Origin of the sequence: Limosilactobacillus panis (genome assembly GCF_019797825.1) — a bacterium.
Classification (GTDB): Bacteria; Bacillota; Bacilli; order Lactobacillales; family Lactobacillaceae; genus Limosilactobacillus; species Limosilactobacillus panis_A.
Genome location: NZ_CP081855.1, coordinates 1,842,861 through 1,958,203, shown reverse-complemented (window position 1 = coordinate 1,958,203; position 115,343 = coordinate 1,842,861). Strand labels below are relative to the sequence as shown.

At 47.7% G+C, this 115,343-nt stretch carries 100 protein-coding genes, 9 pseudogenes and 2 riboswitches (2 of these 111 cut by a window edge); of the genes and pseudogenes, 55 read left to right on the top strand and 54 right to left on the bottom strand.

All coding sequences use genetic code 11. From position 1 onward, the window contains the following. The 4 genes and pseudogenes from KZE55_RS09315 to KZE55_RS10505 all read left to right on the top strand — a co-directional run. A protein-coding gene (locus KZE55_RS09315) for an NAD-dependent succinate-semialdehyde dehydrogenase (RefSeq protein ID WP_222258247.1) crosses the window boundary here: on the top strand, positions 1–1,070 show its 3' portion. The gene continues 307 nt to the left of window position 1, outside the view; only the last 1,070 of its 1,377 coding nucleotides appear in the window; its start codon lies beyond the left edge, outside the window; it ends in the stop codon at positions 1,068–1,070. A 105-nt stretch (positions 1,071–1,175) separates the two neighbouring features. Further along, entirely contained in the window at positions 1,176–1,889 is a 714-nt protein-coding gene (locus KZE55_RS09310) for a helix-turn-helix domain-containing protein (protein ID WP_222258246.1), read from the top strand. A gap of 29 nt (positions 1,890–1,918) precedes the next feature. Continuing rightward, positions 1,919–2,116: pseudogene (locus KZE55_RS10510) on the top strand (IS3 family transposase); the annotation flags it as partial. Between the two features lie 18 nt (positions 2,117–2,134). Further along, positions 2,135–2,500, top strand: coding sequence for a DDE-type integrase/transposase/recombinase (locus tag KZE55_RS10505; protein ID WP_396442475.1), 366 nt, complete (start codon positions 2,135–2,137; stop codon positions 2,498–2,500). Here KZE55_RS10505 and KZE55_RS09300 read toward each other — a convergent pair. The 4 genes and pseudogenes from KZE55_RS09300 to KZE55_RS09285 all read right to left on the bottom strand — a co-directional run bounded on the left by KZE55_RS09300 (position 2,487) and on the right by KZE55_RS09285 (position 6,901). Continuing rightward, a pseudogene (locus KZE55_RS09300) lies at positions 2,487–4,409 on the bottom strand (ABC transporter permease). The gene KZE55_RS10505 and the pseudogene KZE55_RS09300 sit on opposite strands and share 14 nt — an antisense overlap. A 2-nt stretch (positions 4,410–4,411) precedes the next feature. Next, positions 4,412–5,156 (bottom strand): annotated as a pseudogene (locus KZE55_RS09295) (ABC transporter ATP-binding protein). A 114-nt stretch (positions 5,157–5,270) separates the two neighbouring features. After that, complete coding sequence (locus KZE55_RS09290; protein ID WP_222258245.1) at positions 5,271–6,233, bottom strand: sensor histidine kinase; 963 nt, start codon at positions 6,231–6,233, stop codon at positions 5,271–5,273. Further along, a pseudogene (locus KZE55_RS09285) lies at positions 6,226–6,901 on the bottom strand (response regulator transcription factor). The gene KZE55_RS09290 and the pseudogene KZE55_RS09285 overlap by 8 nt, the downstream one beginning before the upstream one ends. Positions 6,902–7,074: 173 nt before the next feature. Here KZE55_RS09285 and KZE55_RS09280 point away from each other — a divergent pair. Next, entirely contained in the window at positions 7,075–8,226 is a 1,152-nt protein-coding gene (locus KZE55_RS09280) for an aminotransferase class I/II-fold pyridoxal phosphate-dependent enzyme (protein ID WP_222258243.1), read from the top strand. An 11-nt stretch (positions 8,227–8,237) separates the two neighbouring features. After that, positions 8,238–9,227 (top strand): D-2-hydroxyacid dehydrogenase, encoded by a 990-nt coding sequence (locus KZE55_RS09275; protein WP_047767764.1) that lies wholly within the window; start codon positions 8,238–8,240, stop codon positions 9,225–9,227. Here the strand turns inward: KZE55_RS09275 and KZE55_RS09270 are convergent. From KZE55_RS09270 to greA, 3 genes and pseudogenes are all read right to left on the bottom strand, one after another. Next, complete coding sequence (locus KZE55_RS09270; protein WP_463674773.1) at positions 9,215–10,876, bottom strand: IS1182 family transposase; 1,662 nt, start codon at positions 10,874–10,876, stop codon at positions 9,215–9,217. The two genes, KZE55_RS09275 and KZE55_RS09270, sit on opposite strands and share 13 nt — an antisense overlap. Before the next feature lie 154 nt (positions 10,877–11,030). Further along, positions 11,031–11,780, bottom strand: coding sequence for a nicotinamide riboside transporter PnuC (pnuC, locus tag KZE55_RS09265; RefSeq protein ID WP_047770186.1), 750 nt, complete (start codon positions 11,778–11,780; stop codon positions 11,031–11,033). A 184-nt stretch (positions 11,781–11,964) separates the two neighbouring features. After that, a pseudogene (greA, locus tag KZE55_RS09260) lies at positions 11,965–12,457 on the bottom strand (transcription elongation factor GreA). An 84-nt stretch (positions 12,458–12,541) separates the two neighbouring features. Between greA and KZE55_RS09255 the strand changes: the two are divergent. From KZE55_RS09255 to ltrA (KZE55_RS09245), 3 genes are all read left to right on the top strand, one after another. Further along, positions 12,542–13,663, top strand: a complete 1,122-nt coding sequence (locus KZE55_RS09255; RefSeq protein ID WP_222258242.1) for a hypothetical protein — start codon at positions 12,542–12,544, stop codon at positions 13,661–13,663. 17 nt (positions 13,664–13,680) lie between these two features. Then, positions 13,681–14,007, top strand: coding sequence for a hypothetical protein (locus tag KZE55_RS09250; RefSeq protein WP_222258241.1), 327 nt, complete (start codon positions 13,681–13,683; stop codon positions 14,005–14,007). 484 nt (positions 14,008–14,491) lie between these two features. Then, positions 14,492–15,871: a group II intron reverse transcriptase/maturase gene (gene ltrA, locus KZE55_RS09245; protein ID WP_181578162.1), complete on the top strand. Its 1,380-nt coding sequence runs from the start codon at positions 14,492–14,494 to the stop codon at positions 15,869–15,871. A gap of 148 nt (positions 15,872–16,019) precedes the next feature. Here ltrA (KZE55_RS09245) and KZE55_RS09240 read toward each other — a convergent pair whose 3' ends face one another. Beyond that, positions 16,020–18,056: a KUP/HAK/KT family potassium transporter gene (locus tag KZE55_RS09240; RefSeq protein WP_222258240.1), complete on the bottom strand. Its 2,037-nt coding sequence runs from the start codon at positions 18,054–18,056 to the stop codon at positions 16,020–16,022. A gap of 156 nt (positions 18,057–18,212) precedes the next feature. Here KZE55_RS09240 and KZE55_RS09235 point away from each other — a divergent pair, with 156 nt between their 5' ends. Beyond that, the gene (locus KZE55_RS09235; RefSeq protein ID WP_222258239.1) at positions 18,213–19,136 is read left to right on the top strand and encodes an IS30 family transposase; all 924 of its coding nucleotides are present in this window, start codon (positions 18,213–18,215) and stop codon (positions 19,134–19,136) included. 224 nt (positions 19,137–19,360) lie between these two features. Then, positions 19,361–20,221, top strand: coding sequence for an IS982 family transposase (locus tag KZE55_RS09230; RefSeq protein ID WP_222259876.1), 861 nt, complete (start codon positions 19,361–19,363; stop codon positions 20,219–20,221). A gap of 58 nt (positions 20,222–20,279) precedes the next feature. Here KZE55_RS09230 and KZE55_RS09225 read toward each other — a convergent pair whose 3' ends face one another. Both KZE55_RS09225 and KZE55_RS09220 read right to left on the bottom strand, forming a co-directional pair. Further along, entirely contained in the window at positions 20,280–20,846 is a 567-nt protein-coding gene (locus KZE55_RS09225) for a thymidine kinase (RefSeq protein WP_396442474.1), read from the bottom strand. A gap of 32 nt (positions 20,847–20,878) precedes the next feature. Next, the gene (locus KZE55_RS09220; RefSeq protein ID WP_222258237.1) at positions 20,879–21,250 is read right to left on the bottom strand and encodes a hypothetical protein; all 372 of its coding nucleotides are present in this window, start codon (positions 21,248–21,250) and stop codon (positions 20,879–20,881) included. A gap of 480 nt (positions 21,251–21,730) precedes the next feature. Between KZE55_RS09220 and KZE55_RS09215 the strand changes: the two genes are divergently transcribed. The 5 genes from KZE55_RS09215 to KZE55_RS09195 all read left to right on the top strand — a co-directional run bounded on the left by KZE55_RS09215 (position 21,731) and on the right by KZE55_RS09195 (position 26,919). Then, a complete protein-coding gene (locus KZE55_RS09215) occupies positions 21,731–22,999 on the top strand; it encodes an MFS transporter (protein ID WP_261313244.1) in 1,269 nt (422 codons plus the stop codon). Between the two features lie 179 nt (positions 23,000–23,178). Further along, the gene (locus tag KZE55_RS09210) at positions 23,179–24,537 is read left to right on the top strand and encodes a glucose-6-phosphate isomerase (protein WP_222258236.1); all 1,359 of its coding nucleotides are present in this window, start codon (positions 23,179–23,181) and stop codon (positions 24,535–24,537) included. A gap of 12 nt (positions 24,538–24,549) precedes the next feature. Continuing rightward, positions 24,550–25,428 carry a fructokinase ScrK gene (scrK, locus tag KZE55_RS09205; protein WP_222258235.1) on the top strand — a complete coding sequence of 293 codons (879 nt, stop codon included), beginning with the start codon at positions 24,550–24,552 and terminating at the stop codon, positions 25,426–25,428. A 34-nt stretch (positions 25,429–25,462) separates the two neighbouring features. Continuing rightward, a complete protein-coding gene (locus KZE55_RS09200; RefSeq protein WP_222258234.1) occupies positions 25,463–25,873 on the top strand; it encodes a VOC family protein in 411 nt (136 codons plus the stop codon). A gap of 26 nt (positions 25,874–25,899) precedes the next feature. Continuing rightward, on the top strand, positions 25,900–26,919 hold the full coding sequence (locus KZE55_RS09195; protein ID WP_222258233.1) for a zinc-dependent alcohol dehydrogenase family protein: 1,020 nt from the start codon (positions 25,900–25,902) through the stop codon (positions 26,917–26,919). A gap of 338 nt (positions 26,920–27,257) precedes the next feature. Here the strand turns inward: KZE55_RS09195 and KZE55_RS09190 are convergent. The 7 genes and pseudogenes from KZE55_RS09190 to KZE55_RS09160 form a co-directional block, all read right to left on the bottom strand. Next, a pseudogene (locus KZE55_RS09190) lies at positions 27,258–27,407 on the bottom strand (ISL3 family transposase); the annotation flags it as partial. A gap of 79 nt (positions 27,408–27,486) precedes the next feature. Beyond that, positions 27,487–27,939, bottom strand: coding sequence for an IS66 family transposase (locus tag KZE55_RS09185; protein WP_261313243.1), 453 nt, complete (start codon positions 27,937–27,939; stop codon positions 27,487–27,489). Further along, entirely contained in the window at positions 27,911–29,011 is a 1,101-nt protein-coding gene (locus tag KZE55_RS09180) for an IS110 family RNA-guided transposase (RefSeq protein ID WP_222258232.1), read from the bottom strand. The genes KZE55_RS09185 and KZE55_RS09180 overlap by 29 nt, the downstream gene beginning before the upstream one ends. Before the next feature lie 259 nt (positions 29,012–29,270). Then, positions 29,271–29,495 carry a hypothetical protein gene (locus KZE55_RS09175; protein WP_047767696.1) on the bottom strand — a complete coding sequence of 75 codons (225 nt, stop codon included), beginning with the start codon at positions 29,493–29,495 and terminating at the stop codon, positions 29,271–29,273. Positions 29,496–29,507: 12 nt separating this feature from the next. After that, positions 29,508–30,014, bottom strand: a complete 507-nt coding sequence (locus KZE55_RS09170; RefSeq protein WP_222258231.1) for a YbhB/YbcL family Raf kinase inhibitor-like protein — start codon at positions 30,012–30,014, stop codon at positions 29,508–29,510. 39 nt (positions 30,015–30,053) lie between these two features. Beyond that, positions 30,054–30,842 carry a tyrosine-protein phosphatase gene (locus tag KZE55_RS09165; protein WP_222258230.1) on the bottom strand — a complete coding sequence of 263 codons (789 nt, stop codon included), beginning with the start codon at positions 30,840–30,842 and terminating at the stop codon, positions 30,054–30,056. Next, positions 30,839–31,819, bottom strand: coding sequence for an SGNH/GDSL hydrolase family protein (locus KZE55_RS09160; RefSeq protein ID WP_222258229.1), 981 nt, complete (start codon positions 31,817–31,819; stop codon positions 30,839–30,841). The genes KZE55_RS09165 and KZE55_RS09160 overlap by 4 nt, the downstream gene beginning before the upstream one ends. 195 nt (positions 31,820–32,014) lie before the next feature. Between KZE55_RS09160 and KZE55_RS09155 the strand changes: the two genes are divergently transcribed. The 4 genes from KZE55_RS09155 (at position 32,015) to KZE55_RS09140 (ending at position 37,613) form a co-directional block, all read left to right on the top strand. Next, positions 32,015–33,193 (top strand): galactokinase, encoded by a 1,179-nt coding sequence (locus KZE55_RS09155; RefSeq protein ID WP_047767705.1) that lies wholly within the window; start codon positions 32,015–32,017, stop codon positions 33,191–33,193. A gap of 29 nt (positions 33,194–33,222) precedes the next feature. Beyond that, positions 33,223–34,671 (top strand): UDP-glucose--hexose-1-phosphate uridylyltransferase, encoded by a 1,449-nt coding sequence (locus tag KZE55_RS09150; RefSeq protein WP_222258228.1) that lies wholly within the window; start codon positions 33,223–33,225, stop codon positions 34,669–34,671. Between the two features lie 28 nt (positions 34,672–34,699). Further along, positions 34,700–35,692, top strand: coding sequence for a LacI family DNA-binding transcriptional regulator (locus KZE55_RS09145; RefSeq protein WP_222258227.1), 993 nt, complete (start codon positions 34,700–34,702; stop codon positions 35,690–35,692). A gap of 637 nt (positions 35,693–36,329) precedes the next feature. Next, positions 36,330–37,613: a dicarboxylate/amino acid:cation symporter gene (locus KZE55_RS09140; RefSeq protein ID WP_222258226.1), complete on the top strand. Its 1,284-nt coding sequence runs from the start codon at positions 36,330–36,332 to the stop codon at positions 37,611–37,613. Between the two features lie 63 nt (positions 37,614–37,676). On the opposite strand, the gene KZE55_RS09135 is transcribed toward KZE55_RS09140, so the two are convergent. After that, a complete protein-coding gene (locus KZE55_RS09135) occupies positions 37,677–38,150 on the bottom strand; it encodes an Lrp/AsnC family transcriptional regulator (RefSeq protein WP_047767714.1) in 474 nt (157 codons plus the stop codon). 207 nt (positions 38,151–38,357) lie between these two features. On the opposite strand from KZE55_RS09135, the gene KZE55_RS09130 reads away from it, so the two are divergent. Together KZE55_RS09130 and KZE55_RS09125 are read left to right on the top strand one after the other, a co-directional pair. Next, a complete protein-coding gene (locus KZE55_RS09130) occupies positions 38,358–38,819 on the top strand; it encodes a universal stress protein (RefSeq protein WP_222258225.1) in 462 nt (153 codons plus the stop codon). A gap of 120 nt (positions 38,820–38,939) precedes the next feature. After that, on the top strand, positions 38,940–39,995 hold the full coding sequence (locus KZE55_RS09125; protein ID WP_222258224.1) for a serine hydrolase domain-containing protein: 1,056 nt from the start codon (positions 38,940–38,942) through the stop codon (positions 39,993–39,995). 79 nt (positions 39,996–40,074) lie between these two features. Here KZE55_RS09125 and KZE55_RS09120 read toward each other — a convergent pair whose 3' ends face one another. From KZE55_RS09120 to zwf, 3 genes are all read right to left on the bottom strand, one after another. Beyond that, the gene (locus tag KZE55_RS09120) at positions 40,075–42,018 is read right to left on the bottom strand and encodes a glycoside-pentoside-hexuronide (GPH):cation symporter (protein WP_222258223.1); all 1,944 of its coding nucleotides are present in this window, start codon (positions 42,016–42,018) and stop codon (positions 40,075–40,077) included. A gap of 283 nt (positions 42,019–42,301) precedes the next feature. Then, positions 42,302–43,735 (bottom strand): NADP-dependent phosphogluconate dehydrogenase, encoded by a 1,434-nt coding sequence (gene gndA / locus KZE55_RS09115; RefSeq protein ID WP_222258222.1) that lies wholly within the window; start codon positions 43,733–43,735, stop codon positions 42,302–42,304. Positions 43,736–43,871: 136 nt separating this feature from the next. Continuing rightward, positions 43,872–45,353: a glucose-6-phosphate dehydrogenase gene (zwf, locus tag KZE55_RS09110; protein ID WP_222258221.1), complete on the bottom strand. Its 1,482-nt coding sequence runs from the start codon at positions 45,351–45,353 to the stop codon at positions 43,872–43,874. A 299-nt stretch (positions 45,354–45,652) separates the two neighbouring features. Here zwf and KZE55_RS09105 point away from each other — a divergent pair, with 299 nt between their 5' ends. Further along, positions 45,653–46,213, top strand: coding sequence for a cadmium resistance transporter (locus KZE55_RS09105; RefSeq protein WP_222258220.1), 561 nt, complete (start codon positions 45,653–45,655; stop codon positions 46,211–46,213). 34 nt (positions 46,214–46,247) lie between these two features. Continuing rightward, positions 46,248–46,583, top strand: coding sequence for an ArsR/SmtB family transcription factor (locus tag KZE55_RS09100; RefSeq protein ID WP_396442460.1), 336 nt, complete (start codon positions 46,248–46,250; stop codon positions 46,581–46,583). 61 nt (positions 46,584–46,644) lie between these two features. Here the strand turns inward: KZE55_RS09100 and KZE55_RS09095 are convergent, their stop codons facing one another. Further along, positions 46,645–47,811 (bottom strand): CynX/NimT family MFS transporter, encoded by a 1,167-nt coding sequence (locus KZE55_RS09095; protein WP_222258219.1) that lies wholly within the window; start codon positions 47,809–47,811, stop codon positions 46,645–46,647. A gap of 147 nt (positions 47,812–47,958) precedes the next feature. Here KZE55_RS09095 and KZE55_RS09090 point away from each other — a divergent pair, with 147 nt between their 5' ends. Both KZE55_RS09090 and ltrA (KZE55_RS09085) read left to right on the top strand, forming a co-directional pair. Further along, the gene (locus tag KZE55_RS09090) at positions 47,959–48,393 is read left to right on the top strand and encodes a VOC family protein (RefSeq protein WP_222258218.1); all 435 of its coding nucleotides are present in this window, start codon (positions 47,959–47,961) and stop codon (positions 48,391–48,393) included. A gap of 611 nt (positions 48,394–49,004) precedes the next feature. Next, positions 49,005–50,387 (top strand): group II intron reverse transcriptase/maturase, encoded by a 1,383-nt coding sequence (gene ltrA / locus KZE55_RS09085; RefSeq protein ID WP_222258217.1) that lies wholly within the window; start codon positions 49,005–49,007, stop codon positions 50,385–50,387. Positions 50,388–50,650: 263 nt separating this feature from the next. Here the strand turns inward: ltrA (KZE55_RS09085) and nrdI are convergent, their stop codons facing one another. Next, the gene (nrdI, locus tag KZE55_RS09080) at positions 50,651–51,121 is read right to left on the bottom strand and encodes a class Ib ribonucleoside-diphosphate reductase assembly flavoprotein NrdI (protein WP_222258216.1); all 471 of its coding nucleotides are present in this window, start codon (positions 51,119–51,121) and stop codon (positions 50,651–50,653) included. A 74-nt stretch (positions 51,122–51,195) separates the two neighbouring features. After that, the gene (locus KZE55_RS09075; protein WP_222258215.1) at positions 51,196–52,563 is read right to left on the bottom strand and encodes a hemolysin family protein; all 1,368 of its coding nucleotides are present in this window, start codon (positions 52,561–52,563) and stop codon (positions 51,196–51,198) included. A 164-nt stretch (positions 52,564–52,727) separates the two neighbouring features. Here KZE55_RS09075 and KZE55_RS09070 point away from each other — a divergent pair, with 164 nt between their 5' ends. Genes KZE55_RS09070 through KZE55_RS09060 form a run of 3 tightly spaced genes read left to right on the top strand, consistent with a single transcriptional unit; the run spans position 52,728 to position 54,674 of the window. Then, positions 52,728–53,591, top strand: a complete 864-nt coding sequence (locus tag KZE55_RS09070) for a P-loop NTPase family protein (RefSeq protein WP_222258214.1) — start codon at positions 52,728–52,730, stop codon at positions 53,589–53,591. A gap of 14 nt (positions 53,592–53,605) precedes the next feature. After that, entirely contained in the window at positions 53,606–54,160 is a 555-nt protein-coding gene (locus KZE55_RS09065) for an NAD(P)H-binding protein (RefSeq protein ID WP_222258213.1), read from the top strand. Next, a complete protein-coding gene (locus KZE55_RS09060) occupies positions 54,147–54,674 on the top strand; it encodes a DUF1836 domain-containing protein (RefSeq protein ID WP_047769710.1) in 528 nt (175 codons plus the stop codon). The genes KZE55_RS09065 and KZE55_RS09060 overlap by 14 nt, the downstream gene beginning before the upstream one ends. A 47-nt stretch (positions 54,675–54,721) precedes the next feature. Here KZE55_RS09060 and KZE55_RS09055 read toward each other — a convergent pair whose 3' ends face one another. Both KZE55_RS09055 and KZE55_RS09050 read right to left on the bottom strand, forming a co-directional pair. Next, positions 54,722–55,843, bottom strand: coding sequence for an AI-2E family transporter (locus KZE55_RS09055; RefSeq protein ID WP_222258212.1), 1,122 nt, complete (start codon positions 55,841–55,843; stop codon positions 54,722–54,724). Between the two features lie 2 nt (positions 55,844–55,845). Next, a complete protein-coding gene (locus tag KZE55_RS09050) occupies positions 55,846–56,688 on the bottom strand; it encodes a TIM barrel protein (RefSeq protein ID WP_222258211.1) in 843 nt (280 codons plus the stop codon). 124 nt (positions 56,689–56,812) lie between these two features. On the opposite strand from KZE55_RS09050, the gene KZE55_RS09045 reads away from it, so the two are divergent. After that, on the top strand, positions 56,813–57,739 hold the full coding sequence (locus KZE55_RS09045) for a hypothetical protein (RefSeq protein ID WP_222258210.1): 927 nt from the start codon (positions 56,813–56,815) through the stop codon (positions 57,737–57,739). 17 nt (positions 57,740–57,756) lie between these two features. After that, entirely contained in the window at positions 57,757–58,713 is a 957-nt protein-coding gene (locus KZE55_RS09040) for an NAD(P)-dependent oxidoreductase (RefSeq protein ID WP_222258209.1), read from the top strand. 63 nt (positions 58,714–58,776) lie between these two features. On the opposite strand, the gene KZE55_RS09035 is transcribed toward KZE55_RS09040, so the two are convergent. Beyond that, on the bottom strand, positions 58,777–60,213 hold the full coding sequence (locus KZE55_RS09035) for a C69 family dipeptidase (protein ID WP_222258208.1): 1,437 nt from the start codon (positions 60,211–60,213) through the stop codon (positions 58,777–58,779). Positions 60,214–60,291: 78 nt separating this feature from the next. Further along, the gene (ybaK, locus tag KZE55_RS09030) at positions 60,292–60,798 is read right to left on the bottom strand and encodes a Cys-tRNA(Pro) deacylase (RefSeq protein ID WP_222258207.1); all 507 of its coding nucleotides are present in this window, start codon (positions 60,796–60,798) and stop codon (positions 60,292–60,294) included. Between the two features lie 122 nt (positions 60,799–60,920). On the opposite strand from ybaK, the gene KZE55_RS09025 reads away from it, so the two are divergent. Then, positions 60,921–61,652, top strand: a complete 732-nt coding sequence (locus KZE55_RS09025) for a GntR family transcriptional regulator (protein ID WP_222258206.1) — start codon at positions 60,921–60,923, stop codon at positions 61,650–61,652. A 547-nt stretch (positions 61,653–62,199) separates the two neighbouring features. Further along, complete coding sequence (gene ltrA / locus KZE55_RS09020) at positions 62,200–63,582, top strand: group II intron reverse transcriptase/maturase (RefSeq protein WP_222258205.1); 1,383 nt, start codon at positions 62,200–62,202, stop codon at positions 63,580–63,582. 75 nt (positions 63,583–63,657) lie between these two features. Here ltrA (KZE55_RS09020) and KZE55_RS09015 read toward each other — a convergent pair whose 3' ends face one another. After that, positions 63,658–64,779 carry an acyltransferase family protein gene (locus KZE55_RS09015; RefSeq protein ID WP_222258204.1) on the bottom strand — a complete coding sequence of 374 codons (1,122 nt, stop codon included), beginning with the start codon at positions 64,777–64,779 and terminating at the stop codon, positions 63,658–63,660. 286 nt (positions 64,780–65,065) lie between these two features. Between KZE55_RS09015 and KZE55_RS09010 the strand changes: the two genes are divergently transcribed. The 4 genes and pseudogenes from KZE55_RS09010 (at position 65,066) to KZE55_RS08995 (ending at position 71,494) form a co-directional block, all read left to right on the top strand. Next, positions 65,066–67,477 carry a phosphoketolase family protein gene (locus tag KZE55_RS09010; RefSeq protein WP_222258203.1) on the top strand — a complete coding sequence of 804 codons (2,412 nt, stop codon included), beginning with the start codon at positions 65,066–65,068 and terminating at the stop codon, positions 67,475–67,477. A 519-nt stretch (positions 67,478–67,996) separates the two neighbouring features. Further along, a complete protein-coding gene (locus tag KZE55_RS09005) occupies positions 67,997–69,229 on the top strand; it encodes a group II intron reverse transcriptase/maturase (protein ID WP_222258202.1) in 1,233 nt (410 codons plus the stop codon). A gap of 146 nt (positions 69,230–69,375) precedes the next feature. Further along, positions 69,376–70,553 (top strand): annotated as a pseudogene (locus tag KZE55_RS09000) (branched-chain amino acid transport system II carrier protein). A gap of 20 nt (positions 70,554–70,573) precedes the next feature. Continuing rightward, a complete protein-coding gene (locus tag KZE55_RS08995) occupies positions 70,574–71,494 on the top strand; it encodes an ROK family protein (RefSeq protein ID WP_222258201.1) in 921 nt (306 codons plus the stop codon). 178 nt (positions 71,495–71,672) lie between these two features. On the opposite strand, the pseudogene KZE55_RS08990 reads toward KZE55_RS08995, so the two are convergent. Both KZE55_RS08990 and KZE55_RS08985 read right to left on the bottom strand, forming a co-directional pair. Continuing rightward, a pseudogene (locus KZE55_RS08990) lies at positions 71,673–73,614 on the bottom strand (GTP-binding protein). Then, positions 73,607–74,068 carry a universal stress protein gene (locus KZE55_RS08985; RefSeq protein WP_222258200.1) on the bottom strand — a complete coding sequence of 154 codons (462 nt, stop codon included), beginning with the start codon at positions 74,066–74,068 and terminating at the stop codon, positions 73,607–73,609. The pseudogene KZE55_RS08990 and the gene KZE55_RS08985 overlap by 8 nt, the downstream one beginning before the upstream one ends. A gap of 189 nt (positions 74,069–74,257) precedes the next feature. On the opposite strand from KZE55_RS08985, the gene KZE55_RS08980 reads away from it, so the two are divergent. From KZE55_RS08980 to KZE55_RS08970, 3 genes are all read left to right on the top strand, one after another. Beyond that, positions 74,258–75,271, top strand: a complete 1,014-nt coding sequence (locus KZE55_RS08980; RefSeq protein WP_222258199.1) for a lipoate--protein ligase — start codon at positions 74,258–74,260, stop codon at positions 75,269–75,271. Between the two features lie 153 nt (positions 75,272–75,424). After that, positions 75,425–75,832 (top strand): hypothetical protein, encoded by a 408-nt coding sequence (locus KZE55_RS08975; protein ID WP_222258198.1) that lies wholly within the window; start codon positions 75,425–75,427, stop codon positions 75,830–75,832. Continuing rightward, positions 75,829–76,287 (top strand): hypothetical protein, encoded by a 459-nt coding sequence (locus tag KZE55_RS08970; RefSeq protein WP_222258197.1) that lies wholly within the window; start codon positions 75,829–75,831, stop codon positions 76,285–76,287. Before KZE55_RS08975 ends, KZE55_RS08970 begins: the two co-directional genes overlap by 4 nt. Before the next feature lie 454 nt (positions 76,288–76,741). On the opposite strand, the gene KZE55_RS08965 is transcribed toward KZE55_RS08970, so the two are convergent. The 3 genes from KZE55_RS08965 to KZE55_RS08955 form a co-directional block, all read right to left on the bottom strand. Beyond that, positions 76,742–77,917, bottom strand: a complete 1,176-nt coding sequence (locus tag KZE55_RS08965; protein ID WP_222258196.1) for an MFS transporter — start codon at positions 77,915–77,917, stop codon at positions 76,742–76,744. Between the two features lie 286 nt (positions 77,918–78,203). Then, a complete protein-coding gene (locus KZE55_RS08960; protein ID WP_047768502.1) occupies positions 78,204–79,061 on the bottom strand; it encodes a hypothetical protein in 858 nt (285 codons plus the stop codon). A gap of 9 nt (positions 79,062–79,070) precedes the next feature. Next, positions 79,071–79,484 carry a helix-turn-helix domain-containing protein gene (locus KZE55_RS08955; protein WP_047768500.1) on the bottom strand — a complete coding sequence of 138 codons (414 nt, stop codon included), beginning with the start codon at positions 79,482–79,484 and terminating at the stop codon, positions 79,071–79,073. 103 nt (positions 79,485–79,587) lie between these two features. Here KZE55_RS08955 and KZE55_RS08950 point away from each other — a divergent pair, with 103 nt between their 5' ends. From KZE55_RS08950 to KZE55_RS08940, 3 genes are all read left to right on the top strand, one after another. After that, positions 79,588–80,568, top strand: coding sequence for an alpha/beta hydrolase (locus KZE55_RS08950; RefSeq protein ID WP_222258195.1), 981 nt, complete (start codon positions 79,588–79,590; stop codon positions 80,566–80,568). 10 nt (positions 80,569–80,578) lie between these two features. Continuing rightward, positions 80,579–80,932 carry a DUF1304 domain-containing protein gene (locus tag KZE55_RS08945; protein WP_222258194.1) on the top strand — a complete coding sequence of 118 codons (354 nt, stop codon included), beginning with the start codon at positions 80,579–80,581 and terminating at the stop codon, positions 80,930–80,932. A gap of 163 nt (positions 80,933–81,095) precedes the next feature. Beyond that, on the top strand, positions 81,096–81,335 hold the full coding sequence (locus tag KZE55_RS08940; RefSeq protein ID WP_222258193.1) for a cytochrome b5 domain-containing protein: 240 nt from the start codon (positions 81,096–81,098) through the stop codon (positions 81,333–81,335). Between the two features lie 50 nt (positions 81,336–81,385). Here KZE55_RS08940 and KZE55_RS08935 read toward each other — a convergent pair whose 3' ends face one another. The 8 genes and pseudogenes from KZE55_RS08935 to KZE55_RS08900 form a co-directional block, all read right to left on the bottom strand. Continuing rightward, on the bottom strand, positions 81,386–82,714 hold the full coding sequence (locus KZE55_RS08935; RefSeq protein ID WP_222258013.1) for an ISL3 family transposase: 1,329 nt from the start codon (positions 82,712–82,714) through the stop codon (positions 81,386–81,388). 157 nt (positions 82,715–82,871) lie between these two features. After that, positions 82,872–83,738: an MFS transporter gene (locus KZE55_RS08930; RefSeq protein WP_222258192.1), complete on the bottom strand. Its 867-nt coding sequence runs from the start codon at positions 83,736–83,738 to the stop codon at positions 82,872–82,874. Positions 83,739–83,744: 6 nt separating this feature from the next. Beyond that, positions 83,745–85,175, bottom strand: a complete 1,431-nt coding sequence (locus KZE55_RS08925) for a glycoside hydrolase family 32 protein (protein ID WP_222258191.1) — start codon at positions 85,173–85,175, stop codon at positions 83,745–83,747. A 165-nt stretch (positions 85,176–85,340) separates the two neighbouring features. Further along, positions 85,341–87,310, bottom strand: a pseudogene (locus KZE55_RS10500) (cation:proton antiporter). A 79-nt stretch (positions 87,311–87,389) separates the two neighbouring features. Then, on the bottom strand, positions 87,390–87,734 hold the full coding sequence (locus KZE55_RS08915) for a magnetosome magnetite crystal formation protein family (protein WP_047768481.1): 345 nt from the start codon (positions 87,732–87,734) through the stop codon (positions 87,390–87,392). 39 nt (positions 87,735–87,773) lie between these two features. Next, a complete protein-coding gene (locus KZE55_RS08910; RefSeq protein WP_047768478.1) occupies positions 87,774–88,427 on the bottom strand; it encodes an energy-coupling factor transporter transmembrane component T family protein in 654 nt (217 codons plus the stop codon). Further along, the gene (locus KZE55_RS08905) at positions 88,417–89,814 is read right to left on the bottom strand and encodes an ATP-binding cassette domain-containing protein (protein ID WP_222258190.1); all 1,398 of its coding nucleotides are present in this window, start codon (positions 89,812–89,814) and stop codon (positions 88,417–88,419) included. The genes KZE55_RS08910 and KZE55_RS08905 overlap by 11 nt, the downstream gene beginning before the upstream one ends. Positions 89,815–89,817: 3 nt before the next feature. After that, positions 89,818–90,378, bottom strand: coding sequence for an ECF transporter S component (locus KZE55_RS08900; protein WP_222258189.1), 561 nt, complete (start codon positions 90,376–90,378; stop codon positions 89,818–89,820). A gap of 103 nt (positions 90,379–90,481) precedes the next feature. Then, positions 90,482–90,571: riboswitch (TPP riboswitch) on the bottom strand. Between the two features lie 198 nt (positions 90,572–90,769). On the opposite strand from KZE55_RS08900, the gene KZE55_RS08895 reads away from it, so the two are divergent. Then, entirely contained in the window at positions 90,770–91,693 is a 924-nt protein-coding gene (locus KZE55_RS08895) for an IS30 family transposase (RefSeq protein WP_222258188.1), read from the top strand. 55 nt (positions 91,694–91,748) lie between these two features. Next, positions 91,749–92,534, top strand: a complete 786-nt coding sequence (locus KZE55_RS08890) for a sulfite exporter TauE/SafE family protein (protein WP_222258187.1) — start codon at positions 91,749–91,751, stop codon at positions 92,532–92,534. On the opposite strand, the gene trpX is transcribed toward KZE55_RS08890, so the two are convergent. After that, complete coding sequence (gene trpX, locus KZE55_RS08885) at positions 92,535–93,518, bottom strand: tryptophan ABC transporter substrate-binding protein (RefSeq protein WP_222258186.1); 984 nt, start codon at positions 93,516–93,518, stop codon at positions 92,535–92,537. Between the two features lie 422 nt (positions 93,519–93,940). On the opposite strand from trpX, the gene KZE55_RS08880 reads away from it, so the two are divergent. After that, complete coding sequence (locus tag KZE55_RS08880; protein WP_222258013.1) at positions 93,941–95,269, top strand: ISL3 family transposase; 1,329 nt, start codon at positions 93,941–93,943, stop codon at positions 95,267–95,269. 114 nt (positions 95,270–95,383) lie between these two features. Here KZE55_RS08880 and KZE55_RS08875 read toward each other — a convergent pair whose 3' ends face one another. Further along, the gene (locus KZE55_RS08875; protein WP_047767827.1) at positions 95,384–96,349 is read right to left on the bottom strand and encodes a nucleoside hydrolase; all 966 of its coding nucleotides are present in this window, start codon (positions 96,347–96,349) and stop codon (positions 95,384–95,386) included. Positions 96,350–96,584: 235 nt separating this feature from the next. On the opposite strand from KZE55_RS08875, the gene KZE55_RS08870 reads away from it, so the two are divergent. Together KZE55_RS08870 and KZE55_RS08865 are read left to right on the top strand one after the other, a co-directional pair. Further along, positions 96,585–97,583: an NAD(P)/FAD-dependent oxidoreductase gene (locus KZE55_RS08870; RefSeq protein WP_222258185.1), complete on the top strand. Its 999-nt coding sequence runs from the start codon at positions 96,585–96,587 to the stop codon at positions 97,581–97,583. A gap of 445 nt (positions 97,584–98,028) precedes the next feature. Further along, on the top strand, positions 98,029–99,192 hold the full coding sequence (locus tag KZE55_RS08865; RefSeq protein WP_222258184.1) for an RNA-guided endonuclease TnpB family protein: 1,164 nt from the start codon (positions 98,029–98,031) through the stop codon (positions 99,190–99,192). Between the two features lie 99 nt (positions 99,193–99,291). Here the strand turns inward: KZE55_RS08865 and KZE55_RS08860 are convergent, their stop codons facing one another. Beyond that, positions 99,292–99,546 carry a hypothetical protein gene (locus KZE55_RS08860; protein ID WP_222258183.1) on the bottom strand — a complete coding sequence of 85 codons (255 nt, stop codon included), beginning with the start codon at positions 99,544–99,546 and terminating at the stop codon, positions 99,292–99,294. A gap of 208 nt (positions 99,547–99,754) precedes the next feature. Between KZE55_RS08860 and KZE55_RS08855 the strand changes: the two genes are divergently transcribed. Then, positions 99,755–100,420, top strand: a complete 666-nt coding sequence (locus KZE55_RS08855) for a L,D-transpeptidase (protein ID WP_222258182.1) — start codon at positions 99,755–99,757, stop codon at positions 100,418–100,420. On the opposite strand, the gene KZE55_RS08850 is transcribed toward KZE55_RS08855, so the two are convergent. Together KZE55_RS08850 and KZE55_RS08845 are read right to left on the bottom strand one after the other, a co-directional pair. Next, on the bottom strand, positions 100,413–100,613 hold the full coding sequence (locus KZE55_RS08850) for a hypothetical protein (RefSeq protein WP_222258181.1): 201 nt from the start codon (positions 100,611–100,613) through the stop codon (positions 100,413–100,415). The genes KZE55_RS08855 and KZE55_RS08850 overlap by 8 nt on opposite strands. 13 nt (positions 100,614–100,626) lie before the next feature. Further along, positions 100,627–101,193 carry a hypothetical protein gene (locus KZE55_RS08845; protein WP_222258180.1) on the bottom strand — a complete coding sequence of 189 codons (567 nt, stop codon included), beginning with the start codon at positions 101,191–101,193 and terminating at the stop codon, positions 100,627–100,629. A gap of 93 nt (positions 101,194–101,286) precedes the next feature. Here KZE55_RS08845 and KZE55_RS08840 point away from each other — a divergent pair, with 93 nt between their 5' ends. Beyond that, on the top strand, positions 101,287–102,507 hold the full coding sequence (locus tag KZE55_RS08840; protein ID WP_222258179.1) for a D-alanyl-D-alanine carboxypeptidase family protein: 1,221 nt from the start codon (positions 101,287–101,289) through the stop codon (positions 102,505–102,507). Between the two features lie 89 nt (positions 102,508–102,596). Here KZE55_RS08840 and KZE55_RS08835 read toward each other — a convergent pair whose 3' ends face one another. Together KZE55_RS08835 and KZE55_RS08830 are read right to left on the bottom strand one after the other, a co-directional pair. Next, entirely contained in the window at positions 102,597–104,735 is a 2,139-nt protein-coding gene (locus KZE55_RS08835) for an LTA synthase family protein (protein ID WP_222258178.1), read from the bottom strand. A 112-nt stretch (positions 104,736–104,847) separates the two neighbouring features. After that, positions 104,848–105,117, bottom strand: a complete 270-nt coding sequence (locus KZE55_RS08830) for a hypothetical protein (RefSeq protein WP_222258177.1) — start codon at positions 105,115–105,117, stop codon at positions 104,848–104,850. Positions 105,118–105,270: 153 nt separating this feature from the next. Between KZE55_RS08830 and KZE55_RS08825 the strand changes: the two genes are divergently transcribed. Both KZE55_RS08825 and KZE55_RS08820 read left to right on the top strand, forming a co-directional pair. Then, on the top strand, positions 105,271–105,924 hold the full coding sequence (locus tag KZE55_RS08825) for a histidine phosphatase family protein (RefSeq protein WP_222258176.1): 654 nt from the start codon (positions 105,271–105,273) through the stop codon (positions 105,922–105,924). Between the two features lie 208 nt (positions 105,925–106,132). Further along, the gene (locus KZE55_RS08820; RefSeq protein WP_222258175.1) at positions 106,133–107,158 is read left to right on the top strand and encodes a cation diffusion facilitator family transporter; all 1,026 of its coding nucleotides are present in this window, start codon (positions 106,133–106,135) and stop codon (positions 107,156–107,158) included. A 57-nt stretch (positions 107,159–107,215) separates the two neighbouring features. Here the strand turns inward: KZE55_RS08820 and nhaC are convergent, their stop codons facing one another. The 3 genes from nhaC to KZE55_RS08805 form a co-directional block, all read right to left on the bottom strand. After that, positions 107,216–108,589, bottom strand: a complete 1,374-nt coding sequence (nhaC, locus tag KZE55_RS08815; RefSeq protein WP_222258174.1) for a Na+/H+ antiporter NhaC — start codon at positions 108,587–108,589, stop codon at positions 107,216–107,218. 360 nt (positions 108,590–108,949) lie between these two features. Further along, on the bottom strand, positions 108,950–110,272 hold the full coding sequence (locus KZE55_RS08810; RefSeq protein ID WP_222258173.1) for a nucleobase:cation symporter-2 family protein: 1,323 nt from the start codon (positions 110,270–110,272) through the stop codon (positions 108,950–108,952). Positions 110,273–110,347: 75 nt separating this feature from the next. Continuing rightward, positions 110,348–110,445, bottom strand: a riboswitch (purine riboswitch). Between the two features lie 100 nt (positions 110,446–110,545). Further along, the gene (locus KZE55_RS08805) at positions 110,546–111,463 is read right to left on the bottom strand and encodes a magnesium transporter CorA family protein (protein ID WP_222259995.1); all 918 of its coding nucleotides are present in this window, start codon (positions 111,461–111,463) and stop codon (positions 110,546–110,548) included. 144 nt (positions 111,464–111,607) lie between these two features. On the opposite strand from KZE55_RS08805, the gene KZE55_RS08800 reads away from it, so the two are divergent. From KZE55_RS08800 to trxA, 3 genes are read left to right on the top strand one after another with little or no spacing between them, the layout of a single operon-like run. Then, entirely contained in the window at positions 111,608–112,513 is a 906-nt protein-coding gene (locus tag KZE55_RS08800) for an RluA family pseudouridine synthase (RefSeq protein ID WP_222258172.1), read from the top strand. 31 nt (positions 112,514–112,544) lie between these two features. Beyond that, a complete protein-coding gene (locus KZE55_RS08795) occupies positions 112,545–113,300 on the top strand; it encodes a TerC family protein (RefSeq protein ID WP_222258171.1) in 756 nt (251 codons plus the stop codon). Next, positions 113,300–113,617: a thioredoxin gene (trxA, locus tag KZE55_RS08790; protein ID WP_222258170.1), complete on the top strand. Its 318-nt coding sequence runs from the start codon at positions 113,300–113,302 to the stop codon at positions 113,615–113,617. The genes KZE55_RS08795 and trxA overlap by 1 nt, the downstream gene beginning before the upstream one ends. 235 nt (positions 113,618–113,852) lie before the next feature. Here trxA and KZE55_RS08785 read toward each other — a convergent pair whose 3' ends face one another. Beyond that, entirely contained in the window at positions 113,853–115,175 is a 1,323-nt protein-coding gene (locus tag KZE55_RS08785; protein ID WP_222258169.1) for an MATE family efflux transporter, read from the bottom strand. Between the two features lie 127 nt (positions 115,176–115,302). Further along, on the bottom strand, positions 115,303–115,343 hold the final stretch of the coding sequence (locus KZE55_RS08780) for a C69 family dipeptidase (protein ID WP_222258168.1). It continues 1,357 nt past the right edge of the window; the window shows 41 of its 1,398 coding nt (coding positions 1,358–1,398); its start codon lies off the right edge, out of view; it ends in the stop codon at positions 115,303–115,305.

The window sequence follows — 115,343 nt, the reverse complement described above, 5'->3', positions numbered from 1 at the left end:
TGGCGCCGACGCCAATCTATACCGACTCGGGTAATGCCTATGTCCTGCACCAGGCAACCGGCGTTTTGATGGCGGTTGAGCCGTGGAACTTCCCGTTTTACCAAATCGCCCGGGTCTTTATCCCGAACTTTTTAGCCGGGAACCCGATGATCTTAAAGGATGCCTCCAACTGTCCAACATCAGCCCAAGCATTTGCGGACCTTGTTAAGGAAGCCGGTGCGCCGGTCGGTAGCTTGACCAACCTCTTTGTTGATTACGACCAGGTCGGGGCAATCATTGCTGATAAGCGGGTTCAAGGTGTCTGCCTGACGGGTTCTGAACGTGGTGGCCAGGCGGTCGCAACGGAAGCCGCTAAGAACCTCAAGAAGAGTACGATGGAACTGGGGGGTAACGATGCCTTTATCGTCCTTCCGGATGCGGACATTGATAAGTTGGCGGCAATTATTCCTGCTGCCCGTCTCTACAACGCTGGCCAGGTATGTACCTCTTCCAAGCGCTTTATCGTCCCGGATAACCTTTACGATGAATTTCTGAAGCGCGCTAAGGAAATCTTCAGTAACGTTAAGATGGGGGACCCAATGGACCCAAGTACGACCCTGGCCCCAATGAATTCTAAGAAAGCAAAGAAAAAGCTTGAAAGGCAGGTTGCCTTAGCTGTCGAGAACGGGGCCAAGGTTGTTTACGGGAACCAACCCGTTGATGAGCTTGATGGCCAATTCTTCATGCCAACGATTTTGACTGACATTCGTCATGACAACCCAATCTTTGACCAGGAGATGTTTGGCCCAGTAATGTCTGTCTACAAGTACCATGACGTCACTGAGGCAATCGACCTTGCTAATGACTCAAGCTACGGCTTAGGAAACACGGTCTTTGGTAAGAATGTTTCCGAAGCACGGAAGGTTGCTGCCCAAATCGACACGGGAATGACCTGGATCAACGCTGGTTGGGCATCACTTCCAGAACTGCCATTTGGTGGTGTCAAGCACTCCGGCTATGGCCGCGAGTTAGCTGAACAGGGCTTCAAGTCCTTTATTAACGACCACCTGGTATATGAACCAGAAGAATAATTAACTTGAAATAAGTAACACAAAAGGACTGGGAATTTGGCTATAATGCCCTCTAAGTATACAGATGAAATAGAAAATTCATCTTATACTTGGAGGGCTTTTTCTATGACTAGGAAAGCGAAATTTAGTGCAGAAGAGAAACTGGCGATATTAAACGAATTAAGTCATTCTAGTGCGAAAGAAGTTACTAGGAAACACTCAATTGGTAAAGGTACTATTTCGCGTTGGCGACTGCTTTATAAGTACCAAGGAATTGACGGATTACAATCCAGTCATCACAATTGTAGCTACTCAAAGGACTTCAAACTGGATTTAGTCCGACGATACCAGGAATCAACAGATTCCCTTAAAGTATTCGCAATTAAAAATGGATTAAAGTCAGAAACACAACTATCAAATTGGATTATCCAGTATAATGAATCAAAACTAACGGCTTATACGCCAAGAAAGCGAGATTCAATTATGCCAGGACGGAAAACTACTTTTGAAGAACGATTATCGATAATTGAGGAACTGATTAAGCATGATATTAACTACAACTGGGCAGTAGATAAGTACCATGTTAGTTACCAACAAGTCTATGGTTGGTATCAAAAATATCGTAAAAGTGGTAATGACCCGCAATCACTTCGTGATCGGCGGGGTAAAGCCAAGCCGAAGGAAGCCTGGACAGAAGTTGATCGACTAAAAGCTGAAAATCGCTTATTAAAGGCCCAACTTCTTCGTAAAGAAATGGAAGATGCCTACGCAAAAAAAGTAATGGAAATACGCAATCGGGAGGTGAACGGTTCCTCAAACAACAAGCCATCAAAGAACTGAATCAAGAACATGGCTGGCCAATTAGTGTCTTGTGTCAGATCGCTGGCATAACTAGAGATGCTTATTACAAGTGGCTTCATAGAAAGCCAAGTAACTATAAAATTGAACAATCAGAGCTACTGGAGGCGATTCTAGAACTAGAGGAAAAGCATAAGTGGACACTGGGCTACTTAGCGATGACAACACAGCTAGACTATGAAAATAAGCTAAGTTTCAAGGCAGGGCTAAAACGAGTAACCAATTGTATGAGAAACCATGGAATCAAAGCAAATGTCCGAAAGAAGAAACACAATCGTGTTAAACGTCATGAAGAATACATCAATGATAATCTACTCAATGGACAATTTGATCGTCAGAGTAAAAACGAAGTTTGGGTAACCGATACTACAGAGGTCTTATACGGGATAAACCAGGTAAAGAAAGCTCGTGTGCATGTCGTTTTAGACCTGTATGGACGTTACGCTTTAAGCTACAATATCTCACCTACAGAAACCGCGGTGTCGGCAATTGAAGTATTTGAACGGGCCTTCAAAGTGGAACCAAACGCCCATCCGCTGATCCATACGGATCGCGGATCAGCATATTGGGCCTTTTGTGTTACTTATCAATAATTTGATGATACGTACGGGTAGTTAATCCGTATATTACTAAGTAGAGGAGTAAGAGGGCAACCGTAATGATTACCGCGATGGCGACCATTAATGTGAGGTTGTAGAAGTTTAATTGGGTCATAATCTGCTTGATGGCGGGAAAGGCGAAGCCAAGGTTGATAATGGCCCCGATGATTGGCAACATGAATACCATCAGGACCTGACTGTGAATGCTCTTGGTGGTTTCGTGTTCACTCAAACCGACTTCCTGCATCGTAGTAAAGCGCTGCTTGTCTGCGTACCCTTCGGAAATCTGCTTTAAGTAGATAACAATTGTGGTGGTGATCCCCAGGGCGATACTGATTAGGATTCCGATAAAGACAAGACCGCCATAAAGGCCGTTGAGGAGTGAGAAGATGGTGGCGTATCCCGAAAACTGGAGGCTCGATAAGTGGAGCTTTTGCTGGAGGTCGGTTTCAAAGGCAATCCGTTTCTTGGCGTTGCCCTTCAAGTGGTAGTTCAGGGTGGTAACGGTCATTGCCGGCATCCCCCTAGGGAGCTTATTCATGACCATGAAAATTGGCGAGAAAATGGCGTGGTCAGGATTAAAGGCGAAATTGAGCTTCTTCAATGCCGTTACCCGGTACCCTTTTCCACTGACCCCCAATTTTCCAGTGTGCTATTTACCTGGTGCATACATCAGGGCCTGGTTGCCCTTGAGAATCGTATGGCGGTGAGTGAGCCGCTGGTAGGTTTTGGCGGTGACGAAGATCATGGAGTTTGACGTGGCCGTTGTCATGTTATCGATGGGCCCCTGGTTAATGAAGGAGTGCCCACGCCAGTAACCTACCTGGGTGGCCGTTGCTTCGTAGTGGGTGAGGTCCGTTACAGTCGCGTGGTGCTGGCGGGCCGTATCTTTAAGGACTTGTCCTTGCTGCTTCGTAAGTGGCTGGTTATTGACGATGGTAATGTCTTTGGAGGTGTACGAGCGGGCGGTACTGCTGATACCACTATAAAGCGTCACAGCAGTAAAGAGGATGACTAAGACAGAACTACACAGCAGGCAGATGGTGGCAAGATCCGCCCCGTTTTGTTCCATCCGTTGCCGCATCCCCGAGATGGCGATAAAGTGGCGGGGCTGGTAGTAGAAATTGCGCCGTTTCTTCAGCCAATTCAAAAGGATTACGCTTCCCGCAATAAAAATGAGGTAGGTCCCAATAACGACCAGGACTACCGCAAGAAAGAAGTGGTTGATGGCAGTGATCTTCGGTTTGGTAGTGAGGGTGATGTAGTAGGCCCCAGCCAGAGTAACTAGACCGATAAGCCCCGCAATCGTGAACAACGGTCCGTGGTGCTTATGGACAGTAGTTGCGCTGCTCCACAGGTCTGTTGGCTTGAGACGACGAATCTTCAGGAGGTCAACAAGCATTAAAACGATAAAGAAAGCCGCAAAGATCATGATGGTTTGCCCAAGGGCCCCGCTACTGATCCATGACTGCCGGAGGTGATGAACTTGCAAGAGTCGTCCCAGGCTGAGGAAGGCTAGCTTTTCAAAGATAACTCCACCAATCAAGCCAAAGACGAGGCTGAACGCCAGTAAGTAGGCCTTTTCCAAAATAGTAAGCAGGCCGAGGTTCTTGCTGGTCATCCCCAGCATACTGTACAGACCAATCTCGTGGCTCCGTTGCTGCCACAAAAAGTGGTTGACGTAAAGGAGAAAAGCAGCCGTTACCATCAGGATAAAGACAGCCCCGGGCTTCATCATGGCGGTGGTTACATTTCCCGTGCTGAGCTCTTTTAAACTATGGTTAGCAGCGATTGCGGCGAAAATATAGTTAATGGCGACTAGCATGCAGGTTGCCAACAGGTAGGGACCGTATGTCCGCAGGTTGCGTTTAAAACTAGAGTTAATTAAACGAATAAACAGCATTATCACTCACCACCATTCGTGAGGGTCATCATTGTGTTACTGATTTGTGCTTGGTAGTCTTTCATCGACAGGTCGCCACGAAAGAGTTCGTGGAAAATGCGGCCATCCTTAATGAAGAGGGTCCGCTTGGCGTGACTAGCTGCAGCGTCACTATGGGTAACCATGATAATGGTTTGGCCGTTGGCGTTAACGTCATCAAAAAGGTCCAAAATTTCCTGGCTGGTGTTTGAATCCAAGGCCCCAGTTGGTTCATCAGCGAGGAGGGGTGATCAATGCCCGGGCGATAGCAATCCGTTGCTGTTGGCCCCCAGAGACTTCGCTGGGGTAGCGGTCAATGATTTTCTCAATCCGCAGGCGACTAACCAGTGGCTTGATCCGCCGGTCCATTTCATCCGGCGCCACCTTAGCTAAAACCAGGGGGAGGTAGACGTTATCGCGATTGCTCAGGCTGTCCAACAGGTTAAAGTGCTGGAAGACGAAACCGAGGTGCTGGCGCCGATAGCGGGCGGCTTCGTCCTTACTCAGGGCACTAAGATCCTGGCCGTTAAGTGCCGCACTTCCGTTGGTAGCCTTATCTAGAGTGGCAATAATGTTCAGTAGGGTACTTTTTCCGGCGCCAGATTCGCCCATGATGGCAACGAATTCTCCATCTTGAACGGTAAAGCTGACGTCTTTTAAGGCCGCTACCGGGTGACTGGAATTAGCTTCAAAAATTTTTTGGACGTGGTCAAGTTTTAAGAGGACCATGTTAAACATCCCTTTCCTGTATTTGAATTCTTGATACTTTAATTATAAAAAGGTCCTGCCCAGCTTCCTACTTACAGGAGTGTGCAGAACCTTACAGTTTTGTAAGAATTGATTCTAATGGACTAGTTTATGGGGAAAGGTAAGCTGGGCGACAGTCTGATAGGGTCCCGGTGAAAATACCCGTACCTGGAGGTTTAATCGTTCCGTCACCTGTTTAACAAAGTAGAGCCCCATCCCGGTGGATCTGGCCATATGGTGGCCGTTATGACCAGTAAAGCCGTTGTCAAAGATCCGTGGTAGGTCTGCACTGGGGATGGCGGGGCCAGTGTTCGTGATTACGAGGGTGCCGTCTTGCCAGGTGATTTTGATGGTGGTTGCCGGGGTTGCATACTTAATGGCGTTGGTCAGTAGCTGATTGATACAAAAGTGGAGCCACTTCTGGTCGGTCATGACTTGGACTGGGGAGATACTGATCTTAGGAATGAGCTGCTTGGCGATAAACAGCTGCCCGTTTTGCCGAATCACTTCGTTGACCGTCTTACTAAGATTTAACCATTTAAGGTCGAGGTCCGACTTATCCATTGCCAGCCGCTCACCGCTGAGGAGGTTAAGGTAATAATCAGCCTGGTGGACATTCGTCTTGACCTGGGTACTTGAAACGGCTGGCTGACTTTCGGCTGCCGCCTGCAACAGAGCCAGGGAATTCTTAATCTCATGGGAGAAGAGGTCCAGTTGGTCCAATTGTTCCTGTTGCTTGTGCCGGAGGTGTTGAACGAGCTTACGGTGGTGTTCCTGTTCATTAGTTAGGGCACGCACGAGGGCTTGTTCTAGCGGATTAGCTGGTGAGACTAGTTCCTGTCTGCCGACGCGTTGCTGCCGGTGATGGGCCCGTATCACGGCGATAATCAACCAGATGATCAGGACCGGAAGGCTAAACCGGATGAAGTCGCCAATGATAATGGTAGGCAGTTGGTACAGGTAACACAGGAGGGCCAAGAGAGCAGTTAACAATAGGTACGCCCACAAGAGGGGGAGTTGGGAGTGGAGCCACAGGCGGGCAAAGCTTTTTTTATTCATTACTGATCACCAGCCGATAGCCAACTCCTCGCTCTGTCCGGAGGGCCTGGTCGAGGCCGAGGGGCGCCAATTTACTCCGTAGGCGGCTGATATTGACGTTTAACGTATTATCGTTAAGGTACTTACCGCCTTGCCAAAGCCATTCCAGAAGCTGGTCCTTGGTAACGGTCTGTTTGCGGTGGTGGATGAGTACCTGGAGAAGGGCACCTTCCGTGGGGGTTAACTGGGCCTGCCCCTGGTCGTTGTTAAGCTGGTTGGTAAGGGCGTTGAAGTGGTTATTTGCCCAGACCATTTGGTCACTGCTCTGCTGAGTCCGCCGCAACAGGGCCTGGATCTTGGCAAGCAGGACGGTCATTGAGAAGGGCTTCATAATGTAGTCGTCTGCGCCCGCGGCAATGGCGTGCATGACATTACTGTCAATGTCCGCAGCGGAAATAACGATAATGGGAATCCGGGTATGTTTACGGACCTCCTGCATCCAGTAAAAGCCGTCGAAGGTGGGCAGGGTGATATCAAAAAGAACCAGGGCCGGGTGGGCTGCCGTGACCTCGCCAGCGACGTTTCCCCAGTCGGTGACGGTTTGGACGTCGTACTGCCACTTCCTAAGTTCTTCTTGGACAGTCTTGATCATCGCGGGGTTGTCTTCAAACCATAAAAATACGGGCCATCAAAGGTTCCTCCCTTCAGCTATTGGCATTTTACCATATTGCAACGCGTATAAGAATTCGGTATTTTTGAATACTTATGCGGTTATAATGCATAAATATGTGGATTTAAAAATAAAAAACGACTATACTTAATGCAAAGTTACACGAATCACATGATGAACGGAGGAAAAATAATGGATAGTTCGATTTTAAGCAAAGCATACCAAAAGCCTAGTACAAATATCTTGGCGAACGTTTGCGCAATGGCTGCTAAGATGGATAACGTCATTGACTTATCTGTCGGCGACCCGAATTTTACTACCCCCCAACCAATTATTGAGGCGGCCTTTGAAAAGACCAAGGCGGGGATGACGCACTATACCGCCGCTGAGGGCCTTTCTGAACTCCGTCAGGCAATCTGTGATTTCTACCAAGATAAGTACCAACTAAAGTTTAATTTAGACCAGGTTCTGGTGACGGTCGGGGCCGAACACGCCCTGTTTATTGCTCTCGAAGCCCTGCTGGATCCCGGTGATGAAGTTATCATTCCCCAGCCGAGCTTTTCTCCTTACATTGACCAGGTTAAGCTGGCCAATGGGACTCCGGTAACGGTCGATGGTAAAGCGGCCGACGGCTACAAGATTGAAGCTGCGGAAATCGCCAAGAAGATTACGCCTAAGACAAAGGCCATCATTATCAACACGCCGAACAACCCGACCGGTAATGTGATGACAGCGGCTGAGGAGCAGGCACTTGCCGACCTGGCAATCAAGAACGACCTGCTGATTTTCAGTGACGAAATCTATTCCGACTACGTAATGCCGGGCAAGACGTTCACGCCACTAGCTAAGTTCGCGCCTGATAACACGGTAACGATTAGTGGGATGTCAAAGAGCTTTGCCATGACCGGTTGGCGGATTGGCTACCTGATTGGACCGAACTGGTTAGTGACAACGGCCAACGATGTCAATGACGCAGTGACCTTTACGGCCCCAACGATGTCACAAGAAGGGGCCTTATACGGTCTTCAGCATCACGACGAACTGGTCGCCCCAATTGTTGAAGCCTTTCAAAAACGGCTAACATACTTGCAGACTGAGCTACCCAAGATTGATTGGTTAGACGTTAGTCCCGTTGAGGGAAGTATCTACGTCTTCGCTGATATTCGGGCAACAGGGCTAAACTCCGTTGACTTTGCCGACCAGCTGCTAAAGAAGGCGGGGATCCTGGTTGTACCCGGCTTGGCATTTGGTAAGTCGGGTGAGGGCTTTGTTCGGATTGCCGCAACCCAACCGTTAACGGTTTTAAAGGAAGCCGTTGCGAAGATGCAGAAGTTGACCTGGTAAGGAGGTACATGATGAAAATTTTAATGTATGCGGTATTGGAACCGGAGAAGAAGTATATTAAGCAGTGGTCAGAGGAAAACGGGGTCGAAGTTAAGTGCGTTGACGAGCGCCTCAACAAGGACACCGTAAAGTGGGCCAAGGGCTTCGATGGAATCGATTTTCAGCAAACCCAGCCCTTGGAGCCAGAGGTTTACCAGGCCCTTCACGAATACGGGATTAAGCAACTGACGGCGCGGATGGTCGGCTATGACATGATTGACTTTGACCTGGCGAAGAAGTATGACTTGATTGTCACTAACGTCCCTGCCTATTCGCCACGGGCAATTGCTGAAATGGGCCTAACCCAGGCCCTCCGCCTTGTCAGAAAACTCGGTTACTACGACCAGCGGATGGACAAGCTTGACTTCCGCTGGGCCGGTCTGGAGAGTACGGAGATTTATAACCTGACGGTGGGCATTATCGGTGCCGGTCACATCGGTGGGGCCACTGCCCAACTGTACTCTGCACTAGGGGCCAAGGTAATTGCAACCGACCCGATTCACCGGGTTGAGCTAAGTCCTTACTTAGAGTACACGGACCAGGATACCCTCCTAAAGACGGCCGACATTGTCACGGTCCACACCCCGTTGAATGACAGTACGACGAACCTCTTCAACGCCGCCACCTTTAAGAAGATGAAGTCAACTGCCTACCTGATCAACATGGCCCGGGGTGGCATCGTTAACGCCAACGACCTGATTGCGGCACTGCAGGCGAAGGAAATTGCCGGGGCCGCCCTAGATACCCTGGCGGACGAGGGGCAGTTCTTTGAAAAACAGGCAACGGCGGATGAGATTCCAGAGGACTACAAGGCCCTGCGTGCCATGCCGAACGTCCTGATTTCCCCCCACAGCGCCTTCTACACCGACACGGCAATGAAGAACATGGTGGCCATGGGCCTGGACGATGTGGTAGCGATTGTCAACGGCAAGCGTCCCCAGTTTGAGGTTTATGGAAAGTAATTTAGGAGAAACAAAGGGGTTGTGACAAAAAGCCTCTGAATCAGAAGCTCCATTCGGAATTTAACAAAAATTCTGAATGGAGCTTTTTGATTATCTGAATATTTTGAGAAAATGAGCGGCCTTCCGGCCATTTTCTTCATGTTTAATGCCATTAAAGCAATCCCAATTTGTCTTTTGGCTTTCTTAAGACCACGTACTGTGAATCTTTTAAAACCCAAATAAGCCTTCAAGTTACCAAAAACAGTCTCTACATCGTACTTACGACGGGAGTAAGTGTTGGAATTTGAAAGCGACTCGCGAGCTTTCGACTTAAAATATTCCCACTGTGGGTTCACCATAAGGTACTTAGTGTTCCCATGTGGTGTTAATGCCTGAGAAATAATTTGATGATTCTCATCATACTTCTCTGCTTGATATACTTTGAAATCACGACGGAATTTGTATTTATCATTTCGGTATGCGTATCGTTTAAAGTTGAATCGGACGCCCTGTGGGTTTACATAAAAGTCATCAGCCTCATGATATTCCCAGTTCATTACTTTTCGATCATCAGAACGCCACTTACGGCTATTCTCTTTAATCATGGTGCTGTAAGGAATTAAAGTTGTATAATCAGGTAGCTCATCTTCGATATACTTATAATTGCGTTCTGATCCGTAACCAGCATCGGCAACAATTTCTCGCCCCAAAACTTCGTTCTGGGCGAGATGAGATAAGAATGGGATTAATGTTCTAGTATCGGTTGGGTTCTGCATGAGTTCATAACCCAGCACGTACTGTGAGCTAGTCATAATTTGAAGATTATACGCTGGCTTTGTTTGACCATTACGCATCGGATCTTCCTTTAAACGCATAAAAGTAGCGTCATGATCGGTTTTGGAATAGCTATTACGTTGGCCAGCAATCTGCGATTGGGCTTGGTATTCAAGATGCTTTTGACGACAATGGTCTAAAGCATGGAGATACTTTTTGGCATGACGTCGTTCCTGCTTGGCCGGATTGGGCGAAACCTTTGCGGTTTCGGCCACCCGTTGGTTTAACTCTTCAATCCGTTGTTCAAGTAAGGCAATAATCGTATCAAGTTGATCAATGTCAAAGCTATCTTCATCAACATCAATCTTAACTTCTGCTTGCTTAATTTCACGAATTAGTTTTTGAGCCTTTTCAACGTTTAATTCGCGATACTTAATGGTGCGTTTCTTCCAAACAAAGGAAAACTTATTTGCGTTAGCTAAAATCTTAGTGCCATCAATGAATGAAGCCTCATCGATCATTCCCTGAGCCTTTAAATAGTCATGAAATTCCTTGAAACTACTCTGAATCATATCTTCCAATTCTTGGGAGACAATGAAGCGAGCAATGGTGCGGTAGGTTGGGCGCTGTTCTTGAGTCAACCACATCGCAACAATGTTTTCACGAGCAAAGCGTTCAATTTTCCTAGAGAAAATGATACCATAGCTGTAAGCCAGTAAAACTAACTTTAACAGCATTCGTGGATCATACTCTCTTGGTCGACCCATAATATTGGGTCGCCGCAGCGCTAAGCTTTCAACCAGCCGATTAATATAACGTGCTGGATGATTTAACTCAGGTTCATAAGCAGTAGGTATGTTCAAACTAAGTTGATTCATGTTATAATCAGGTTCCAATGTTTTTGTATCCTTTCGAGGGTATTTTGGAGGCATCGACGGTCAGGTCGATGTCTTTTCTTTTACTAATATTTTAAAGGAAAATGGAGTTAAATGAAATCCGAAGATTTCATCTAACTCCATTAATTATTTGGGACTTATGTCACAGCCCCTTTTATTCTTCGATTCCCACCGACTTTGCGTAGGCCGTTTCGGCGATGCTTAGCCGTTCGCGTTCCTTCTTGTTGTACCATGGTGAAATGGTAAAGGCGAGGACGTCATTGATTAGGTAGATGGAACTATTCACGGCCATTGCCAGGGTTGCGGAACCCTGCTGGTATGAAATGAACCAGAGGACCAGCTGGGCAATTCCGGAAGCTAGCCACCAGAAGTACTGGTTGTTAAAGCGGAGGAAGCAAATCACCCCGGCCGTTAAGCTAATTGAAAAGCTGATGGCATCAATCCATGGGCGGGGGTCGTCAGTTAAGTGACCGATTAGGTAGCCGGAAACCAGGTAGACCACCCCGGTAGCGATAATTGCCACTGTCCAGCTGCGGGGAGTAAAGTGGCGGATCTTTGATGCCATATTAACGTTCCAGTTGCTGGACAAGAGGACGGGGATATCCAGGGTAATCATGTAGGCAACCTGTTCCCCGATGCTCAAATAGTTCTTGGCGTTGAAGCCGATGATGATAAAACAGATTGCAGAAAGAATACCGAGCACCCCGTTTACCGACTTAGCGGCGTTGATTGCCAAGACACAGAGGACACCTAGAGTAGTACCGATGAAGGTGATCACGGACAACCAGGTGATTGGTGTGCTGGCCAGGGTCATGATCTGACAACCCAGGCTAAAGAAGAACAGGTAGTAGTTCTGTTGTGGCCACCCCTTGAGCTGGTGGGCCAAAAATTTAAAGTAGTTCATTTAAGTAACCTCAATTCCAAAAGTATGTTTAGGGCTCATAGCGCTATGAACGCAACATATGGTAGTATAGGGGCTATTTTCCCCGGGTGCAAGCACAAAATATAGTGGCTAATCGGCTGATTGATAATGTGAAGGGCGCGAAAAGAAACATGGAAACGGTTTAGGAGGTTTGGAAAAAAGTTCGTTATTTACTCAAGGCAATCTTAATGATTTTAACCTGGTAAGATGCCTGGGGGGGCTTGGACAGTAACGACTTTACCCGCTGGCTGGTGCATGATTGCTTGACCAAGCGGGGAGTCAAAGGAGACCTTCTGCTTGGCGAGGTCGGCTTCCTGTTTGCCGACAATTTGGTAGGTTGCAGTGTCGTCATCATCCTCAAATTTGAGGGTGACGGTCGTGCCGAGGTCGACGGTCCCAGTATCCGCCGGGTCAATCACTTGTGAATATTGGAGCTGCTTATTTAGGTAACGTAGTCGGCTCTCTAAGTGGCGAAGTTCGCTGTACTCCGTATTTTCCGAGAGATCACCCAGGGCCCGGGCTGCCTTCAGTTGGGCAATTTTAGCGGGCCGCTGCTCCTGAAGCTGGTGGATCTCGTCTTCAATTTCCTGGTAGCCAGTACTGGTCATCTTTTGAAAATAGACATTCTTCATGGCTTCCACAATTTTCTTCTTACGCATTGCGCGCGCCCCCTCATTTAATCTTTATCACTTAATTATGATATGATAGATAGGAAAATTCAATTTTAGATGGAGGAGTGGAGTATGAACGAACAAGAAGAACACGTTAAAAAGTTCCTCTCTTCGTCCACGTATCATCAACTTTCTGCTAACCAGCAGAAGCATGCTCAGGATATTCTAACCCGCTTTAATCAACATATGATGAACGAGCAGCACCTGGCCGACACCGCGTGGATGCCCCAAGCGGTGAAGGAAGTAATGGTGGGAGACTTCATTGCGGATCCTGTATTGACCAACCAGTTTGGCATTGCGGTGGCCCCGGTCTTGAAGGCCTACCAAAACTTTTTAAAGGTTGCGGGATTAAGGGAAATCATTCAAGCAATTGATGACCAACGTACAAATATGAATGCCTGTCGGAAGGCCCACCAGACATGGGCGCAAATGCACGGCAAGGAAAAGACTACTGAACCGGCTCCTAAAGCACCGGCAAAGAAGACCACAGCCACTAAGAAACCGGAAAATGTTAAGAAAGTTAAACCGTGGTCGGCCCAACGGTTGGAAGGCTTCATTGAAAAATGCAAGCACGCGGCAGCGGTTGAAAATGAGTCCCAGAACCAGCCACTTGATGGTGGTGAACAACAATACATTGTTGGTCAGTTTATCAAGTTGATGGCCCAGGAATGTGGTGAATACCCCGGCAGCTGGGATTTCTACGACCTTCAGCGGGTCTTGGGAATGATGATGCCGCTTGACCCGGACATTACCCCCAAACAGATTAAAAATATTGTCCCGACTGCCCAGGCCCTCTTTGATTACTTGAAGCGGACCAAGCAGCTCGACTTAGACCAGTACCGGATCGGCTTGAAGGCAATTGCCAATATGCAACCATCTCAGGACATGCTGGCTAGCCTGAGTCGCAAGGACCGGGAAACCCAGCTGATGCTATCTTTCATCCGTAGCAACGGAATCGATACCAACGATGTTAAGACCGCTGAAAAGTGGATGGATGATCACCGGGAAGAGGTGGCCGGCTTTATGCGCGGCCTATTGAACCCGTGGAGCGAGTACGAACACCAACAACTGATGAAACGGCAACATCAACAGCAGCAAGTAGCCCCGGGTCGACAGACGCAAGTGGTAAGACACCACCGGGTACCCCAGGGAATTAAGTTCAGTAAGAAGGCACGTAAGAGACGCCATAAGTAGGAAGGAAGCAGTTATCGATGAGTGTTGAAATTCCCCAAAGTATGGACGATGTTGTCATGCAGGTTGCTCAACGCAAGCTGCATGGTGAGACAGTCACCGAGGATGAAGTGATCAAAAATGCGGTGCGCGACATCCTTCAGGCGTTCTTTGATGAAGCGCTGGAAGGCCACTATGATGATGTCAAGTGGGCCGGTGATGACCTCGAGGTAACTGATATAATGGGAAAAGTTGTCGGTAAGGTGGTACCGAAGGGGAAGGACTTTATTGCCGACTTTCGCGCTAATGCCGACGACCTCTTACTACGCTTTGAAGATAAGGCCACCAAGATTGTTGGTGGCCGTTAAAAAGTAAAAAGGAACCGGAAACGGTTCCTTTTTACTTTAATGGTGCGCCCGGCATGGGTATTAACTAGGCGGTGAAAGTCCACTATGGGCCGTAGTAGTCGGAACCATGAGCTGACGACAAGGGTGTCCACTGTGAGGTGGAATCTGAAGGAAGTCTAAGGCAAAGTACTGCACCGATGAACAAGAAGTAGCTATAAGGCTGAGAGTAACTGGATAAGGTTGCCATACAAACTAAAGTCCAATACTACTCGAAGTTGCTTTCAGTAAAGCTAACGGTGACATGGTACGAAAGTTAATATTCTTACCCGGGGAGGTCTGGCTTACACGTTTCCGACAAGAGGAATAAATGAAATTCCACAGAAACAAGCACGACAGTGATGTGGTGTTGAGTAAGTCAGAAGTCAGCCGAGGTCATAGTAGTCTGATTAGTCAGACGAAGGACTGAACGACAATAACTCATAAATTATATCGGAGGTGTAATCAGGTGCGACAATCGCAGAAAACAGAAACACAAGCTGACCGCTTGTCGAGGATAGGTTTGGAAAACCGAAAGTACACAAGGGCGCGTAGTACCGATTATGGTGAAGGTAAAGGTATGAGTGTCACTATCCAAGACTTAGTCTTGGATCGCAATAACCTTAATCAGGCTTATTTGCGAGTTAAGAGAAATAAAGGAGCGGCGGGTATTGACGATATGACTGTCAATGACCTTCTGCCCTACCTCAGGGAAAATAAAACGGAATTAATCACCAACCTACGTGAGGGCAATTATAAGCCAGCACCGGTTAAACGAGTGGAAATTCCCAAGCCCAACGGTGGAGTGAGAAAACTAGGGATACCAACGGTAGTGGACCGCCTGGTCCAACAAGCAGTTGCCCAGGTACTCACGCCCATCTTTGAGCGAGTTTTCTCTGACAATAGTTTTGGTTTCCGCCCTCATCGTGGAGCCCAAGACGCAATCGCAAAGGTAGTTAAGCTATATAATCAAGGTTATCGACGGGTAGTTGATTTAGACCTTAAGGCCTATTTTGATAATGTCAACCATGATTTGATGATTAAATACCTCCAACAATATATTGATGACCCATGGACACTAAGACTTATCCGTAAGTTTTTGACTAGCGGAATCTTGGACCACGGGCTGTTCGTTAGGAGCGACAAAGGAACTCCGCAAGGAGGACCACTATCGCCACTGCTAGCGAATATCTATTTAAATGAGTTGGATAAAGAGCTGACCAGACGTGGTCACCACTTTGTGCGCTACGCGGACGATTGTAACATCTATGTTAAAAGTCAGCGGGCCGGAGAACGAGTAATGCGTAGTATTACTCAGTTTCTTGAAAAGCGATTGAAAGTTAAAGTTAATCCAGATAAAACCAAAATTGGTAGTCCCTTGAGGTTGAAGTTTCTTGGCTTCTCACTCGGTGTAGACCGTAATGGTGCCTATGCCCGACCAGCCAAACAATCACAACAACGAGTAAAACAAGCATTGAGGCTTCTAACTAAGCGTAATCGGGGTGTTTCTCTTACCAAGATGTTTGAAGAAATCCACCAAAAGATGCGTGGCTGGCTTCAGTATTACTCAATTGGGAAGTTAGCCAATTTTATTCACCGCCTTGATCAATGGTTAAGAGCACGAATAAGACAATATATCTGGAAGCAATGGAAGAAATTCAAAACTAAAGTTGTACACCTACAGAAGTTAGGTTTGTCTTATCATGATGCGTTCGTCTTCGCTAGTACCCGAAAGGGTTACTGGCGAACTGCACACAGTAAGACACTAAATTATTCTCTAACAAATAGAAAACTGGAGCACCTTGGACTAATAAATATGTCCAAGACGCTCCAGTTAATTCAAAAGTGATTAAATTGTCGAACCGCCGTATACGGAACCGTACGTACGGTGGTGTGAGAGGTCGGTAATTGAACTAATCAATTACCTCCTACTCGATTGTCAACTTGACAGGGTACAGTACCTCTAACTTAGTTGTTGCACTTAAACTACTGCATACTCATTTTTCAGTCTTACTTAATCTGCCTCGATGATAAATTTTCTTTTGGATTAAGTATTGATCCCGATCTTGAGTAATAAATAACGGAGAACTTTCTTCTATGACATTGCTAAACTCCAAACCATACCATGAAATAGGTGAGGCCGTAATATTCTGCAAATAGATGCGCCCGCGAATCAATCTTCTATCTAACGAGCTTAACTTATCATTGACAATTAAATCTGCTGGTTGTTCCTTTATAATAACAAACTTAAAGTCGCCGACTTTCCGTTGTCGCTCTGTTGAATACTTGGGTATTTGTGGTTCTAAAATACCTTGTTCCACTAGATGATTTACAACTTGATGTAAATAGACACTAACGGATTGAGATTTCCTAAACCCTAAGTAAAATTGAACGTTAACAACATTATGCGTCTCAAGTAAATCAACTGTATAATAGCTTTCATAAGGTGTATTGGTTTCATTGACTGTAACAAACCAATAAACTTTAGCTCTTTTAGGTTGTCTGTCGAGAATAGAATACATGGTACTACGTTTAATTTGGTAATCACCCTTAATTTTAGTCATATACACTAAGTTAGTCGTGAACAAAGGTACTGTATTGTCTGCGCTTAATTTAGAGAGTTGATCACGATAGTCAAGAAGTGAAACATACTCGCTTTCTTTCTCATAATGGTCTCTTCGTTTATTTCCAAAGTACCAAAGACACATAATATAAAGAATGCCCAACATAATTGTTAACGTAACATAACCGCCATGAATAAACTTAACCAAACTTGAAATTAGAAAGATTAACTCAATAAAACCAAAAAACAAGGCAATTATAAGTGCTGTTCCCTTAGCCAGGTGTTTCTTTAAGAATTCATGCAAAAGCACAGTAGTCATTAGCATGGTAATAGTGATCGCTAAACCATACGCGGCCTCCATTTTTTGTGAACTACCAAAGAACCAGACTACACTAATTGTTATTATACATAGCATCCAGTTAACAGTTGCAATATAAATTTGATTTTTTATATTACTTGGATGTCTAATAACCAGTCTAGGTAAAAATTTTAAGCCAATTGCTTCATCGACTAAAGTGTAAGAACCCGTAATCAACGCTTGAGAGGCAATAATTGCAGCGAGTGTGGCTAGCAAAATGCCAACTAGGCGCCAAGTTCCGGGGAGCATTTCATAAAAGGGATTTAAGTTCGATAAGTTCCTGTAAGCAGTATCACCTGCATGTCTAATTATCCAAGCACCCTGACCTAAGTAATTTAAAAATAGGGTACTATATACTAGTGGCCATGTTACATAAATATTCTGCTTGCCAACGTGACCCATATCGGAATATAAAGCCTCTGCTCCTGTGGTTGCCAAAAAGATACTTCCAAGTATAAAGATTCCCACTTTGTTAACTGGACTGAATAGTACCCTAATTGCATAATAAGGAGAAATAGCCTTCAATATCATTGGATAATTGATTAGATTAACGATTCCAAAGACAGCCAAAAAGCCAAACCATAAAATCATCACTGGTCCAAAGGATTTCCCAATCACACCTGTTCCAAAATGTTGAATCATAAATAATACGAGTAGAACAACTGTTGTGATAATCAAGATGTTATGTTGAGAATTACTAAACACCACAGGGCCAAGGTGTTGTTTTTTTAATCCCTCAATGGCTGAAGTCACAGTTACTGCAGGAGTTAATGTTCCATCGGCCAAAATGGCCGCCCCGCCAATCAAGGCTGGCCAAATTAACCATTTTGAATTTTTTCGAACCAATGCATATAAAGCAAAAATTCCGCCCTCACGCTTATTATCGGCTTGCATTGCAATGACAACATACTTCAACGTTGTAATGATCATTAATGTCCAAAAAATCAACGAGATCGATCCAATCACGTAATTGGGAGAAATATTTCCCATTTTACCGGCGTCACCAATCAATGCATTCATAACATACAATGGTGAAGTGCCAATATCACCGTACACAATTCCTAAAGTAACAAGTGCCCCCGCAAAAGAAACACGTTTTAGTTGCTTATTCATATTTGCTTGCCCCCCCAACGCTAATTATTGAAATATAGCACTGCAAAATAGTAAGCGACAGATTGTAAAATTTAAGTTGAACATTTAAGTGGACAGAAAAACCCATCAAGGTCTTTAATGGTGTTACCGTACAATCCATTAGAAAGAAGGACCTTGATGAGCACCACTATTTTATCATTCCAGAACCGTGTTGTCATTGAAACGCTTCATAATGAAGGACGTTCCTTGCGATACATCGCTAATTACTTAGGCTTTAGTAAAACCACAGTCTTTAACGAACTTCACCGGCTAAATAGTGAGTACCAGGCTGAGCTAGCGCAAACTGACTTTGAACGCAAGGTTAGTCAACGGGGGCGGAAGTCTTCGCTCACTAAAAACCTTAAACACTTGATTGAAGAAAAGATTCAAGTCCAGAAGTGGTCCCCTGAACAAGTTGCCCATGTAGTTGGAATTGCCTACAAGACGGTCTATAACTGGATTGATCAAGGATGGCTTGATATACAGTTGCCCGATTTGCCTGATCATGGAATTCGTCGTCATCGTGCTAAAGAAAAGCGTGGTACGTTCAGTCACGGCCGCTCAATTGAGAAGCGTCCTCATAAAGTCGAAACTCGCCAGGAATTCGGCCACTTTGAAGCTGATACCGTACTTTCTGGCAAACGTAAAGGTCAAGCTGTGGCTACTTTTGTGGAGCGTAAGAGTCGCCTGACCATTGTTAAACGGCTCCATGGTCGCGACAGTCAGTCCATGACTCAAGCCGTACTTGAACTAGCTAGTCAACTTCAAGACAAGCTCAAGACGCTTACCGTAGATCATGGTAAAGAGTTCGCTAACTACCAGACAATTGAGCAGCGAACTGGTACTCCGGTTTATTTTGCCCATGCTTATTCACCACATGAACGCGGCAGTAATGAGAACCGTAACCGAGTTTTACGACGCTTTATTCCCAAAGGCCAAGCCATTGAAGAGTTAAGCGATCACAAGCTGATTCAAATTAATTGGTATTTGAATTCCCGGCCACTTAAATGTCTTAATTGGCATACACCAATTGAGATCTTCTTGCTTAATCTACGTCACTAAATTCGTTCAAGTTATTTCTTGCAATCTGCCACAAATTAAGAAGTTGTTTCTTTTTAGCGTTGAACTCTGCTTGTGTAATTGTGCCGCTCAAAAATACTCCCCCTTAATTAACAGTATACGCGTGGTGCTAGTACTCATTAGTATGTTTGATTTTACAAAAAAAGCCCAACATGGTTAGACTATTAAGTGATACAAAACTTAAATAGAAAAGAGCCTTAATCATGTTGAACCTTCTTAAGTCTAACCACTATTGCCATCATTTACAAGTTAATTTTGCTCAATTAAACCGTACCTGCCATCGCTGGTATAAGCTTTATGCACCTAAAAAGCTCGTTCAACGACCGAACATCAACCAAGTTAAAGTTGATGATAGTACCCTAATAGCCCTTCTGATTTGCCAAACTCAGTTAGGAATCGAATCGCAACGACGCTTTTGTATGATCTTGGTGAGCTCCATTTCTCGGTCACGTTTCAACCGTCGCACTCGCCAATTACTACCGTTACTCAGTTTAATTAGGCGAAAGCTAAACCAAGATGTTGATTTACATGGACAATTCCTAATTATTGATAGCTTTCCAGTACCAGTTTGTCATCCAGTTCGCAATTATCGAGCCAAGATTTTTCGGGGAAGTACTGATATTGGCTATAACGCTACGAAAAAACAGTATTACTATGGGTTTAAAGTCCACATGATTGTTAGTAGTGATGGTTACTTGCTCAACTACATCGTTACTAAAGCTTCTGTCCATGATAGTAAGGTCGCCGAAGAATTAATCTTAAACACTATGCCACTTGAGCACTTTTTATTAGCAGATGTTGGCTATGTTAGCCGTCAGCTTCATACCGACCTAGTTAGTGATGGCTATGAGCTTTGGACTCCATTTCGTCAAAACATGGCTGGCGCTAAGAAGCATAATTCACGAATCCTAAAAGCAATTCGCCGAACGATTGAGACCGACTTTTCGTTATTAAAATACTATAATGCCGAAAATAATCGTGCGCGAAGTTTAGCAGGCTTTCAAGAACGGTTAGAAGTGGCAATTTTAGCATCTAATATGGAGTATTGTCTAGAAAAGTTTCACTAGCACCACGCGTAACAGTATACCAAAATATATAAAGCTCGGTACCATGTACTGAGCTTTTTTATATCTGTGGATTCAAATAGTGATAACGACAAGCGGCCATATACTCTTGGTCCCCAATCTGAACCTGATCTCCGTCATATACCGGCTTCCCCTCACAGGTGCGGAGGTTCATCGTTGCCTTGTGGCCACACCATTGACAAACAGTTTTAATTTCTTCTAGCTTATCTGCCATTTCAAATAATGCCTTAGACCCCTCAAAGAGTTTGCCCTGAAAATCAATTTTAAGGCCAAAGCAGATAACGGGCACATCCTGAGAATCGACGATTGTCGCCAAATCAGTTACTTGCTGAGCGGTTAGAAATTGCGCCTCATCAACCAAAATACATTCTGGCCAAATCGCATGGCCATCAACATATGTAGTTGTCGATAGTGTTGCGTTCACTATTCTTAAAATACTATCTCCTTGGGGTACGGGCGTCGCGGGCCGACCAATACCAATTCGACTAGACACAACCCCTAATCCAGAACGATTGTCTAAAGCGCTGGTAAGAACCATAACTCTTTTACCTTGTTCTTCGTAGTTATGAGCTATCTTCAGGAGCTCGACTGACTTTCCAGAATTCATCACTCCATATTTTAAAAATAATTGTGCCATAATTAATCACCCGGGGTGCTTTCATACATTAATTTGATGCGGTTTGCGGGATTATTGTGGAGTTGATTGTAGCGGCTCAATTCAATAATAAGGCGTGCTAAATTTTCTCTTTCTTCCTTATTATATGTATCCTCATTGCCGCTAAGTTCTTGTAAGTAATAGTACATCAAGTCTTTAGGAGTAACAGTGGTATAAACTTCACCGGCAAAGGCATCGTGAATTTGCTTGGCAAAACATACACCACTAAAAATAAAGAGCAGGATAACAGCACCCGTGTACAAAGCTGCGTTTATCGAATAGAGGACCACTTGAATTCCTATTACTCCAATAAATGTGCCAACAACAATAGCAATTGTTTTTAACCACTCTTTCAAATAATCACCTACATGACGTTTAATGCTTCAAAAATGTCAGAAGCTTCCATAATTCGGAATGAAGGGTGGTTACGAACAAACTCCTCAAGCTCATTGGAGGTCAGGAGAACGTGAAGTCAGCCACGCTGCCCGTCAAATTGATTGAGAGTACAACTGCATAATATAAATGCGGGAAGGCGACAAGAAGATTGTCAGCTTCCCATTTTATTTTTGATGAAATCAGTTGTGAAAAGAGTCGTTTATCGTCTGATGAAGGTTGGCACCACTGCTTTTTAAAATAAATTGGTTTTTTTACTAATCTCACCTTTTCTTGTTGACCTGACGGGCGTTAAAAACGGCAAAAAAGTTAAAATTGATGATTGATCTAGTGTAAGCGCTTTACTAAAGTGGGACTACCGGTTATCATATACGTGTAGAAAGTTAATGAGCCAATTAATAAGATTTATTGTTCGATTTAGCAAGTTTGGAGGTTGTTTTATTATGAAACATGGTCAGTCATTGGCTACAAAACTTGCGTTCCTGTCCGCGTCATTTATGGTTACGAGCGCCTACGCAATTCAAAGTGCCTTGCCGCAGATTAAGACGTCACTGGCGGTCAGCCAGCCCCAGGTTGAATACCTGGTTACGGCGCCGTCCTTTGCGGTTATGTTCTTCGTGGTTCTTTCGCCGTTGCTTCAGGATTGGTTTAACATTTCCGACAAGCACATCATCATGGCGGGGATCACACTGGTGGGGATCGCCGGTCTGGTGCCAGCATTCGTCAGCAATTATTGGGTGATCCTCGCTTCCCGGCTGGTCCTTGGTGCCGGTTATGGGCTGTATAACTCCCAGGCGATTTCGCTGATTTCGGTCTGGTACCAGGGTCACGAACGGACAAGCATGCAGGGGTGGCGGTCAGCATTTGAACAGATCGGGAATGCCTGCACGCTGACCATTTCCAGCCTGCTCCTGATCTACGCTGGCTGGCACGCGGCCTTCCTGGTCTACGGACTGGCCTTTGCGGTGATGGCCTTCTTTGCATGGCGGGTTCCGAACGACGCCCACAGTAATAGTGCCAGTGATAGTGCTGACGACCAAGCCAACGAAACGATTTCGCCAATTACCAACGAAAAGGTCACCAAGATTAGTCCTCTGGTCATTGCAATCCTGGCCTTTGTTCTGCTGATTAAGATGGACTTTATCGGCATGGAGGACCGCTTCCCCGGACTGGCGGTGGCAATTAACGGCAGCCAGTTTAACGGATCCGGAACCTACCTATCACTGATGCTGATTGGGGCGACCCTCGGTGGGGCCTGCTATGGAACCTTGCAGAAGCATTTTGGTTATATTGGGGCCATCTACATCGGCTTGGTTTTGTTGGCAATCGCTAACTTCCTGTTCGGCTTCGGGGGCAATAACTTCATGATCATTGCCGCTGGTATCCTGCTGGTCGGCTTCCCAATGCAGGTTCTGACACCATTAATCTTTAACATCCTGCCATTCATGGCACCGATGAAGCTGCAAACCAAGATTACGTCCTTTATCCTGATCGGTTTCAACTTTGGGGCCTTCTTCTCCCCGACGGCGGATGCCTGGTTCAACCACCTGCTCAGTCAACCGCTCAGTGGCCTTGGCTTGGCGGCGCCATTCCGGATTTATGGTGTAATGATGCTAATTATCGCGGCCCTGATTTTTTTCGGCAAACGCGGTATGGAAATAAAATTTGACCACCAGGGAACCCTGGCACCACAGACTAAGCGTGCCAAGTAATCTGCTCGTAAACGTCTCACCAAGATGGTGGGGCGTTTTTTTGTTTAGGAAAATTCGCAAAAAAGTACTGTCAACCGGTTGACTTATATTATAGGAAGCGCTAACATAAGACTCGATGAAAGAATAAAGCGCTTTTAATAATTAGAAAGTGCGTTGTTGTTGAAAAGGGGAAAATGATCATGGCATATGTTTCATTTGATAAACAGGGTTTAAAGCAGTTTGTAAACGCCAATGAACTCGGCGAGATGCAGGCGATGGTTACCGCCGCCAATGATGAACTCCGCAAGGGCACCGGGGCCGGCGCCGACTTCCGCGACTGGCTCCACCTGCCGAGCGAGTATGACAAGGACGAGTTTGCCCGGATCAAGGCGGCCGCCAAGAAGATCCAAAACGATTCCGACGTCCTGGTGGTTATCGGGATTGGTGGCTCCTACCTGGGAGCGCAGATGGCAATTGACTTCCTCCACAACACCTTCTACCAGGCCCAATCCGCCAAGGACCGTAAGTACCCGCTAGTCATCTTCGCCGGCAACTCCCTGAGTTCGACCTACGTTCACGACTTGCTCCAGCTGATCGGCGATAAGGACTTCTCCGTCAACGTGGTTTCCAAGTCTGGGACCACCACGGAGCCATCAATTGCTTTCCGGATTTTCAAGCAGAAGCTGATTGAGAAGTACGGCGAAAAAGAAGCTAACCAGCGGATCTACGCCACGACCGACAAGGCTAAGGGAGCCCTGAAGACCGAGGCCGATGCCAACGGTTACGAATCCTTCGTCATTCCGGACGGCGTTGGTGGCCGTTATTCCGTCCTCTGTCCGGTGGGGCTCCTGCCGATCGCCGCTTCCGGGGCTGATATCGACCAGTTGATGGCCGGAGCCGCCCAGGCGGAAAGGGACTTTGTAGATCCAGACTTAACTAAGAACGAAGCCTACCAATACGCGGCTTACCGGAACATCCTCTACCGGAAGGGTTACGAAACGGAACTCCTCGAAAACTACGAACCAAACATGCGGATGTTTGCCGAATGGTGGAAGCAGCTGGCCGGTGAGTCCGAAGGGAAGGATCACAAGAGCATCTACCCATCCAGTGCCAACTTCACGACCGACCTCCACTCCCTGGGACAATACATCCAGGAGGGGCGGCGCTTCCTGATGGAGACCGTGGTAAAGCTTGACAAGCCGAACTACGACGTGGCAATCCCCAGTGAGGACGACAACCTCGACGGCCTGCAGTACCTGGAGGGCAAGACGATGGACTTCGCCAATACCAAGGCCTACGAAGCCGTCGTGGCCGCCCACACGGCCGGTGGCGTTCCGGTCATGACCGTCCACATCCCGGAGGAGAATGAATACACCCTCGGCTACCTGATCTACTTCTTTGAAGTGGCGATGGGGATCTCCGGTTACCTGAACGGGATCAACCCCTTCAACCAGCCCGGTGTGGAAGCCTACAAGGTCAACATGTTTGGCCTGCTGGGCAAGCCGGGTTACGAGAAGATCGGCAAGCAGCTGCGCGCTGAAATGGAAAAGAACAACTAAGGAGGCTGAACCATGTTATTAGGAAGCATCGAAGCCGGCGGGACCAAGTTTGTCTGCGCAGTCGGCAATATTAACTACCATATTAAAGATTCCGTCCACATTCCGACCACGACGCCGGCAGAAACCCTACAGAAGTGCATCGACTGGTTTGACCAGTTCAAGGATAGCCTTTCTGCCATTGGAATTGCCTCATTCGGGCCAATCGAGATCCGGAAGAGTTCGCCGAAGTATGGTTACATCACTAACACCCCCAAGAAGGGCTGGGCAGACACGGACTTCGTGGGGCCCTTCAAGAAGCATTTCAACATTCCAATTTACTGGACGACCGACGTTAACGGGTCGGCCTACGGTGAGTACGTCCTCGCTACCCTGTTTAACAAGCGGATCAACTCCCTGGTCTACTACACGATCGGTACTGGTTGTGGGGCCGGCGCCGTTATTGATGGAAAGTTTGTCGGTGAGCTCGGCCACTCCGAGATGGGCCACATTCGTCTGAAGCAGCACCCCGACGACCTGGACTTCAAGGGGATCTGCCCGTTCCATGGTGACTGCCTGGAGGGCCTGGTTTCCGGACCAACCTTCGAGGCGCGGACCGGGAAGAAGGGCAAGGACGTGCCGCTGACGGACCACGTCTGGGACATCATGGCCTACTATGTTGCCCAGGCGGCCCTGGACGCCATCCTGATGTTCCGTCCCGGGCAGATCGTCTTTGGCGGCGGTGTGGTCAGCGAAGCCTTCCTGAAGAAGGTCCGGCGCGAGTTCAAGAAGCTGCTCAATGACTACGTTGACGTGGGCGACGTGGACCAGTACATCACGATGCCGCTGGCACAGAACAACGGTTCGGCGACGATCGGCGACTTCGCCCTGGCACTCAAAGCCGCAACCAATTAATGAGTTTACTGATGATTTGAGGAGGCAAACGATAATGGCATTTAACAAGAGTTTAGCGGGTTATTACGATGACTTGGCACATGTCGGGATCCCAACCGATGACCTTAAGAAGACGATTGCCTTCTGGGAAAAGCTGGGCTTTAAGAAGCAAGGCCAGTTCGATACGGACGACCAGGGACACCAGGTGGTCTTCATGAAGGCCGGCCACCTGATGCTCGAGATTTGGGACAGTGATGGTGCCGTTCACAAGACCGGCGCGATTAACCACATTTCCTTAAACGTGGAAGACGCGGATAATGCCTTCAAGGCTGCTAAAAAAGAAGGCTTCGATGTGAAGGAGGACGAGGTTCAGCATCTCGACTACTGGAAGCACGGGATCAAGTTCTTTAACATCGTGGGACCCAATGATGAAACCATCGAATTTTGTGAAGTTGTAAAGGGTTAAGTTTTAATTCTTAGGAGGAATATCTGATGAAAGCTTTAGTAATGACTGGTAAAAAGAAGTTAGAGATCAACGACAACTACAAGAAGCCGGAAGTTAAGCCAAATGAAGTTTTGGTTCACACTGCCTGGGCTGGGATCTGTGGGACCGATAAGGCACTGTACAACGGCCTGCCAGGTTCCGCTGACGCCGTTCCGCCGATTGTTCTTGGCCATGAAAACTCCGGGGTGGTAGCTGCGGTTGGTGCCGACGTCGAGGACTTCAAGGTCGGTGACCGCGTCAGTGTTGATCCAAACATCTACTGCCACAAGTGCTACTACTGCCGGACCTCACGTCCAGAACTGTGTGAGCACCTCGATGCCGTCGGGGTTACCCGTGACGGTGGCTTTGAAGAATACTTCACGGCACCGGAAGAAGTTGTCTACCACGTTCCTGACAATGTTTCACTGGAAGCGGCCGCAGTGATCGAACCAATCTCATGCGCGATGCACGCGGTTAACCTGTTGATGACTCATCCATATCAAAACGCCTTGATCATCGGTGATGGTTTTGAAGGCCAGCTGATTGCCCAGATCTTGAAGGCCCGTGGTGTTCGGGAAGTTACCCTTGCCGGGACGGTTGACGAAAAGCTTGAGAACAACCGGAAGCACTTTGGCTTTAAGACGATCAACAACATGACCCACCCTGAAGAAGTTAAGAACGATGCTTATGACATCGTCGTGGAAGCCGTTGGTCTGCCAAAGACCCAGGAACAAGCCGTTGAAGCGGCCCGGCGTGGTGGCCAGGTTCTGATGTTTGGTGTTGGTAACCCTGATTCACAATTCAAGGTTAATACCTACAAGGTTTATCAGAAGCAGCTGACGATCCAGGGGACCTTCATCAATCCGTACACCTTCGAAGACTCGATTGCCCTGTTGCAATCCGGTGACGTTGATCCACTGCCACTGATTTCGAACGTGCTGGACTTTGCCCACGTTGAAGACTTTGTTAGTGGCAAGCTGGGCAATATTTCCAAGGCAATTGTCAAGGTTGCCGGCGAAGACGCCTGATTGTTAAGGCTTTCATCAATGCTTAAGACCCCGCCACCAGTTAGTTGATGGACGAGGCCAAATCCATTTCAATCCATATTAATATGAACGATGCCTTGCTGATGGTCAGCAAAACAAGGGAACTCTTTATCATTATAGTTGGTGGTGTGGCTGACCAGTCAAGAAATAATGAGCGCTAATAAAATGACTCCTAACATTCGTGTTAAGCGGATGTTAGGAGTCATTTGCCTTTTCTCTGCTTGTTCAGTTATACTTTAATGTAAGCAGTCAATAACGATACGTATTGAAAAAAATGGGCTCTTCGTCAAGAAGTACTGATGAGAAAATAGAATAAGTTTTCAAGCAGCTCGTGTCTGGAATTTGGCATGAGCTGTTCTTTTATTGTTCCAGTTAATGGCAACACATGAATTGGGGAGGGCGAGCAGGATGCGAGCCCGAAAATTGAAGAAGTTGCGAAAACCATAAGCGGTTCGTTTAATGACTTTAATGTAAGCAGTCAATAATGATACATATTGAAAATGAATAAAAGGGCGTGAGCCGCGGCTTTTTGCGGTTCACGCCCTTTCTTTAGTTACGACATACTTGTTGCACTTCTTCTGCCCATGGTAAAAAAGCCTCAATGTCGCTCCTTTTCTGATTAGGTAGTCGATCAAACAGGTATTTGAAATACTTATATACATTTAGTTTATTAATTTTCGCTGTTGCTACTAACGTGTAGTAAATCGCATTGGCTTCAGCTCCACGAATGCTTTTCGCAAACAAGCAGTTCTTGCGAACCAAGGTTGTAAAACGGATCTCTCCTTCTAGCGAGTTATTGCTTAAGGGAATTTGTCCATTTTCAAGAATTCGATAGACTCTTGTCCGAAGCCTTAAGGCATTCTTGATGGCTGCACACAGCCGGCCCTGTGGTGAAGTGATACTTCCCAAGTACTGGTAAAACCTATCAAGCAACGGTTTCACATGAGTAATTCTTTGCTGCCGCTTTTCCTTTTCAGTTTGATATACTAATTCGTTTTCCATAATTATAAGATTGATTGTATTTCACGAGATGATAAATCGTTCTGAGAAGACGATGTATCGCTGCAATGGCAATTTTCTTAGTCCCAGGCTGAGAAGATTGCCTTTTCCTTTTCTGATAAAAGTCATTAATATGATTAGGGTGAAAATGACTAGCCACTGCAATATTTTGAATGGATCTAAATAGAATTTTACGAGCGACTGCGTCACCACGTTTACTAATATGATCAGCAGCAACGAAGTTGCCTGATTCATAATGTCTAAGATCAACCCCGATGTAGGCATTAAGCGCATTACTACTGTGAAAGCGACGAATATCGCCTAATTCACCAATTAAAGAGGTAACAGTTCGTACCCCAAACCCAGGAATGCTCAATAGTAAATTATATTCAGGTAAATTTTCTGCTTTATGAGCATTTTTAGCAAGTACTAATAACTTTTTGGCAATGCGGTTTGCGCGGTTAGCCGATATAATTTTATTAGTGCTATTCAGGATAAAGGAATATAGCTCAGTAAATGAAGTATTAAAGACTTGCGAAGGGCAAGCAAAGTGTTGCACAATTGCCCAATATAACTCGTTATTAGTGTTACTAAATAGTGACTCTAATTGCGGGAAGGTGAGCTGCAAAGCACGGTGTAGGCGGTTTTTATGACTAATAACATTCCGACTTACCTCTTGGTAAAATCGACTAAGATCATGTAGTTGTTCATATATTGGGCTCTGCTTATAAGATAAAGAGCGGTGAATAATAAAACTAGTTTGAGCTAAATTTAATGCATCACTGCGGTCTGATTTGTAAGGACGTAAATTATCGAGCTGCTTTTTAGCAGCTAATGGATTAAGCATTGTGTATTCAAATTCATTACAATCAAGAAAGTGTTGAAGAATTCGTGAGTAAATGCCAGTCGCTTCAAAAACTACTTCAGGTTGATGGAAAGACTTGAGTAATTTTAATAAGTCGGCTAATCCATGACGATCAAGGGTTAGTTTACACTCATCAACTTTCACTTTATTAACTACAATTGCCAGATTAATTGTATGTTTACTAACATCAATTCCAAATACAGTACGCAATTTTATCATCTCCAAATGAAGTAGAATCACAAAAGATCTATTAAATCTAATTTTCAATACACGACTTAAGAGCCAACAGACTAAGAACAGATTAATAATAGACTTGTGAAGTTGCCATTTTTAAATCCGACGTCAAGTGTCATATAAAAATACGACATGTCAACTTCACTCCTACTTTAACAAAAAAGTAGTGAAAACATCAGAACCGTCGTTCTGATATTTCCACTACTAAGCTTAGTCTGTTTTAAAGTAACACAGCCTAAAGTTTGTTCTTAACATCGTACGGCTTTGACTTTTGATGATTGGCCGGCAGGGCGTCCTTGGCGTAGAAGATTGCGTATTCTTCATCATTAGGGCCCTTGGCAATTACCAGGTCATCACTGTGCCGCTCTTTCTTGAAGATTTGCCCCTTCCGAACGGCTTCATTGTAGTCATGAATGTTGGCGATTGAATCACCCGGATTAAAGAAAATCCTTGTTTCCATAATATCACTTCCTTAAGCGCGACTAGGGACGGTTGCTTTAGCTTTAGCGAGGACATGACCCTCCGCAGCGTGGAGAAAGTCATTAAGCCAATAACCGTTCTCTAAGGGGAGGACGGTATCCAGTGCGTAGACGGTTAATGTGTAGTCGTGAGCCTTGTCCGGTGGTTGCGGACCAACATAACCACTGGCAATCTGTGGGTCGCCATTGACCAGGCGGCCGGCGTTACTGTTCTTTCCCTGGACAAATTGTGCTTTTAACTGACGGCTGGCATCGGCCGGAATGTCGGTCAGCGTCGCTGGAATATTGGCGGCGAGCCAGTGAATCCACGTAAAACCACAGACGGGGGTTGAATCAAAATCAATGAAAACAAGTGCAAACGACTTCGTCCCTGCGGGGGCATCCGTAATATGGATGGGGAAAGACTTCACTGGGTGGTCAGCGACCATCAACTCGGCCGGTGCGTACTTACCGTACTCGTCAGCCAGAAAACCGTCAATTAACGGAACAGAAATTTGCATAACTAGCTTCCTCCTTATATATATCAATTATAGCCTGGCCTAGTCCAAATATAAATGGCGCAGGGTTATTAAATCACCTTTTGAGAGGTCAAGGTAGTCGGTCAGGTAGTGGTTAACGTCCCCGGACTCTTCCTTAATTGTGGCCAGGGCCGTGTTGAGGTAGTCGGCATTGACGGAGGCCAGGGCGTTACGGTTGCTGACGACCGCATCGACATTCCCTAGACCGGCACTATTTTTACGGATTCCGGCAAGCCACTTCTTCCGCACGTCTGCTGTGACCTCGTTGGTTAAGAGGTAGTCCTTAACAATTGTTTCATGTGGAACACCCAGTGCGGAGAGAATTAGGAAGGCAGCAAAGCCGGTCCGGTCTTTTCCCGCCGTGCAGTGGAAGAGAGTTGCCCCATTGGTCGCGGAAAGGAGGATCCTAAACATCTCCTGGTAAGCCTGCTTTGCGCTTGGCAAACTGGCCATCCGCCGGTAAACCTCGAGCATATGTCGGTAGCCGTTACCCTCTTCTTGCATTTGCCGGGCAATCTCTTCGTCGCTGTGTGAGGCGTCTGTTTCGTCAACCGCAAAGACGGGGAGGTGACGGTAGGTAGCGCCGGTGGGAACCCGATCTGGGGCAGCCGCCACTTCTGGATTGGAGCGGAGGTCGAGGTCATTTTTAACGGGGATGGCTGCCGGGACAAACTGGTCGTGTTCATTAAGCCGGGTTAAGGACCCAGAACGGATTAGACGGTTGAACTTAATTCGGCGCCCATCCTGAGTTGAGTAACCACCAAGTTCACGAAAATTATAGCCATCTTCAATGTTTAATAAGCGTTTCATTGTCGTTTTCCTCCTTTAAATTGTTTTAAAAATGGGGCTAGGGTCTCTGCTAGCTGTTGCCCAGCCGTTTGTGCCCCAATCTGGTCGGGGTGGAGGCCATCGGTAAAGCTGGTGCACCAATCCATGGTATCGATTACGGGAAGGTGGTGGCGGTGTGCACACCGGATGATTTCCGTACGAAAGGTTTGACTAAAAGGGGCCATGATCAGGATCAAACTTTCTGGGAAAATCGATTCTACCAGGCTGATGAAGTGATCATATGCCGGGACAAACTGGTCGGTAGGGTAGCGACGGTCGTTGACGCCAATGTTGATAACAACTATGTCCGGCTGGTTAGCAGCCCACCTGACTGTCCGGTCAATTTTTGGGAGAAACTGACTGGCCACGGGAACCCCACCGGTGGCTGGGCGCAAGACCCCACCGGCGGAATAGGCAATCCGCACGCTATCAATCCCCAGTCGATCGCTGGCAATACCAACATAGTTACTCTCGGGCCGGTAATCAACAGAAGCATGACGTCCAGCTACCCAACAGCCGGCCGTTATTGAGTCGCCAATGAAGTCAACGAGTGGTTGCAAAGGAGCGGGATGAAGGGCCCCTGCCTTACTTGTGATGACAACGATCGCAAACCCAGCTTGGCCGGTCCAGACCGGATCAAGGTCAGTGTTACCGGCCGTCATTACTTCGATGAGGTGGGATTGACAATCCGGTAGGGAAATCTTCCATGTTCCCTTAGCGGCAGCGACCCGCTGCCAGGCCCCCTGGTCAACTCGGTAGGCATAGAACTGACTAGCCACCTGTGGACTTCCGTTGTCCAGGACCGTTACCTGAACTTCTTGGGCCGCTTTGCTGACCATTTTGATGGTACTGCCGAGGTTGGTGGTGTATAGTACCGGCTGGTTATTGATCTTTCTTACTACCCACCGCCCGGTTCGCTGGGCAAGGGGCAAAAGATCTTTAGCGTGATAAATTGCCATTTAAGTCCCTCCTCTTTAAAAATAATTTTAGCATTGATTAGCAAAAGCTACTATTACTAAGGTATTCAAGAAAGCGCTTACCATATTTATTTAATTATTATGAAAGCGCTTATTGACAAATCGAGTAAATAATATTAAATTATATTTAGTAAAAGTTTACCATAAGTTTTATTTGAGGTATGGAGGTTAATTGTGATGGATAAGCAACAATTTCTTGATGAGTACAAAAAGGTCTTTAACGAAAACGGCAAGGATGTCTTCTTCTCACCAGGCCGAATTAATGTGATCGGTGAACACACCGACTACAATGGCGGCCACGTTTTCCCATGTGCTATTAGTATTGGAACGTATGGCGTTTATGGACCACGGGAAGATACCAAGGTCGCAATCTACTCTGCTAACTCCGCTAAGGAAGAGAACAGTAAGATCATCACCTTTGATATCAATGATGAGCAACCCCAAACCGCGAAGGACGAAAAGTGGGTCAACTACTTTAAGGGGATGCTTGTTTACCTGAAGCAGCGTGGCTACAAGATTGACCATGGTTTCAACTTCTACATTCATGGTTACCTGCCATACGGTTCCGGACTTTCTTCATCTGCTTCCATTGAAATGCTGATGGGGAACTTACTGAAGGAAGAATTTAACTTAGACATTGATGAAATTGAGTTAGTTAAGCTTGGTCAAAAGACCGAAAACGACTTTGTCGGTCTGAACTCCGGTATCATGGACCAGTTTGCTGTCGGGATGGGGAAGAAAGACAACGCCATCTTCCTAGACTGCAATACCTTGGAATACAAGTACCTGCCACTTGAACTGGGTGACTACGAAATCCTGATCATGAGTACGAACAAGACCCACTCCTTAGCGGGCTCCAAGTACAACGAACGGGTTGAAGAATGTGGTGAAGCAGTTAAGCGCCTGAGCAAGAAGTTAAACATCACTAAGCTCGGTGAAATTGACTCTGAAACTTTTGACCAATACACTTACCTGATCAACGATGCCACCTTAATTCGTCGGGCCCGGCACGCCGTTAGTGAAAATGAACGAACAAAGCGGGCCATCGACGCAATGCAAAAGGGTGACCTGGAAGAACTCGGCCGCTTGATCAACGCATCCCACGTTTCCCTGAAGTACGACTACGAAGTCACTGGTAAGGAACTGGATACCTTAGCAGAAAGTGCTTGGGAACAACCTGGCTGCCTGGGTGCCCGGATGGTCGGCGGTGGATTCGCCGGCAGTGCCATTGCCATTGTTAAGAAGTCCGCTGCGGAAGACTTCAAGAAGAACGTCGGTAAGATTTACCGTGACAAGATTGGCTACGATGCCAGCTTCTATGATGCTGAAGTGGTTGACGGACCACATAAGTTGTAATTGATATCCAATTGCGGGGGAATGAGAAAATGAAGTTATTGGAAGAATATGCAGACAAGGTAATTGAAAGTGGCGCCTATGAACCGCTGGACCGGATTTACGTATTAAACAAAATCCGGGCCCTGGTTGGTGACGAAGATGTCGAAGCCGCTGCGGATAAGCCATTGGTTGCCCAGTTGGTTGACCTGGCTGTTAAGCGGGGGAAGATTGAGGACGGCCAAACGGCCAGAGAGATTCTCAATGACCAGCTGTACGACCTGATGACTCCACGGCCATCAGTGGTTAATCGCGAGTTCTGGGAAAAGTACCAACAATCCCCGGAGACCGCCACTAACTGGTTCTACAAGCTGTGTACCAGCAACGACTACGTTAAGGTTGCGGCGATTAAGAAGAACGTGGTCTTTGATAAGCCGACCAAGTATGGTAACTTAGAGATTACGATTAACCTTTCCAAGCCGGAAAAGGATCCTAAGGCAATCGCAGCAGCGGCTCACGACACGAAGAAAAAGTACCCACAATGTGCATTGTGCATGGAAAACGAGGGTTACAAGGGCCGGCTAGGTCAAGCAGCCCGGAGTAACCACCGGATTATCCGGATGACGATTGGTGGTAAGCAGTGGGGCTTCCAGTACTCGCCATACGCTTATTTCAACGAACACTGCATCTTCTTGTACAGTAAGCATGAACCAATGAAGATCAACCGGCAAACACTGATTAACCTGGTAGAAATTGAAAATCAGCTGCCAGCCTACTTCGTTGGTAGCAATGCCGACCTGCCGATTGTTGGGGGCTCAATGCTAGCCCATGAGCACTACCAGGGTGGCCGCCACACCTTCCCAATGATGAAGGCGTCAATCAAGAAGCCTCTGCAATTTGCTGACTACCCCGCAGTTGAAGCTGGAATCGTTAACTGGCCAATGAGCGACATTCGGTTAACGAGCGCGGATGCAACCCAACTGATTGACTTGGGGACCCACATTATTGATGTTTGGGACCATTACAGTGACGAAAGCCTCAACATTAAGGCATTTAATGGTGACACTCGCCACCACACGGTTACGCCAATCATGCACCGTGACAGTGAGAAGTACGTCCTCGACCTTGTTTTGCGGGACAATAACACGAGTGACAAGTACCCACTTGGTATTTTCCACCCGCACGAAAAGCTGTGGCACATTAAGAAGGAAAATATTGGCCTGATTGAAGTGATGGGGCGGGCAATCCTACCTGCCCGTCTTAAGGACGAACTCAACGAAGTCAAAAAGTTCTGGCTGGGTGCCGAAAACAAGATTGCCGACAGCCACCTGCCATGGGCAAAGGAAGTCCAGGCTAAGACAAAGATTACGAAAGACAACGTTGACGAAGTGATGGAACAAGAGCTGGCCAACATCTTTGCTAATGTTCTGGAAAACGCCGGGGTCTTCAAGGAAGACGCTGCCGGTCAAGCTGGCTGGGACCGGTTTATCAAGCAACTGTAATGATTAAAGCTGAAAGGAGTCTGTGAGGATGGCAGTAACGTTACGAGACATTGCAAATAAAGCTGGGGTATCAATTGCGACGGTATCGCGAATCCTCAACAATGACGTGACCCTTTCAGTTAACGAAAAGACCCGGCAACGGGTAATTGCGACCGCTGAGCAGTTTAACTATACGAAACATAAGCGGACGCAGAACAACCGGGTCCAAAAGGTTGCGGTTGTTCAGTGGTACTCACTGACCCAGGAGCTGGATGATCTGTACTACATGGCTATCCGGATGGAAATTGAGCGTTCTGCCCAACGCCGGGGGCTACAGACCGTGCCGATTTACCAGAATAACATGGAGGATATTCCTCAAGACGTTACTGGTATTATTGCGATTGGTAAGTTTAGTGATGCCCAGGTAGAGAAGTTTCAGTTAGTGACAAAGAACATTGTCTTTGTTGATTATGATAGTTTAGCTGCTGGTTATGACTGCTTGGTTCCCGACTTTGAAAATGCTGTTCGTTCCGTAATTAGCGAGTTCGTTAATGAGGGAATCAAGGACATTGGAATGCTAGCGGGAACGGAAACCACTACGGATAACGAGATTGTTCCGGACCTCCGGCGCTTCTATTTTGAAAATGACCTCCGCCAAAAGAACCTGTATCACTCCGAATTTATATTTGCCGGCGACTACACCTCGATGTCGGGATATAAAGCAATGAAACGGGCAATTGAGCGGCTCGGTAATCGCCTACCGCACGGAATCTTTATTGCAAACGATCCGATGGCGGTTGGCGCGTTAAAAGCGGTTCAGGAAGCTAAGATTGCGATTCCGCAGCGGTTAGCGTTGATCTCGTTTAACGATACGGCGCTGGTCAAGTATGTTTACCCAAGTATGTCAGCGGTCCACGTGGCAACGGATGAAATGGCCCACGCGGCGGTTGACATGATGGTCAAGCGGCTAAAGAATCCAGATGCGGACCCGTGCAAGACAGTTGTGGGAACGCATTTGATAAAGCGGCAGACAACAAAATAAATGAGTGCGGAACCCCCCGAAGAGGGCCGTATGACTAACATGGGAAAACGGTTGGCGCAGAAGGCGCCAGCCTTTTTTTCTGTTAGGCACTAGGCCCGTGGGGGTGGAGCACGTTACGGCTATGTAAAAGTAGAAGTACGGCAACCGGAGTTGACGCTGTAAGCGTCGGCTTCGGTTGTTTTAGCGTGTACTGCAGAACACGTTGCAACGTTAAAGAAAGTTGAAAATGCCGACTAGGTGAGCCAATGCCTAGCCAGCATTTTTATTTGGCAGGGAGAAGACGATATTTAAAGTTGCTGTGATTTTTAAATAGTGAATAAAGACCAGAATAAATATTTTTTCAAAAAAATTTAAAAAGCAAATCCGGACAATTGTAGAATATTTTAGCCAAACGATAAGGACGGATACTAGGGCAATATTGTGGTAAAAAAGGTATATTATTATTTTATATCCAGGCTATTTCAGACAAAACCAGAACTTTACTATCATCATTCCTAGAAAAGTGTTATTTATAAATAGTGAACTTGCTATATAAATATAATGATTCTGTTCGTATTTTACCCTATCAGTTAGTGAAAAGTAAGCCGACATGTGATAAAGTATTCACTGACATTGAAAGGGAGAGAAGGATGTAAAAGTGAAACATTATCGGTTCAGCCGTCTAAGCATGGGATGGCAAATTATGATTGGTTTAGTTTTGGGAATTATCTGTGGAGTGATTTTCTACCAAAATAATAGTGCCATCACAGTGATGCAAAGTCTGGGGACAATCTTTATCCGCCTGATCCAAATGATCGTTATGCCAATCGTTGTTTCCTGCTTAACAGTAGGGATTGCTAACATTGGTGATATTAAGAAACTGGGCCGGATTGGGGCCAAGACCTTGATCTACTTTGAAATTTTGACAACGATTGCCCTGATTCTTGGTATCGGGATGGCCAACTTGACCCACCCCGGAACGTTTATTAATATCCATGACCTTCACGCAACGGATATTTCTCAATACATGTCGACTGCCAAGCACGCGGCCCATGACAGTGGCTTTTGGCCTTTAGTCCTGTCAATCATTCCGACAAATATTTTTAAATCGATGTCTGACGGTGACATGATGCCAGTGATCTTGTTCTCCGTCCTGTTTGGGCTGGGAATTGCTGCGGTCGGTGAGAAAGCCAAAATTTTAATTGATGTTTTAAACGGGGTTTCTGAAGTAATGTTCAAGGTTACTAACTGGGTAATGAAGTTCGCCCCAGTTGGGATCTTCGGTCTGATTGGGATGACCATTGCGGAAATGGGGCTAGATGCACTGCTCCCGCTTGGCTACTTTATCCTGATTGCCTACGCCACGATGCTGATTTTTATTATCGTTATTCTCGGAATTACCGCCCATCTCTTCCACTTGCGTTACTGGAAAACAATGCGGGTTATCTGGGATGAAATTGTTCTGGCGTTTACAACCGCTAGTTCAGAAGTTACCCTCCCTCGGTTGATGAAGAAAACTCATGAGATGGGGGTTGATAAGGGAATCACCTCCTTTGTTATCCCAACTGGTTACACTTTTAACCTTGATGGGTCTGCTATTTATCAGTCCCTTGCCGCAATCTTTTTGGCCCAAGCTTATGGTCTGCACTTAACCCTTGCCCACCAGATTACCCTGCTAATTGTGTTAATGATTACTAGTAAAGGGATGGCGGGTGTGCCTGGGGCATCCTTTGTTGTCCTACTCGCTAGTGTTTCCACCATTGGGGTACCAATGGCGGGGCTGACGTTCATCGCCGGGATTGACCGGTTTGTCGACATGGGCCGGACAGCCGTTAACGTTGTCGGCAACTCAATTGCGACCCTGGTTATCGGTGAATCAGAAAAGTCGTTAGATCGTGACCAGTACAACAAGTTTATTGATAATTACGGAAAGAATAAGTAATAATTGCGATAAGAAAGGCCGGGATGAAAATTATTTCGTCTCGGCCTTTCTGCGTCCTTTTTATTATTCGCTTAGTTTATCGTTCTCGTCGTCATCTTCGTTTGCCAGGTGGATTCCCCGGTGGTTGACGCTGGTACTAAAGACAATCTGGGTACTAGTTTTTCCAAAGCGTTGCTGGATGGTGTTGATGAAATCGTCCAAGTTGGTGGTTGAGGGAAAGACAACCTCCATAATTTCGGAATAATCGCCCGTTACGCAGTTACATTCGACAACGTTGGGCACACTCTGGACGAAGGGATAGAATTCCTTTTTTTGCCGTGGTTCCAACTGGACCTGGATAAAGGCCCGGACGTGGAAGCCAATTTTTTCCATGTTAATGGAAGAGTGGTAGCCATTGATCACCCCCGCCTTTTCCAGCTTAGTAATGCGGGCGGCGATTGCAGGCGAGGAAATGAAACATTTCTTAGAGAGTTCCTTTAATGACACCCGGGCATTCTCTTGCAAAGAGTTAATAATTTTGCGGTCGATTTTATCCATAAAGTTCCCAGCCTCATTTCTCTATATGATTAAATAATAATGTTATTATTCTCATATTAGCTTAATGTATTGATTGAATTGTAGGTGATTTAGCCGTAATTGTCAATTGTGAAAAAATACGCGAGTTCGCGTGAATCCTTACTTATCCCGGTAATTTAATGGTACAATAGTTACATAGGAAAAAAGCTGCATTGGAGGCTTAGAGATATGGATCAAGAATACCAAAATATCTTAGTACCAGTTGATGGTTCTAAGGAAGCAGAATTAGCACTAGAACGGGCAATCTTTGTTGCTAAGCGTAACGGTGCCCATGTTGATGTATTGAACGTTATTGACACCCGGGCAATGGCATACAACTTTGCGGGAATGTCCGATGGGAGCATTGCTTATCAATTGGTTGATAAGTCAAAAGAATACCTGACCAAGCTGTTAAAAGAAGCAAAGGAAAAGAATGACTTTGATAATATGGATATCCACATTCGGTTGGGTAACCCAAAGACAATCATTTCCTTTGACTTCATTCATGACCACCATAATGACATGATCATGATTGGGGCTAGTGGCCTTTCACGGATGCAACGGGCAGTGATGGGATCCGTTACCTCCTATGTAAAGCGGAACGCCCCTGTGGACGTCTTGGTTGTTCGAACGGCCGTTGATAAAGCCTAACATAATCCCGGATTAAAACGGGTTCCAGTGTCACCAGTTTTTGGCACGGAAACCCGTTTTTGTGTTTGTGTTAGAATGGAAATCTCAGATAGAAAACAAAGATTGAAAGGGGATAAGACAATGAGCAAGCACGGACTGAGGACCCTCTTTTTAGTCTTAAGTGTTAGCTTAGGATGCTTTTTAAGGCCAACCTTAGTCTGGGCCCAGGTAGCAACCCCGGCACAAAGGGAGGCGGTTCAGCACCTCCTTTTGCAAAAACACGTCAACGGGCTGGCCCTAATAAATGGCCCTGGTGACCATCCAGAAGTGGTTAGCAACCAGGTAACAAGGGACTCCCAACAGGTGGTCCGGACAAACCGCCTGATCCCGATTGCCTCCTTCCAGAAACTGATGACCGGGGTGGCAATTAACCAATTAGTCCTTTCCGGAAAATTAGTGCTGAGCACGCCGCTGAGCGCTTTTTACCCGCAGGTGGCCAATAGTTCGCAAATTACAATAGGGCGGCTGATGATGCACACGAGTGGCCTTCGTAACGTCCCTGGTAAGTTAGCGGCACCGTTAGAAAACGAAGCGGCCCAAAGTCAGTATATGTTAAAGCATTACCGGTCAACGGGGAAATTTAGTTGGTGCTATTCTGACGTGGACTTCAGCTTTTTAGCGGCCATTATTCACCGGACGACCCGGCAGTCGTACCAGAATTACCTGGCGGACAAAGTTTTAGGACCCCTGGGGGTGCGGGTGGAGTTCGCTGACCATCTTACAAACGGGCACCGGGTAACTCAGGCGATGGGGAAAAAGCAGGGGTGGTCAACCTTACAAAAGCGCATGTCAAAAGAGCTCGGGGCTGGCGATATCCTATGTACCCCGGTAGCCTATTGGTACTTCTTGTACCATGGCGTACTTGATAACCCCACGATGCTGGCCCAGTTTACTAATCGGCAAGCAGTAGGGGAGACTTACTTTGGTGGTGCCTATATCGAGGCCCCATATCTCCACGCCAATGGTTACCTGAGTGGGTATTCATGTACCTTTTACAGTAACTGGGAAAGCCAGCAGACGGTGATGCTCTTTGCCAATAACCTTTCCTATCATGAATTACGGGTGGTCAACAGTCAACTAGTGCATGCTTACTTTGATGACCACCGGACAGAACAAAAGCAGATCAACGCCGAGTAGCGCTGACCTGCTTTTTTAAAACTATAAAAGACTGATTGGTAGTTTGCTGACAGTCAGCCTTTTACTTAACTAAATAACATTAGTCTTTCTTCGTGACTTTCATAATGTTGTCCTTGTCGGTGACCTTGTCGCCAGCCTTGGCTAACATTTCAAAGGCGAAGTTTTCACTATTAGTGACGGTGACGATAACCGTGTCATCAAGTCCCGCCTTCTTAATAGTTGGGTCCCAGAATTCCATGAGTTCTTGACCCTTGTCAACGTGTTGACCCTTAGTGAAGTAGGTTACGAAACCAGTACCATGTAACTTCACGGTATCAACACCGATGTGAATCAGGAGGGCAATTCCGTTGTCGGAAACTAACCCAACCGCGTGACGAGTTGAGAAGGTTGCCCGAACGGTACCAGCAAATGGTGCGTAAACCTTACCGTCAGCTGGCTTGATAGCAAATCCTTGTCCCATCTTACCTTCAGCAAATGCTGGATCACTGACGTCCTTGAGGTTAACAACTTCACCAGCAACCGGAGCTGGGATGTTAGTAACGCCAGCTTGTGGTTGTGGAGCGGCTTCTTCAGCAGTGGCGTTTTGGTCATTGCCTTCTTCACCAAGGTGCTTACCCCAAGTTTGTTCCAACTTAGCCACAATCTTGGCGTGAGACTTTTCATCCAACTTAACCTTAAGGGCGAAGATAATGATACCAACAAGAATTAAGGCAATTGGAATTAAGAACATGTAAATCTTGAAGACGCTAACGCCGTGAGCAGTAACAGTAGCGGCTGTAGCACCACCAGTCATTCCAGCAGCAACAGTAGCGGCACCAACAACACCATTAGCAACGGCACCACCGAACTTATCAAGCAGTGGCCGAATTGACAAGGTCAACGATTCATCACGGTGACCAAGCTTTAATTGACCATATTCAACAGAGTCGGTAATCGTCATCAAAACAACCAGGAAGATGATTGGTTGTGGAATGAAGAACAATTCGGCACCGAGCAGGACAAGTGCTAATGACTTACCAGCAAAGGCAAAAATTACAGCACCAAGGACTTCAATCGTTGCAGCACCATAGAAGAGCTTGTGACGCCCAATCTTACCTGAGAAAAGTGGGAAGGCGAAGACGGAGATAACACCGACAACCGTGTTCAGACCACCCAGGATTGAGAAGGCCTTAGAGTTACCAAGAACATAAGTGAAGTAGTACAGTTCAAAACTGTTCAACAGAGTTTGACCAGTAGTGAAGAACAGGTAGGACATCGCAATTGCCAACAATTGGTCGTTCTTGATCAGGATGTGCAGGATATCCTTTAACTTAGTTTGCTCCTTATTTTCACGAAGCAGTGACTTTTGTTCGTGGGTAAACATCCCCACACCGATTGCAGTGATTGCCGAAATAGCAGCAACGATAACGGCGAAGATGAACCAACCACGGTCGTCACCGGTCCCACCGTTTTGATTGATGGAGAAGAACAGAACCATTGGCATGATAACAAAACCGATGATTTGTCCACCGATGGTTGAACCAACCCGGGCGAAGGTAGCAATCTTGTCACGTTCGTGTGAATCGAATGACATGGCTGGAACCATGGACCAGAAACCAACATCATTGAAGGAATAGAAGACATCCATGATGATGTAGATGATAGCAAAGACAACCAGGTACATGATTGGACTAGAAACGTTCAGACCGCCAAGTGGGGTGAACAGTGCGGCCAGGAGGACGGCAGAAATAACACCACCGCCAACAACCCATGGCTTAAACTTCCCCCATTTGGTCTTGGTCCGGTCGATGGCATTACCAATCAATGGGTCAATCAGTAATTCCACAATCCGGAGAATCATGATGATCATCGTAACGTATCCGACCATCCGGTTATCAAAGGACTTGTTACCGGACGTAAACAGGTGACCGGTAACGTACATCATAAAGTAAGTAGAAAGTAATGCAAAGAAGGCATCATGTCCAAACGCACCGAGTGAGTATGCGAGGCGCGAACGAACTTTATGTGGCTCTTGCTTATCCATTATTGACTCCCCTTTTCTACGTAAAATTAAATAATAGCTTACAGCCATTATGTTAAGCGCTTTCAATAAATATGTCAATATCTTTTTAGTAAACTTTTACGATTAAAATTGTTGGTACCTTTAATCTTTAATCATGGACGGGCACGGACAAAAGGTTGTGAAATGGCGGTCAAACCACATTTGAAAGGCGGCAACAGGGACAAGGTAAAGTTTTATTTCGGCCAATAAAAAAAGAGAGGACCGGAAAGTTCCGGTCCCCTTGTAGGATTCAGTAGCAATGATTTTATTGTTCTTTGTACCAAGTGTAGTGGTAGTTACCTGGGCGGTCAACACGTTCATAAGTGTGAGCACCGAAGTAGTCACGTTGTGCTTGCAGCAGGTTAGCAGGAACAACTTCTGCACGGTAGGAGTCGTAGTAGCTAATTGCAGCGCTAAGAGCAGGAACAGGGATACCAGCCTTAACAGCAAGGGCAACGATGTCCCGAATAGCCTTTTGGTACTTCTTAGCGATGTCCTTGAAGTAGTCGTCAAGAAGAAGGTTCTTCAAGTCAGGGTTCTTGTCGAAGGCATCAGTGATGTTTTGCAGGAATTGGGCACGAATGATGCAACCGGCACGCCAAATCTGTGCTAATTCACCCATCTTCAGGTTCCAGTTGTAACGTTCGGAGTCGATTCGCATTTGTTCGAATCCTTGTGCGTAGGACATAACCTTACCGAAGTAGAGAGCTTCACGAACCTTTTCAATCAGTTCCTTCTTGTCATCAATGGAGATGGCTTCCGTTTCTTCAGGTAAGACCTTGCTTGCGGCAACCCGTTCGTCCTTCATCATGGAGATGTAACGAGCGTAAACGGCTTCAGTAATAACGGATTGTGGAGCGCCACTTTCAAGGGCTGTTTCAGAACTCCACTTACCAGTACCCTTGTTGGCACCACGGTCAAGAATCATGTCAACAATTGGCTTGCTCTTGTCATCACCAAGGTCATCCTTACGGGTCAGAATGTCAGCAGTGATGTCAACCAGGTAACTGGATAGTTCACCCTTGTTCCATTCTGCGAAGGTCTTAGCAATGTCATCAACTGGCATCTTCAAGACGTTTCGCATAATGTTATAACTTTCGTCAATTAACTCTTCGTCACCGTATTCGATCCCGTTGTGGACCATCTTTACGTAGTGGCCGGCACCGTTAGGACCAACATAGGTAACACATGGTTTGCCATCTTCAGCCTTGGCAGCGATTTGAGTCAAAATAGGAGCAACTAAGTCATAAGCTTCTTTTTGACCACCTGGCATCAGGGCAGGACCGTGGAGGGCACCAAGTTCACCACCGGAAACACCCATGCCGATGAAGTTAATACCGGACTTGTCCAGCTTAGCATTCCGAGCCATGGTGTCGTGGAAGTTAGTGTTCCCACCATCAATCAGAACATCACCTTTGTCAAGCAGAGGGAGTAATTCATCAATAACGGCATCGGTTGGCTTACCAGCCTTAACCATCAGCAAGATCCGCCGTGGCTTTTCAAGGGAGTCAACGAAGTCCTTAATTGTGTAACTAGGAACAAGCTTCTTGTCGCTGTGGTCCTTCATCATTTCGTCAGTCCGGTTACGGTGACGGTTGTAGACACCGACAGTGAAGCCCCGACTTTCAATGTTTAATGCAAGGTTTTTACCCATGACAGCTAAACCGACAACACCGATTTGTGCTTTATTCTCTGACATTAAAGTCACTCTCCTCTTAAAGAAAAACATGTAATTATTTTCACAATGTCCATTATAACAAAAATATTTAACAGTGCAACCGATATCTAATAACAAAAAACGTTTTAAGAAAATTCTTAAAACGTTTTTGAGTATATTAGTGGTTTAAACGGTAGACCCATTGGCGACCATCACGGGCAAGCAGTTCATCAGAGGCTGCAGGGCCCATTGAGCCTGGTACGTAATTAGGGAACTGTGGCTTTTCAATGTCCCAAAGCTTCCGAATTACGTCAACGAACTTCCAAGCATAGGCAATTTCAGCCCATGATGCGAAGTTGGTGTGGTTACCTTCCAGAGCATCGTGGAAGAGACGTTCGTATGGTTCTGGGGATTCCTTCTTGTCGGTATCACTTTGCAGGTACTTCAGGTCGACTGGTTGGGTCGTGAAGCCTTGGCCAGCGCGCTTAGCGTTTAATTGCATAGCAAAGCCAGACTTAGGTTCAACAAAGATTGTCAAAACGTTGGAGTTCAAGGTTTGGTCGCTTTCGTGACGAGGGTCAGCGAAGATATCGATCAATGGCTTCTTGAAGACAACGTCAATTCGGGTGAACTTGTCGGCTAACTTCTTACCAGTCCGAACGTAGAATGGCACACCAGACCAACGGTAGTTGTCAAACATTAATTTGGCAGCTACGAAAGTTTCGGTACCAGAATCAGGCGCAACACCATCTGCGTCACGGTATGCTTCAGTACCGTTCCCAGCATCGTATTGACCACGAACAAAGTTAGCGGCGGCTTCGGATGGGGTGTAGACACGGAGACTCCGTAATGCCTTAATCTTTTCAACCCGAACGTCGGTATCGGTAAATGAAACAGGTTGTTCCATTGCCAATTGGGCAACGATTTGCATAATGTGGTTTTGAACCATGTCACGAAGGGCACCAGAGTTGTCGTAATAACCAGCACGTTCTTCGACACCGAGCTTTTCACTCAGGGTAACTTGGATGTTGTCGATGTAACGGTTGTTCCACAAAGATTCGATGATGGTGTTACCAAAGCGTAGGGCTTGGATGTTTTGAACCATTTCCTTACCCAGGTAGTGGTCAATCCGGAAGATTTGGTTTTCATCGAAGGTCTTGGACAGTTCGTCGTTCAGCTTCTTAGCGGAGTCAAAGTCACGACCGAATGGCTTTTCGATAACCAGGCGGTTAAAGCCGTCGTCAGAAAGTAGGTCTTGCTTCTTCAGGTTCATGGCAATAGTGCCAAAGAATTGGGGAGCCATGGACATGTAGAATAAGCGGTTGCCTTCTGTGCCAAACTGCTTGTCCAGTTCTTCAATCCGCTTCTTTAGGATTGTGTAGTGTTCAGGCTTGGTAACGTCATGTGACTTGTAGAAGAAGTGCTTGGAGAAGTCAGCAGCTTCGCCCTTGCGAGTTTCTTCAACATCCTTGATTGAGTCCCGAACAACTTGTTGGAATTCTTCGTCGGTGTATGGATGACGAGAAGTTCCGAGCAGTGCAAAGTGGTCTTGCAAGTAGCCCTTTTGGTAGAGCTTGAAGAGGGCGGTGTACAACTTCCGCTTAGCAAGGTCACCAGTTGCACCAAATAATGTAATAACAGCTTTATTTTCTGTAGCCAAAATGTTCACTCCTTCTGAAATTACAGAAATTCTATCACCTGTACAATTATATACTCTCAAACGCTTATCTGCACGGCAAAAGGAACCGGTTTCTGGATAGTGGTGAAATGGCCCACCGGTGGGGAACAGCGCCGTCAATAAGGTTGGTTGGGTACCGGTTGACGAATGGTCTAGAGCAAAAAGTTTTTTTGCCGGGAATGCCTTTACCGACACTAATTAACACAAAATTCTATCTTGTATATATACCAAAAATGGTATATAAATAATATATCGAATTTGATATATTGGAGGAAACAAAGATGAATTACTGGCTACTCTTGGTAACGTTTGTTGCCGTTAACCTAGATTTCTTTATTATTATGCTGTTTTTACTCCACCGTTACCGAACCATGGATGTGATGGTTGGCTACTTGGCGGGGGTGTTAATTTTGATGATCCTCAGCTTCACAATTGGTAAGGCCCTCGCCCTGTTTTTACCGGAATGGCTTCTCGGCCTACTGGGGTTCTTACCGATTTATATGGCGCTCCACGATAAGGATGAGGCAGCCCAGCAGACTGACCGGGCACCTATCCTGGCGACCTTAACCACGTATCTAGCGGTTTGTACTGGCTGTAACCTGTCAATTTTTTTACCGGTGCTGACGGGGATGACCATCAACTACTTTATAATGGCTCTTCTCTTTATCGGCGTCTTGGCAGTCGTGGTCGTCTGGCTAATAAAGGCAATTGGTGAACTACCAGTTGTCAAGAAGGGCCTGACGTGGTACGGGGATACTTTAATGAAGGTGATTTACGTTGGGGTTGGCCTCTACGTCTTTTACGACAGTGGTTTGATTACCCACCTGCTTAGTCTGGTATAATATTCCCTAATTAATTCAAAGAAGGGAATGGCAAATGGTGACCGCGACACGCGACCTGATTAATGAAGCGGCTAAAATTTATAAGGTATTAAGCAACAGTACCCGAATTGAGATTCTCTATTTCCTGCGTCACTGCGATGGCGAGGTGTCGGTTTCAACAATTGTTGACCAATTAGGCCTGGCACAGCCGGTGATTTCAAAGCAATTGGGAATCCTCCACCGTTACCAACTGGTTTGTCGCCGGCGGGAGGGTACCAAGGTTTTCTATATTCTTGATGATCCTCAGGTTGTCGAAATGGTTGATGACATGTTGGAACACGTTAAGCATGAGATTAAGGGTGAACCCCACCCACGAAATTTGTATAAGTAGGTAACAAGGCCGCCCATATGCGAATTTTCGCATATGGGCGGCCTTGTTTATTGATAGAAAGTTAAATATAGGAATGCCGTTCTGCTAGGACTCCAAAGATGGTAAAGAGAAAGGCAGCGGCGAAGATTACAATCAGACTTGCCGTCCAGCCGTGGGTTTGAGCATTTAAGCTACCGACCACGATGGGCCCTAGAGCAGCAATCAGGTAGCCGACGGACTGGACCATTCCAGAAAGGTTCCGGGTATCAGCAGCACTCTTCGTCTTGAGCCCAAAGAGGGTCATTGCCAAGACAAAGGTAGTTGTGGATCCGGCCCCTAACAGGAAGGCGACCACACAGAAGTAGGCAAAGGAGTTAACCGGGAAGAGCATCATCAGCGTTCCCAACATTGACGCGATTCCCGCGCCCGCCATAATGGACCGCCGGGTCTTCATCTTGGCCGCTAGGACGGGCACCGTGAAGGCAAACGGGATGGCAAACAGCTGGAAGAGGCCGGCAATCAGGCTTGCCTGGTCTCCACTCAGCCCGGCGTCCATCGAAATTGTTGGCAGCCAGGCAACGGTGCTGTAGAATACGAAGCATTGGAAGCCAAAGAAGAGAAGCAGCCACCAGGCATTGACCTTCTTCCACATGTTAGTTCCGGCTTCACTGGCTATGTTATTTCCACCCCGTTCGTTATACTTGAGGTTGGGTAACCATACAATAGCGGTTACCAGCGCAATTGCACTGATGATGATAACCGCCGTTTGCCAGCTACTTTGGTGGGTAATGGGCGTGATTGTGTAGGCACCAATTGCGGCAAAGAGGGTCATCGCGGTGTTGTACATTCCCGTGACGCTCCCCATCCGGTTGGGGTACTTATCAGAGATAATTGCCGGGAGGAGGACGTTAATGCAGGTGATGGCCATCCCGACCATGACGGTTCCCACCATCAGGAGTGTGAAATTGATAATGCGGAGGTAGGAACCAACAAACATCAGGACCATGGCAATTGCTAATGTTAATTCGTTCCCAATCCGCTGGGCCGTTGATGAAACAACGGAAGATAAGAGTCCAAAGCACAAGAGGGGGATCGTTGTTAAGATCCCCAGGCTTGTTGGGGCAACGTGGAAGGTTTGGGCAATTTCCTTAATAACGGAAGGGATCGAAGTGATTGGCATCCGCATGCAGACGCCCAGTAAGAGCAGCCCTAAGATTAACAATGGACTATGTTTTTTAACCTTTTCCAAGAGATTCGTCCTTTCTTTATGTAATTTAGCTATATCATTATAGCATATTGAAATGTTTTACCTAAGGGTGTAATTTACTTTTATCAATTTGACGCCAGCATTTCAGAAACATATAATCTAAAATGAAGTTTTAAACGGAGGAAAATTATGACGGCAAAAATATACCCGTACTTAACGTTTGAAAATGCTAAGGAAGCGATGGACTATTATGTCCAGAACTTTGGGGCTCAGATTACATATCACCAGCCACTGAGCGAACAGCAGGCGGAAAATATTGGCTTAAAGATCGACAGCTTGGCAGACACGACGCTGTATGCTGAATTTTTAGTTGCTGGTCAAAAAATTGCTTGTGCGGACGCGACGATGGGACATCCCCAGACGTCAACCTTGATTTCAATCATGCTCAACTTTGGTGAGGATAAGGATGGTGCTCAGCAACTCTTCAAGCAGTTGGCAGACTCGGACGAACAGCGGGTTACGGTTCCGTTCGGTAACTGGATTAAGGGTAGCATGATGGGACAAGTGGTTGACCACTATGGGGTCACCTGGATTATCTGTACGGGTAATGATATTGCAAACTAAAAAAGGAAGCGGGGGAAAGTTCCGTAGTCAATAGACTTACTACGCGGCACTGGACACCAGGAGCGCGCTTTGACTAGCTATGGTTGGTTTTCTTGCGATTTGTGTAATAACCAAAAATAAAAACGAGAGGCTGGGAGAAAACTTTGTTTTCTCACCAGCCTCTTTTCTAGTGCGCCCGGCATGGGTATTAGCTAGGTGGTGAAAGTCCGCTATGGGCCGTAGTAGTCGGAACCATGAGCTGAGGACAAGGGTGTCCGCTGTGAGGTGGAATCTGAAGGAAGTCTAAGGCAAAGTGCTGCACCGATGAACAAGAAGTAGCTATAAGGCTGAGAGTAACTGGATAAGGTTGCTAGACAAACTAAAGTCCAATACTACTCGAAGTTGCTTTCAGTAAAGCTAACGGTGACATGGTACGAAAGTTAATATTCTTACCCGGGGAGATCTGACCTACACGTTTCCGACAAGAGGAATGAATGAAATTCCACAGAAGCAAGCATAGCAGTGATGTTGTGTTGAGTAAGCCAGAAGTCAGCCGAGGTCATAGTAGTCTAATTAATTAGATGAAGGACCGAACGACAATAACTTATAACTTATATCGGAGGTGTAATCAGGTGCGACAATCGCAGAAAACAGAACCACAAGCTGACCGCTTGTCGAGGATAGGTTTGGAAAACCAAAAGTACACAAGGGCGCGTAGTACCGGTTATGGTGAAGGTAAAGGTATGAGTGTCACTATCCAAGACCAAGTCTTGGACCGCAATAACCTGAACCAGGCTTATTTGCGAGTTAAGAGAAATAAAGGAGCAGCGGGCATTGATGATATGACTGTCGATGGCCTCCTGCAATATCTTAGAGAAAATAAAACGGAGTTAATCACCAACCTACGTGAAGGCAATTATAAGCCAGTACCGGTTAAACGAGTGGAAATTCCCAAGCCCAACGGTGGAGTGAGGAAACTAGGGATACCAACGGTAGTGGACCGCATGGTCCAACAAGCAGTTGCCCAAGTGCTCACGCCAATCTTTGAGCGTATTTTCTCGGATAATAGTTTTGGCTTTCGCCCTCATCGTGGAGCCCAAGACGCAATCGCAAAGGTAGTTAAACTATATAATCAGGGATATCGAAGAGTAGTCGACTTAGACCTGAAGGCCTATTTTGATAACGTTAATCATGACTTGATGATTAAGTATCTCCAACAATATATTGATGACCCATGGACACTAAGACTCATTCGTAAGTTTCTAACTAGCGGAGTCTTAGACCATGGGCTTTTCGCTAAGAGTGAAAAAGGAACCCCACAAGGAGGGCCATTGTCACCACTACTGGCGAACATCTATCTAAATGAGTTGGACAAAGAGTTGACTAGACGTGGTCACCACTTTGTGCGCTATGCGGATGATTGTAACATCTATGTTAAAAGTCAACGAGCCGGAGAACGAGTAATGCGAAGCATTACCCAGTTTCTAGAAAAGCGCTTGAAAGTTAAAGTGAACCCAGATAAAACCAAAGTCGGTAGCCCGCTACGGTTGAAGTTTCTTGGCTTTTCGTTGGGTGTAGACCACAATGGGGCCTACGCCCGTCCAGCTAAACAATCGCAACAACGAGTAAAGAAAGCACTGAAGTTATTAACTAAACGTAATCGTGGAATATCTCTGACAAGAATGTTTGAAGAAATTCACCGAAAAATGCGTGGGTGGCTTCAGTACTACTCAATTGGGAAACTAACTAACTTTATTCAACGCCTTGACAAGTGGTTGAGGGTCCGAATAAGGCAGTATATTTGGAAGCAATGGAAAAAGTTTAAAACTAAGGTAACTAACTTACAGAAGTTGGGGCTGTTCCAGCATGATGCATATGTCTTCGCTAGTACCCGAAAGGGCTACTGGCGAACTGCACATAGTAAGACCTTGAGCTATTCTCTAACTAATAGAAAACTGGAACAACTCGGACTTATGAATATGTCCAAGACGCTCCAGTCAATTCAATGTGATTAAGTTGTCGAACCGCCGTATACGGAACCGTACGTACGGTGGTGTGAGAGGTCGGTAATTGAACTAATCAATTACCTCCTACTCGATTCTCCGAATGTTACACAGTAATCGCGGAAAAAAGGCGCGCTCCTAGTGTCTAGTTACGGACAATCGCCGGCCCGTTCCGTGCCAACGATCGCCCTATACTAGCCATACGGAGCGCTCTGATGCTTTTTTCCCAGCTTCTTGTTTTATTTTATAAACATATTTTTGAGGCTTAGTGCAGGTTAATCCTTTTCCCGCTTTGTCCATTCACGGCTTAGAACACCGTAGATTCGTTCGACATCTCGTGAGGTCCCCCGCAGTTCATAGTTATCAAGGAATGGGGCGTTAAATAATTTTGCATACTTACGTGCGGTCAGGCAGTATTGCTCGTTGAAGTTTCGGTTTCCGCTACCGACGACACCAATGCAGTACTTAGCGTTATTACCCTCCTCAATGTATTCACCAAGGGAGTTAGTCATGATTTCAGTGAACCCAGAATCAATCCCGTTACCACCAGTCAAATAGGTGGGCACGAATACGAAAAAAGGTGCCGATTCGCTGGCGGGAAGAGTTTGTGGCTCGATTTCCTTAGCATGAATCAATGGGTTATTTTTGTTGATAATGTTTTGTTGTTTAGCAAACCTAGATAAGCGATTAATAAAAGAGCGGGTATTTCCTTCAAGCGAAATATAAAGGATGTTCATTGTTGTCATTTTAATTCCTCTTTCTGCACTAATTAAACTTTTAGCCACCTGTTTAACTATACGATAAAACAGGTAGGGCGGCATTAATTATCTTCGTCTTTTGCCTTTGTTGATCCTAATTTTTTGACCTTTAACCAGTCAATATACGAATTCTCGTAGTCCATAATTGTAATTTCTAAGCCGCTTAAAGTAATTTGATCACCTTCGCGAACGTGGTTATAGTTTTCCAGAATGTAACCGGAAAGCGTAACGGTATCACTATTCTCGGGCTCGTTAAGTTCCACGTTAAAGAAGCGTTCAAAGTCATAGATGGTCGTTTTGCCATCAACGTGGTAGGTGTCAGGACTTAACTGGGAGATCATGTTGTCAGCAACGTTATCAATCTCATCACGGACAGTTCCGAACAATTCCTCATAAATATCCTTGTCCGTTACGATTCCGCTGGTTCCTCCGTATTCATCGACGACGACAACCATTGGGACCCGAGTCCTAATCATCTGCTTGAGGACTTCAGTAATTGGTGTGTTTTCTGGCGTTGTCGAAAGGTGGCGAAGAACCTTTGCCAATGAGACGTTGCCGTTAGCCTGCTTTTGACGAACCAGGTCGTAGTTGAAGACGTAGCCCAGGATCTTATCCCGGTCATTATTGGCAACCACGGGAAGGCGACTGTACTTAGTCTGCAGGTATTCCTTCAGAGCGTCATTAACGGTCCTGTTGATGTCAATAACTGCCAGCTGGGTCCGATAGATCATAATGTCTTTGGCAACTTTGTCGTTAAAGGCAAAGGCCCGCTTCATGTAGACCAGGTCATTGTGCTCCAGGGCGCCACCCTTAACGGCGTTTCGCGATAGGCTAATAATCTCGCTTTGTGAGAGCACCTCGTCATTTTCATCTGCCGGCTTCATGCCCATCAAGCGGACAATTCCGTTGGCAGATGAATTGAGGAGCCAGACAAAGGGATAAAAGATTACGTGAAAGTAGTGGAGTGGCGTGACCGTCAGCATCAGCATCTTGACTGGGATATCGATACTGATGTTTTTCGGAACAATTTCTGTCAGAACGACCTCAAAGTAGGTCAAAATCAGGACACCGACAATGGCACTGATGATGTGGGTCAGGTTGCTGTTGAGACCAACACTGGAGGTGTGAAGGGCGTCGACGAGTAACCTTTCGATAGTATCTTCACCAATCCAACCAAGGATAATCCCGCAGATGGAGGTCCCCACTTGGGTTGTTGATAGGTACTCGGTCAGGTTGGTAACCATCTTGATGGCTCGCGTAATTTTTACTGATGGCTTGTTACGTTTTGCCTGCAATTCTTCCAGGGCGGTTACCCGGGTTTGAACGAGGGCAAACTCGGCGGCGACGAAAAACGCTGCGAAAATAAAGGTAATGATGATAATAATGAAATTCATTAATATCTGACCATTATCCAAAATAGCATTCCTCATTTCTGTGTGAAAATAGTTACAATTTATTATTCTACATTATTTTGGATGAAAAGGCTTAAATATATTCCAATTTTAGGCAGTAATTGGCCAACTTTTCCCTGAATTGTCCAGAAAAATGCTAAAATTGAATGGTAATACTAAAGCCACTAACGGGGGATATTATTGTGAGTAGCGTTGTATTAAATGGGGTAACCTTTGAAGCTAAATCTGGTGACCAATTAGAGGACGTTTCAATGGGGTTGGTATCACCGCAGATGGTGGCCATTTGTAGCAGTGATGATGGTCCAGCTGCAGCCGTTGACCAACTTTTGTTGAGCCAGGGAAATATTATTGATGGCTCTGTTGAAATTAATGGGCAGGACATCGCCAACTTCCGGCGGCACCCAGAGCGGGTGATGGCCTTCTTTGAAAATATTCAGCTGAAAGGCAAAACGGTCGAAAAGGCTATTCATCGGGCATTACGACACATGAGTGGGGCTCTTGATGTCGAGCATACCCTCCAGATGCTTTTGCCCCTAGGAATCAAGTACAACATAAAGACGGCCACCCTCAGTGCGGTTCAGCAGCAGGAACTAAAGATCATCATCCTACTTGCCTTGCGCTGCCCCATTGTGGTGTTGGGGGATGCGCTGGATGGCCTGACGGAAAAGTCTCGGCTGGTAATCGGCAACCTTATTAAGGACTACACAAAGAAAACCGATTCCCTGGTTATTTTTACGAGTGACAATGTTTCAACAATGATGCGGTTTGCCAACACCATTTACTACTTCAACAGTAACCGTTTGACATCAGCCCGGGATCTGACGATGAATGACGGGGTCGATTGCACGGTTACCGTTACCGGGACCGGCTTCCCCGTTGAAATGGCGGTTAAGCTAGGGGCCCATATGTTGGAAGAGGCGGAAAACGAAGTCCGCTTTCTGTTTGCCGGTAACATCCAAGCCCTCTTGCCGCTACTTGAACAGAGCACGATCACCGATATTCGGATTGAGGATTCAATGGTTGAAGATGAATTGATGGCCTACTGAGAAGGGGTGATTTAATGGGCAGAACAGTAATCGTTAGTCGCCGCCATGACCAGCTAAGTCGCCTGCTCATGGAACAATTGTATGATGCGGTTGCCGTCAGCAGCTTTAAAATTGAGTTTAAGCGTGGCGACCAGTTATGCTGGCTTGCCCAGCCTGGTGACCCGGTTGACGACGAGGTCCAGGACCTGGCAAAATTAATTAACCAGTCCATCTTTTTACCCCGCAAGATCGTCATGCTTTCGATGGCGGGTACTGCTGATGATGCGGACATTAGCCAGTTGAAAAAGTGGTACGGCAAGAGTGCTCAAGAGTACCTGTGGGCCCACCAGTATGCGGTTAAAATGATTGATGAGTTCGAACTGCCCTATACCATTGTCCGGGCCCTCCCAATTATGGCGACGACGACCAAAGCCAAAATCACGGCAGAAGGGCAGTCAATAACGGGAACGGGCGTTAGTGAACAAGCTCTAGCGAAGGTCCTTAGCCAGGTTTTGGATAGTGACCAGTACGATGGGCAGTCGATTGGTGTTTCAGCCGAAGACGAGGGGGATTACGATGATAGAAAATAATCAATACAAGCAGTGGCAAGAACAGTTAATCCACGTTAAGTTCCCACGCTGGAAGGAACTCCCGGCCCTGGGGTTGTACATTGACCAGGTAGTCACAATCGTTAATGAGCAACTTAGCGGGGTCGGTGTTGAACCGCTGACCAAGTCAATGGTTAACAACTACGTGAAGAAGAAAATCATCCAGGCACCCGTCAAGAAAAAGTACGCCGTTAACCAGTTGGTCGACCTTTTGATTATTGGCTTTTTCAAACCAAGCTTCTCAATTGAAGAAATTCGGCGGGGGATCGCCCAAGCAACACTGCAGTCGTATCCGCAACAGGCATACGACCGCTTTGTGACAATTCTTGACCAGAAGCTGGCGGGGAAAAAAGTGGCCGTGGAAAACGCAGATGCCCAGACCGTTGAACTGACGAGCCTAGCGATTGACGCGGTACTGGCCCATTTAAAAGCTATCCACCTAGTACGCGAGATGCGGTGCCAGCAGGCTCCTCAAGTAGTTGTTAAGAAAAAATAAATTAGTAAAGCCCTTAGCGCTCGTGAGCTGAATGCTAAGGGCTTTTTCTATTCAGCTATTGATTTTTCCTTTGCTTGTTCTCGTTTGCCGACATCAGTGGCAACGATTCGGTAGATGGCGGCGAAGAGGGGGACCGTCAGCATCATACCGAGAATTCCTGAAATACTCCCGCCGACAATGACAGCAGCAAATACCCAGACGCTGGGGAGCCCGATGCTCTTGCCAACAACCAGGGGGTAAGTGACCCGGTTGTCAAACTGCTGGAGAAGGATGATAAAGACCAGGAAGATTCCCGCCTTGATTGGGGAAACGGCAAAAATCAGGACAACCCCTATACTGGCTCCCAGGATAGCCCCAATAATTGGAATTAGAGCGCCAAAGGCTGTGACCACGCCAATCATGGTGGCGTATGGCATCCGCAGAATGGTCATCCCGATAAAGCAGGCGATTCCCAGGAGGGCAGCGTCTTTACATTGACCGACGATGTAGCTGCTGTAACTATCGTCGAAGGTGTGAACGACGTACATCAGTGGGCGCTTAACCTTAGCCAGGTAGGTGTTGATTAAGCGGGAGAACTGGCGAGCCAGCATTTCCTTATAAATAAGGAGGTAAATGGAAAAGAAAAAGGCAATTACGGCCGTGGTGGCAACCGAGACAACGGAAGAGGCGGTTGACATGAGGGCCCTAAACGTGCCGCCAAAACCATAGGTCAGGTATTTTTGCGCCTTTGCCCAGGAAATGTGGCGGGGGTCAAAATTACGGAGGATCTTTTGGACATCGTCATTGTTCTCAAAGGTGGCAATGAAGCGGGTAATTACCCGGCTGTGGTTGGTGATCAAAAGCTGAATACAGTTGATGAGCTCCGGAATTACCAAGCGGATGACAATCGCCACAATCAGAAAAATGGTGAAGTAGGAAAGGAAAATCCCCCACAGGCGCTTAAACCGGCGGGCTTTTTTCTGCTTAAACAAGCGCAGGTACAGGCCTTCATACTGGCGCAGGAGGAGATTGACGATGTAGGCAATCACGCCACCAATCAGAAGGGGCGTAATGGCGCCCAAAAGCGTGCCTGCCCACTTGATGAAGTGGGGCCAAAAAATAATGGCCAGGTAGAGGATGAAGAGAGCGAGCACTAATGAGATGTGCTGCCTGTTAATGTATTTTTTCACGGTCAGTTTTTCTCCTTCTTACGCAGGTGGCGGGCAATTTGACACAGGTAAGCGTGACTATCCAACTGCTCTTGACAGTTGCTTTGGTCGCGTAGGTTAATCTCGTAAATACTGGTTGCATGGGGGTTAAGCAGGGGAAGGACTGGTGCCCAGTCGACCTTACCTGTCCCCAGTGTCAAGCTATCGTGAGTCAACCCCATCGAATCAACCAGGTGGTAGTGGACAACGGCTGGGGCGAGGTGCTTGAGGGAAGCCTGGAGGCCGCGGTTGTCACCATGTAGCCCGATGAAGCAGTGTGAGATGTCGAATGCCAGCCGGTAGTGGTGGCTTAAGATCTCGTCTTCCTCGTCCGGGTCACCATAGGCAAAGACGGGGGCAATCGAGTTTTCAAACATGATTTGGTCCCGTCCTGCCCGGGTAAAGCGGTCCAACCGCTGGTAAACGGCCTGGCGGGCAGATTCAACTGATGGGTATAAAGCGACCATGTGCTTGACTTGGTCACCAGAGTAGCCACCGTGAACGAGTACCTGGACGTGATAGTCATCAGCCAGGCGAATCAACTGCTCTGTAGTTGTCTCAATGAAGCGGTAGAGGTCAGGATACTCCTTTTCGGGAGCCACCACGTCAGAATGGTAACCGTGGAAGGTCATCGGGTGGTGGAGGACGATGTTTTTAATTCCCTGCGATTGGACGTATTGGATTGCCCGCGCCAGGTGACGGTAACCCTCGGGGGTAAAATCACGGGCGGCGGTAAAGAATTCGTAAACGTGGGGATGGTGTACTAGCCGGTCGTCGATTTGCTGACGGTCGCTGCTTCCCTTTAGCCCCAGCTGTGGTTGAAACATTTTAAAGACTCCTTTTTAATTCCTCGCTTCCATCATAGCAGATTTGACCAGTCGTAATGGAAGTCATCTAGATAATAATTTTGTTATAATTGATTTCAGTACTGATGATTCAAGAGGAAGTTAGATGGCAAATTCAGTGAAGAAATTTAAACAGGGCCCCTATTCAAAGCCGCCACTGGTTCTTGTCCCCATGATTTCCTTAGCCTGGGCTGGTGGCTGGATGACGATTACTAGCGCTTGGCAGGCGAGTGGTCGAATCCTGGCCCCTACCCAGGATTTGCAGGAATCCATCCTGCTACTCTCCGTTCCCGTCCTGATTGCCAATATTTACAACCTGCTACTCATTTACAACCAGCCAGCAATAGTCAAGCAGCAGGGGCACTACCAGGCTTTGGCAATAGTTAACGCGGTGGTAATGATTGCCGCTCTGGTCCTCGCTTGGGGCGCTCCCGGTCAGGTATTGGCCCCAGCGCGGCTGACAGTTTTAGGAACAGTTTTTTTGGCCCTGACAAGTATTCAGGCCCTGCTGGGCAACTATTTCGCCCAGGTTACCCGTTTGACCAGTCCCCTCTTTATTCCCTTGCCGCTCGGGAGCGGGGCCCTTATTGTCGCTAGTTACTTGCTAGCATTGGTTACGGCAAACCACGGCGTGTGGCAGCGGGGACTCATCATTATTTGCCTGGGGGCCCTAGCAATCCTACTAATTGCAGTGGGCAAAATGATCCCCCGGATGTGGGCCCCACTAGTTACTCGTCGGAGCGGCACCTACCAGTTTTTGGCCGGCCTGGTGGTGACGGCCACCTTGGTGGCGGCTTTGGCGGGGACGGACAGTTTTGTAACCTACTGGGCGGGCGGTTACCAGACCCTTTTGATCCTGTGTTTGGCTAATAGCCTGGTCGCGGCCACTTTCGGACTAGCAATTCTGGCCGCAATGCAGCGTTACCAAAACGACTACCGGTACGGCAAGGCGGCCCGGCACCCTTATCGTTATGTCCTGTTAGGGTGCCTGACCTTTTTGCTGGCCCTACTGATGTTATTGTGGAAATTCTGAAGACGGGAGGAAATCTGATGGCAAGAGCAAAAATCCTAATTACTGGCGACATCCCTGAAGCGGGACTACAAGAATTACGACAAAATTTTGATGTCTTCGACAATGCAGCGGTTACCGACCGGTCGTGGGTCCTCCGCCACCTCCATGAATTTGATGGGATGATCCTTTCAGGAACCAAAGGGGATCGTGAACTCCTTGATGCCGGGACCAACCTGAAAATTATTTCGACTAAGGGGGATGGCTTTGATAACGTTGACATTGACTACGCAAAACAAAAGGGAATCGTGGTTGCCCACTGTCCCCGCAGTGTTCGCTACTCAACCGCGGAAACTGCCCTGGGCCTGATTCTGGCAACGGCCCGACGTTTTCACTTTTATGACCACGCAATCCGTGAGGGCAAGTGGCTCGACGTTTCCAACCCGAAGTATATGGGCATGAACCTGGCGGGGAAAACGCTAGGTATCTATGGTTATGGCGGGATTGGTGGCCAGGTTGCCAAGTTCTGCCAGGTCCTGGGGATGAAAGTCCTGTACAACAAGCGGCACCGCTTACCCGCTGAAGAGGAAAAGCAGCGGAAAATTGAGTATGCCGATTTCGCGACCTTGGTTAAAGAGGCCGATATATTAAGCCTCCACGCACCTGCAACCCCGGAAACTGCCGGAGTATTTAACAAAGCGGTCTTTAAGCAGATGAAGAAGACGGCCTTGCTGGTCAATGTTGCCCGGGGGAGCCTGGTTAAGGAGGATGACCTTGTCTGGGCCCTGGAAACAGGTGAAATTGCAGGTGCCGGTCTGGATGTTTACGAACACGAGCCCAAGGTTACTGCCGCGCTCCGTAAACTTGATAATGTTGTTCTGTTACCCCATGTGGGGACGGGAACCACAGCTGCCCGGGTTGCGATGGCCAAGGAGGCGTCGCAAAACCTCATTTCCTATCTCCGCGACGGGGTGGCAATTAATCAGGTAAATAAGTAAAAACAAAGCCGAGACCGGAGAATTTTTCTCTAGTCTCGGCTTTACTCTATCCTTTATTCCCAATTACAAATTCTTGTCTATGTTGAAGGTCAGCTTGGAAAGCTCTAGGCCATGCATGATTAGTTCGGCCATCAGCTTCTTGGTCCGCTTGGCCATTTCGGCAACCATTTCGTGGGTCCGGTCACTCAAAAATTGGTTAACTTCCTTAGGATCCACCCCCTCAACCTGGTGGGCAACTTTGTTTACCCACCGATAAAAGTATTCCCGGCTGTCCTTTAAGTAGTCGAGATCGGCCTGGGTAAATTCAGCGTGGTGGGATTCAACAATCATCGAGAGGGCCCGGTACATCCAGTAGGCACTCTTGAAGTCCATGTTAAGCTTCTTTGGCGTCTCCCGGTAGCTAACGTCAATATCGTCGGCGTTACCAAAGAATGGAACATATGGAGTGAAGGTTGGCACCCCCAAGGCCATCCACATGATGGTGGAGGCCGCTTCGGGTAGGTCGTTGCGAATTTGCAGGACGTGCGAATTCTGGGTCCGGTTCAAGGAAATTGGCCGGAACATTTCCCGTTCTTGCTTGTTGCCCTCGTGACCCAGCGGATCGTAAGGGGTGCCTTGATAGTGACTGCTGAGGACATCTTGGACATCCTTTAAGGTCAACTTCCGGTCACTCCGCATGATGAAGGGCAGATCAAAGTTCAGCGGGTCCTGTTCAACACTTGGGTTGAGCAGTTTGTGGCCGTACCATTGCCGGGGCGTATTGTAGTACTGGTCGAAAACGTCAGCGGTCCCAAAGATATGGCGGAAGTTCCAACCGTGCTTGTCCGGGTTCAAATTGTTCTTCTCAACGAATTCTTGAATGCCGTCGGACCACATGAAGTTGGCCGGGTCATCGAAGTCAACCTGTTGGATAGCAATTCGGTTACCGGTTACGGCATACGCATCATCGGGGATTCGCTGGGCAACCCACTGGTGACCAGTGACGATTTCCATGTACCAGACATCGTTCTTGTCGGCGAAGATTACCCCGTTTCCTTCGGCAGAGCCATACTTAGCGATTAACTGACCGAGGTATTCAACCCCGTTCTTAGCACTATCGATGAACGGGAGGGTTGCTGCCACGATTAGGTCTTCGTTGATCCCGGTTTCGGTGTTCAAGGGGTCAACCGCCAGGACCCGCTCGTTTGCGTAGACACTTTCGGTCGCACTCATCCCCACGTTCTTTTCATTAAAGCCGCTCTCATCAAAGACCCCTTCTTTTTCGTAGTTAACGTTTGGGGTCCCCTGGTAACGGTAACCATCGGCAGGACGGTCAACCACACACTTATTAAGGTAGGCCTTTACCTGGTTCGGGTGGTTATGGTAGGCCGGGTAAGTGACAAAGCGTTGGGGAGTAAGGGGAGCGAAGGTATCATCGTTCCGGGCCGCCATGACGGAGCCGTCAATGGTTGCGCTCTTCCCAACAAGGACCGTTGTACAAGCGGATAAGTTCTTCTTCATTTCTTCAAAACCTTTCTTTTATTAAGATACTTATACTTTAAACTTATTCAGAAAACGGGTCAATTACTACACCCGGTGTTACTTTTGCTCAAGGTCGGCAAACTTAGCGTGGACGAGCTTGGCAAGGTCGGTGGCATTCAGGCAGACGGACCGGCCAATCTTACCAGACGAAACGTAAATCTCCCCCTGTTCCTCGGCAACCTGGTCGATGAAGATTGGGTACTGGTACTTTTCGTAAATCCCCACGGGTGTATTGGCACCGTGGACGTAGCCGGTTGTCTTCAGGAGTTTCTTTAAGGGAACCATGTTGACCTTCTTGTTACCGGAGACCTTGGCGAGCTTCTTTTCGTCCAGTTGGGTATCAATCGGCAAGACCCCCACGAGCGGCCCGGTGACGTTTCCGGACAGGACCAGGGTCTTGTAGACGGTATGCTCATCGACCCCAGTGTGGTCCACGGTCATTGTCCGCACGTCCCCATCCTGGTGGGTTGGAAATTCTGCCTGCTTATATGCAATCTTATTTTTGTCCAGGATTTGCTCAACCTGGGTCTTTTTCAACTTGCTTTTTTTGTTCTTTTTGCTCATAATAAAACTCCCTTTTTTAATCTGGAACGGACCAATATTTCACAAAAAGGTCCCAATTTGAAATAGGTCTGTTATACTAGTAGTGAAATAAGCGGGACACATCGACCGGAGGAGTTAACGACATGGCAGATTTAGTATATAGCTCCGTAATGCGCGATATAAAGCAGAAAATCTTGAAGAACCAATACGAGGGGATGCGCCTCCCCGACGAGCGAAGCCTCAGTGAAACCTACGGGGTAAGCCGGAGCTCAATCAAGCGGGCCCTGGGAATTCTTGCCCAGCAAGGGATTATCTTTAAAAAGCGGGGGTCAGGAACCTTCATTAACCCCCTGTACTTGAAGAACCAGTCCCTCTTTCACTATGAGGGTAGCAATTTGGGGGTTACTGATAGTTTTCAAGTTGCCGGTAAGAAGCAGCGTATTCAGTTGCTCAACTACCAAGTTATTCCCGCTAGTGAAGATATTCAAGAGGAACTCTTCCTTAATGATAACGATTTTGTATACCAAATCAAACGGCTACGCTTGATTGACGACCAGCCGTTTATGATTGAGACCGGCTTTATTCCTATTAAGATTGTACCGACCCTGTCACCAGCGATTGTTAACAGCTCAATTTTCAACTACCTGGAAGATAGTATGGGCAAGCGGGTAACCAAGTCATTTACAACCATCAGCGTGGCCCCCTCAACAGTAGACGACCAGAAACTGCTAAAACTTAAGCCCACGGAGCCGGTTAGCATCATGGACGGGGTCTTCTTTTTAGACGATGGAACCCCGTTTGAGGTTTCAAGCATGCGGATCCACTACCAGTACATGCGGTATAGCACATTCATTAACTTAGACCAGGAAGGATAGAGAGAAGCTGGGAAAAGTACGCTTTTTTCCGCGATTACTGTGTAATATTCGAAAAGCCAAAAGGGGTTGGTGGGAAAACTTTTTTCCCACCAACCCCCTTTATTAGTGCGCCCGGCATGGGTATTAGCTAGGTGGTGAAAGTCCACTATGGGCCGTAGTAGTCGGAACCATGAGCCGAGGACAAGGGTGTCCGCTGTGAGGTGGAATCTGAAGGAAGTCTAAGGCAAAGTGCTGCACCGATGAACAAGAAGTAGCTATAAGGCTGAGAGTAACTGGATAAGGTTGCTAGACAAACTAAAGTCCAATACTACTCGAAGTTGCTTTCAGTAAAGCTAACGGTGACATGGTACGAAAGTTAATATTCTTACCCGGGGAGATCTGACCTACACGTTTCCGACAAGAGGAATGAATGAAATTCCACAGAAGCAAGCATAGCAGTGATGTTGTGTTGAGTAAGCCAGAAGTCAGCCGAGGTCATAGTAGTCTAATTAATTAGATGAAGGACCGAACGACAATAACTTATAACTTATATCGGAGGTGTAATCAGGTGCGACAATCGCAGAAAACAGAACCACAAGCTGACCGCTTGTCGAGGATAGGTTTGGAAAACCGAAAGTACACAAGGGCGCGTAGTACCGATTATGGTGAAGGTAAAGGTATGAGTGTCACTATCCAAGACCAAGTCTTGGACCGCAATAACCTGAACCAGGCTTATTTGCGAGTTAAGAGAAATAAAGGAGCAGCGGGCATTGATGATATGACTGTCGATGGCCTCCTGCAATATCTTAGAGAAAATAAAACGGAGTTAATCACCAACCTACGTGAAGGCAATTATAAGCCAGTACCGGTTAAACGAGTGGAAATTCCCAAGCCCAACGGTGGAGTGAGAAAACTAGGGATACCAACGGCAGTGGACCGCCTGGTCCAACAAGCAGTTGCCCAAGTGCTCACGCCAATCTTTGAGCGTATTTTCTCGGATAATAGTTTTGGCTTTCGCCCTCATCGTGGAGCCCAAGACGCAATCGCAAAGGTAGTTAAACTATATAATCAGGGATATCGAAGAGTAGTCGACTTAGACCTGAAGGCCTATTTCGATAACGTCAACCATGATTTGATGATTAAGTACCTCCAACAATATATTAATGACCCATGGACGCTAAGACTTATCCGCAAGTTTTTGACTAGCGGGGTCTTAGATCATGGGCTTTTCGCTAGGAGTGACAAAGGAACGCCGCAAGGTGGACCATTATCACCATTACTGGCGAATATTTACCTAAATGAGTTGGATAAAGAGTTGACCAGACGTGGCCATCACTTTGTACGCTATGCGGATGATTGTAATATTTATGTTAAAAGTCAACGGGCGGGAGAACGAGTAATGCGCAGTATTACCCATTTTCTCGAAAAGCAATTGAAAGTTAAAGTTAATCCAGATAAAACTAAAGTTGGTAGTCCCCTAAGATTGAAGTTTCTTGGCTTTTCACTAGGTGTAGACCGTAACGGTGCCTATGCCCGACCGGCCAAGCAATCACAAAAGCGAGTTAAGCAAGCACTAAAGCTGTTAACAAAGCGCAATCGGGGAGTATCCATTGAGCAAATGTTTGAGGAAATTCATCGCAAAATGCGGGGTTGGCTTCAATATTACTCAATTGGGAAACTGACTGGCTTTATTCAACGACTTGACCAGTGGTTAAGGGCGCGAATAAGGCAATATATCTGGAAGCAATGGAAGAAATTCAAAACTAAGATTACTAACTTACAAAGGCTCGGATTGTCTTATCGTGATGCATATGTCTTCGCTAGTACCCGTAAGGGCTACTGGCGAACCGCACACAGTAAGACTTTGAGTTATTCTCTAACAAATAGAAAACTGGAGCACCTTGGACTAATAAATATGTCCAAGACGCTCCAATCAATTCAAAGTGATTAAGTTGTCGAACCGCCGTATACGGAACCGTACGTACGGTGGTGTGAGAGGTCGGTAATTGAACTAATCAATTACCTCCTACTCGATTCCATTCACCAGGTGGCGGATATTTAATACCCGCTTAATCCTCGTCCAGGTTAGGTGGGCACAGTAGGAGAAGGTAAAGGACAGGGTGATTGTCAGAATAACGAGCAGGGGGAACTTAACGGCGAGAAAGAGGTGGGGGATGAAGTGGTTAATCCCCTGCCAGCACCAGTAGAGCCAAAAGACGTGGCCCAGGTATGACCGGTGGGCGTACAGGGCGACCCAATGAATGAAAGGGAGCCACTGATTCCAGAATTTTTGCATGTATGAGGCGAGGGTGACAATCAAGCCAATCGTGCTCAAATTATAGAAGATCATTGATGGCAGGTAGTAGGGAGCGTTGGTTAATTTAACGGGGACCCCGTAACTAAAGAAATTGATGGTGACAAAGTAAAAGAGAAGAAGCCAGCAGACAACCTGGGTTAGCCAATGGCGCATCAGAAAGGGCAGCAGCTGGTTATAGAATTTACAGAGGAGGGTGCCAGCAATTCCAAAGATCAAAAAGCTTAAGAAAAAGCGGTCAATGAGGTACCAGTGCTCTGCTTCGGGGCCGTGGAAGACCTGGTACTCGTAGAGCCAGTGCCAGCCGAGTTCGAATATCAGTGCCAGCAAGAAGACAATACCCCCGCTATGGGGATGGCTTTGCACGACCCGGGCAAGCCACCAGAAGAACGGCATTAAAATGATAAATTGGAGCATCATCACGTTATACCAGAGGTGGGGGGCGGCGTTCCCGTTGATAAACTGCCAGCAAAACTGCCGCCAGTCATGGTAGTGGTGGTGTTGCTGGACCTGAGGCAGGACCAGGAGGTAGACGGTGGTCCATAAAATGGAAGGAACAAAGAGAACGTGCCAGCGATTCCACATGAATCGCGGGTAGTCCCGTAGCGTCGCCTGGGGGTGGGTTCGGATTGTTGAGAACAAGATCCCGAAGATAAAAGCTGAGGCACTAAACTTTACCACCTCGTAGATACCGCCGAGGAAAAACTGTTGACCAACGGGGAGACTGTCCATCATCAAAAAGCTAATTACCGATTGGATCATTACGGTGGTGACGGCCATTACCTTTTCAAAATCACCAATATCAGCCTGGTTAAGTGTGTCGAGATCTGCCATTTTTTGCCTGCCTTCCAAATTAAAAATATTACATTTTTAAGTATACAACATTCGAAAAAGGCAGCGTTAATAAGGGCTTATTAGCCATATCACGGCAATTTTCGTAATACAAGGAACTTAAAAGACGGGTTAAAATTATTAAAATTTGATAATTGGACCGTATCAATTTTCAAAAAGGTTGACTTTAAATAAAAACCGTTTATCATAATAATTGTAAATTGAATGATTTACGTTAGTTGTTTCAAGCACGAACGTATTTATTTATTCAGAAGGAGTGTTTATTAGAATGGCAGTAGATTACGATTCCAAGCAATACTTGGAAAGTGTTGACGCTTACTGGCGTGCAGCCAACTACCTTTCAGTTGGTACTTTGTTCTTAATGAACGACCCATTATTACGTCAACCATTACAAGCAAAAGACGTTAAGCCTAAGCCAATTGGTCACTGGGGTACGATTGTTCCGCAAAACTTCATTTACGCCCACTTGAACCGGGTAATTAAGAAGTACGACCTTGACATGTTCTACATCGAAGGTTCCGGTCACGGTGGCCAAGTTATGGTTAACAACTCATACTTGGACGGTTCCTACACCGAAATTTATCCAGAATATACTCAAGATGAAAAGGGAATGGCTAAGTTATTCAAGCACTTCTCATTCCCAGGTGGTACTGCATCACACGCTGCCCCTGAAACTCCAGGTTCAATCCACGAAGGTGGGGAACTTGGTTACTCACTTTCACACGGTGTTGGTGCGATCTTAGATAACCCTGACGTTATCGCTGCTGTTGAAATTGGTGATGGTGAAGCTGAAACTGGTCCACTGGCCGCTTCATGGTTCTCAGACAAGTTCATCAACCCAATCAAGGATGGTGCCGTATTACCAATCCTTCAAATCAACGGATTCAAGATTTCTAACCCAACTATCCTTTCCCGGATGAGCGACGAAGACCTGACTAAGTACTTCGAAGGTATGGGTTGGGAACCACACTTTGTTTCCGCATACAAGGAAGCTGACCGTGATGGTGAATTCAACGGTTACAAGGACCACATGCAGGTTCACGAAGAAATGGCTAAGACTCTTGACACTGTTATCGAAAAGATCAAGGCTATTCAAAAGCATGCTCGTGAAAACAATGATGACTCACTGCCAACTTGGCCAATGATCATTCTGCGTGCTCCTAAGGGTTGGACTGGTCCTAAGAAGGACTTGGACGGTAACCCAATTGAAAACTCATTCCGTGCTCACCAGATTCCTATTCCGGTTTCCCAAGACCACATGGAACACAAGGACATGCTGGTTGACTGGATGAAGTCATACAAGCCTGAAGAATTGTTCGACGAAAACGGTCACCCTGTTGACTTAGTTGAACAAAACACTCCAGATGGCGACAAGCGGATGGCTATGAACCCAATTACCAACGGTGGTATTGATCCAAAGCCATTAGTATTGCCTAACTACCGTGACTTCGCTGTTGATGTTCAGACGCCAGGTTCTGTTGTAAAGCAAGACATGCTTGAATGGGGTAAGTACCTTAGCAAGATGGCTGAACTGAACCCAGATACATTCCGTGGCTTCGGTCCAGATGAATCCAAGTCTAACCGTCTTTACGCATTCCTTGACAACGACAAGCGTCAATGGATGGAAGGTATCCACGAACCAAACGACGAAAACCTTTCTCACGAAGGTCGGATGATTGATTCTCAACTTTCCGAACACCAAGCAGAAGGCTTCCTCGAAGGTTACACTCTGACTGGTCGTCACGGATTCTTCGCAACCTACGAAGCCTTTGGCCGGATTGTTGACTCCATGCTGACTCAACACATGAAGTGGTTACGAAAGGCTAAGGATCTCTACTGGCGTAAGCAATACCCAGCACTGAACTTCGTTGATACTTCAACTGTCTTCCAACAAGACCACAACGGTTACACTCACCAAGATCCAGGTCTGTTGACTCACATGTTTGAAAAGGAACGTCCAGACCTTGTTAAGGAATACCTGCCAGCAGATACTAACTCCCTGATGGCCGTATCCAACAAGGCATTCAACGACCAAGAATGCATCAACATCTTCGTAACTTCCAAGCACCCACGTGCACAATGGTTCTCCATTGACGAAGCTACTGAATTAGTTGACAACGGTCTTGGCTACATCAACTGGGCTTCTACTGACCAAGGTAGCGAACCAGATGTTGTCTTCGCTTCTGCAGGTACTGAACCTACTGAAGAATCTCTTGCCGCTATCGACATTCTTCACGACAACTTCCCTGAACTGAAGATTCGTTACATCAACATCATCGAAATCATGAAGTTGATGAAGCAAGACAAGAACCCAGAAGGTCTGTCAGACGCAGAATTCAACCAATACTTCACTACTGACAAGCCAGTTATCTTCGCATGGCACGGCTTCCGTGACATGATTCAAGCACTGTTCTTCGAACGTGCTAACCACAACCTTCACATTCACTCATACGAAGAAAATGGTGATATCACCACTCCATTCGATATGCGTGTATTGAACGAACTGGACCGGTTCCACTTGGCTAAGGACGCTATCCAAAACATCCCTGGCTACGAACAAAAGGGTGCTGCATTTGTTGCCAAGATGGACAACATGATCAACAAGCACAACCACTACATTCGTTCAGAAGGTAAGGACTTACCAGAAGTTACTAACTGGACTTGGAAGGGTCTTAAGTAATCATCTGCTGATTACTAATTAAACACTTATTAAATGAAAAGCGCGCTAACGCAATGTTGGCGCGCTTTTTTTGCTCGTGCGCCCGGCATGGGTATTAGCTAGGTGGTGAAAGTCCGCTATGGGCCGTAGTAGTCGGAACCATGAGCTGAGGACAAGGGTGTCCACCGTGAGGTGGAATCTGAAGGAAGTCTAAGGCAAAGTACTGCATCAATGAACAAGAAGTAGCTATAAGGCTGAAATTAACTGGATAAGGTTGCTAGACAAACTAAAGTCCAATACTACTCGAAGTTGGTCTCAGTAAAGCTAACGATGACATGGTACGAAAGCTAATATTCTTACCCGGGGAGATCTGGCCTACACGTTTCCGACAAGAGGAATAAGTTTAATTCCCACAGAAACAAGCGGTGCAGTGATGCAGTGTTGAGTAAGCCAGAAGTCAGCCGAGGTCATAGTAGTTTGAATAATCAGATGAAGGACTGAACGACAATAACTTGTAACTTATATCGGAGGTGTAATCAGGTGCGACAATCGCAGAAAACAGAACCACAAGCTGACCGCTTGTCGAGGATAGGTTTGGAAAACCGAAAGTACACAAGGGCACGTAGTACCGATTATGGTGAAGGTAAAGGTATGAGTGTCACTATCCAAGACCAAGTCTTGGACCGCAATAACCTGAACCAGGCTTATTTGCGAGTTAAGAGAAATAAAGGAGCAGCGGGCATTGATGATATGACTGTCGATGGCCTCCTGCAATATCTTAGAGAAAATAAAACGGAGTTAATCACCAACCTACGTGAAGGCAATTATAAGCCAGTACCGGTTAAACGAGTGGAAATTCCCAAGCCCAACGGTGTAGTTAAACTATATAATCAGGGATATCGAAGAGTAGTCGACTTAGACCTGAAGGCCTATTTCGATAACGTCAACCATGATTTGATGATTAAGTACCTCCAACAATATATTAATGACCCATGGACGCTAAGACTTATCCGCAAGTTTTTGACTAGCGGGGTCTTAGATCATGGGCTTTTCGCTAGGAGTGACAAAGGAACGCCGCAAGGTGGACCATTATCACCATTACTGGCGAATATTTACCTAAATGAGTTGGATAAAGAGTTGACCAGACGTGGCCATCACTTTGTACGCTATGCGGATGATTGTAATATTTATGTTAAAAGTCAACGGGCGGGAGAACGAGTAATGCGCAGTATTACCCATTTTCTCGAAAAGCAATTGAAGGTTAAAGTTAATCCAGATAAAACTAAAGTTGGTAGTCCCCTAAGATTGAAGTTTCTTGGCTTTTCACTAGGTGTAGACCGTAACGGTGCCTATGCCCGACCGGCCAAGCAATCACAAAAGCGAGTTAAGCAAGCACTAAAGCTGTTAACAAAGCGCAATCGGGGAGTATCCATTGAGCAAATGTTTGAGGAAATTCATCGCAAAATGCGGGGTTGGCTTCAATATTACTCAATTGGGAAACTGACTGGCTTTATTCAACGACTTGACCAGTGGTTAAGGGCGCGAATAAGGCAATATATCTGGAAGCAATGGAAGAAATTCAAAACTAAGATTACTAACTTACAAAGGCTCGGATTGTCTTATCGTGATGCATATGTCTTCGCTAGTACCCGTAAGGGCTACTGGCGAACCGCACACAGTAAGACTTTGAGTTATTCTCTAACAAATAGAAAACTGGAGCACCTTGGACTAATAAATATGTCCAAGACGCTCCAGTCAATTCAAAGTGATTAAGTTGTCGAACCGCCGTATACGGAACCGTACGTACGGTGGTGTGAGAGGTCGGTAATTGAACTAATCAATTACCTCCTACTCGATTTCAGCTAGCGACTGACAATCAGATATAATTAATTGGATTGAAATGAGAAGGAGAAACACTGATGAATAAGAAGCAAACGGGGCTGCAGACCTACCTGGTAATTGGGTCCCTCGTCTTTGGAATGATATTTGGCGCGGGGAACCTGGTCTTTCCTGTCCACTTGGGGCAACTCGCCGGTAGTAACTGGGGATCGGCTGCCCTGGGTTTCATCACTTCGGGAGTTCTACTCCCCCTACTGGCCTTACTAGCCCTGAGTGTGACCCATACCCGGGGGTTATTCGAACTAGCCCAACCGGTTGGGAGTTGGTTTGCCCTGCTCTTTTTGATCTGTGTTCACGCTACGATTGGCCCCTTTTGTGCGACCCCTCGGACGGCGACGGTCCCTTATGCGATTGGGGTTGCTCCTTACTTGTCGAAGGGAATGCAACCAGTCGGTTTGGCCCTTTATACAGGGATGTTCTTTCTTTTGACTTACTTCTTTGCGACTAAAGAGGGAAAAGTGACGGCGGTAATTGGGAAGTTCCTCAATCCGGCCTTTTTGGTGATGCTGTTTGTAATTTTCCTTCTGGCCCTTATCTGCCCGATGGGAAAACTGTCTGCACCGGCGCCAACCACAAGTTACCTGCACCAGGCGTTTGCTAATGGGTTCCTGCAGGGGTGCAACACGATGGATGCCCTGGCGACGGCAAAGGGGGGACAACCCTCAACCAGGTGGCCCATTTTTACTTAGGGGCCTTTGGTAACGCCCTCCTTTTGACCCTTGCCACGGTGACCTGCCTGACAACAGCGATGGGGCTGGTGATTGCCTTCTCCCAGGATTTTCACCGTCGCTTTCCTCAGGTATCCTACAAGAATTTTTTGCGGGTTAACTGCTTGCTCTCGTTTTTGGTTGCCAACCTGGGTCTCGACCAGATTGTTACCTGGTCAACACCCGTCTTGATGTTCCTGTATCCGCTGGCAATTGTGTTGATTTTGCTGGCCATTTTGTCACCCCTGTTTAAGAATAGCCCGCTGGTTTACCGCTGGGCATTAACCTTGACCGTCTTTCCCGCATTTTTTGACCTGGTCAATGCCCTGCCGCCGGTTCTTTGGAAGCTGGACTTTAACCAGGCCCTGGTAAAGTGGGCGGGACACACCCTGCCGCTTTTTCAACTTGGCCTGGCCTGGCTGCCGTTTTCTGTAGTTGGCTTTGCACTCGGCTTGGTCGCCTGGTGGTGGCAGCGTTATAATACTAACTAATTACGCAGGGGAGTGATCAGATGCAACGTCACTATTTAAGTATTGATATTGGGGGGACCGCCATCAAGAGTGCCCTGATCGATCATTCTGGAAATATTATTGAAACGGCCAAAAATGCTACCCCGACTAGTGCTACTGCTTTTTTAGCTATCCTTGGTCAGCTGGTGCGTGATCACCCGGATGTTCGCGCGGTCTGTGTGAGTGTCCCGGGAATCGTTAACCACCACCGTGGCCAGGTTAAGTTTACGGGCGCCCTTGGCTTCATGGGGGAGTTTAACTTGGCTAGCTATATTGGGAAGATTTCTCAGCTACCGGTCTATGTGGGGAATGATGCTAATTGTGCAACCCTTGCTGAGATGTGGCTGGGTAATTTGCGGGGCCTGAATAGTGGGGCAGTAGTGACCCTTGGTACGTCGGTAGGGGGCGGACTAATGATTAATGGTCGACTCTTTGTTGGTCCCCACTTCCGGGCTGGTGAAATTAGCGCGATTGTTAATAACCACGACCATACGGACATTCACAAGTCGACGGTGGGTGCTAGCACTTCGGCAGTTAAAATGGTTAGGGCGGTTGCCACGGCGTGTGGTCTTTCCGATGTGAGGGATGGTCGCCGGGCCTTTGTCGAGATCAATAACCATAACCCCTTGGCCTGGAATATCTTTGCGACCTTTTGTCGGCGGGTTGCAGTCCTGCTGGTAAATGTCCAAGCAGTTATTGACTTGGAGCGGGTTCTTATTGGTGGGGGGATTAGTGCCCAGCCGGTGGTGGTGACCGAGATTCGCCACCAGTTTCAACTACTCCAGGAGGAGGATCGCCGCCTGCACGACGATATCATTATGCCGGATATCCAGAAGGCGAAGTTTGGTAATGAAGCGAACCTACTAGGGGCGCTATATGGTTTACTATTGCAAGTAGATAAGGGAGATTTTAATGAACAATAGGATGCCTATACACGCCTATTTACCCTGATCGTGGGACGATACCCGGCCTCCTTTGTAACCTGTTTAACGGTCCCTTGATTGGTCGAGCGGGCCAGCATGTTAATCTTCACAGGGTCCCAAAAGTAAAAATAGACCAGTGGACGGTCGTTTGGTAATCGTCTACTGGTCTTTTCTTGTTTTAAATCCGTTTGCAATAAGGGAAGTGCGCCATTTCCGGGACCTTATCCCAAGAGACTGGGTAACCTGCACCATGGGCACAAAATACTGAGTCAGGGGTGTTAGCGAGGTCCGCAGTGGGCACGTATTTTGCCTGGGTAATCACTTCATTAGCGTTATGGCACGGTTGGTAACCATTGACAACGCATTCGAGATGTCCCTGACCGTGGCTGTAATTACGGACGGCGGTTGCGTAATCGCGCATGGTAGCAACCGGTGCTTCCCCGGTCAAAAGGGATTGCGACTGGCCAGTATTCGGGGCTAACCTAAACGTTCCGTTCATCTTTTGAATATCGTTAATTGCCCGGCCGACCTCATCTTGGGGAACGGTCAGCCGGTAGCGGTAGTAGGGTTCCAGAAGGACGCAATGCTTTTGGGCCGCCAGTTCCATCAATCCCTGCCGGACTGCTCGCCAGGTTGCCTCGCGGAAGTCGCCACCAACCGAGTGGACGATGCTTCCCTTGCCGCCAATCAAGGTGATTTGCACGTCCGTCAGTGGTGCGCCGGTTAAGGCACCCCGGTGTTCCTTAGCCGCCAAGCTGGTCATAATCTGCTGCTGCCAGTTATGGCTCAGCACGTCAACGCGGCAGTCAGCGGCGAAGTGTAGGCCAGAGCCAGGCTTCCCCGGTGCCAGGAGGAGGTGAACCTCGGCGTAGTGCCGGAGGGGCTCAAAGTGGCCAACCCCCTCAATGGACGCGTTAATTGTTTCTTGATAGAGAATTTGTCCCTGATTAAACTTGAGTTTGAGTTGGTACCGTTCTTCCAAAATCTGCTCCAGAATCTCCCGTTGCACTTCTCCCATTAGGTGCACGTGGATTTCTTGAAGGTGCTCTGACCAGGTTACCTTGAGCTGGGGGCCTTCGTCCGCCAGCTCCCGCAGGGCTTTCAAACAGGTCTGGAGATCGTTGTCACCAATCTTAACCGCGTACGATAACACCGGCCGCATTTGCGGACGTGGAGTATTAGCTTCCGTTCCAATGCCCTGCCCTGGAAAAGAAGAGGTCAGACCGGTGACGGCACAAACCTCTCCAGCGGGAACTACCTGGGCAATGGTAAACTTGTCGCCGTCGTAGATGCGGATTTGGTCCACCTTTTCATCAGGAAGGAGGATGCTCTTGGCCCGCAGGCTTCCCCGGTGATGCGGAGCCAAGTCAGGCGGTTGCCGTTATGGTCATGGAAATCTTAAATACCCGGGCAGCAAATTCCTGCTTGGTGGGGCCCGCGACGGTCCACTTGACGAGCCCGTCCAGGAGGTTAGTGACCCCGGTCATCTTTAAAGCAGAGCCGGTAAAGCAGGGGAACACCTTCCGCTCTTTGATCAGGGCCCGGACCGTATCTTCACTTAGCTTTTCCTGATCGAGGTAGCTAGCGAGGACGGTGTCGTCTTGCATGGCAATCGCTTCGGCAACGTCGCCGGTGGTTACCTGGCCGCTGGTGAAGTCGATACAGCCGGCGGAAAACTCATTTTGCAACTGTTTGAGGACCCGTGCGGAATCGGCTCCCATACTGTCGACCTTATTGATAAAGACAAATATGGGGATGTCATAGCGTTTGAGAAGGTCCCACAGCGTCCGGGTATAACCCTGGATGCCGTCGGTTACGGAGACCACCAGGATTGCGTAGTCCAGGACCTGAAGAACCTGCTCGGTTTGCCCGGCAAAGTCAATGTGGCCGGGGGTGTCGAGCATTGTGAGAGCGAGGTCATGGTAGGACAACCGGGCCTGGTGGGTGAAAATCGTGATTCCCCGCTGCTTTTCTAACTGGTCGGGATCAAGAAAAGCATTGCCGTTATCAACCCGGCCGAGCTTGCGCCGGTGGCCAGATTGGTAAAGCAATGCTTCAGAAAGGGTCGTTTTACCGGCGTCAACGTGGGCGAAGAGGCCGGTGACAATCTGTTTAGTCATTTTCTGCAATCCGCACAACCATGACATCGCTAAGGGCGTTCCGGTTAACGTAGGAGGTAACGGACCCTACCATGAACCGTTCCATGCCAGAGATTCCCGTAGCCCCAATTACAATGAGGTCGTTATGGTGGTCCTTCGGGAATTCACGAGCGATTACCCGCTTCGGATTGCCGAAACGGATGTGGATGCTGATGTCAGTAACTCCTGCGTCTACTGCCTTTTGCTTTAAATCCTCCATCCGCTCCTGGGTACGGTGGACAGCGTCGTAGGTCTGCTCATCACTCAAAACGGCATTACTGTAACCATCGGTCAGCTGGTCAACTTGGGTGATGGTTAGGATGTCGAGGTGGGCGTGATTACGTATAGCAATGTCGATTCCTGCTTCAAGAACCTTGCTGGTCGCTTTGGAACCGTCGATTGCAACGAGGATGTTTTTGTATTGTGAATCTGCCATTGTAAAAAACTCCTTTGTCGATAGTATTGTTTACTTCTATTATACTTTTTTTACTAATTTTTTTTAATATAAAACAAATTGATTGAAAACGTTTGCAGATAAGTTTAAACTACTGCTAGAGACCTAAAAGACAAATAGTTTATTTTAGTCTAATAATTGTGACACTTTTCACAAGTGAGGAGTAATATAATGCGTTATGTTTCAATGACTTCCCATAATATTGGGATGAACTTAGCAACTGAACAGTACTTGATGAATGATAAGGACTTTGGGAACGAGCCACTGGTCCTTTTCTACTATGAAGAACCATGCATTATTGTTGGCCGGAACCAGAACACGGCCGAAGAGATCAACCAGGACTACGTAAAGAAACACAACATCCGGGTTACCCGGCGCCTTTCTGGTGGTGGCGCGGTCTACCAAGACCTGGGGAACCTCTGCTTCAGCTTTGTTGTTCCAAGCGACAGTGAGGAATTTGGTGACTTCAAGTCATTCACCAAGCCAATTGTCGACGTTCTTCATAAAATAGGGGCTACGACCGCGGAAGTCAGTGGTCGAAACGACATCTTAGTTGACGGGAAGAAGTTCTCTGGTAACGCAATGTACTCCAAGAACGGCAAGACCTTCTCTCACGGAACCTTGATGTTAAACGTGGACCTGAGTGTAGTTGCGGACGCCCTCCACGTTGCCAAGGATAAGATCGCTTCTAAGGGAATTAAGTCCGTTCGCTCCCGGGTTACTAACCTGCGGCCATACCTGGCTAAGGAATACCAAAACATCGATGTCCCAACCTTCAGGGACGACCTGATCAAGGGGCTCTTCAACGTTGACAGCCTCGACGAGATTAAGGACAAGCAGTACGTTGTTACCCCAGAAGACCAGAAGAAAATTGATAAGATCTACGAACAGTACTACAACAACTGGGACTGGGTTTATGGTAAGAACCCTGAGTTCACGTTGAAGCGGCGGAAGCACTTTGATATGGGAACGATTGATGCCCGGCTGGACGTTAAGGATGGTGTGATCAAGAATATCAAATTCTTTGGTGACTTCTTTGGCCCTCAGGACGTTACGAAGTTAGCTGACCAACTGAAGGGCATTAAGTATGACCACGATGAGATTGAAAAGACTCTTGAAAAGGCGGGCACTCAGCAATACATTACGGGAATCCCAACCACCCAGATTGCGGATTTACTTGCCTAATTGAGCTTTGCCCGGTTATCTAGTAGAATGGGAGTGAAATACAAGGGTTAAGCCTTGTACTCACCCCCGGGTAATCGTGAAAATAATTGACGGGGAGACAGGCATTGACCTGGCACCCCGTTTTATTTTAACTTTAGGAAAGTTGGTAATGAGATGAGAAACTCTGATAAGGTAATTATGGTGACGTCCGTTGCGGCGGTCTTGGCAATGGTCTTGGACGCCATCATGTCTATCCAGCATGGCCTACTGCTGACTAGTGTATCCGTGTGGGGCCGCTTGCTGGTATTTATTATTTTAGCGGCAGTCGTTAACGGTCTGGCACTCGTAAAAATGCGGTTTTGCGGGTACGCCACGATCTTTGTGAACCTGTACTTTGCGATTGCCTGCTTGGCCGCTTTGCAGACTGTCAACCAGCGGACGAGCTTTCTCGGAATCATCGTTGAGGTATTAAGTGTTGTCGGTATTCTGGTTGCCTGTGCAGGAATCTATTATGGCATCCGGCAGCGGGCGGAATATACCCGTGCCCGGATCAAGAAGTTAGAGGAGCGAGCTAAAAAATGAAGATGACAGTAGCAGACTACTTAGCCCAGGTAACTGGTGACCATGTAACCACGGAAACGGTCGAAAAGACGGCTGCTCAGGCACAACAGAAGACGACCCTCAAAAAGGGAATTCAGTTTATGTTGGACCAGTTTGCGCAAGGGACGCTTGGGCAGTATGTAATTAATGTAAAGATGAAAAAGGGTGACCCCCTGAGTCTACGCCTAGAGATGAACCTCATCAACATCCCAATGGGCGAAGCAGAGCGCCTGGATCCGAAGCTCTTGGACCAGGAACCTGCCTACCCGGTGAACCTCTACATGGTATTGGAAGGGGATGACGTCAACAAGTCGGGCTTGCGGATCGATGAGTTGGCTAACGATACTGATCAGGCCGGTAGTGTCACCAACCTGGTTCAGCGTGCCCAGGAATGGGTTGCCGAACACGTGGCGGCAACGGTTGAAAATCGGGCATGATTCTTGCCTTTTCAATAATTTTTGGTAGAATGAATAGTGCGATGAGTCGAGAGGTCTGGTAGCAACCCTAATTGCTGCCATTAGACATTTCGAATGTGGGGCACGTTAACTCACCGGATTGTGAGGTGCCCGGTTAAAGGGCGAAGTGGACATCGCCTTTTAACCTGAGATGATATCAATACACAGCAAGCGGTTAGTAGATGCTAACCGCTTTTTTTGTGCTCACCCTTGAATTATAAAAAAAGTGCATTTTTTCACGTAAGGGCTTACAATGAAGGCGGAAGCGAGGGGGAGCATTATGGCAGAAGTATATTATGGCGTTTCAGTTGTTGCGTTAATTGTAATCGTATTTTGGCTTTGCTTATAATTAGATAATGTTGAAAAATAGAATAAAAAATAGCGACGGGGAGAAATAATTTTCTTCCGGTCGCTTCGTTTTTTGTCCACAAATCAGTTATCTAACTGGGTAACGCATCCCCGTGTAACGGTGGCTGAGGATAATCACTAAGACGGTGGCGAGCAGGGCGTATACCGAGCCGACGTAACCGAGGTGGTTCATAGAGGTAAAGTGCATGGCCTGTGATGCGGTGAATGACCCTAGCGAGATGCCGATGTTAGCAAAGATCGAGTTTAACGAGGATGCCAGGTCTAGTGACTGCGGGTATTCCTTTTCTGCAATGTCTAAGAACATCAGCTGGGTCGATGAACCGTAGCAAGAGAAGGCGATGCACAGAAGGCCAACTACGAGGATGGCCAACCACTTAAAGGAAAGGAGGGGGCCAAAGGCGAGGTAGAGGACGGTCATGATGAGGTAGATGACTGGTAGCCGGTGGACGCCGCCCCGGTCAGCCAGGACCCCACCGAACTTGTTACCGAAGATAAAGAAGACCCCCATCGCAAACAGTAGCCAGTTCAACCAGGTGTTGTTGAAGCCCATTTCGTTAGTAATCAGGGGTCGGATGTAGGTGAAGATCGTGTAGTCCGCCGCACAGATTGAAACGACGAAGATAACCCCAAGGATTACCCGGGAGTCCTTAAAGAGCACGAACTGTTTGCCTAAGCTGCTCTTTACCTGGAGAGTGTCCTTAGGAACCAGCCAGAAAAGGAAGGCAAAGGCCAGGACCGTAATGACAGTGACCATCCAGAAACTGTCGTGCCAGGAGAAGGTGGTACTAATAATGGTCCCGATGGGAATCCCGACAACGGAGGCAATGCTGAAGCCAGCGAAGACCCAGGATACCAGGCTCGCCCGCTTTTCCCGTGGGGCAACAAAACTTGCCATTACGAGGACAAGTGAAATAATGGCCCCTGCGACGGTCGCGGTCAAAATTCGAGACAAAAGGAGGGATATAAAGTTAGTTGCCAAAGCGGACCAGGTATTACCAACCAGGAAAATGACCATCAACCATAATAGGACGTGGTGCCGTCGCCAACGGTTAGCTAGCGAGGTGATAATGGGGGTAAAGACGGCGTAGATCAGGGCAAAGACGGTGACGAGCAGCCCCAGCCGTGACAGTGAGTCGTGGTATTCATGGGCAATATCCGGCAGGACACCGACAATCATGTATTCGTTGCAGCCGAGCATAAAGGCGATGAACACGAATAAAATTGCTTGGAGACGGTACTTCATTATTAGTTTTCCTCCTTAATTTCAGATTTTTCGCAACCAGAATATTGTACGGGAAATGGGCCACTTTTGCTAGGGAAAACTAACGGAAATTTAAAAAACCAGGAAAAATTTTTGGAGCGTCCCTGCGTCAGCTACAAGGGCCGTTGTTAATTTTTTTAAAAGGACAAGGAAACATATCCCTATGTGCGTTACCTGATGAATAAGCAGGGAATTACCGATCCCAGTAATGCAAAAAGCCTTCAGCTGTCTGACTGAAGACTTTTTATGTATTATGTTCCCTATGTAATTATTTCACGAGGTAAATTTGTTCGTCAATCAGGTCAAAGGAGTGGAGCTGCTGGTTGACCTTTTTTAACTCTTCATCCTGGCTCAGCTCGGCTTCTTGCCAGAACCTTTTGGAGTCGGTCGCCCCGTCCTTTTCGCCGATTACCAGGAAGTGAACATCAGGGTAGTCTTCGCGAATAAGCTGGAGAACCTCCCAGTCCGTTTCCTGTTTATCTGGCGCCCAGGACATGATAATAAACTGAACGTCGTTACCGTACTTCTTGACCGCGTCAATAGCGTCCAAGCGCTCAATCTTGGTTACCGGGTGCTTGCCCGTTTCGTTTTCCTTAACCCAGGCCTGACTATCCGTGGTGTAGATTCGCTGGGTAGGGTTATTGTTCCGTAGCCCCTTGGAGATATATCCATTGCCGGCCATCAATTCCAGGACCGGTGCGCCATTGATGTAGTTTGATAGTGCTTTAGCAAAGGGAGCGTTAACGTATGACCACATCCCGTACGTGTCCTCAAGGTAGTCACGGAAGTTCCGCAGGTCCTTATCGAGCTTGGGCAAAGTGACACTATACTTGTCCCATAGGGCATCGCCTTGCGGGTCACCCTGGGGGTATTGGGCATTAATTTTTTTAAAGATCGTATCTTGAATATCATCAGGGAGGAGTAACCGCGGTAATGGCTGTGGCAGTAACCCATTTTTCAAGAGGCGGTCACTTTCGAGGGCGTTGTTAATCAGGTACTTGATGGCGGGAAAGTCGTTGAACAGGTCTCGGTAATTCATCAACCGCTTGATATACGGGTCCTGGTGCACAACCTTCTGGGCTTTTTTAACCCGCTTTTTTAACTTTTTAAGTTTCTTTGGATTCATTAGTGGTCCTTACTTTAACTTCAAATTCAGCTGTTCCTGCTTACCATAGAACTTATCGGTATCCCGGCGGTTATTCTTTCCTTTCAGGTAGCCGTCAATCAGTTGAAAAATTTCATAACGGTCCTCACTGGTGAGGACCGTCTGGTTGAACGATAGGTTCTTTCCGGAGAAGAATAATTTACCGAGGTCGAAGTCATCCCGGTCGGTTTTACCGGTCAGGTAGTCCAGGCTGACGTCAAAAAATTCGGCTAGTTTACGTGCCTCTACGTATGACGGGGTCCGAATTCCCCGTTCCCAGTTACCAATTTGAGAAGCAGTATTAGGCTTTTCGTTGGGGCCAAGGTTTTCGTTCAGGTGCTTGGCCAGTTCTTTTAGGGTGATTTTTTGCCCCTTCCGCAGTGCACGGAGCCTTTCTGGAAACATTCTCTCACACTCCCTTTAGTGTCTCACTTTCTATTTTAACAAAAGAAGATTACAAAGTAACGGAAAGTATGCTAAAATACTCGCATTGATCAAAGAATACAACATGGGGTTAATCATTTTGAAAAAGCACGAAAATAAACGGCGCCATCGTCTCTGGCGGTGGCTGGTGGGAATTGTTGTCGTAATTGCCGTGGCCCTTTTTGCGGCAGGTAGTTACTTCTTTAATGTGGCAATGGTTCCTAGTCATAAGTCATTTGTAAATAATTCTAACCGGATTAGCAAGAGTGACCCACTTTACAATCAGAAGATGTGGTTCAAGCGGGCCCATAAGGAAAAGTGGACTATGGAGTCGGCCAGTGGGCACTACCGCCTAGTTGCCGACTATCTTCCGGCTACCCAGAAGACGACCAAGAACGTTATTATCCTTCACGGCTTCATGGGTAAAAAGGAACGGATGGGGGAATATGGGACCATGTTCCACCAGATGGGGTACAATGTATTGATGCCGGACGCCCGTGCCCATGGTCAGAGCCAGGGGAAATACATTGGTTACGGTTGGCCCGAACGTTACGACGTCCGCAAGTGGGCCAATAAACTGATTGCCAAGAACGGCGCAAACAGCCAGATTGTGATCTTCGGGGTCAGCATGGGTGGGGCCACAGCGATGATGACCAGTGGAATCACCCTACCGCATCAGGTTAAGGCCTTTGTGGAGGACTGTGGCTATGATAACCTTGAAGAGGAGCTTAACTACGAAGCGGGAAACCTGTATAATATTCCTCGAGTAATTCGTGCACCGTTAATTGGTAGCCTGAGCCTGATTAACCGGGTAAGAAACGGCTTCTATGTACATAGTGCTAGTGCAACGGCCATGCTTCACAGGAATCACCGGCCAATGCTCTTTATCCACGGTAGTGATGACCACTTTGTTCCTACCCGGATGGTTTACCAGAACTATTCTGCCAGCCGGGGGCCTAAGAAACTGTGGGTCGTAAAGGGTGCCAAGCATGCGGCATCGTATGCCAAGGATCCGCACCAGTACCCGCGACGGATTGCCCACTTCTTAAACCAGTACGTTAAGTGAGGCGGAAAAAATGTTATTGATCTTTTTAGTGATGCTCGTGGCGATTGAGCATATTGGCATCATGCTGATGGAATTGTTTGCTACCCCGGCCCAACAAGCAGCAGCGTTTGACCTGCCGGAAGAATATACCCGTCAGCACGCTGCCCGCGTGGCCTTTGCAAACCAGGGAATTTACAATGGTGCCCTGGGTGTAATGATGATTCTCAGCTACTGGCTGCTAAAGGGACCAAACCTGATCATTGCCTGGCAGATGATGCTGATTTTCGTCATGGCCGTAGCGGTTTTCGGTGGCTTTACCGCCACTAAAAAGATCTGGCTTTTCCAGCTGCTGCCGGCATTAGTAGCATTTTTAGTAACGCTGTAATACCAAAAAGTTCTTTCTTAGTCGTTGCTGACCAGGAAAGAACTTTTTTTACTCCCTCGAGAAGGCAATTAATAATTTTTACTTAACTTCAGCGCGACCCAATAGGCAGGGCTCCTGGACCATGTTATAATGGAAACAGCAAAGATTAAAGGAGGTAACCACGATGGCTGAAAAAACATTTACGAAAAACGAATTGGCACAGTACGATGGCCAAAATGGTAAACCGGCTTATGTCGCCGTGCAGGGGATTGTTTACGATGTCTCGGATAAGGCCGCTTGGCAGGGGGGTAAGCACCATGGTAACGTTGCCGGACAGGACCTGACCGCTGTCCTATTAAAAAAATCGCCTCATGGTGACCGGGTCTTGAAGGGTCTACCAGTGGTTGGAAAAATGAATGATTAACAAAAAAGGCTCTTCGTCAAGAAGTACTGATAAGATAAATTGAATAATTTCTAAGCAGCTCTTGCCTGACCCTGGACATGAGCTGTTTTATTATGCCAATTAATGGCGATATAAGAATTCGGCAGGGAAATCAGGATACGAACGCGGAAGTGGAAGAAGTTACGAAAGCCATAGGCAGTCCGTTTGATAACTTTAATCTTATTGTTTGTACCCTCAACGGGACCATTCGTGTAATGATCATATTTGAAGCTGGCGATGATTTCTTGACGATGGGTTCGCAGAGTGCGTTGGACCTTCTGAAACGCTTGGGGAAGCGCGGTCCATTTGATAGCTAATAGTTGGTTGAGAGCTGACTTACTCCGATGATTAACTGCTAAAATCAGGTCTTGGTAATATTGATAGGCCTGCTTAAGCTCGTCGTCGAAAGCTAATAAACGATGAATAACCTCAATATCAGTTAGCTGGGCGTAACCAAAATTGCGGCGGCGCCAAAAGTTATCATACTTGAGGAGTGCACTAGGGGTTAAGAGCAGTTTCCAAAAATGTTTGAGAGCTCGCCATTGCCGGGAACTTTTTCCGGCACGGTTCATTACTTTAATCCTAGTTTGGTTCAGGGCACGGTAAGCTTGAGCTACGACATGGAAGTGGTCCGCGATAATTAAAGCATGCGGAAATAGCTCTTGAATCAAGCGGCGGTAAGGAGTATAGAGATCGACCGTAACAGTTTGAACCGCTAAACGAGCGCGGTGACTATAACGCAGGAAGTAATTGCGAAGAAAGCTACTCCGGCGTGAAAGAATGATATCGAGCGTTCGATGGTTCTCAATGTTTACGAGAATCATGCTCATTCCGCTGGGCGCAAAGCGACCAGAATGAAAGTCATCGAAGGCAATATGACGGGGAAGCCAATGGTAGTTAGGCTTAAAGACATGATCAAGGTGATTAATTACGCGCCTGACGGTCCAGCCCGAAACAGAAAAATCATCGGCGATATCAGTTTGGGATTCATTCTTAACCAGTTGCATCATAATGCGTTGCTTAATACTCGTGGCGATATGGTGACGATATTGGACATCCTCGACCGGAGCTAATTTCGTCACTGTTTGTGGACATTGAGGAGAAGCTGGGCAAATATACTTCTGCTTTTTAATCGACCAAACAGTCGGCTTGTAATGAAGGTCTGCCCCATGATAGTTAACGATTTTAATGCCATTCTTGTACATTAGCCGGCCACAATGAGGACAATGCATGGGGTAGGATTGAACAAGATGGACCACAATATAATCGCCGTGATCGGCAATCGAGTCTTCTTTAGTATTGGTATCAAGTTCAAGATGAGTGTCTTTAATTCCGAGAGCAGTTCTGATAGAATTATCCATGAAAGATGGTCCTTTCTTAAACGAAGACGGGGGTCAGCCATCTTTCGTTTTTTATTTTAAATTTAAACCAAAATAAGCACTGATGTTAAATCCATCAGTACTTAAAATTGTAGAACCACAAAAAACAGCTGCGCAAGTTTGCGCAACTGTTTTTTTGTTAGTCCTTACTTAACGGCTGACCGTTAACGTCAACGTTATCCTTCTTCAGGATGAAGTTTGCGTAGATCCCGGCAATCAGCGTGATCCCTGAGATAACCAGGAAGGTGTGGCTGTAACCGATGTAGTCCCGCAGGTCACCGAGGGGGGTGGAGAAGATGATATAAATGATGATCTGCCATAGGGCCTTCATCTTGAAGACACCGACAATTTCCTTAGGTGAAGCAGTTGAGCTTTCCTTGGCGTTTTCAATCTTGTTTTCGTAGAGGTCAATCATCTTTTGGTTCTTCTCGGGGTGGACAAATACCAAGAGTAAGAAGAGTAGCAGGGCGATAAATGATGAGAGCCAGAAGACCAGGTTGGGGCTAATGGTGAAGAGAAAACCAGCGAGCAGGGCAGAAACCGCGTACCCGAAGGAACCCCATGACCGGGCCTGGCCGTATTCAAACCGGTAACGCCGGCTAATCCGTTCCGTGACCGCTTCAAATGTTGGAGAAGCAGCTAGGAAGGCAAATGACAGGTAGAGGGAACCCAGGAAGGTCCCGAGGTAGAAACTACTGTGGAGTAGCGGGGCGTAAAGCCAAGTAAAGAATGGGCCAAGCAGCATTTCCATGACGGAACAGAAAATCAGCAGGTGCCGTTTTAATCTGAGGCGGTCCTGGATGGCTCCGTAAACAAACATCAAAATCAGGGTGATGGCGGAGTTAAATGAGTAAATGGTCCCCACCTGTTCACCGGAGAAGTGGAGGGTGTTGGTCAGCCAGATTTGGAAGAATGACCACCAGATTCCCCAGGCAGTGAAGAAGAGGAGGATGTTTAACGAATCAAACCGGTAAAAGGGGTTCTTGAATAAGCTTTTCTTTTTCATGGTGTTTTATCCTTTCATGTTAAGAGTGTAAGCTTTGATGGCGGTAGCGGTTGGCCGATTAGCAGCAACCGTGGTCATAACCGGTTGCTGGTCGTTGTAGTAGCGCTCAGTAAAGGTGGCTGCACCGTCGTTAAGAAAAATTTCGACCGAACTAGTATCAACAAAGATCCGGGCCCGCAGCTGGTGGACATGACCAACCGTGGCGTAGCGGTCACTAGTCTGGTTATGCTGGTGTACCGTCACCTCACCGGATGATTGGTCGTAACACAGGCTAACCAAAGTCTCGTCATTATTGGCAATCTGCCAACTGACCTGCCCGTCGTTACCTGTCAGATCGAAGATCAGGTCCCACTCGGTGTGCTGGGGGTCAGTAACCGCAAGTTGGTGCGGTGAATGAATAATTGCTGAAGTATTAAGATCTTTCCCCGTGCGCAACCGGGTCGTTTCCTGGGCGGGAATAGCGCCCAGACGGTTACCGCACATCACGAGTTCGTGCGGCAATGTCAGGGCCCCGGCCCAGCCGTCAGCCTGCTCTGGCATCGGTTTGTCAAAGGAGCTGAACCAAGCAAACTGGATTCGCCGGCCGTCTGGTGTCAAAAACGACTGGGGCGCGTAAAAGTTGTGCCCGTAATCCAACAGGTGGAGGTTGTAGTGTTCGAAGTGGGCTTGATCATAGTCCAGTTGGCCCACAAAGTACCCGGCCTGACTTAGGTTGAGGAAACGATGCCGCTGGGGCTTGATTCCCATCGGTGAGCAGGCAATAATGTCCTGACCGTTAAGCCGGAAGAAATCCGGGCACTCCCACATCGAACCCTCAAGCGCGATATTCTGCGACTCGGTGATGGGGCCGCAGGATTGCCAATTAAGCAGGTCGCTAGACTGGTAGAGGAGGATGCGGGCGCGGTTATTTGCCTGCTTCCGACTACCGAGAACCAGGTAGTACTGACCGTCGTGCTCCCAGACCTTGGGATCTCGGAAGTCCTGACTGTTGTCCGCCGGGGTCTTAATCACGGGGTTACCCGCGTACTTGGTAAAGTGGATGCCGTCGTCACTGTAGGCCACGTTCTGGTCTTCCCAGGAGTGATCTTGGTTGCCGTCATCATAATAGTGGTGTCCCGTGTAAACCAGGTAGAGGCGGTCTCTTTTGACGATGGCCGACCCGGAAAAACACCCCCCGGAGTCTTCGGGGTCACCGGGGACCAGGGCGACTGGTAAATTTTCCCAATGAACTAAATCTTTACTACGGACGTGACCCCAGTGCATCGGGCCCCACTCAGCAGAGTAAGGATGAAACTGGTAGAAAACATGGTAATAGCCTTTGAAGAAGCAAAGACCATTGGGATCGTTCAACCAACCGGCTGGTGTTTGGATATGGTAATGTTCACGATAGCGGGTATTCGTAACTTTGGCTACCCGTGATTCATCAATTTGCCGCAATACAACCGACTCCCTTTGTTTCTTGTAACCGCTTACGGCAATGATTGTAAACGCCTTTAGTAAAATTGTCAATCGTTTATCAAAAATGTTCTGCTACGTTATTTACAGATAAGAAAGACTACCTGCTATTGTCATGGACTTGACAATAACAGGTAGTTTATATAACTAGTCCAAAGACTGGGCATAGACCAGTTCGTCAGTTGAAATTTGCTCGTTTAAGGCATTAGCCAGTTCTTGTGATAGCTCGCCGGCGGCTAATTTCTGTTGAACATAGCCGTGTTCAAGCTGGAAGGCCTCGATGAACAGGCTTGTTACGACATCATTATCAACCGCGCAATCCCGGTTGAAGAGTTCCTTACGCTTGAGGTAGACCCGTTGGACCATTGCAATTTCGTTTAAATTGTTCGGCTTAGAGACCGAATGGAGGTAGCTTTCCACGTTGCGGTAGACAAGCAGTTGGATCTTGTCAAAGGCGGCACGTTTAGAGTCAATAATTTTCTTCTGCTTAGCGTCAAGCTTGTGGCCGTGATTTCTTAAGTAGCGCCAGCGGTTGAGCCGCCACTTGAGTCGGTGAATCATTACCCGGCAAAACTCCAGCAGGCCGTGCTGACCACCGCGGAGTGCTGACCGAGTGACAAAGCGGGAGTAAGCCTGGGCCTCCTGCTCGGTAATTTCACCTTCATCCGTTAGGTGGTCAATGGTTGCTAATTCTACCTGGTGTGTCCGGTTCATCAGCTGCTTGAAGAGGTTGTTGTCAAAGTTGTGGAACTGGTGGGCCTGGGTACTGAGCTGGTTCCTGACCATTGCCCGTTCGCGGGGATGGCTATTATCCCCGTGGAGGTCGTTGATCGCATAATGGACCGTGGCGGTTAGGTACCTTTGAAATTCCTCCTGGCTGTAATCGCGGGATCTTGATGGGAGTATGATTGGGTAAATGACTGCCCCCCCACCAGAATGCTGATTAGGATAACAAATGCCGCAATCAAGATTATTGAGTTACGAAAAGCAAATTCGTGGTGGTTAATGATTACTGGCAGGGAGAAGGCCAGAGACAGGGTGATGGTCCCGTGCATTCCCCCGATGCTCATTAGGAGGCTATCGCGTTTGAGGTGAGCCTTTTCAGAGTGGATATTGACCAGCCGGAGCCGGACCCAAAGGTAGCGCATGACCGTCATAATCAGGTAGAGGGCCAGTCCAATCAACGCGAGATTGAGGAGGTTCCGTGGTGCTGTCCGTCGGATAACCTGGGGCAGCATGACCCCCAGCAGGACGAAGACGATTCCGTTGAGGGAGTCGCTAACAATCGTCCAAATGGTGGTCGTTGCCATCTGGACCTTGGTGGAAGTCAGCTGGAGACGGTCGTAAAGAATGCTGTGAACAATCCCGGCGGAAACCACGGCCAGGATACCGGAGAAGTGAATTTCCTCGGCAGACCAGTAGATGACGATTGGGGTCATAACGTTAATGGGGATAACGATTGAACCGATGTCGACGTGGCGCCGCATCAACCGTTGTCGCAGGGTGATCAGGAGGTAACCGAAGATGGCCCCAAAGATGATCCCGCCGAAGAAGACGTAGATGAAGAACCACAAACCATAACCAATGGAGAATTCCCCAGACCGGTAGGCAGAGAGGGAGAGCTCCAAAAGGACAATTCCGGAAGCGTCATTGAAGAGGGACTCGTATTCGAGGGCCCCGTTGACGTTTTCCGGGACAGTCATGTTTGAGGTGATTGACTTAACGGCAACCGCATCAGTCGGCGTAATGATTGCGGCCAGGATGAAGGCAAGGGCAAACGGGAAGACAGTTGGCATTGCCAGGTGTAAGATGCTCCCCGCCACCAGAACCGTCACGAGGGCCAGCAAGACGGATGTTGAGAAAATTGACTTGTAGTTCTTGCTTAAGTAACGAAAAGACTGATTTTGTCCATCATTGAACATTAAAGGAGCAATGACGACCATCATGAATAGTTCCGGGTGCATTGTGAAGTTAGTTGCCGCCGTGGGAAGGGACGCCAATAAAACTCCCGCCAGGATCTGGTAAATTGACAGGGGGATCCGGGGGGAAATCAGGTGAATGATATTAGCAACGACAACGGTTGCTAAGAGGAGGATGATTCCAAGTAGCAATTCCATAATTAAATACCACCTTGTACTAAAGTAAATAAAGAAGCTGGGGAAATGATATTTCCGCCAGCTACCACGAATAATTAGGTCATTCCCGCCCGAGAAGCATCTTCACCCCCATCGCGACATTGTAGATGAAGAGGAGGAGGGCAATCAGTAATGCGAAGGTTAATAAGATACCAAACAGGGCACCACCATGGGCGGTGAAGTCCTGGAAGACACTCAAGCTAAGCACGAGGATGGCGAAGATTCCGTAGATGAGCGGGAAAATTTGACTCCAAAAAGCCTTTCGTGCGTTGGCAGTAATGGATGGCTCCTCACTTGCCCGGGCAACGATCCACACGATTAGGGGGAAGATGACCGGTAAGAAGAAAATGCTGAAGTAAGAAAGCGCGTTAACGATTCGGGTTGTTAGACTAGTATTATTATCCATTTTTAGTCCCTTCTTTTTTCTTATATTATGCCTGATAAATTAGGGGAGCGCAATTAATACTAGTTGGATAAGAGCAAGACCAGCAATCAGAAGTAGCCAATCCCGCTTGGTAATATTAATTGGTTGGGCGACGGTCCGTGGCGCCCCCTCGACAAAGCCATGCGTTTCCATTGCCTGGGCTAGTTGGTCTGACCACTGAATTGCGGAGAGAATGGCCTTGAAGTAGAGGGTGGGTGACCACCAGTGAAGGTTAACTCCCCGCATCTGGCCGGCGACCCGGATGGTGACGACCGCCTGCCTTATCCGGGGGACCAGGTTTAGTGCGGCCAGAAACCCGTAGGCAAACTTACTCGGGAGGTGACAATTCTGCTCGAGGGAACGAATCAGGGTCAGCTTATCAGTGGTGAGGGTCACTGCACCGCCGACGAGGACATAACAGTAAAGCCGGCTGACCAGGACCCAGGCAAAGAAGACGTTGTGCCCGGGGGAGAAGAAGGCCATGGTAACGAACAGGGCTGCGGCCGGGATTAGGGTAATGAGGGCCAGCTTCGTGACCTTGTGCGGACTAACCCGGTGGTAAGCCAGGACCAGTAAGGCGCCGAAGATTATTAACAGGTTTCCCGTCAGGTGGGTGGTAAAGGTTATTTCCAGGGAAATAATCAGGGCAAAGATGAGTTTAAGACTAGGATTCATGGGTAAGAGCCCCCTGATAAGTTAGTCGGTGGTCATGGAGGATTAGGTGGAAATCTGCCAGCTGATCGATCTGGTCAAGCTGGTGACTGACGATGAGAATTGTCTGCGGCTTTGTTACCTGGGCGGTCCTGATAAGTTGATAGACCGCCTGGAGGGAAGCATGGTCCAAGCCGGCGAACGGTTCATCAAGGAGGAGGACTGCCTGCTCCATCATGAGCATTACCAGGAGCTGCAGCTTTTTCCGCTGTCCCCCGCTAAGGGAGTAGACGACCCGGTCACCAAGATTATTTAAACCGAGGGCTTTAAGAGCGTCCTGCAGGTGGGCCTTGAAGTAGGGGTGACAGCCATTTTGGGCACTTAATTCTAGTTCCTCTTTGACCGTCACGTCAATGAATTGGTCATTGGCCCGCTGAAAGACGAGTCCGACCTCTTGCCGGTAGTGGCGGTCCTTGATTCGGTTAATTGTTTGACCCTGGTAAGTAATTTGTCCACGGAAGGGGATCAACTTAGTAAGGGCCTGGAAAAATGTTGATTTACCAGTGCCGTTGGGACCGGTGACCAGGGTAATTTTGTCCTTAATGATTGCTAACTGCTCGATATTTAATAACTGCTGATTGCCACGTGAAAGAATGACATTGTTGAGTTCGAAGACGTGCGGTGCAGCCGGTTGGGGGGCGGCAAAGGCCAGCTGCCGGGTTGCAGCCTTATCAGCAGCCACCAGCCGTTGCCGACTAGCGGCGGGCGAAAGACCCACGATATGGTGGTCAGTGAAGTCGTAGATTCGGGGTGCGAGGGCTTGATAGCCGTGGCAGTCGTGATCAGCGATAATCAGGGTAACACCGTGTCCGGTTACCAGTTTGCCGAGCTGCGCCATTAAAAAGTGTCGGTTTGCTTCGTCGATATTGGCAAAGGGCTCGTCAAGAAGGAGAATGTCCGCCTGCCGGGCGATGATGACCGCCAGGGCTACCCGTTGTTGCTGGCCACCAGATAACGAGGTGATCTTACGGTTTGCCAGGCCCGTAATTTGGCAAAAGTCGAGGGCCGCCTGAACCCGGTCGGCAATTTTATCGTGCGGGACCCGCTGGTTTTCAAGAACGAATTCAAGCTCGTGGCGGGGGGTATCGAGGGCAAACTGGGTTAGGGGGTCCTGAAAGAGCATCCCAATCGTTGGTTGCCCACTGGGAAAGGTAATTTGGCCCCCGCTAACTTGCCCACCATACTTGGGCAAAAGGCCCGCTAAGAGACGGAGGAAGGTCGACTTCCCACAACCCGACGGTCCCGTTAACAGGGCGGTCTGCTGGGCAGGAAAGTTAACCGTGACCCGGTCAAGGACGGGGGACTGGTGGTTAAAGGCAAATGTTAAGTTGCGGACTTCAACAATGTTCATGACTTACCCCTTGATAACGTGTGCTCGAACCAACATGTTGACGATCAACTTGACTAAGATACCGGAGAAGACCAGCATGGAAACAAAGCGGACGACCAGCATGATAACCAGCATGTGGGGGGCAAAGTGACTATAACCATTCCGGAACCAGTCCCAGCCAAAGGTAACCAGGGTAGCGAAGAGGCTGGTGAGGACAACGGTGAGCCAGTTGTAAAGTTTGTAGAAGGTAACGGTAAAACCTAATTCGGTAGCAATCCCCTGGACTGCTCCGGAGATTAAGTTGGCAGCGCCCCATTGGTCGCCGAGAAACATCTCCACGGCAGCACCGAGAAACTCACCTAAGAAGGCCGCTCCGGGGAGGCGCAATATGAAACCGGCGAGGGGGCCGGCCATGCACCAAATGCCCATCGTAATGTCATTGGCCATGGGACCATAGCCAACCGGCGTTAAAAGGACCGTTAAGCCGTTGTAAACGAAGGCCGCGGCGTAGTAAATGACGCCGAAAATAATTGCAATTAGGGCCAGTAGAATAATGTCTCGTAAATGAAAAGTTTTGTTACGCATAATAAGACTGCTCCTTGAAAGTATTAAGATTAAGGCGGTCTTAGGTAAAATAAAAGTCCCGCAATGCACAAAGCATCTGGGACGTCATTAAACGCATCGTTGATTTGATCTTACCGAATCTTCCTCCGCTGGTGTTATCCAGGTCAGGTTCAATGGGTATTATCTCAGCCAATTGGCACCCCAGACATCGTATTAATCTCACCAATGATTATAACTAAGAAAGAAAAAGAATTCAAATGGGCAAAATTATTCAGATTATTGGTGAAGGAGCGTACAATAAAAAATGTTTTGGGCAGATTGTAAAATTTAAGTTGAACATTTAAGTGGACAGAAAAACCCATCAAGGTCTTTAATGGTGTTACCGTACAATCCATTAGAAAGAAGGACCTTGATGAGCACCACTATTTTATCATTCCAGAACCGTGTTGTCATTGAAACGCTTCATAATGAAGGACGTTCCTTGCGATACATCGCTAACTACTTAGGCTTTAGTAAGACCACCATCTTTAACGAACTTCACCGGCTAAATAGTGAGTACCGGGCTGAGCTAGCGCAAACTGACTTTGAATGCAAGGTTAGTCAACGGGGGCGGAAGTCTTCGCTCACTAAAAACCTTAAACACTTGATCGAGGAAAAGATTCAAGTCCAGAAGTGGTCCCCTGAACAAGTTGCCCATGTAGTTGGAATTGCCTACAAGACGGTCTATAACTGGATTGATCAAGGATGGCTTGATGTACAGTTACCCGATTTGCCTGATCATGGGATTCGTCGTCATCGTGCTAAAGAAAAGCGTGGTACGTTCAGTCACGGCCGCTCCATTGAGGAGCGTTCTCATAAAGTCGAAACTCGCCAGGAATTCGGCCACTTTGAAGCTGATACCGTACTTTCTGGCAAACGTAAAGGCCAAGCTGTGGCTACTTTTGTGGAGCGTAAGAGTCGCCTGACAATTGTTAAACGGCTCCATGGTCGCGACAGTCAGTCCATGACTCAAGCCGTACTTGAACTAGCTAGTCAACTTCAAGACAAGCTCAAGACGCTTACCGTAGATCATGGTAAAGAGTTCGCTAACTACCAGGCAATTGAGCAGCGAACTGGTACTCCGGTTTATTTTGCTCATGCTTATTCACCACATGAACGCGGCAGTAATGAGAACCGTAACCGAGTTTTACGACGCTTTATTCCCAAGGGCCAAGCCATTGATGAGTTAAGCGATCACAAGCTGATTCAAATTAATTGGTATTTGAATTCCCGGCCACTTAAATGTCTTAATTGGCATACACCAATTGAGATCTTCTTGCTTAATCTACGTCACTAAATTCGTTCAAGTTATTTCTTGCAATCTGCCTTTGAAAAAAGAAGAGGAGGGAACTATGTCTGGAATCACCTTTTTTATTGTTATGGTTGTTATCGGAATCCTATCCGGGATTGTCAGTGCCGCGGCGGGGCTGGCGTCCTTGATCTCGTACCCATCGTTGCTGATGATGGGACTTCCGCCGGTAATCGCCAACGTAACCAGTGCCTGGTCAACAATCGGGAGCGCTTATAGCTCTATCGTGGCTTCGAGTAAGGAGTTGCAAAAAGACCGCAAGCAGATGTGGATGATTATTCCCCTGGTACTTGTGGGTGCCATCATTGGGGCCCTACTTTTGTTCGCATTACCCGGGAAATTATTTCAGGAGTTAGTTCCTTTCTGCATTGCTATTGCCGGAATTATCCTGCTTTTCCCTCACCGGGCGCGGCAAGCAACGGGCGAAATGGCCGCGGATAGTCGTTCTTTGAAGCGGTCCCGCCTATACACCGTCTTAACCGCCATTGGGGTCTTCATTGTCGGTGTCTACGCTGGCTACTTTAACGCCGGTGCGGGTGTCCTAATGCTGACCCTTTTGTCGGTGGTTAACCGGCAGAAGTCGTTTGCGGTCAATAACGCCCTCAAGAACGTGGCCATGACCGTCACAAACACCATTTCAGTTGCCATCTTTGCCTTTGAAACCACCATTGAATGGAGTTACATTATCCCCCTTTTCCTGGGAAATATTCTTGGTGGAGCCCTGGGGCCGGTAATTGTCCGCCACCTTCCCGGCCGCTTAATGCAAGTTCTCGTCGGGCTAGGGTCCCTCGTTTTAGCAGTTTCTTTGCTGGTCCGGAACTTTCTCTAGTTATTTAATAACTTGGCCGTGTTCTTGGGCATCCTTAGTAAAACCGGCGGGCACCTTAAGACCGAGCTTGTGGGCCTGCTTCAGGTTAAGGACTGGTTTGCCGTGGTGGTAGTCGTCAACCGCCATGTCCTGGGGCCGCTTTCCCTTAAGAATCTGCGCTGCCATTTTCCCGGTTGCTTTCCCCATCCCGTACTGGTCGAGGCTGATTGAGGCGACTCCGCCATCCTTCACCATGGTATCTGCACCGGGGAAGACCGGCTTATTGACGGCATCAGCGTTTTTAACGAGGACCTTCATTGAACCGGCGATGGTGTTGTCACACGGGACCATTACCCCATCGACGTGGCTGAGCAGGCTTTGCGAAACCTGGTTAAGGTCATTGGAGTTGGCAATTGTGGCCACCTTTAACTTGATGTTGAGCTGCTTGGCAGCGGCTTCCATTTGCTTAGCCTGGTGTTCTGCTGAGGGGTCGCTTGAGGTGTAGATTAAGCCGAGCTGCTTAGCGTGAGGAAGAAAGCGCTTGGCCAGGGCAAGTTGCTGGCGAACAGGGTTATCGGACTGGACCCCGGTGACGTTGCCTCCCGGGTGTTTCATGCTTTTAACGAGCCGTGAACCAACCGGGTCTCCGATACCGCCCATCAGGACCGGGGTGTCTTTGGTAGCGTTGGCTAATGATTGGGCGGCAGGGGTGGTAATTCCCATCACAACCTTGGCGTGGTCGTTGATCAACTTATTGGCCATCTGGTTGAGGTTGGACTGGTCCCCATTGGCGTTCTGATACTCAATCTTGATGTTCTTGCCGTTATGGTAGCCTTCCGCAGCGAGCCCCGCAACGAAGCCCTTGTAGATTTGGTCGAGGGCGGGGTGGTGCATCATGGTCAGGACGCCGACAACTGGACGGCGATTTTGCTGGGCCTTGGAAAAGCCAAGGTAGCCACCGAGAACAACAACTAAAGTAATGATGATTGTGATAATTCGTTTCATAATGAATCAACCTTTCTTGTAAAAATTAAAAGGAGCTCCACGGTGGGGGCTCCTCTTTTTTGCGCGAAAGGAAAAGCCCGTACGTGGAAAATCCGTACGGGCTTAATTGGTTCCTTAAAAAGCCGGTACAGATGCATTCTGCAAAACCCAGAACGCATCTGTATAGACGGCCATTCTGAGTTACCGGCTTTGCCAATTATTCAATTGTGTGAAGCGGAAACTCATGAATACTTTCTCCTTTGTTTTAACTTGCTTGTATCATAACAGGTAAATTAGTAAATGGCAAGAGAAATATTAAAATAATTGGTTCTACAATTTTAAGTACTGATGGATTTAACATCAGTGCTTATTTTGGTTTAAATTTAAAATAAAAAACGAAAGATGGCTGACCCCCGTCTTCGTTTAAGAAAGGACCATCTTTCATGGATAATTCTATCAGAACTGCTCTCGGAATTAAAGACACTCATCTTGAACTTGATACCAATACTAAAGAAGACTCGATTGCCGATCACGGCGATTATATTGTGGTCCATCTTGTTCAATCCTACCCCATGCATTGTCCTCATTGTGGCCGGCTAATGTACAAGAATGGCATTAAAATCGTTAACTATCATGGGGCAGACCTTCATTACAAGCCGACTGTTTGGTCGATTAAAAAGCAGAAGTATATTTGCCCAGCTTCTCCTCAATGTCCACAAACAGTGACGAAATTAGCTCCGGTCGAGGATGTCCAATATCGTCACCATATCGCCACGAGTATTAAGCAACGCATTATGATGCAACTGGTTAAGAATGAATCCCAAACTGATATCGCCGATGATTTTTCTGTTTCGGGCTGGACCGTCAGGCGCGTAATTAATCACCTTGATCATGTCTTTAAGCCTAACTACCATTGGCTTCCCCGTCATATTGCCTTCGATGACTTTCATTCTGGTCGCTTTGCGCCCAGCGGAATGAGCATGATTCTCGTAAACATTGAGAACCATCGAACGCTCGATATCATTCTTTCACGCCGGAGTAGCTTTCTTCGCAATTACTTCCTGCGTTATAGTCACCGCGCTCGTTTAGCGGTTCAAACTGTTACGGTCGATCTCTATACTCCTTACCGCCGCTTGATTCAAGAGCTATTTCCGCATGCTTTAATTATCGCGGACCACTTCCATGTCGTAGCTCAAGCTTACCGTGCCCTGAACCAAACTAGGATTAAAGTAATGAACCGTGCCGGAAAAAGTTCCCGGCAATGGCGAGCTCTCAAACATTTTTGGAAACTGCTCTTAACCCCTAGTGCACTCCTCAAGTATGATAACTTTTGGCGCCGCCGCAATTTTGGTTACGCCCAGCTAACTGATATTGAGGTTATTCATCGTTTATTAGCTTTCGACGACGAGCTTAAGCAGGCCTATCAATATTACCAAGACCTGATTTTAGCAGTTAATCATCGGAGTAAGTCAGCTCTCAACCAACTATTAGCTATCAAATGGACCGCGCTTCCCCAAGCGTTTCAGAAGGTCCAACGCACTCTGCGAACCCATCGTCAAGAAATCATCGCCAGCTTCAAATATGATCATTACACGAATGGTCCCGTTGAGGGTACAAACAATAAGATTAAAGTTATCAAACGGACTGCCTATGGCTTTCGTAACTTCTTCCACTTCCGCGTTCGTATCCTGATTTCCCTGCCGAATTCTTATATCGCCATTAATTGGCATAATAAAACAGCTCATGTCCAGGGTCAGGCAAGAGCTGCTTAGAAATTATTCAATTTATCTTATCAGTACTTCTTGACGAAGAGCCAAATAATTTAATACAAAAAGCCACCCTCCGTAATAAGACGAAGGGTGGTGAAGGAGTGTCAAAAATTTATCCTAGTGTTCCTTGAACAGGTTGGTCAGGTGGTCCATGAAGACCTTCAAATAACGTTCCTTATCAACGTTGACGGCCACCTTGACGTTCGGGTTCGGGTCGTTGAGCTTAGCGTTGTCACCAACCGTCCGGCCGTAGAATGGGCTGTCCGGATCGTATTCACAACGCATGAACAGGCTGATCGTTTGAACGAAGGATGGGTCAATGCCGACACCAACTGCCAGTGGGTCGTGGAGGGCACAACCACGCTTATCAATGTCGAGGTTGTAGTAAGCATCAATATAGAAGTCGGTGATGTCTGCGTATGCCTTACCAGCCTTGGTACCGAGGTCACGCCATTGTTGCGTTTCCTTCTTAGTCAAGAGGGTCCGCAGGGTGACGTCCAGGCCAACCATAGTTAATGGCAAGCCAGACTTGAAGACTTCATCAGCAGCCTTGGCATCCTGGTTGATGTTGGCTTCGGCGGCCGGGGTAACATTCCCGTCAACCGTCAGGGCACCACCCATGAAGGTAACATTACCAATCAGGTGGGCAATTTCAGGATCCTTCTTCAGTGCGGCTGCCAGGTTGGTCATTGGACCAGTTGGGATAATAATCAGGTCCTTGCCGTACTTGTGGGCGGCGTCAATGTAGAAGTCCACCCCGGATTCTTCTTCAACGGAACGTTGTGGGTCTGGCAGTTCAACCTCACCAATCCCGTTGTTACCGTGAATATCCTTGGAAACTTGCATTACGTCGAAGTGGTCAGATGTGCTGGAGTGGGGAAGCCCCTTGAATACCGGAATATCAGTGTGCCCTAACAGTTCCAGTAACTTAAGGCTGTTTTGCGCACAAACGTCCAGCAGGTTGTTACCGTATGAACTAACGATCCCAATCAGATCAACTTCAGGGTCAGCTAAAGCGTAAGCGATTGCTAAGGAGTCATCGACACCAGTATCTAAGTCGAGAATCATTTTTCTTTTAGCCATAATCTTGTCCCTCCAAAAAGTTAACTAAAAATTTTATCTACTACTCCATCTTAAAGTACTTTAGTGACAAAAACAATCAAGATGGTAGCGCTTTTACAAAAAGTTTAACATTGCTATATCAACACGTCAAACCTTTTACGTACAGTGATGATTAATTAATCATTCAGGGGGTATTAGTTGCTTAATACCGGTAATGCTATAATATAGTAAGCACTAAAGATGAAAGGAAATCTTAATGGCAGAGCAAAGTTATGATGTAACGATAATCGGTGGGGGGCCCGCAGGAATGTTCGCTGCCTTCTACTGTGGTTTGCACGAATTAAAAGCCCAGTTGATTGAGAGCCTTCCCCAGTTAGGGGGCCAGGTTGCCGCCCTCTATCCCGAAAAACAGATTTGGGATGTCGCGGGAATGCCCGGCGTGAGTGGCCAGGAACTGGTCGACCGCCTAAAACAACAGATGGCGGTGGCACCAGTTGACCAGTTTTTAAATGAGACGGTTGATGACGTCATCAAGGAAGACGATGGGACCTTTACGATCAAGTCCCGTCAACGGGAGTCACATTCCAAGGCAGTGATCATCGCCTTGGGTAATGGGGCCTTCACTCCCCGGCGGTTAAGCCTGGACGGTGCCGATGAGGCTGAGGGACACCAGCTACACTACTTTGTCCAACACCGTGATGATTACCGTAACCAGCGGGTAGCGGTCCTTGGGGGCGGTGATTCCGCAATCGATATTGCCCTGATGCTAGAACCCGTTGCTAAGGAGGTTAGCTTGGTCCATCGGCGTGACCAGTTCCGGGGGCTTGAACACACGATTACCCGCCTGGAGCAGTCCCAGGTCAAGGTCTTGACTCCATACCTGCCAAAGAAGATGCAGGTTGAAGACGACCAGACGGTAACGCTCAGTTTAAAGAAGCGGCGGAGCGATGAAATCAAGGATTTAAACGTGGACCAGTTGATTGTGAACTATGGTTTCACATCCAACAACGCGGCCTTGACAAAGTGGTCATTAGACCTGGCCAGTGAACACAACCTGATTAACGTTGATTCGACAATGAAAACCAGCGTGGATGGAGTGTACGCGATTGGGGACGGGGTCAATTATCCGGGCAAGGCGGCCCTGATTGCTTCGGCATTTGGCGAGGCCCCGACCGCGGTAACGGCCCTTGCTAAGCAGCTTTATCCTGATAAACACATGGCCGTGCACAGTTCCTCAATGAAGATTAATAAATAAAGATCCCAGCCTCATAGTCACGTTGTTGTATATTAACGATTACCTAATTCCGGGTGTTTCAAAGAAAAAACGGATAGCAGAATTGCATGAGTTTATGCATGGACGGGTAGTGAGAAATCATGATTATTTCCGAGGAAATAATAAGATAACCGGGACACATGTTTTCCTAGATAAGGTTATTGACAAGCTGGCTGCAAAACATTAAACTACTAGCATTGAAAAATATATTTATATTTTTGTAGGAGGCTAAGATTTATCTTGCCCCCCGATTTTTTTGAAAACGGGCAAGGAGACACGCTCTTTTAAGGACGTGATGAATTGCCTATTTTTTAATCTTTCAATCGAACATACGTTTTGGAGTATGATATAATATTCTTAACAGAGAGTAGTGTTCAGATATTAATTAGCTTTGTTGACTGGCCAATGATGAAAGATTGTGGTGAAAATGGCACAAGTTATAAAGGGGATCAAACTTCGCCTATATCCCAATGCCCAGCAAAGGGAACAATTGTGGCAGATGTTTGGCAACGATCGCTTTGTTTGGAACCAAATGTTGGCAATGGCCAAGGAGCGGTATCAAAATAATCCTAGTAGTCACTTTGTCAATGAATACGGGATGAATTATCTACTGAAGAGACTCAAACAGGAATACCCATTTCTTAGGGCTAGTGACTCAACTAATTTTCTAGTGGTTAATCACAACCTCGCCCAAGCCTTTAAGATGCTATTTAAACATCGGGGCGGTTACCCACGTTTTAAATCGCGTCGAGCTATTCGGCAAGCTTATACGGGGCGGTCAGTTTGTCGGGTACTTGCTAAACGGCGGGTTAAGTTGCCTAAGTTGGGCAGCATTCGGACCAGTAAAACAACCTGGTTAGCTAATAGCAAAATCAGGTGCTATACGGTTTGCTTTGAGCCCACTGGCCGCTACTATCTGTCATTACAAGTGGCGGTTGAGGCTCCCAAACACTTAAGAAAGGCGGAAAAAGCAGTTGGAGTTGATGTTGGCATCACTAATCTAGCCATTAGTTCTGATGGGATTAAGTACGGAACTTTTAATGCTAAATGGGCAGAAAAGCAAGCAGCTAAGTGGCAAAGTAGGTATGCCAAGCGGAAACATCAGGCGACGGTTGCCGTCTGTCAATGGAACCATAACCACAAAACCATTAAGAAAGAACTAAGTGATTACCAAAACTGGCAACGAGCACAGCAACAAAAGGCCCGTTACCAAGCCAAGGTGGCGAACCAGCGCAAAGATTATTTGCATAAATTAACAACGACCTTGGTTAAGCAATACGACGTAATCGTCATTGAAGATTTGAAAACCAAAAACCTTCAGAAAAATCATTGCCTAGCTAAAGCGATTGCAAATGCCAGTTGGTATCAGTTCCAGACCATGTTGGCATATAAATGTGCCTGGTATGGTAGACGTTTAGTGGTGGTTAAGCCCAACTATACCAGTCAAATTTGTAGTCATTGTGGCTATCATAGTGGCCCTAAGCCCCTTAACATTCGTGAATGGACGTGCCCAAGCTGTGGTACCCATCACGATCGCGATATTAATGCGGCAGTTAATATCTTGCATCAAGGATTAAAAGCTATTGGTTAGGGACTAGCCATGGTAATAGAGTGGAGTTCTGTAAGTTAGGTATCTTGAATACAGGTATAATATCCTAAATACTACTTCATGTTCCCAGAAGCGCGGTCATTAATGGCCGCGTGGTTCACCCCGTGCCCGTAACTTAATTAGGCGGTCGATTATATCGAGGACCAGCTTGAAAAATAAGCAGAGGTTCATCAATAGCCACATCTTAATCCCGGCCCCTAAACTGACCGGCTTTAGGCCAAAATGACACAGCTCATAAAGGAGGACGAGGACGATGTATAGCAGGTTGGCCCGCAAGATGTCCTTCGACCACTTATGATGAACGATATACTCCCAGATGTGCTTTAGCCGTTGCAAGAAAGAATCCCCCGTTAACCAAGATTAGCGTAAATTACGACAACGATAAAAAAGAAGAGGGCGGTTAGATAAGAAACCCTTAAATTATCACGCATGGCGCCATCCTCCCTTTAACAAATTTACTGAAATAAGTAATTGTATTATCACTTTCCTATAATATAATAAAGTTGTTTTTATTAATTGTAAATTGAGAAAGCGGATAAATACTATGACCTTGAAAGTTAAACACTGGCTTTACGCAATCTTTTGCTTGTTAGTGGTTGGCACGGTGCTTAACCACCGTGTCCACACCCTTCGTGCCCAAAAAGCCCGGATTGCGCGCCAGGCTAAAATTAAGCGCTCCCGGCGCCAGGCGGCTAAACAGCGTGCAGGGGTTGCGCAACGGAATGCCAATATGCGAACGCCCATTAACTGGCGGAAATCATCGGAAACAATTCCTTACCCGGACCTGAAACAGGCCAAGGATTTGTGGGTTAAGGTGTGTCTTAAAAAGAACCGGACCTACGTTTACGACGGCAAACACATCATCTACACTATGTACTGCACCGGGGGAATTTACCAACGGGATGACAAGACGGGCAAGATGAAAAGCCTAACCCCGACTGGCACTTACCACATTCAAAACGAGCGCGGTGACCACTTTTACAATGCGCAGCTGAACGAGGGGGCCAATTACTATGTCTCCTGGCTAGACCACGGGAAGTACCTTTTCCACAGTGTCCCGACGGTTGGTAATGGCAAGTATAATAAGACCGAAGCCGCTAAACTCGGCAAGACGCAGGGGTCCCACGGTTGTGTCCGTTTGTCCGTTCCGGATGCCCGCTGGTTCTCGCGAAACGTCCCCGTTGGAACGAAGATTGTGGTTACTAACTGAGTTGCAGGTGAATGTACTTGAGACCCAGGATGACGATATTTACGATCAAGAGGGTAACAATTGCCGTTAAAAAGGTAATCCGTACAAGTGGAACCAGCAGGATTAAGAGGTCATAAGCAATCATTGCAATAATGAGGCCACAGTTACAGAGAACCAGGTTCCTGATAAAGCTTTTGGGAAAAATACTGAACATGGTGATCACGTTCCTAACGGATAATAATGGTTGTTCCCTTGGGCAGGGACTGGGCCCACTTTGCATCGGGTGCGGATAGCTGAATGGTGTTGGCGACCTTAGCCGGCTTGGTTAGCCACTTGTTGCTGACGGGGTGCTGGTCCTTGCTTACTGGCGATTCAAAGTAGTAGTGATGACCAAACTCAGCCCAGTTCTTGGCAGTAACCGTATGCTGGCCCTGGACGTGGAAAAGCTGCTGACCATACTTACCTTGACTGGTGAAGCGGCCAGGTTGGGCGTTAATCTGGGCGTGCATGATGTAGATCACCTTATGCTTGCTCAGGACAAAGACCTTCTGCATTCCGGGCTCCGCAATCAGGCGCAGGTCGGTCTGCTTTCTTAAATTAGGGTAACTGCGGTGTTCCGACGCCTTGTACAATCGTGCCCGACTCAGGAGGTTGGTATTGTAGACCTGGCTGGTGCGGCGTGCTTCGGGGATGAAGTGACTGCTGTCCAGGTAGCAGCGGGCATTGATGAAGAGGATGACAAGCAAAAGAATCACCCCCGCAATTTGACAGAGGTGTTTGAATTCGCGATTCATTACTGGTTTAGCCCCTTTCGGAAGAATACTATTACTATCTTACCGTTATTTTTGAAACTGACAAACGCAATTTAACAAAATGGGAGAAAATTCATGAAAAAATTTTTTTCATTCTTAATCGCGCTGCTGCTTGCACTAAGCGTGGCAACCGGCGCGTCAGCTAGTAAACGTATTGATGCCTCGGCGGCGGTCATGGTGGATGCCTCAACTGGTCAGGTTATTTATGAGCAAAACCCGAATAAGAAGTTGCCAGTGGCGTCCGTCAGTAAGCTACTTACGATTGCTGTGATTCATGACGAACTGAAGCAAAACGTCATCACCGCTAACAGTAAGGTCCAGGTGACACCCGACGTCGCAGCCATTTCCAACGACCCTAGCTATTCTAGTATTGGCCTGCAGGCGGGGCAGTCGTATACTGTCCGGGAGTTGGTCAACGCGGCGATGGTCAAGTCTGCCGATGGGGCAACCCTTGCCCTGGCAATGGCGGACGGCAGTAACATTGAGGAGTTTAACCTTAAGCTCCAGCAAAAGGCTAAGGACCTCGGCTTGAAAAAGTGTTCGATCGTGAACCCGGTGGGCCTCACTAATGGTGACCTGAAGAACTTGAAGTTGAACCAGTACTCGGATAAGGCGGAAAACGCCATGACCGCTGCCGACGCGGCCATCTTAGCCCGTTACCTTATCCGGTCATATCCGGATATTCTCCAGGTAACTGCCCAGAAGAGCGCCAGTTTTTACATTGCTAAAAATAAAACCGTGAAGGAAGAGAACTTGAATAAGATGCTTCCCGGCGATAAGTACACGGTAAGTGGTGTCCAAATCGATGGCTTAAAGACTGGAACCTCTGATGTTGCCGGGGCATGCTTTGTCAGCACCGGTCTTTACCGTGGCCACCGGATTATCACCGTGGTCCTCCACGCCAACGGGAACGATAAAGATGCCCGTTTCACGACAACCCAGCAGCTTTATAACATGCTGAAGCAAACGCCCCTCCAGGAAATTACCCTGCCAAAGAATTTGCGCCAGCAGCGGGTTGCTAACGGGAACCAGCGGACCACCGATATCAAACCACAGAAGCTGATGATCTGGGGGAGTAAACCAGTCCGCCACTACACCTTAGCGGTTAACTATGACCACCAGAAGCAAAATAAGCGGGGAAGGCTCTTGGCCCCAATCAGGAAGAATGAACGGGTTGGTGAGATTGAGCTATCGAGCCCGGACATCCGGACAATTAATGGCGAACCGCTGACCTATGACCTCTACAGCGAGGAACAGGTCCCGCGGGGCAACTTCTGGCAGCGGCTGTGGCATTAATATAAAGAGAATATGACGATTCAAAAATGAGCGCCAGCGTTCGGCTTTTACCGAATACTGGCGCTCATTTTGTTTTGGCTATGAACTTCCTACTGGTTCTTATTATTGCCATCCGGGTTAGTAATCTTAATCCGGTTAGAATCGGTAGAAGAGTGATTTTGTTCTGGAGCATCGGTGCTGTAATCATCAACCGTCGATTGGTTGTTGTTTTCGCTAAAGATACTCGTCGACTTATTGCCCTTCTTCTTTTCAATCCGTTGAGCCCGCTTCAACCCGTTGGAGTAGTTATAATCAGCGGGGTTAACAGCCTTAAAGCCCTTCGGATGGTAGAAGCGAAGGAGGTTCTTTTCGTTTAAGGAATCGGAAAGGCCCAGTTCCGTGTTGACCAGTTTCTGGTCCTTTCGTAACTTGGCCCGCTGCTTCTTGGTCAACTTGGCCTTCTTCCCGGTCCGGTTGTTATAAATAGTGCCACTAATACTGGTGTAGTGCGGTGTAACAAAGTCCTGGTTCCGGAAAGCAACGACTTGACTGTGCTGCTTTGAGAAGAGGTCGGTCCCAAACTGGATATAACGTTTCGAACTGATACCAAGTAGGTGGAGGAGGGTTGGCAAGACGTCAACTTCGCCCCCATAGGTATGGACGATGTGGCCGTGGTTACCGGCGTTAGGGATGACGAACATTAACGGTACCCGTTGTAGTTGGGCGTTGTCAAAGTCCGTCCAGTCATCGGCACTCTTTCCGAGAACCCCCGCTAACGAAGTGTTCTCACTATTGGAGATTCCGTAGTGGTCCCCATAAATCATGATGATGGAGTGGTTGTAGAGTCCACTCTTCTTAAGGTAGTTGAAGAACTCTTGGACCGACTGGTCGAGGTAGTGGGCGGTAATGAAGTAGTTGTCCACGTTTTCGTCCCCAGAATCCGTGGTTTGGAAGTTCGGGTCCTTATCCTCGTCATCGAGGGTGTATGGGAAGTGGTTGGTGACCGTAATGTACTTGACGTAGAAGGGCTGTTGGAGGTTTTGCAAGTACTTGATGGAATCCTTGAACAGCAGCTTATCCTTCAGCCCGTAGCCGGTCGACTTGTCACCCGAAGTGTCGAAGTAACTAGCGTCGAAGAAGTACTGGTAACCGAGGTTCTTGTAAACATTGTTCCGGTTCCAGAAACTGGCGACGTTACCGTGGAATACCGCGCTGGTGTAACCGGCCCGCTGCTTGAGGATAGCCGGGGCCCCTTGGAAGGTGTTGTCACTACCAAGGGTGGCAAAGAGAGAACCTTGGGGAAGGCCAAAGGTACTGGTCTCCAGGAGGTTTTCGGCGTCACTGGTCTTCCCCTGGCCAACCTGGTGGAAGAAATTATCAAAGGCGTAGGTCTCTTTGCTGTGGTAAAGCGAGTTCAGGAACGGCGTGACTTCCTGTCCGTTGATCTTCTTGTCAATCAGGAACTGCTGGAAGCTTTCCAGGTGGATGATGATGACATTCCGTCTCTTGGCAATCCCAAACATCTGTGGGTTCGCCTTGGCATAGTGCTTGTCGGTAAACTTCTTGACCTTCTTCAGCTCCGACTTAGTAGCGCTCTGCCGCATATCGTTAATGTGCTGGGACTTCACCAGGTCGTATCCGGTAAAGGTGTCAATCCCTAGGTACTTAACGATGTAGGTCCGGTCAAACGTCCGCCCCAAAAGCTGTGGCCGGTCCATTTCGGCAAACGAGAGGTTCACCCCGAAGAGGACCAGGGCCATTGAGGTAAAGGCGAAGGCAAGCCGTGAACCGATTGCCCGCTTATCAAAGCGAACCTTTTTTAAGAGCATCAAGACGACGATGACGACGATGTCAAGCCAGTAGAAGACGTCGTGAAAGTTTGTTAGGGCAAGCGAACTGCCGCTGAGCCCCTGGTTCACCTTCGAATAGCCCGTCATGGTGGCAATCGTCATGAAGTCGGTAAATTCACGGAAGTAAATAACGTTAAGGTAGAGCAGGAGCGTATTGGCAATGTCGAGCCCCATCAAAACAGGGTAGAAGAAGCGCGCCCGCTTAAAGTAAAATGCAATACTATAGATTAAGGCAGTGGTTGCTACGGGATTAAACAGCAAAATGAGGTACTGGAAAAATCCGGAAGCCCCCAGCTTAAAATCAGTGAAGTAAGCAAATAGGGTTTTAAACCAAAAAAGGACGACTAGGAGGGTGAAGAACCCAATCCTAGTGTCCACAAATTTGCTTAATTTTTTCATTAGGAATGTTCCTCGCAATCAATGTTTATATTTAATTGGTTTTGACAAATCAGAACCATTTTATCACAGATTGCAAGTAAACAATTGGCATTGTTAGTTTCGTTGCGAAAACTTAATTCTTTGCGACCGCTGGAACGGGCGTCGGGGCCGCCAGCCAATCGTAATGAAAAAGCCGCTTCAAATGCCGGTTAACAGGGATCCAGATCCCCGCCTTCAAGATGTCTTTTAAAGAGGCCAGCATGGTTTTATCCTGCCGGTAAGTCTTAGAAAGGGGGATTCGCAAAGTCTGTCCATCTTCGGTAACAACTTTCACCGTTCGACCCGTCACCGCCACAATCTTGGCGGCAACGATGTCAGAGTGAGCTGTGTCTTTAAGTGTCATATTGATTCCTTCCTTCTATGTTCTTCAGTGTACGGAACAGATATGAAGAAAATGTGTTTAAAAGTCTAAACTCATCCTAAGCTTGATTCCGTGGCTTTACGCTAATGAAAGCGGTAAAATGATAATGAAGTCTTAGAAGTGGAGGTTATGAAAATGACAAAGTTAAACTTATACCTCGTTCGTCACGGCCAAACCTATTTCAACATCTATAACAAACTACAGGGGTGGAGTAATTCACCACTGACGGCAAAGGGAAAGGAAAACGCCCGGCAAGCGGGTGAACGACTCAAGGATGTTCATTTTGATGCGGCATTTTGTAGTGACACAACGCGGGCAATGGAGACAATCCAAAAAATTCTGGACATGAACCAGGCGGATTCGGTTAAGCACCCGACTACTATCCCTTACTTCCGGGAGGAGTTTTACGGCTCGTATGAGGGAACCAACATGGACGTTGCCTGGTACAACGCGGGCGCCCCGCACGGCCTTAAGACCTTCCGTGATATTGTAACCAAGTATTCGATTGGCCAAGCAAAGGATTGGCTGAAAGATGCCGATCCCTTTCACGATGCGGAAAATAACCAGGAATACTGGGAACGGGTGGATAAGGGAATTGAACTTATCCGCAACGCTGATCTGCCAGAGGATGCCAACGTTCTGTGGGTAAGTCACGGTAATACCCTCTTGAGCCTGGTTGAACGCTTCGGCGGTGGCAAGTATGACGTGACTGTTCGCCCCGCCAATGGTAGTTTGACGCAGATGCTTTTAACCGATGATAACATCAAGGTTGTTTCATACAATAAATAGGTCGGTATGTTTCGCGTGAAACAAGTATTGAGAAAGAACTTTTCTTTTAACACAAAATAAGCGGTGGCCTTCAGTGCTCGGCCTTCCGGGCATTGGGGGCCTTTTGTGTGCTACGGTAGGGCACCTCACGGCATACAGAATTTATGTCACGATTCCTTGGTGTTTGCGGTATAATCGACCCTGATACTTTTTAGGGAAGCGGGTAAAAATGACTAAGTTTATGCAGCACACCAAGGGTGAGATGGCCCAGTGGGAGGATACCCAGGCCAAGGAATTAGTAAAGATTCGGGCATCCCAGCGTCACCTCATTTATAACGTGGTGGCGTACCTATTGATCTCAATTATTGAGTACTGGCTTGCGGCGGTTAGCAAGTCCCAGACACTGCGGGCGGATGCCTTTAACAACCTTTCGGGAATTATTTCCACCGTCCTTTTGATGTTGGGCCTACACATTGCCCAGGACGTTGACGATGATGACATCATCGGGGCTAAGCTTCCGGAAGACGGCTACCAGGAACAACTGGGAACGGACCAGCGGGTGCAGTTTGTCCGTTGGCGGTACGAGACGGTTTTCTCCCTGGTAACGGCCGTAGTGATGGTGGCCATTGCCCTGAGCGTCATTATCGATGGTATCAAGGGCCTCTTAAGCTCGAATGACCGGGTAGTGCCCCAACCGATTGCCATCGTGGGGGCCGGTATTGCGTCAGTGATAATGCTGGTCGTGTGGTACATGAACCGGCAGACCGGCCGCAAACTGCAAAACGCGGCCCTGTTGGCTTCGGCCCAGGATAGCTTGAGCGACGCCTTCACGAGTATTGGAACGATGGTCGCAATTGCTGGCGCCCTGCTCTTTAACCTCACCTGGCTCGATGGGGCCACCAGTATTGTTGTCGGCTTCTTTATCCTGTATTCGGGACTGAAGATTTTCTTTGAAAGCAGCCTGAACTTGACCGACTACTTTGATCCTAAGGCCGAGCATGAGTACGGGCAGGCAATCTTAGCGGTTCCGGCAATTCAATACATTGCTGAACTGAAGGCCCACTACAACGGTAATCTGGTTACTTTGGATGCCACCCTGGTCGTTGATAGTAAGATGACGGTTCTGGAGAGTTTCCAGCTATCGGAACGGATCGAGCAGATGCTCCGCGAGCGCTTTGGGATTATCGACGCCGATATTTCCTTTATCCCCGATCCACGATCATTTACGGATAAGGATGTTCATGGCCGGTTCTAAAGATACAAAAAGAGGATGAAAATAAGCTGAAGCTTTTTCTCATCCTCTTTTTTATCGTTAGTTTTGTGGGGTACTCTTCTTCAAGCCAATCCCGGTAAAACCGCTGAGGATGGAGAAGACCGGTGAGAACAGGCTAAAGAAGGCAAAGGGAAGGAAGTGAAGGACAGGGACCCCTAGCGTGGAGGCGGCGAAGGAGCCAGCCACGCCCCATGGAATCAGGTAGTTGATGACACTTCCCCCGTCTTCGAGGACCCGGCTAAGGGCTAACGGGGCCAGTCCAATCCGGCTAAACGCGGGCTTGAAGGCCTTCCCGGGAAGGATGACGGAGAGGTACTGTTCGCCGACAAACAGGTTGATCCCAATCCCCGAAAGGATGGTTGTTGTAACCAGGGGGCCAGGCTTGCGGAGGTGCTTTACCAGGGGTTCCATTGCCACCTGGACGACGTTAAACTTCATTAGGATGCCCCCAAGTGAGAGGGTAACGATGATTAAAGAAACGGTCGCCATCATGCTGGTGATCCCACCCCGGGACAGCAGGGCGTTGACGGCGGCGTCACTGGTGTGGGCCACGAAGCCCTCGCTGATTAACGTGGTGAGGGATTTTAATGACTCATGCGGGTTCTGGAAGAAGATCATCCCGACCGTTACTAGGATATTGATAAACAGTGTTGGAATGGCCGGGATGTGCTTCCAGGCGCAGGCAAACATCAGAATGATTGGCAAAAGTGCCCACCAGCTGATAACGAAATGCTGGTTTAAGATGGCGGTTGTGTGGGCAATCTTGGCGGCACTCATCTGGTTGCTTGAGTTCCCAAGGACCCAAAAGAGGACCAGGGAGACGATGAAGGACGGAATCGTTGACCACATCATGTTTTTGATGTGGGCGAAGAGGTCACTACCGGCAATTGCCGATGCCAGGTTAGTCGAATCGGACAGGGGAGACATCTTATCACCAAAGACGGCCCCCGAGATGATGGCACCGGCAATGAGGGCGGGGTTAAGGTTCATCGCCATCCCCATCCCAAAGAGAGCAATCCCAATTGTGGAAATGGTGGTGAACCCACTCCCAATTGACAGCCCCACCAAGGAGCAGACGATGAAGGTTGATGGAATGAAGAAGCGACTCGAGATTAGTTTGAAACCGACGACCATGATGGCGGGAATAATCCCGGCCTGGATCCAGACTGCGATGAGGGCCCCAATTAAAATGAAGATGAAGATGGGGATGATCGCGGTGCTGATTCCTTCGGTGATTCCCTGGTGGACGTCCTCCCAGGAGGCGCCCCGTAACCGTGCCCAAAAGATCAAGAGAGCGATGGTAAAGAGAACCGGGATCTGCGGGGAAAGGCCAAAGTGGATAACGGCCGTTCCCAGGATTATGAGCATGATGATTAAGATGGTGAGTGCTTCACCAAAACGAACTTTTTTCATGGTTATTCCTCCTCAATAGTTTCTTAGTGCTGAACGTTAGCTATTGGGATAGCGAATTACACCGCCACAGTTATTCACTTTAACTCCTCCTTACGAAAAAACGCCCCGTTGAATTTTGCTTCAACGGGGCGACTGTTTTAAACCGCGGTACCACCCGAGTTATGGAAATACTCCATCCTCATATCAGGTGGTAACGGCACTGAATGTGGCCGGACAATTATTTATCCGTGATAATTCGACATTCTCCGCCTGACCGGTTCGCACATCCCCACCGGCTCTCTGACACCGAACGAAGCGTCTACTGAAATGATAATTGTTAAAGCTATGATAGCGTGTGAATAATTCTTTGTCAATGAATAATTATTCGTGCCGGGCCCACTTGTGGTTGAAGAGCAGGTTCAACAAGACAGCCGAAACACTGGTAACCACGATCCCGTTGCCCAGGATGATCTGGACTTCCGTTGGCATGTGTTGGAATAGCTGGGGATACATGGTAATCCCCAGGCCGAGCCCGATTGAAACCGAGGCGGTTAGCAGGTTGGCGTTCTTGGTGAAGTCCACCTTGTGGAGAATTTGGACCCCCTGGACCCCGACCATCCCGAACATCACAATCATTGCGCCACCCAGGACGGGTTCGGGGATGACCGTTGCCAGTGCCCCAATCTTGGGCAGCAGTCCCAAGATCAGGAGCAGGAAGGCGGCATAGTAAACTGGCCGCCGCGTTTTAACCCCTGACATCTTGAGAACCCCCACGTTTTCCGAGAAGGTTGAGTAGGGGAAGGTATTGAACAGGCCACCGAGGACGGCCGCAATTCCTTCCGCCCGGTACCCGCGTTCCAGGTCCTGGGTGGTTAACTGACGTCCGGTGATGTCACTGAGGGCGAAGAAGACCCCGGTGGATTCGATCATGGTCGTCAAGGACACCAAAATCATGGTGACCATTGCGCTAAGGTTGAAACGGGGAATCCCAAAGAAGAACAGCTGCGGGGCGTGGAACCAGGCTGCTTCACTGACCGGGGTCAATGAGACCTGACCTAAGCCGCCGGCGATAAACGAGGCGAGCAGGATCCCAATCAGGATGGCAATTGACTTCATGAAGCCGCGGGCAAAGGCGGAAAACAGCAGGATAATGACGATGGTCAGAAAGCCAATTAATAGGTTAACTGGGGCACCGAAGGAACTAGCAGATGCGTTTCCCCCACCGAGGTCCTGGAAGCCAACCGGCACCAGTGTGAAGCCGATAATCGTGATTAGTGAGCCGGTGACGACTGGTGGGAAGAAGCGCTTGAGGTGGGCAAAGAAGCCGGCGATTAGGAAGACAAAGATACCGGCCGCGATGATGGCCCCGTACATGTAGGTAATCCCTAGTTTGCCCCCGATGGATTCCAAGGGCGTAACCGCCTGGACTGCACAGCCAAGGACAACCGGCAGGCCGATCCCGGTCAGGGGCGTTTGTTTGAGTTGGAGTAGGGTGGCAACCCCACACATGAAGATGTCAATTGAGACCAAGTAGGTCATTTGCACCGTCGAAAAATGCAGGTAGTGACCAATCAACAGGGGGACCAGGACATCTCCGGAGTACATGGCTAGAAGGTGCTGAAAACCCAGGATAAAGTTACGCCACTGGCCAGCAAAGCCGGTCGGTGCTTGGTCGTTCTTTACAGTTGCGGATACTTGCTTCACGAATTATTCCTCCCAATATGAAGTTAATTCGCGGCCTATAAAAAAGCTCTCCTTGCCTTTTGCAAAGCAATGAGAGCTTATGTTCAAATTGCTTATAGTCCAGAGTTTATGGCTCCGGGTAGAGACTGCCGTCCGTATTACGGCATTATATAGGCCACTTGTTTAGTAAATTGCATTGTTGATATCCTACCATGTCAAACCGCTGATGACAAGCACCTTGTTCGGATTTTCCGGTAGTCTCGGATAAGATGAACATAAAAGTTCGTTAACGTCTCATTTCCACCAGCGCCGGTTAATAAGGAAGATTACGCAGGCGACCATCAGGATCAGGGTAATCATCAGGGTGAGTAACCAGGAGAGGTTGCCGTTAGCCAGGGGGAGCTTAACGTTTTCCCCGTAGAATCCGGAAACAATCGTTGGAATCGACAGGACGATCGAGTAAATTGTCAGGTACTTCATCGTTTGGTTCAGGTCACTATCCAGGACCTTGCTGTAGGCGTTTGAGACCCGCTCGGAAACGTCCGATGTCATTTGGGCCATTTCCAGTCCCTGCTGGGCTTCAACGATAACGTCATCGAGGTCGTTACATTGCCGGGTCGACATCCGTTTAAGAAACCGCCGCTTAAACTCTTCCAGCAGGGAGACGTTCCCTTTGAGTGACGTCAAGATGTAGACCAGGCCGGTCTCGATTTCCATGAACTCGGTGATTGCCTTGCGCCCCGTCCGCTTCTGCAGGTTCTGCTGAATTTGCTGCCGCTGTTGGTCGACTCGCCGGAGGGGACCAAAGTAGCTGGTGGAAAGGCGGTAGAGAACCGGAAAAACCAGGTTAAGCTTGTCAGTGACTGGGCCCCGGCGGTGAAGCGTCTTTAGCTCGTTGGCGATGATTCCGTTGACAAAGTTCGTCTTCGCGTTCGTGAAGGTGATGATGTTATTCGTGGTTAACATGATCCCAATCGGCGCCGTTTGGGGAGCCGTCACCGCGTGGGTGGGAACGTAAACGTCGAAAATGAGCAGGGTAACCCCGGCGTCCGGGTCGACTTCCACCCGTGCTTTTTCGTAGGGGTCAATGGCATAGTCAAGCAGCTCCTGGGTCACTTCGTACTTATCGATCAGGTCGACCCGTTCGCGGGGCAGGGGCTCAAAGACACTGATCCAGTGACTGTGGTCGTTGATTTTTTCCGCGCTTAACAATGCCATTCATCTCCTTAAAAATACTTATAATATTATTTAACGATAGAAACGGGGGAAAGTAAAGTCAGACCGCTAAATCAATATGAAAGCTTCACAATTTCCCGGGAAATATTTAGAATAAAGAGGTCTAAAGGAGGGGACAAGATGGGAAATATCCGTTGGAAAATCACTGAGCAACTGGGTCCTAAGCAGGCAGTCAAGAGCCTCCGGGAACTACTGCATGACCAGTGGCTGCTGCCTAACCGCTACATCCACTACTTGCGTCGCCGCCACAACGTCTTAGTCAATGGCCACTACCAGTACGTCAATGAACCCGTCCGCCCTGGTGACCAGGTCACGTTGCGGTTTGTGGGCGACGAATTGCGGACGCCGGATGCCAACGACTACGTGCCGACCCCGCATCCCCAGCTTCAGGTCCTCTTTGAAAACCGGGATGTTATTGTCGTTAACAAGCCCCGGGGCCAGAAGAGCCACCCTAACTACCATGGCGAGTTAGGAACGCTGATGAACGATGTGGCGGGCTACCTGAATGGCAGTGCCTACATGGTTCACCGCCTGGACCAGGAAACCAGTGGGGCGATGCTGGTTGCCAAGAATCCGGTAGTGGTTCCCATCTTGAACCGCCTGATCAGCAGTGGGCAAATTCACCGGCAGTACCTAGCTGTTGTGGCGGGGCAGATGAGTAGGGACGGGGAGCTGGCCTGGCCCATTGGTAGTGACCCGACTGACAAGCGGAAGTACATGGTTGGTGGGCAAAACGCGAAGGCCGCCCGGACCCTTTACCACGTCGTTGCGGTAAACCATCGGTATTCGTTAGTCCGCCTTCGCCTGGTGACCGGGCGGACCCACCAGATTCGGGTTCACCTGGCCCACGCTGGCCACCCCATAATTGGGGACCCCCTCTATAACGCGCAACCGGCACCGGCAATGCTGCTCCACGGTGCTATTCAGGAACTGGTCCTCCCCTTTACTTTCCAAAGAAAAGAAATTCAGGCACCTTTACCACCATATTTTCACAATTTTCTGGTAAAATACGACTTAGTTAGATAGATAAATATAAACATAAAAGGGAGGACATTAATTGTCACTTTTAGAAAAGTTATATGGACCGTTTTTTGATCCACATAACTGGGCAACGGTAATTACTTCGGGTCAAGACTGGCTAATCATCTTTTCATTGGTAATGATTGAGTGCCTACTGTCGGTTGATAACGCGGTTGTCTTGGCTGCCCAGACACGGGTGTTGCCAACCCTAAAGGAACAAGAGGAATCACTCTTCTACGGTATTTGGGGTTCATACCTCTTCCGCTTCCTAATTATTGGGGTGGGAACCTACCTGATCAACTTCTGGGAAATTAAGGTAATTGGCGCTGCCTACTTAATTTATCTGGTGTACCGTTTCTTTGCCGCCCGTTACCATGGGAAGCGGCGGCGGAGAAAGGTCCGCAACAGTGCCGCTGGGTTAAAAGGGCGCAAACTCTTTTGGACGGTGGTTGCCCAAATCGAGTTTATGGACATCATTTTCTCGGTTGACTCTGTTTTGGCCTCGTTGGCTATTTCTGAAAACCCCGTAATCGTTCTAATTGGGGGAATAATCGGGATTGCCTGCATGCGGGGGGTCGCGGAGATTATCATGAAATTGATGCGGCGGATTCCTGAGCTGGAGCCGATGGCCTATATTCTGATCTTTATCATTGCCATCAAGCTCTTCTTGACGATCCCCGCAATTGATATTGAGATTCCATCGGGGATTTTCGGTATATTTATTCTATCTGTTTTTGCCTTGACGATTATTATTCATTTCGTCCGGCGGAATAAGAACAAGGAGCAAAACTAATGGCAATTGAAGCAACTAGTGAGAACTTTGACCAAGAGGTGCAAGGACCAGTGACCGTGGTTGACTTTTGGGCCCCGTGGTGTGGTCCCTGCAAGATGATGGCGCCGGTTATGGACCGCCTGGAAAAGCAGTTTGCTGGCCAGATCAAGTTTGTGAAGTTTAACGTGGATAACAACCAAGAAATTGCGGAGCGTTACAAGGTAATGAGTATCCCGTCCCTGGTCCTCTTTAAGGATGGCCAGGCCAAGGAAAAGGTGACGGGGGTATACCCAGAGGCTAAGCTCGCCCACTATCTGAAACGCAAGTTAGCTGAATAATAAACAAGCTGGGAAAAAAGCATCAGAGTGCTCCGTATGGCTAGTATAGGACGATCGTTAGCACGGTACGGGCTGGCGATTGTCCGTAATCAATGGACTTGCTTCGCGGCGCTAGACACTAGGAGCACGCTTCGACGCGCAGCAAGCCTATTTGGTTTTTCCGCGATTACTATGTAATATTCGAGAAATATAAAGAAGGGTGAGAAAAAATGTGATTTTTTCTCACCCTCTTTTTTTACTCAAATTTTGGCTGGTAAATTCGGTAGAGAATAATTGAAAGGATAAAGGTCAACAGGTCCGCAACCGGTTGGGCCGCAATAATCCCGTGGTAACCGAATAGGCTGTTCATCAGGATGATTACCAGGGCAAAGATCAGCCCCTGCCGGCAAAACGAAAGCCAGAAGGCCGGGACTGCCTTCCCCATCGACTGGAACATTGTCGTGAAGACCAGGATGATCCCCGATAAGACGGCGGACGAACTTAGCCAACGAATCATGCCGGTCCCTTCCCGGATAACGGTCGGGTCCTTCATGAAGAGCCGAATTAAGAATGGGGCAAAGATGATTAGCAGGATTGTCATTGCAATGGCCAGACTGGCAATCACCATGATGTCGAAACGGACCGTGGCGTTGAAACGCTTGCGGTCCTTGGCCCCGTACGTGTAACCAATTAGCGGTTGGGCGCCAAAAGCCAGACCAACGACAATCATGTTGGTGACCATACTAATCTTAAGGGCGATTCCCATTGCGGCAACACTGCTGGCCCCGTAAGTAATCAGGTAGCGGTTGGTCAGTGCAGTGGCGAAGGTGGCCATTAGGTTAGTAATTGAGGCCGGAATCCCGATGGCATAGATTTCCCACTGGAGGTGACGACTGATCTTGGTCTCCTTAATTGAGGTGGTCAGTTTCTTACTCTTGTAGCGGGTGTAGTAGATCATGATGACGTCACCAATTACGGTCGAGGTGACGGTGGCTAAGGCCGACCCTGCAGCCCCCCAGCCGCACGTGAAGATAAAGATTGGGTTCAAGATGATGTTGATTCCCGTCCCGGTCATGCTGGCAATCATCGACTGGACCGCTAATCCTTCGGTCCGCAGAATATTAGTTGGTGTAAGACCGAAGATTACGAAGGGCGCCCCCCACGCCATTACCAGGTAGTACTCGCGAGCGTATTTCCAGGTATTCGGCGAAGCCCCGAGCAGGTGCAGGAAGGGAGTCTGGAAGGCGACCATCAGGATGGTGACGATGATTCCACAGATGATGGAGGCGTAGAAACAGTATCCGCTGACGTAGCGTCCCGTCTTGTCACGGTGCTCACCAAAGAGGCGGGAAATGACGGAGCTACCGCCCAGGCCGAAAATGTCTCCCAAGGCAATCATCAGGGTGAAGATTGGTGCCCCCTGTGACACCCCGGCAACCAGGTCCGGGTTCTGCGTCTTAGCGACGAAGAAGGTGTCGACCATGTTGTAGATCAGGGTGACCGTCATGCTCAGCACGACCGGCAGTGCCAGGGTGAAGTAGGCCTTCTTAATTGACGTGTGTTCAAATAACTTATCCATGCGCAAAATTCCTCCAACAGTAACTATTGTACGAAACCTATGGTGGAAAAGTCACGCTAAAAGTTAGTCCAGTGCTGATAAAAAAACACCCTCGTCAGTTTGAGGGTGCTTAGAAAAATCTTCGTTATTAATAGTTGAGACGAATCTGCAGCGACCCGGTTTCGACCA

What these genes read in the sequence shown, in the direction of transcription:
- KZE55_RS09310 (WP_222258246.1), top strand. Translation starts at nt 1,176, where the DNA reads ATGACTAGGAAAGCGAAATTTAGTGCAGAAGAGAAACTGGCGATATTA.
- KZE55_RS10505 (WP_396442475.1), top strand. Translation starts at nt 2,135, where the DNA reads ATGAGAAACCATGGAATCAAAGCAAATGTCCGAAAGAAGAAACACAAT.
- KZE55_RS09290 (WP_222258245.1), bottom strand. Translation starts at nt 6,233, where the DNA reads ATGAATAAAAAAAGCTTTGCCCGCCTGTGGCTCCACTCCCAACTCCCC.
- KZE55_RS09280 (WP_222258243.1), top strand. Translation starts at nt 7,075, where the DNA reads ATGGATAGTTCGATTTTAAGCAAAGCATACCAAAAGCCTAGTACAAAT.
- KZE55_RS09275 (WP_047767764.1), top strand. Translation starts at nt 8,238, where the DNA reads ATGAAAATTTTAATGTATGCGGTATTGGAACCGGAGAAGAAGTATATT.
- pnuC (WP_047770186.1), bottom strand. Translation starts at nt 11,780, where the DNA reads ATGAACTACTTTAAATTTTTGGCCCACCAGCTCAAGGGGTGGCCACAA.
- KZE55_RS09255 (WP_222258242.1), top strand. Translation starts at nt 12,542, where the DNA reads ATGAACGAACAAGAAGAACACGTTAAAAAGTTCCTCTCTTCGTCCACG.
- KZE55_RS09250 (WP_222258241.1), top strand. Translation starts at nt 13,681, where the DNA reads ATGAGTGTTGAAATTCCCCAAAGTATGGACGATGTTGTCATGCAGGTT.
- KZE55_RS09240 (WP_222258240.1), bottom strand. Translation starts at nt 18,056, where the DNA reads ATGAATAAGCAACTAAAACGTGTTTCTTTTGCGGGGGCACTTGTTACT.
- KZE55_RS09235 (WP_222258239.1), top strand. Translation starts at nt 18,213, where the DNA reads ATGAGCACCACTATTTTATCATTCCAGAACCGTGTTGTCATTGAAACG.
- KZE55_RS09225 (WP_396442474.1), bottom strand. Translation starts at nt 20,846, where the DNA reads ATGAATTCTGGAAAGTCAGTCGAGCTCCTGAAGATAGCTCATAACTAC.
- KZE55_RS09215 (WP_261313244.1), top strand. Translation starts at nt 21,731, where the DNA reads ATGAAACATGGTCAGTCATTGGCTACAAAACTTGCGTTCCTGTCCGCG.
- KZE55_RS09210 (WP_222258236.1), top strand. Translation starts at nt 23,179, where the DNA reads ATGGCATATGTTTCATTTGATAAACAGGGTTTAAAGCAGTTTGTAAAC.
- scrK (WP_222258235.1), top strand. Translation starts at nt 24,550, where the DNA reads ATGTTATTAGGAAGCATCGAAGCCGGCGGGACCAAGTTTGTCTGCGCA.
- KZE55_RS09200 (WP_222258234.1), top strand. Translation starts at nt 25,463, where the DNA reads ATGGCATTTAACAAGAGTTTAGCGGGTTATTACGATGACTTGGCACAT.
- KZE55_RS09195 (WP_222258233.1), top strand. Translation starts at nt 25,900, where the DNA reads ATGAAAGCTTTAGTAATGACTGGTAAAAAGAAGTTAGAGATCAACGAC.
- KZE55_RS09185 (WP_261313243.1), bottom strand. Translation starts at nt 27,939, where the DNA reads ATGGAAAACGAATTAGTATATCAAACTGAAAAGGAAAAGCGGCAGCAA.
- KZE55_RS09175 (WP_047767696.1), bottom strand. Translation starts at nt 29,495, where the DNA reads ATGGAAACAAGGATTTTCTTTAATCCGGGTGATTCAATCGCCAACATT.
- KZE55_RS09170 (WP_222258231.1), bottom strand. Translation starts at nt 30,014, where the DNA reads ATGCAAATTTCTGTTCCGTTAATTGACGGTTTTCTGGCTGACGAGTAC.
- KZE55_RS09165 (WP_222258230.1), bottom strand. Translation starts at nt 30,842, where the DNA reads ATGAAACGCTTATTAAACATTGAAGATGGCTATAATTTTCGTGAACTT.
- KZE55_RS09160 (WP_222258229.1), bottom strand. Translation starts at nt 31,819, where the DNA reads ATGGCAATTTATCACGCTAAAGATCTTTTGCCCCTTGCCCAGCGAACC.
- KZE55_RS09155 (WP_047767705.1), top strand. Translation starts at nt 32,015, where the DNA reads ATGGATAAGCAACAATTTCTTGATGAGTACAAAAAGGTCTTTAACGAA.
- KZE55_RS09150 (WP_222258228.1), top strand. Translation starts at nt 33,223, where the DNA reads ATGAAGTTATTGGAAGAATATGCAGACAAGGTAATTGAAAGTGGCGCC.
- KZE55_RS09145 (WP_222258227.1), top strand. Translation starts at nt 34,700, where the DNA reads ATGGCAGTAACGTTACGAGACATTGCAAATAAAGCTGGGGTATCAATT.
- KZE55_RS09135 (WP_047767714.1), bottom strand. Translation starts at nt 38,150, where the DNA reads ATGGATAAAATCGACCGCAAAATTATTAACTCTTTGCAAGAGAATGCC.
- KZE55_RS09130 (WP_222258225.1), top strand. Translation starts at nt 38,358, where the DNA reads ATGGATCAAGAATACCAAAATATCTTAGTACCAGTTGATGGTTCTAAG.
- KZE55_RS09125 (WP_222258224.1), top strand. Translation starts at nt 38,940, where the DNA reads ATGAGCAAGCACGGACTGAGGACCCTCTTTTTAGTCTTAAGTGTTAGC.
- KZE55_RS09120 (WP_222258223.1), bottom strand. Translation starts at nt 42,018, where the DNA reads ATGGATAAGCAAGAGCCACATAAAGTTCGTTCGCGCCTCGCATACTCA.
- gndA (WP_222258222.1), bottom strand. Translation starts at nt 43,735, where the DNA reads ATGTCAGAGAATAAAGCACAAATCGGTGTTGTCGGTTTAGCTGTCATG.
- KZE55_RS09105 (WP_222258220.1), top strand. Translation starts at nt 45,653, where the DNA reads ATGAATTACTGGCTACTCTTGGTAACGTTTGTTGCCGTTAACCTAGAT.
- KZE55_RS09100 (WP_396442460.1), top strand. Translation starts at nt 46,248, where the DNA reads ATGGTGACCGCGACACGCGACCTGATTAATGAAGCGGCTAAAATTTAT.
- KZE55_RS09090 (WP_222258218.1), top strand. Translation starts at nt 47,959, where the DNA reads ATGACGGCAAAAATATACCCGTACTTAACGTTTGAAAATGCTAAGGAA.
- nrdI (WP_222258216.1), bottom strand. Translation starts at nt 51,121, where the DNA reads ATGACAACAATGAACATCCTTTATATTTCGCTTGAAGGAAATACCCGC.
- KZE55_RS09075 (WP_222258215.1), bottom strand. Translation starts at nt 52,563, where the DNA reads ATGAGGAATGCTATTTTGGATAATGGTCAGATATTAATGAATTTCATT.
- KZE55_RS09065 (WP_222258213.1), top strand. Translation starts at nt 53,606, where the DNA reads ATGGGCAGAACAGTAATCGTTAGTCGCCGCCATGACCAGCTAAGTCGC.
- KZE55_RS09060 (WP_047769710.1), top strand. Translation starts at nt 54,147, where the DNA reads ATGATAGAAAATAATCAATACAAGCAGTGGCAAGAACAGTTAATCCAC.
- KZE55_RS09050 (WP_222258211.1), bottom strand. Translation starts at nt 56,688, where the DNA reads ATGTTTCAACCACAGCTGGGGCTAAAGGGAAGCAGCGACCGTCAGCAA.
- KZE55_RS09045 (WP_222258210.1), top strand. Translation starts at nt 56,813, where the DNA reads ATGGCAAATTCAGTGAAGAAATTTAAACAGGGCCCCTATTCAAAGCCG.
- KZE55_RS09040 (WP_222258209.1), top strand. Translation starts at nt 57,757, where the DNA reads ATGGCAAGAGCAAAAATCCTAATTACTGGCGACATCCCTGAAGCGGGA.
- KZE55_RS09035 (WP_222258208.1), bottom strand. Translation starts at nt 60,213, where the DNA reads ATGAAGAAGAACTTATCCGCTTGTACAACGGTCCTTGTTGGGAAGAGC.
- ybaK (WP_222258207.1), bottom strand. Translation starts at nt 60,798, where the DNA reads ATGAGCAAAAAGAACAAAAAAAGCAAGTTGAAAAAGACCCAGGTTGAG.
- KZE55_RS09025 (WP_222258206.1), top strand. Translation starts at nt 60,921, where the DNA reads ATGGCAGATTTAGTATATAGCTCCGTAATGCGCGATATAAAGCAGAAA.
- KZE55_RS09015 (WP_222258204.1), bottom strand. Translation starts at nt 64,779, where the DNA reads ATGGCAGATCTCGACACACTTAACCAGGCTGATATTGGTGATTTTGAA.
- KZE55_RS09010 (WP_222258203.1), top strand. Translation starts at nt 65,066, where the DNA reads ATGGCAGTAGATTACGATTCCAAGCAATACTTGGAAAGTGTTGACGCT.
- KZE55_RS08995 (WP_222258201.1), top strand. Translation starts at nt 70,574, where the DNA reads ATGCAACGTCACTATTTAAGTATTGATATTGGGGGGACCGCCATCAAG.
- KZE55_RS08985 (WP_222258200.1), bottom strand. Translation starts at nt 74,068, where the DNA reads ATGGCAGATTCACAATACAAAAACATCCTCGTTGCAATCGACGGTTCC.
- KZE55_RS08980 (WP_222258199.1), top strand. Translation starts at nt 74,258, where the DNA reads ATGCGTTATGTTTCAATGACTTCCCATAATATTGGGATGAACTTAGCA.
- KZE55_RS08975 (WP_222258198.1), top strand. Translation starts at nt 75,425, where the DNA reads ATGAGAAACTCTGATAAGGTAATTATGGTGACGTCCGTTGCGGCGGTC.
- KZE55_RS08970 (WP_222258197.1), top strand. Translation starts at nt 75,829, where the DNA reads ATGAAGATGACAGTAGCAGACTACTTAGCCCAGGTAACTGGTGACCAT.
- KZE55_RS08965 (WP_222258196.1), bottom strand. Translation starts at nt 77,917, where the DNA reads ATGAAGTACCGTCTCCAAGCAATTTTATTCGTGTTCATCGCCTTTATG.
- KZE55_RS08960 (WP_047768502.1), bottom strand. Translation starts at nt 79,061, where the DNA reads ATGAATCCAAAGAAACTTAAAAAGTTAAAAAAGCGGGTTAAAAAAGCC.
- KZE55_RS08955 (WP_047768500.1), bottom strand. Translation starts at nt 79,484, where the DNA reads ATGTTTCCAGAAAGGCTCCGTGCACTGCGGAAGGGGCAAAAAATCACC.
- KZE55_RS08950 (WP_222258195.1), top strand. Translation starts at nt 79,588, where the DNA reads ATGGGGTTAATCATTTTGAAAAAGCACGAAAATAAACGGCGCCATCGT.
- KZE55_RS08945 (WP_222258194.1), top strand. Translation starts at nt 80,579, where the DNA reads ATGTTATTGATCTTTTTAGTGATGCTCGTGGCGATTGAGCATATTGGC.
- KZE55_RS08940 (WP_222258193.1), top strand. Translation starts at nt 81,096, where the DNA reads ATGGCTGAAAAAACATTTACGAAAAACGAATTGGCACAGTACGATGGC.
- KZE55_RS08935 (WP_222258013.1), bottom strand. Translation starts at nt 82,714, where the DNA reads ATGGATAATTCTATCAGAACTGCTCTCGGAATTAAAGACACTCATCTT.
- KZE55_RS08930 (WP_222258192.1), bottom strand. Translation starts at nt 83,738, where the DNA reads ATGAAAAAGAAAAGCTTATTCAAGAACCCCTTTTACCGGTTTGATTCG.
- KZE55_RS08915 (WP_047768481.1), bottom strand. Translation starts at nt 87,734, where the DNA reads ATGGATAATAATACTAGTCTAACAACCCGAATCGTTAACGCGCTTTCT.
- KZE55_RS08910 (WP_047768478.1), bottom strand. Translation starts at nt 88,427, where the DNA reads ATGAATCCTAGTCTTAAACTCATCTTTGCCCTGATTATTTCCCTGGAA.
- KZE55_RS08905 (WP_222258190.1), bottom strand. Translation starts at nt 89,814, where the DNA reads ATGAACATTGTTGAAGTCCGCAACTTAACATTTGCCTTTAACCACCAG.
- KZE55_RS08900 (WP_222258189.1), bottom strand. Translation starts at nt 90,378, where the DNA reads ATGCGTAACAAAACTTTTCATTTACGAGACATTATTCTACTGGCCCTA.
- KZE55_RS08895 (WP_222258188.1), top strand. Translation starts at nt 90,770, where the DNA reads ATGAGCACCACTATTTTATCATTCCAGAACCGTGTTGTCATTGAAACG.
- KZE55_RS08890 (WP_222258187.1), top strand. Translation starts at nt 91,749, where the DNA reads ATGTCTGGAATCACCTTTTTTATTGTTATGGTTGTTATCGGAATCCTA.
- trpX (WP_222258186.1), bottom strand. Translation starts at nt 93,518, where the DNA reads ATGAAACGAATTATCACAATCATCATTACTTTAGTTGTTGTTCTCGGT.
- KZE55_RS08880 (WP_222258013.1), top strand. Translation starts at nt 93,941, where the DNA reads ATGGATAATTCTATCAGAACTGCTCTCGGAATTAAAGACACTCATCTT.
- KZE55_RS08875 (WP_047767827.1), bottom strand. Translation starts at nt 96,349, where the DNA reads ATGGCTAAAAGAAAAATGATTCTCGACTTAGATACTGGTGTCGATGAC.
- KZE55_RS08870 (WP_222258185.1), top strand. Translation starts at nt 96,585, where the DNA reads ATGGCAGAGCAAAGTTATGATGTAACGATAATCGGTGGGGGGCCCGCA.
- KZE55_RS08865 (WP_222258184.1), top strand. Translation starts at nt 98,029, where the DNA reads ATGGCACAAGTTATAAAGGGGATCAAACTTCGCCTATATCCCAATGCC.
- KZE55_RS08855 (WP_222258182.1), top strand. Translation starts at nt 99,755, where the DNA reads ATGACCTTGAAAGTTAAACACTGGCTTTACGCAATCTTTTGCTTGTTA.
- KZE55_RS08850 (WP_222258181.1), bottom strand. Translation starts at nt 100,613, where the DNA reads ATGTTCAGTATTTTTCCCAAAAGCTTTATCAGGAACCTGGTTCTCTGT.
- KZE55_RS08845 (WP_222258180.1), bottom strand. Translation starts at nt 101,193, where the DNA reads ATGAATCGCGAATTCAAACACCTCTGTCAAATTGCGGGGGTGATTCTT.
- KZE55_RS08840 (WP_222258179.1), top strand. Translation starts at nt 101,287, where the DNA reads ATGAAAAAATTTTTTTCATTCTTAATCGCGCTGCTGCTTGCACTAAGC.
- KZE55_RS08835 (WP_222258178.1), bottom strand. Translation starts at nt 104,735, where the DNA reads ATGAAAAAATTAAGCAAATTTGTGGACACTAGGATTGGGTTCTTCACC.
- KZE55_RS08830 (WP_222258177.1), bottom strand. Translation starts at nt 105,117, where the DNA reads ATGACACTTAAAGACACAGCTCACTCTGACATCGTTGCCGCCAAGATT.
- KZE55_RS08825 (WP_222258176.1), top strand. Translation starts at nt 105,271, where the DNA reads ATGACAAAGTTAAACTTATACCTCGTTCGTCACGGCCAAACCTATTTC.
- KZE55_RS08820 (WP_222258175.1), top strand. Translation starts at nt 106,133, where the DNA reads ATGACTAAGTTTATGCAGCACACCAAGGGTGAGATGGCCCAGTGGGAG.
- nhaC (WP_222258174.1), bottom strand. Translation starts at nt 108,589, where the DNA reads ATGAAAAAAGTTCGTTTTGGTGAAGCACTCACCATCTTAATCATCATG.
- KZE55_RS08800 (WP_222258172.1), top strand. Translation starts at nt 111,608, where the DNA reads ATGGGAAATATCCGTTGGAAAATCACTGAGCAACTGGGTCCTAAGCAG.
- trxA (WP_222258170.1), top strand. Translation starts at nt 113,300, where the DNA reads ATGGCAATTGAAGCAACTAGTGAGAACTTTGACCAAGAGGTGCAAGGA.
- KZE55_RS08785 (WP_222258169.1), bottom strand. Translation starts at nt 115,175, where the DNA reads ATGGATAAGTTATTTGAACACACGTCAATTAAGAAGGCCTACTTCACC.